The following is a 113,212-nucleotide window of genomic DNA, read 5'->3' as shown; positions in this document are numbered from 1 at the left end:
CCACCGGAGTCCGCGAGGACGAGCGCACGCTCCCACGGTGTCGGCTCCTCGTCGGGCAGCAGCGGGATGAGCTGGCGCCCCCACGCGACGGCCGTGCCGCCGGTGCCGACTCCCCCTTCGACGGTGCGCCACTCGATCGCGCTGACGTAGCCGTCCAGGTGCATGCCCGCGATCTCGAGCCGCCCGTCCCCCGCACCCTCCGGCACCGGGTCGGGACCGCCGGTGCGCCGGCCCTGCAGCCGAGGGAAGTCCTCGGGGGCGCGCACGATGCGCCAGGCCCTGGCGACCGCCACCGGGCGGCCGGCGACACCGGCGCTCGCCTCGAGCAGCTGCATCGACCGCCCGCTTCGCAGGACCCGGACGTCGATGGCCAGCGGAGCCACGGGGATCGGCCCGAGGATGTCCAGGCGCACGTCGGCCAGGCGCGTGCCGGGCTGCGGATCGTGCCGCTCCATCGCCCTCGCGAGCAGGGCCGCCGGCGGACCGGCGTGCTGGGCATGCGGGGTCCATGGGCCGGCCGTGGCGGGAAGGGAGTCGAAGGTCGCGTCATCGAGCTGCCGGTAGAAGGCCTCCACCGTGGGGATCAGTCCTCCCCGTCCTGCGGGTCGCGCAGACCGTCGTAGATCTCCTTGCAGATCGGGCAGACGGGGAACTTCTCCGGGTCGCGCCCGGGCACCCAGGTCTTGCCGCAGAGGGCCTTGACCGGCTCGCCGGACAGCGCGCTCTCGAGGATCTTCTCCTTGCGCACGTAGTGGCTGAAGCGCTCGTGGTCGCCGGGCTCGGCCAGCTGCGGGGTCGGCTCGGTGCGCTCGAGCAGCGAGGTCGACGTCGACGGGCCACCGGGTTCGGTGACCGGGGAGCCGGGCTGGGTGGGGTCGGCAGGCGTGCTCATGCCACCCATCCTAGATCGGGCCCTAGTTCAGGTCCGGGTCCACCGGGTAGGTCGAGACGAAGGCGAGCGACCCGGCCTGCCGACGCAGGACGCGTCGCCAGAGGGTGCCCGGGTCGCCGTCGAAGACGTCACCGATCTCGGCGTCGACGACGTACCAGCCGCCACGCGCCCGCTCGTCGGCCAGCTGGTCGGCGCTCCACCCGGAGTACCCGGCGAAGATGCGCAGCGCGCTCACCTGCGGCCAGATGATCTCCTGCGGGGAGTCCAGGTCGACGAGCGAGATCGCCCCGAAGAGGCGCTTGAGCCCCGGCGGCGGCTCGACGTCGCCGGGCAGCCCGGCCAGGCCGATGGCCGAGTCGAGCTGGACAGGCCCACCCTGGAAGACGCGCTGCGGCTGGCTGGAGCCGGCCTGCCAGCCGGGCAGCACGTGGTCCACGGGGGTGTCGAGCGGTCGGTTGAGGATGAGGCCCTCGGCGGTCTGCTCGTCGTGCTGGAGCACGAGGATGACGCTGCGGGCGAAGAGATCGTCCGTCAGGTCGGGGGTCGCCACGAGCAGGCGGCCGGCGAGCGAGGTCTCCATGCCCTCAGGTTAGTCCCGGGGGCGTCCGCGGTACCCGCCCTGACGACCGCCGCGGCCACCATCACGGTGGTCCCGCGCGCCGCGCGGCCCGCGGGTGCCGGAGTGACGACGCGCCGGGCGCGGGTCGACGAGCTTGCGGAAGTCCGCGTCGGAGATCGGCACCCCGCTCGGCTCGACGGCACCGACGTCGGAGAGGACCTCGTGGTCGAGCTCGGTCCTCACCGGGCGCGCCTCGAGACCAGCCTCCGCGGCCATGCGCGTGACCTCCTTGCGCTGGTGCGGGAGGACGAGCGTCACGACGCTGCCCTTCTCGCCCGCGCGGGCGGTACGACCGGCGCGGTGGAGGTAGTCCTTGTGGTCACCCGGGGGGTCCACCTGCATGACGAGCGAGACGTCGTCGACGTGGATGCCGCGGGCGGCGACGTCAGTGGCGACGAGGACCGGCAGCGAGCCGGTGCGGAAGGCACCGATCGTCTTGTTGCGCTGCGACTGGCTGAGGCCACCGTGCAGCGGGGCCGCGGCGACGCCGGCCTCCCGCAGCTCGCCGGCGATCCGCTCGCAGCCGAGCTTGGTCCGCGCGAAGACGACGGTACGACCGGGACGCGAGGCGATCCGCGCGGTGATCTGCTTCTTGATGTTGGGCTCGATGAGCATGAGGTGGTGCTCCATCGTCGAGACGCTCGCGGAGGCCTCGTCGGTGCTGTGCGTCACCGGGTCGCTCATGTAGGCCGCGACGAGGTCGCCGACGCCGCGGTCGAGCGTCGCGGAGAAGAGCAACCGCTGGCCACCGGGACGGCAGTCGTCGAGGATCCGCGTGACCGAGGGCAGGAAGCCCATGTCGGCCATGTGGTCGGCCTCGTCGAGGACGGCCACCTCGACCTCGTCGAGCGTCAGCGCGCCGCGGTCGAGCAGGTCGACGAGGCGACCCGGGGTCGCGACGAGCACGTCGACGCCCTTGTCGAGCGCCGCGGTCTGGCCGGTGTAGGACAGGCCGCCGGCGACGAGCTTGATCCGCAGGCCGCTGACGTGGACGAGCGGCTCGAGGGAGTCGCTCACCTGCATGGCCAGCTCACGGGTCGGGACGAGGACGAGACCGCGGGGCTTGCGGCTGCGGGCGCGGCCGCCGGCCAGACGGGCGAGCATCGGCAGGCCGAAGGCCAGCGTCTTGCCGGAGCCGGTCTGGCCGCGGCCGAGCACGTCCTTGCCCGCGAGGGCGTCCGGGATCGCGGCGGCCTGGATGGCGAAGGGGGTGGTGATGGCGTCGCGCGCGAGTCGCTCCACGAGCACCTCGGGCACGCCGAGCGCGGCGAAGCCGTTGTCCTCGGCCACGTCGACGGGTCCGCTCAGCGAGGTGCGGGCGGAGGAGGTCCAGGTGTCGGCCTCCTGGCGCAGGGCCTCGGGGTCCTCGGTGCGCTCGAAGCGGTCCGCTCGGTCGGGACGCTCGAAGCGGGGGGCGGCGCCGCGGCGGTTCTGCTCGCGCTCGAAGCGGGGTGCGGGACCGCGCCGACGGTCGTCGTTGTCGCGGTGGCCGCGCGACGGGCGGCCACCCGTCTGCTCGCGGTCGAAACGCGGGGCGGGGCCGCGCCGGCGGTCCTCGCGGCGCTCGAAGCCGCGGTCGTCCCGGTCGTCGCGGCGCTGGAAACCGCCACCACGACGGTCGTCCCGGTCGTCACGGCGCTGGAAACCGCCACCACGACGGTCGTCCCGGTCGTCACGGCGCTGGAAACCGCCGCGGTCCTCGCGACGCTCCCACGTCCGCTGGCCGCGGTCCTCGGTGCCGTCGCGGCGCACGCGCTTGGGCCGGTCGCCGGAGGAGGACTCGTCGCGGTCGCGCCAGCGCTCCTTGGCGCGGGGCGCGTCGGTCGGCGCCTGGCCGCGGTGGTGGGGCTTCTTGGGTCCCTTGACGGGAGCGTTCTTCTTCGCCGAGCTCTTCTGCGCGGTGGTCCAGCGGGGCTTCTTCTTCGGGGGCACGTCAGTGCTCTCAATCTCTTGGTGAATGGGCAAACCCGCACACGTGGGGCGCGGGCGACACCAGAGTCGAAAGCGATCGTGCGAGTTCCTAGGAGCGGCGACGACGCGGTCGCCGAATCACCAATGGTACCGCTATTGCTGCGAGGCCGACACCGACGAGGTCGGCGAGGACGTCCCACGGGTCACCGGAGCGGTGCGCGAGGACCGCGTGCTGCATGACCTCGCTCACAGGTGCGTGCACGGCGCACAGCAGGGCCGCGGCGGGCCACCGTCTGCGGCGGGCCAGACCGGCGACGAGCACGGGCAGCCCGAAGACGAAGGCGTGGACCACCTTGTCCCCGTGGGGAACCGGCGACGGCGGCCCCGGCACCTGCGGCGCGTAGAGGACCACGAGCTGGAGGAGGACGACGAGCGCGAACGCCACCCGGAGGAGCCGACGGCGGGTCTGCGGTACGGGCACCGGGCCAGCACAGCACACCACCCCGAAGCACCCGCGCCCAGGTCGGCCTACAGTTGATGTCATGAGCAAGATCACCGACCTCGATCTCGAGACCTTCCGCTCCACCGTCACCGGCGACGGCACGGTCGTCGTGGACTTCTGGGCGGCGTGGTGCGGCCCGTGCCGTCAGTTCGCCCCGGTCTTCGAGGCCGCCGCGGACGACCGCGAGGACATCACCTTCGCCAAGGTCGACATCGACGACAACCCGGAGCTGGCCTCCCTCGCCAATGTCTCCTCGGTCCCGACCCTGATGGCCTTCCGCGACGGCATCCTGCTGCACCAGAGCGCCGGCGCCCTGCCCAAGGCCCAGTTCGAGCAGCTGCTCGACGCCGTCCAGGACGTCGACATGGACGAGGTCAAGGCCCAGGTCGCGGCCCGTGAGGGCTCCGCGGGCTGACCCTCCCCACCGCGTCGACCCGTCCTCCGCGAGGAGCACTGGCGCGTCGGCGCGACCTGTGGTGAGGTGGAGAGACCAACCACGACCAGGAGGACTCCATGGGTATCGACGACAAGATCGAGAACACCAAGGACCAGCTCGCGGGCAAGGCCAAGGGCGCCGCTGGCGACGCCACCGACGACGAGGACCTGCAGGCCGAGGGCCAGGCCCAGGAGACCAAGGGCGACCTCAAGGCCGCCGGCGAGAAGGTCAAGGACGCCTTCAAGTGAGGCGCTGAACCCCACGCACATGACGAAGGGCGGGACCGCGATGGTCCCGCCCTTCGTCGTGCGTGCTGCGTGACGTGCCCCAGGTGGTGGAGGTGGCGGGAATCGAACCCGCGTCCACTGGCAGACAATCAGGACTTCTCCGGGTGCAGTGCGCTATGGATTTTCTCGGCCCCGGGGCTCGCGCGCACACGTTCCCCGACAGGCCCAGTCACGTAAGAGTCCCGCAGTACCCCGTGACATGGCACTGCAGCAAGATCTCTAGCTGACGCTGGGATCTAGGCCGAGATCAAGCCTAGGCCAACGGACTTCGGGCTCGCTCAGGCGGCGAGGGCGAAGTCGGTGCGCTTGGAGTTGGCACCTATGGGTTTTGCACGGGGCGTTGACGAGATGACCGTGCATCCTCGACCCGCTTCTCCTGAAGGACCGGCCAATGTCGAAACCGATCACCCCCATGGGAGGGACACGTCACGCTGTTCAGTTGTGCTCTCTCAGTATCCCCTCAACGACGCGAGAGGCCAAACGCATTCCCGTCAGTCGCGTCCGCGACCGAAGACGGCCCGGTCGGTCTCCCGCCGGTCCTGCCGCTCGCGCAGCGCGTGCCGCTTGTCGTAGGCCTTCTTGCCGGTGGCGGTCGCGATCTCGACCTTGACCCGGCCGTTCTTGAAGTACAGGGACAGTGGGACGATCGTGCGCCCGCTCCCCTGCACCTTCGCGGCGATCTTGTCGAGCTCGGCGCGGTGGAGCAGCAGCTTGCGCCGGCGGCGCGGGGTGTGGTTGGTCCAGGTGCCCTGCACGTACTCCGGGATGTGCACGCCCTCGAGGTAGAGCTCGTCCCCGTAGAAGATGGCGTACCCGTCGACCAGGCTGGCGCGGCCCATGCGCAGCGCCTTGACCTCCGTGCCCATGAGCGCGAGGCCGGCCTCGTACGTGTCCTCGATGAGGTAGTCGTGGCGGGCCTTGCGGTTGCGCGCGACGACGAGCTCGCCCTGGGCGGTCTTCTTGGCCATGGTGGTCCCCCCTTCGCAGGTCCGGTTGGTGACGGGCCACCGTACCCCGTCGGGCGCGCGGAGTCCCGTCAGTTGTGCCGAAGGGAGGTCAGAGCCAGCCGCGCGGGTCGACGGGCGTGCCGTTGGCGCGGGTCTCGAAGTGCAGGTGGCACCCGGTCGACGTCCCGGTGGTCCCGACGTAGCCGATGACCTGGCCGCGGCTGACGTGGCCGCTGCGCACCGCGAAGGACTGCAGGTGGTTGTACGTCGTGGCGAGCGAGGAACCCCGCTTGATGCCGTGGTCGATGACGATCTGGTTGCCGTAGCCGCCGGTCGCGCCGGGTGGGTTCGCGGCGATGATCGTGCCGTCGGTCGCGGCGAAGACCGGGGAGCCGCAGGCGCCGGCGTAGTCGCGGCCGGCGTGCAGCCGCCAGGTCTGGTGGATCGGGTGGAAGCGCAGACCGAACTCCGAGCTGGCGGGAGCACTGCTCGGCGCCTGCAGCACGCCGCTGCTCGTCGGGGCCGGCGGGTTGGGGTCGGCCGGCGCGGCAGCCGCGCTCGGGGTCGAGGCCGCGGCCCGACGGCGAGCCTCTGCCTCGCGGGCGGCCTGGGCCTCGCGGGCCCGGCGGATCTCGGCCTCGCGGATGCGCGCCTTGCGGGCCCGCTCCTCGAGGATCTTGGTCAGCTTGTCCGACTGCGCCTGGAGGCTGTCGACCTGGCGCTTGTCCTTGGCCTTCTCCCGGCGCAACGTCGCGGCCTGACTCGTCTGGTCGCTCTCGAGGCCCTCGAGCTTGCGCTGCGTGGAGTCGGCCTTGTCGCTGGCGGCCTTCGCCGTGGAGAGCTTGCTCTCCTTGTCGGTCTTGGCGTCCTTGGTCTTCTGCCGCAGCGCCTGCAGCCGGTCCCCGGTCGAGACGAGGTTGGCGCGGGAGGTGCTCAGCTCCTGCAGCGCCGAGCTCTGGGAGTCACCGACGGACTCGGCCATGATCATCTTGTCGACGAAGGTCCCGGGGTCCTCGTTGCCGACGGCGACGGACATCGTCCCGATGCCCTGCTGCTGGTAGACCTGCCCGGCGAAGCCGGCCACCGCGCGCCGCGAGGTGGTGATCTTGGAGCTGGTCGACTTCAGCTGCTTCTCGGCCTTGCGCTCGTTGGCCCGGGCGAGCTCGTACGCGGCGACGGCGTCGTCGTACTCCCCCTTCGCCGTCGTCTCGGCCCGCTCGGCGGCGGCCGCGGCGCTGCGCGCCCCGGGCAGCTTGTTGCGGGTGGCCTTGAGCTTCTCGTACGCGCTGACGAGCTCCTTCGACGACTCGTGGAGGTCACCGCGGGCGTCGGAGAGCTGGCTGTCGACCCGGTTCTTCTTCTCCTGCGGGTCCGGGTCGGCCGCGTGGGCGTAGCCGACGACGCCGCCGAGCAGGCAGACCGAGAGCGCGGCGCCGGTGAGGGCACGGGCGCGCGCGGAGACCTGGGGACGTGAGGGGCGGGACATCGAGGTCAACGGTAACGACGAACCCGACCGGTGCACAGCACCCTCGCGCCCTCGGCGCGCCCCGTCACACCCGCAGGTAGCGCCACAGGGTCACCGTCGACGTCCCCACGGCCAGCACGACCACCCCGACGAGCATGAAGGGGGCGATGAGCCAGACATCGCTCGCGGAGATGAAGGCGGTACCGGCGTTCTCCTGCAACAGGTATCGGTCGAAGAGCGCCCACGCCGACAACCAGAGCAGGCCCACCGCCATCACCGCCCCGATGAGGCCGGAGGCGACGGTCTCGATGATGAAGGGGGTACGGATCGTCCGGTTGGACGCACCGACGAGCTTCATGATGGCGATCTCACGCCGGCGGGTGAAGGCCGCCTGCCGGATCGTCGTCGCCATGAGGAGCACGGCCGAGATGAGGGTGAGCGCCGCCAGGCCGACCATCACGACGGTCATGATGTTGATCGCCCGGAAGAGCGGGGCGAAGACCTCGCGCAGGTTGGGCACGCTCGCGACGCCGGGCGCCCCCTCGAAGGCGGAGGCGACCGTCTCGTACTCCTCCGGGTCGGAGAGCTGGACGCGGTAGCTCGGCGGGATGTCGCCGACGCGGATGTGCCCGGCGAGCGGCGAGTTCTTGTAGTCCTGCTTGAAGCGCTTGTACGCCTCCTCCTCGGACTCGTAGTAGACGTCCTTGACGAGGGGCTTCATCTCCTCCAGCTGCGCGTCCACCGAGTCCTTCTGGTCCTGGGTGGCCGCCCCGGTCGAGCAGTTGGGCTGCGCGGAGGTCTCGGTGCACATGTAGATCGAGACCTGGACGCGGTCGTACCAGTAGCCCTTCATCTGGTCGACCTGCCGCTGGGCGAGCAGGCCCACGCCGAGCAGGTACAGCGAGATCATCGTCACGAGGATCACCGAGACGGCGATCGACTTGTTGCGCCGCAGGCCCTCCCAGGCATCGGCGAGTACCGAGGTCGGCCTCATCGCAGCAGGTCCTCCGCGTCGTCGTCCCAGTCGTCGAGGGCGTGCACCTCACCCAGGGGGCGGTCCGCCGGGTCCTCGCGGGGCTCCACGCCCCCTTCGTGCTCGACCGCGCGGTCCTCGCGGTCACGCGAGTCCACGATGCGCGGCACGTAGCTCCCGCCCTCCTCGTCGCGGACGATCACGCCGTCCTCGAGCTCGACGACCCGCTTGCGCATCTCGTCGACGATGACGTTGTCGTGGGTGGCCATGACGATCGTCGTGCCGGAGTCGTGGATGCGGCGCAGCAGACCCACGATGTCGAGGCTGGTCGCGGGGTCGAGGTTGCCCGTGGGCTCGTCCGCCAGGAGCACCGGCGGCTTGTTGACGACCGCGCGGGCGATGGCCACCCGCTGCTGCTCACCACCGGAGAGCTCGTGGGGCATGCGCTTCTCCATGCCCGCGAGGCCGACGAGCTCGAGGGTCTCGGGCACGAGCGCCCGGATCGCGCGGCGCGGGCGGCCGATGACCTGCAGGGCGTACGCGACGTTGTGCTCCACGGTCTTGTTCGGCAGCAGCCGGAAGTCCTGGAAGATCGTCCCCACCTGACGCCGCAGCTGCGGCACCTTGCGCTGCGGCAGCTTGCGCAGGTCGTGGCCCCCGACGAGCAGCCGCCCGGAGCTGACGAGCTCCTCGCGGATCGTCAGCCGCACGAGGGTCGACTTGCCCGAGCCCGAGGCGCCGACGATGAAGACGAACTCCCCGCGGTCGATGTTCAGGTCGATCCCGTCGAGCGCGGGGCGGCTCTGGTTGGGGTATCTCTTGGTGACGTTCTCGAAGCGGATCATCAGCTGCAGCAGGCCTCAGGGACGAAGGGGACACGGCCGCCTGCAGGATAAGCCGCACGGGTGGACGGTCCGTGACAATCTCGTGACCTCGGCGCGTTAGGTCCGAGGTCGCGGTCGGCTCAGGCCTCGGCCTTGGCCTGCTCGATGCGCCAGCGGATGCCGGCCTCGATGAAGGAGTCGATCTCACCGTCGAAGACGGCGCTCGGGTTGCCGGTCTCCTGCTCGGTGCGCAGGTCCTTGACCATCTGGTACGGGTTGAGCACGTAGGAGCGCATCTGGTCGCCCCAGGTGGCCTTGACGTCGCCGGCGAGCTCCTTGCGCTCGGCGGCCTCCTCGGCCCGCTTGGCCAGGAGCAGGCGCGACTGCATGACGCGCAGCGCGGCGGCACGGTTCTGGATCTGCGACTTCTCGTTCTGCATCGACACGACGATCCCCGTCGGGAGGTGCGTCATGCGCACCGCGGAGTCGGTGGTGTTGACCGACTGGCCGCCCGGGCCGGAGGAGCGGAAGACGTCGATCTTGAGCTCGTTCTCCGGGATCTCGATGGAGTCGGTGCCCTCGATGAGCGGGATGACCTCGACCGCGGCGAAGGAGGTCTGACGACGACCCTGGTTGTCGAAGGGCGAGATGCGCACGAGGCGGTGGGTCCCCCCTTCGACCGAGAGGTTGCCGTAGGCGTAGGGGACGTTGACCTCGAAGGTCGCCGACTTCAGGCCCGCCTCCTCGGCGTAGGAGGTGTCCATGACCTTGGTCGGGTAGCCGTGGCGCTCGGCCCAGCGCAGGTACATGCGCATGAGCATCTCGGCGAAGTCGGCGGCGTCGACGCCACCGGCGCCGGCGCGGATCGTCACGACCGCCGCGCGCTCGTCGTACTCACCGGAGAGCAGGGTGCGGACCTCGAGCTGGCCGACGGCCTTGCGGATCTTGGCCAGCTCGGCCTCGGCCTCGGTGAGCGTGTCCGCGTCGCGCTCCTCCGTCCCGAGCTCCACGAGCGCCTCGAGGTCGTCGATCCGCGCGTCCATGCTCTGGATCCGCTCGAGCTCGGAGTTGGCGCGGGAGAGGGCGGAGGTCACGCCCTGCGCCTTGTCGGGGTCGTCCCACAGGTCGGGGGCCGCGGCCTGCTGCTCGAGCTCGGCGATCTGCGCCTCGAGGGCGGGCACGTCGGTCACATCGCGCACCGACCCCATGGTCGTGCGCAGGTGCTTGATCTCGGTCTCGAAGTCGACAGCCACAGCAGGTCACCTTACGGCAGGCGCGCCGACGCGTCGGGCGTGCTCGAGATGAACTGGTCGACCCAGCGCACCTTGGGGTCGCGGTCGATGAGCATCGACTTGACGAGCAGGGTGAAGGGGATGGCGAGCAGCGCGCCGAGCGCGCCGAAGACGTACGCCCAGAAGACGAGCGACAGGAAGGCCGTCGAGGCGTTGATGCCGACGGCGTCGCCGGTGAACTTCGGCTGCAGGATCGTCTGGACGACGAAGTTGACGACCGAGTAGACGACGATCACCCACACCATCGTCGAGACCCCTCCCGCCAGCAGCCCGATGAGGGCCGGCGGGACGAGGCCGAGCACGAAGCCGATGTTAGGGATGTAGTTGGTGACGAAGGCCAGCAGGGCGAAGGTCATCGCCAGCGGGACGCCGAGCCAGGCCAGGGCGAGGTAGTCGATGACCGCGACGATGATGCCGAAGACCGTGGAGACGATCCAGTACCGGCGCACGCGGTAGCCGAAGTCGACGAGGGCGTCGGCGACATCCGGTTTTTGCCGGTGGATCGCGTCGAGCCGCCGGCCGAAGCCACCGGCGTCCATGACGAGGAAGATCATCACCGTCAGCAGGAAGAGCATCGTCGTCGTCAGGCCGGTCACCGTGTTGGCGAGGGAGCTGGCGACGCCCGCGAGGTTGCGCAGGTCGAAGTTGCTGATCGCGTCGTTGATCTCCTCCGTCTCGACCCCTCGCTCGGCCAGCAGCTGCTGGATGTCGGTGACGAACCCGGTGAAGGTGCTCGTGTACGCCGGCTTGGTCAGCTCGTTGGCGAAGCGGGTCGCGGCGATGGCGATCGAGGCGCCGAGCGCGGCGAGGATCCCGTAGAGGATGACGATGAGCAGCAGCCCGGCGACGGCGCTCGGCAGGATCCGCCGCATGCCCTTGTACACGGGGTAGACGGCGATGATCAGCGTGACGGCGAGGAAGGTGGGCGCGACGATCCCGGCGACCTGCTTGAGGCCGGCGATGGCGATGATCCCGGCGGCCAGCCCGAGCAGCAGGGTGAGCGTCGGCGGCAGCGAGATCCGGTGGACCGGCCGCAGCTCCTCGTGGTCGTGGTCGCGCTCGGCATCGTGCAGCTCGGCGGCGGGGACGGTCGGCGCCTCGGGGCACTCGTCGGGGTCGAGGACCGTGCCCTGGGTCGTCTGGACCACCTCGGGCTCGTGCTCGCGCTCATCGGGAGCGGTGTCAGGCGTGGTGTCCGGCGCGGCGTCGGGTGCTGTGTCGGACGCGGTCTCGACCATCTCGGCCGGGGGCGCGTCCTCCCCCTTCGTCCCGGTCGCGCCGTCCCGCTGCTCGTCCGCCACGTGCATCCCTCCTGCAGGTGCGGGCACGGTCGTGCACCGCTGCCGTCATCGTGTCACCTCGGACCGACGGGCGAGCCGCAACGCGGCTCAGGGTTGGCCGGTGACGACGCCGGCACGGGCCCGCGACTCGACGGTCACCGTCACCGAGCCACCCATCGACTCGAGCAGGCCGCCGATGAGGGGCAGGTCCGCCTGTCCGGTCAGGCGGACGACGGCCGTCTGACCGTCGGGGCTGCCACTGCCGTCCGCGACGGCCCAGCTCTCGAGGCCGTGCGGCAGCGCACGCGACGCGAGGTGCTCGGAGGCCGCGGCGCGGACCGAGTCGTCGGTGACGGGCAGGGCGGTGCCGAGCCCGCCCTCGTAGATCTGCTCGGCGCTCTCGTCGGTCGCCTCGAGCGCCGCGGAGTCCGCGGCGTCGAGCAGTCGCATCCGGGAGATGTGGACCGAGGTCACGGCGATGCCGCCGATGATCAGCGTCATCGCGATGACGGTCAGGCCGAGGACGAGGACGCTGAGCTGGCCACGATCGTCACGGGTGCGCGCGCAGAGGGGGCGAAGGGAGGTCATCGCGCCTCGTACCCGGGCACTGGCGAGACCTGCGTGGCCGAGACCGGGATGTCCAGCGGCACGACGTCGCGGAGGAACCCCGGGACGAGCGGCATGGGCACGGAGGTCGCCGCCCGGGTGGTCACCGACTCTCCGGGCGACAGGCAGGGCGAAGCGGTGCACTCGAGCGTGAGGCGGCTGCCCTCCCCGAAGCCCTGGTCCTCGAAGGCGATGTCCGCCGCGGCCTGCGAGCGCGCCTGCGCCGACGACTCGTCGCTCGCGGTGACGAAGGCACGACCTGCCTCTCGGGCGGCCTGGGTGACGGCGTAGGACCCGGCCTGGAGGCGGGCGAGGCACAGGACGAGGTAGATGAGGGGGACGAGGAGCAGGATCGCCAGCCAGACGAACTCGATGACGGCGGTCCCCCCGTCGTCGGCCAGCCGTGCGCGCGCCCTCACTGCTCCTCCAGGAAGGCGCGGCCACGGACGTCGAGCGCGTCCCCCGGGCCGACCGGACCGATCACCGGCAGCGGTGCCGTCACGTCGACGACGACGACCTGCACCCCTTCGGCCGTCGTGTCGGTCCTCGCCACGACACCGCCGGAGTAGCGCGGCGAGAGGGAGCGGTCGATGAGGTCACGTGCGCGGGCCGCGCCCTGCTCGGGGCTCGAGCCGGCCCTCGCCCCGTAGCGAGCCCCCTCGGAGGCGCAGGAGACGAGGGTGTTGCGCACGTGGAGGGCCAGTCCCAGCTGGAAGACGGCGAGGAAGACGAAGAGCAGGAGGATCGAGGTCAGGGCGAAGTCGACGACCGCGGATCCGCGGTCGTCCCCCAGACGCTCGATCCGTGTCAACCGTGGACCTGGTCGGGCCCGGTGACGCCCTTGAGGGCGTTCTCGAACATCGACTTCAGCTGCTCGCCCGCGATGGCCCAGATGCCCGTGACGAGGGCAGCGGTCATCAGGGTGATGAGCACCCAGCCGGGCACGTCGCCCGTCTCGTCCTCGAGGCGGGCCACGGCCCGGTGGACGCTGTCGGTGAGGCGCACGTGCGCCTTGATGAGCTGGTCGGTCATGTCATCTCTCCTTGGTGGCGGTGCTGTCGGGTCACATCTGGAACTGGAAGAAGCCGAGGCCGGGGAACAACGCGAAGAGGATCGTGATGGGCAGCACGCCGAAGACGACGGGGACCATCATCGCGATCTCCTTCTTGCCGCCGGCCTCCATGATCAGCCGGCGCCCCTCCTCGCGGACGTCCTGTGCCTGCGCCCTCAGGACGTCGGCGAGGGGCGTGCCGCGCTCGACAGCGACGACGATGCCGTCCACGAACCGGGCGAGGGAGGTCAGTCCGGTGCGGTCGGCCAGGCCCTCCAGGGCGGACGGGAGGCTGGCGCCCGCGCGCGCATCGGCGAGGCAGCGTCCGAGCTCGTCGGACAGCTCACCGTCGGACAGGCGCACGACCCGCTCGAGGGCCCCTGCGGCGCCCTCACCCGCGCCGACTGCGAGTGCGAGCAGCTCGGCGACGGTGGGGAACTCGGCGAGCATGCGCGCCTCGCGACGCTCTGCCTCGCGGGTGAGCAGGGTGTCACGGACGACGACGCCGATGGCGAACCCGAGCACGATGAGCACGAGCAGGAAGAACGGCGAGCGGCCCTGCCCCGTCACGTAGAAGACCCCGAGGGCGCCACCGATGACGGCACCGCCGAAACCGTGCAGGACCTGCTCGGCCCGGAACCGGTCCGTGTCGGGCGCGCGACCGGCCCGCAGCAGACGCCGGCGGACCGAGGAGGTGCCGCCGAGCACCGACTCGACCCGCCGGGCCAGGTCGGTGATGACCGGACGCAGCACGGTCGGGATCACAGCGAGCAGGGCGACCTCGTCGTCGGCGAGCAGGCGCGAGGGCCTCGGGGTGTCGCGCAGGTACGGGGCCAACCGGTCGTCGAGCGTGGGCCGCCGGTGGCGCGGCAGGCCCTGGTGGACCAGGACGGCACCGAGGGCCAGGAGCAACCCGAGGAGGGCGCCGCTGCGCCCCAGGCCGATGGAGTGCAGGACGTCCGTCATCGCAGCACCCGCTCCTCGTCCGGGAGCCGGCCGATGCGCACCATGACGCGATAGGCGATGACGGTCGCGGCGGCGCCGACCGCCAGGACGAGGACACCGGTCGAGGTGTTGTACGCCTGCACCGACTCGGGTCGGGTCGACAGGAGCGCCAGCACGATCCACGGCGCGGCCACGGCCAGCCGGGCCGCGTTGACCGTCCACGACTGGCGCGTCTCCAGCTCGCTGCGGGTGCGGGCGTCCTCGCGCAGGAAGGTCGAGAGGGTGCGCAGCAGGGACCCGAGGTCGGAGCCGCCGACCTCGCGGGCGATGCGCAGCGACTCGACGAGGCGGTCGCCGACGGGGTCGGCGAGCCGGTCCTTGAGCCGGTCGAGGCAGTCGTTGAAGCGGCCGGTCGTGCGGTAGTCGCTCGCGAAGTCGGCGAAGGCCGGGCGCAGCTCCTCGGGGCCGCGCAGCGCGAGCTGGGAGAGCGCCTCGGGCAGCGCCATGCCGGCGCGCACCGCGGAGGTGATGTTGTCGACCGCGTCCGGCCACAGGTCCCTCAGGTGGGCCCGGCGTGCACGCGCCCGCATGCGCACGACGAGCACGGGCACGCCGCCGGCCATCACCGCGAAGCACAACGCGATGGCCGGGACCGCGGTGAGCGCGGTGACGGCGACGAAGATGAGGAGGAAGGCGATGACGCACGCCGCGACGAGGCCCGTGGGACCGATCCCGCGGTAGCCGGCCTGGGCGAGGTCGTCGGAGAGGCGTCGGATGACCCGGTGCTCGCGCGGAGCGCGGACCCGCGTCTCGTCGCTCGGCCACCAGGACCACCAGATGAGGAACAGCCCGAGGCCGAGGACTGCGCCGATGAGGACACCTGTCATCCGCGATCCCCTCCGAGCAGGGCGGTGACGTCGTAGCCGGCCCGCTGGAAGCGGTCGCGGTGCGGCGGGTAGCCGTCGGCGCGCACGAGCCGGCCGTCACGGGTGGTGAAGATGTCGCTGATCTCGACGACGTCGTTCTCGATCCGCCCCGGCAGCGCCACGATCTCGCGGACCCGTCGGACGCCGTCGACCTCGAGGGCCGTGTGCACGACGATGTCGATCGAGCCGGCGACCGTGGGGACGACGAACCGTGACCCAACGTTCTCCCCCGCCAGCAGCGGCAGGGTGCACATCTTGGTGACCGCCTCGCGGGCGGAGTTGGCGTGCAGGGTGCACATGCCGGGGAGCCCGGAGTTGAGCGCGATGAGCAGGTCGAGGCTCTCGGCCTGGCGGACCTCCCCGACGATGATCCGCGAGGGGCGCATGCGCAGCGCCTCCTTGACCAGGCGCCGCAGGGGTACCTCGCCGGTGCCCTCGAGGCTGGGCTGGCGACACTGCATCGAGACGACGTCGCGCATCGGGATCTTCAGCTCGAAGACCTCTTCGCAGGTCACCACCCGCTCGCGCGGCGGGATCGCCGCGGACAGGCAGTTGAGGAGGGTGGTCTTGCCGGCCTGGGTGCCCCCGGCGACGAGGATGTTCAGCCCGGACGCCACCGCGGCCTGGAGGAAGACCGAGGCCTCCCGGGTGAGCGTGCCGAGGCGCACGAGGTCGTCGAGGTGGTCGGCCTTCACGACGAACTTGCGGATGTTGACCACCCAGTGCTCCCGGGTGATGTCCGGGATGACGACGTGCAACCGGCTGCCGTCGGGCAGCGTCGCGTCGACGAATGGAGAGGACAGGTCGACCCGCCGTCCCGAGGACTTGAGCATCTTCTCGACGAGGTCACGGACCTCGTCGGCGGTGAGGACGGTGCTCGTCAGCTCGGAGACGCCGTTGCGGGCGACGAAGACCTGGCTCGGGCTGTTGATCCAGATCTCCTCGACGAGCGGGTCGTCGAAGTAGCGCTGCAGCGGGCCGAAGCCGGCGACGGTGTCCATGACGGACTTGACCGCGGCCTCGAAGTTGCCGAGCAGGGGCAGCCCGCCGTGGGTGCTGCGCTCGTCGTAGTCGGTGACCGCGGCGCGCACGAGGTCGGCGACCTCGCCGGTCTCGCGCACCGGGTCCAGGCCGGAGCGCCGGATGAGCTCGCGGACCTCGCCCTCGACCGTCTTGACGGCGTCCATGCGGACCCCCCTTCGTGCTCGTGATCTGACCGACGGCACTCCCCGATCCGTCGATGTCAGACGCTAGCGACTTCCCGGGCGCTCGCATCTCGAGAATCCACAGACTGTGGGCGGAGCCGCTCGTGAACAGTGTTCACATGTGGTCGCTTCGCGTGCCATGATCGGGCGTCCCCGAACGAGAGGCCCCACCGTGTCCCACCCCCGATCCACCGGCCGTGAGCTCGCCCAGATCGCCGTCTTCGCCGGCATCATCGCCGTGCTCGGCCTCATCCCGGCGATCGCCCCCTTCGGCAACGCGGTCCCCATCACGGCCCAGTCGCTCGGGATCATGCTCTGCGGCGCGATCCTCGGCGCCCGGCGGGGTGCCCTCGCGGTCCTCGTCTTCCTCGCGCTCGTCGCCCTGGGCCTCCCCCTGCTCGCCGGCGGGCGCGGCGGCCTCGGCGTCTTCGCCGGCCCGAGCGTGGGCTACCTCATCGGCTACCCGATCGCCGCGTACCTCGTCGGTGTCATGACGGAGGCGGCCGGCCGCCCCTACCGCCTGGTGCCCGGCATCGGCATCAACATCCTGGGCGGCGTCCTCGCGCTCAACGTCCTGGGCGTCATCGGGATGATCCTGCGCGCCGACCTCAGCCCCGTCGCAGCCCTCGTGGCGGCAGCCCCCTTCGTCCCCGGTGACCTCGTCAAGGCCGTCATCTGCGCCGTCGTCGCGCGGGGGGTGCACGCCGCCTACCCCGGTCTCATCCGCTCGCGCACGCGGGAGCGTGAGGATGCCCTCGTCTGAGATCGTCCACGTGCTGGCGGCCGAGGACCCCGTGGCCGCCTTCGGGGAGGCCGCGCGAGCCGGCCGGCCCATCGCCCTCGCCACCTCCGGCACCTCCGGGCACGCACGCACGATCGTGCGCACGACCGGCTCGTGGGTCGGGTCCTTCCCCGCCGTCAGCGCGCTGACCGGCACCACCGCGGGGAGCCGGGTGCACGCCCCCGGACCGATCACCTCGTCGATGAACCTCTTCGCCGCCGTCCACGCCGGCTGGGCCCGCGCGACGATGGTCGACGAGCTCGCCGACGCGACGCACGCCCACCTCACCCCCAGCGCGCTCCGGCGGGTCCTCGCGACCCGCCCGCAGGAGCTCGCCGGCACGCACGTCGTCGTCGCCGGCGACCGGGTCGACGCGGCGACCCGGGAGCAGGTCCTCGCCGCGGGCGGCGGCCTGAGCCACTACTACGGTGCGGCCGAGCTCTCCCTCGTCGCCTGGGGCGAGCACGCGGACGCGCTGCGTCCCTTCCCCGGCGTCGAGGTCCGCGCGCGCGATGGCGAGCTATGGGTCCGCTCCCCCTACGTCAGCCGCGGGTACCTCGAGCCGGGGCAAGAGCTGCGCACCCGGCCGGGCGGCTGGGTCACCGTCGGTGACCGCGGCGAGGTCGGCGGCGGCGTCGTGCGGGTCCACGGGCGCGAAGGGGGGATCACCACCGCCGGCGCGACCGTCACCGTCGCCGACGTCGAGCGGGTCCTACGACCCCACGCCGAGGGCGAGGTCGTCGTCGTCGGCCTCCCCCACACCGAGCTCGGCGAGGTCGTCGCCTGCGCGGTCACCGTCGCCTCCGACGCCGACCGGCTGCGCCGCGTCGCCCGCGCCGAGCTGACGACGCCCCAGCGCCCGCGACGCTGGGTCCACCTCGAGACGCTGCCGGTCACGCCCAACGACAAGGTCGACCGCGGCGCGGTGCGCGCGAGGCTCGTGGCGGCCGGGTCATGACCACGACCCCCGTGATCGTCGCGGCCGCCCGCACCGCCATCGGGACAGCCGGCCGCTCCCTGTCCACGGTCACCGCCGAGCGGCTCGCCGGACCGGTGCTCGCCGAGGTGACCCGTCGCGCCGGGCTCGACCCCGCCGAGGTCGGCGACGTCGTGCTCGGCAACTGCATGGGTCCCGGTGGCGACGTCGCCCGGTCTGCGGCCCTGCGCGCCGGGCTGCCCGAGCACGTGCCCGCCCTCACCGTCGACCGGCAGTGCGCGAGCGGGCTCGCGGCCGTCGACGTGGCGGTCCGCATGGTCGCCACGGGCTCCCCCGCCGTCCTGGCGGGCGGGGTGGAGTCCGCGAGCACCGCCCCGTGGCGGCACTGGCCGCCCGTCGAGGGCGCCGACCCCGTGCGGTACGAGCGGGCTCCCTTCGCCCCCGCCGGGTGGGACGACCCCGACATGGGGGTCGCCAACGACCTGCTCGCGCAGGAGGCCGGCGTCTCCCGCGAGCGCCAGGACGAGTACGCCGCGCGCTCGCACGCGCGGGCCGTGGCGGCGCAGGAGGCGGGGGTCTTCGACGACGAGATCGTGGCCGTCGGCAGGGTCGTGCGCGACGACCGACCGCGGGCGACGCTCACGGTCGACAAGCTGGCGCGTCTGCGACCGGCCTTCCGGGACGGCGGGTCGGTGACCGCGGGCAACTCCTGCGGCATCAGCGACGGTGCCGCCGCCGTGGCCGTCGTCGACGCAGCGACCCACGCGCGCCTGGGCGGCCCGGGGCTGCGCGTCCTGGCCACCGCCACCGCCGGCGTGGCGCCCCACCGACCCGGCCGGGGCCTCGTGCCGGCGACGCGGACCGTCCTGCAGCGCGCGGGGATCGGGCTCGACGACCTCGACGCGATCGAGGTCAACGAGGCCTTCGCCGGGCAGGTGCTGGCCTGCTGCGACGAGCTGGGGCTGGACCCCCTTCGCGTGTGTGCCGACGGTGGCGCGCTCGCCCTGGGCCACCCGTGGGGCGCCTCCGGGGCCGTGCTGCTCGTGCGGCTCTTCCACCAGCTGGCGCCACGCCCCGGGTCGCTCGGTCTCGCCGCGATCGCGGCCGGCGGCGGGCAGGGAGTGGCGATGGTGGTGCAGGCATGCTGATCGACGTCGCCGACGTGACGCACGGCTTCGACGGCGGCCCACCGGTGCTGCGCGAGGTCACGGTGCGTCTCGAGGAGCCCCGGATCGGGGTCATCGGGGCCAACGGGTCGGGCAAGTCGACCTTCGCCAGGATGCTCAACGGCCTCGTCGTCCCCGAGCACGGCACCGTGACGCTCGACGGTCTCGACACGGAGCGGCAGGGGAAGCAGGTGCGCCGGCGCGTCGGCTTCTGCTTCACCGACCCCGACGCGCAGATCGTCATGCCGACGGTCGCTGAGGACGTCGCCTTCTCCCTGCGCCGCCGCGGGCTGACGAAGGGGGAGATCGCCGCCCGTGTCGAGGGGGCCCTGGCGGCCCACGGCCTCGCCGGTCGCGGTGACCACCCGGCGCACCTCCTCAGCGGCGGGCAGAAGCAGCTGCTCGCCCTCGCCGCCGTGCTCGTCACCGAGCCCGACCTGCTCGTCATGGACGAGCCGACGACGCTGCTCGACATCCGCAACGCGCGGCGGGTCGCCGACGCGGTGCGCGCCCTGCCCCAGCAGGTCGTCCTCGTGACCCACCACCTCGACCTGCTCGTCGACTTCGACCGGGTGCTCGTCTTCGACGACAGCCGGCTCGTGCACGACGGGTCGCCCGCGGACTCCATCGCCCACTACCTCGAGCTCATGGACCGCGTCCGGTGATCGGGCTCTACCGCGAGGGTGGCTCGGTGCTGCACCGCCTGCCCGCCGGTGCGAAGCTCGCCGGGCTGCTGCTCGCCGGGCTGGTCTCCCCCTTCGTCCGCTCGCCGGTGGTGACCGCGGTCGCCCTGGCCGTGGTGCTCGCGGGCTACGCGACCGCGCGGATGCCGGCGGCGGTGCTGCTGCAGATGCTGCGCCCGCTGCTGCTCGTCATGGTGCCGCTCGGGGTCTTCCAGACGGTGGTCGCGGGCTGGGAGCGGGCCTTCGTCATCGTCGGGGTCCTCATCGCGCTCGTGCTGCTCGCCAACCTCGTGACGCTCACGACCCGTACGAGCGACCTCATCGACGTCGTCGTGCGGGTGTGCGGGCCGCTGCGACGGGTCGGCGTCGACCCCGAGCGCGTCGGCCTGATGCTGCAGCTGGCCATCCGCGCCGTGCCGCTCGTCATCGACCTGGGCGGCCGGGTCCGCGAGGCCCAGCACGCGCGCGGTCTCGGAGCCAGCCCGCGCGCCTTCGCCGTCCCGCTCATCGTCGGCGCGCTGCGGCGGGCCGACGCGATGGGGGACGCGCTCGCCGCGCGGGGGCTGGACGACTGAGCCCGGCCGGGCCTGTGGACAACTCCCGCGGTCGATGAGGGCGATCGACCTACCGTGCCCTCATGCAGCTGCGGATGACGATCATCGACGCCGGCAGCGGGGGGACCGAGACGATCGACGTCCGCGCCGAGGTGCACCACACCCTCGGTGACCTGCTCGCCGCGGCCGGGCGCCCGGGCGCGACCGTCCGGGTCGGGCCGCAGCGCCTCACCCCCAACGCGCCCGTCGGGCTCCCACCCCTGCTCGACGGCGTCGCGCTCGTCCTCGACGCCACGCGCCCTGCCCGGGAGCCCACCACGCGAGCAGCCCGGCGGTCCCCCCTTCGCCTCGTCACGCTCAGCGGGCCCGACGCCGGTCGCACCCACGAGCTCACCCCCGGTCGCCACACCATCGGCCGCGGCGACGCCGCGACGCTGCGGGTCGCCGACGACGCGCTCTCCCGCGAGCACCTCGAGCTGACCGTCGACCGCGACGGGGTGCACCTGCGCGACCTCGGCACGACCAACGGCACCCGCGTGGACGACGCGACCGTCCCCACCGACGGGGTGCGGGTGCGTGCCGGGAGCCAGCTGCGGGCGGGGCACACGACCTTCGCCGTCGAGGCCCACCGGCCGCGGCCGACCCGACGGGTGGCGACCGGCGACGGCACCCTGGGCGTCAACCCGACGCCGCACCTGCCCCGCACCGGCAAGCCCACGACGATCCGGGTCCCCGAGGAGCCCAGGCCGCCGGCACGCCGCCGCATCCCCTGGGTCATGGTGCTGCTGCCGCTGCCCTTCGCGGGGGTGCTGGCCTACTTCTTCGGGCCGCGGATGCTGCTCTTCGGCCTGCTCTCCCCGCTGCTCGTCCTCGGCTCGACGCTCTCCGACCGCACGAGCTCGCGCCGCGAGCACCGGGAGGCCCACGCGTCGTGGGTCCGCGAGCGCGCCCGCGCCGGCGAGCGGCTCACCGCGGCCCTGGCCGCCGAGCGGCGCGAACGCCTGCGCGCCGCACCCGACGCCTCAGCCCTCCAGGACGCGGCTCGCGGCGAGTCGGCACGCCTGTGGGAGAGGCGCGCCCAGCACGAGGAGCACCTGTGCCTGCGGCTCGGCCTCGGGGCGCTGCCCGCCCGGCTCGAGGTCGAGCACCGCGCCGGCGTGCGCGAGCACCCGGTGCTCGAGGACGTCCCCCTGACGGTCGACCTGGCGGACATCGCGGTGCTCGGCATCGCGGGTCCACGCGCCTCCCGTGACCGGCTCGCGCGCCACCTGCTCGGGCAGCTCGTGGTCCTGCACTCCCACCACGACGTGCGGGTGGGCGTGGTCGCGGACGAGGACGGGTGGTGGTCCCCCTTCGCCGGCCTGGTGCACCTGCGCGCACACGACGACCTGCCGGGGTCCGCACGGGTCGCGACCGACCCCGAGGCGGGCGCCGCGCTGCTCGCCGGGCTCGCCCGCCTGACCACCGAACGCGCCGCGAGCGGGCCCGAGCGACGCCGCGAGGGCGATCCGCTGCCCGTCGCCCAGGTGGTCGTCGTCGACGGGGCCGGTGCGTGGCGGACCGACCCCGGGCTGCGCACGATCATGAGCGAAGGGGGCCCCCAGCGCGTCCTCGTCATCGCCCTCGCCGACACCCCCGCCGACCTGCCGCACGAGGCCCGCGCGGTCGCCGTCCTCGCCGGCGACGACCTGCGGCTGCTGCTCGCCGGCGAGCAGGCGGCGCGGGGTGTGCTCGACGGCACCGGCGAGCCGTGGGCGCGCCGCGTCGCCGCCGCGCTGCTGCCGCTGCGCGACGCGACGCCCGACGCGCAGGGCGCCGGCCTGCCCCGTGCCGCCCGGCTCGTCGACCTGGGCGATCTCGATCCCGACGACGAGGAACAGATCCGCGGCCTCTGGTGCTCTGCTGGCGACGACCTCGAGGTCGTCGTGGGGGCCGCGGGCGAGGGCACCTTCCGCATCGACCTTCGCCGCGACGGGCCGCACGCCCTCGTCGCGGGCACGACCGGGTCGGGCAAGTCCGAGTTCCTCCAGAGCTGGGTCGCGGCGCTCGCGACGCGCCTGTCGCCGCAGGAGATGACCTTCGTCCTCGTCGACTACAAGGGCGGGGCGGCCTTCGCCGGGTGCGCGCGGCTGCCGCACACCGTCGGCATGCTCACCGACCTCGACCCCGCCGCGGCCGAGCGCGCCCTGACGAGCCTGGACGCCGAGCTGACCCGCCGCGAGCACGTCCTCGCCGCGTCGGGGGCCAAGGACATCGACGACCACCGCGGCGACCTGCTGCCCCGGCTGATGATCGTCATCGACGAGTTCCGCATGCTCGCCGAGGAGCAGCCCGACGTCATGGCCCACCTCATGCGCATCGCCGCCGTGGGCCGCTCGCTCGGCGTGCACCTCGTGCTCGCGACCCAGAGACCCGGCGGCATCGTCTCCGCGGACATCAAGGCCAACGTCAACCTGCGCATCGCGCTGCGCGTACGCGACCGTGCCGACAGCGACGACGTCATCGGCTGCCCCGACGCGGCCGAGATCCCCGAGACGGCTCCCGGCCGGGCCCTGGCGAGCACCGGTGGTGGTCCGCCGCGTGCCTTCCAGACGGGCCGGGTCGCCGGGCACGCCGCTGGTGTCGGCGGTGCGCTGCTCGTGCGCCACCCCGGCGAGGCCTGGCCCGCGCCGCCCGTCGTCGACGACCTCGGACCGACCGACCTGCAGCGTCTCGCCCGCACGATGACCCGGGTGGCGCAGTCGCTGGCCATCCCGGCACCCCACCGACCCTGGCTGCCGCCGCTGCCGGAGACCATCGAGGCGGCGCGGCTACCCGACGACGAGGCGACGGGGGCTCCCTTCGGCCTCGTGGACCTGCCGGCGCAGCAGCGCCAGTCGCCGCTGGAGTGGGCCACGACCGACGGGCACTGGATGCTCGTCGGCGGTCCCGGCTCCGGCCGGACCACGGCCCTCGCCTCGCTCGTCACCGCTGCCGCGCACCGGTGGTCGGCGGACCGGCTGCAGGTGCAGGTCGTCGGTGACGGGTCCGCGCGGCTGGCCGGGCTGTCCGCCCTGCCGCACGTCGGGAGCATCGTCGACGGGGAGGCGGCGACGGTCGTGGGCCGATTCCTCGAGCGTCTCGAGTCCGACCTCGCGGCGCGACGGGTGGCCCTGCGGGCCAGTGGTCACCCGACCCTCGACGCGTGGTGGGCCACCCACGAGAGCGAAGGGGGTCCGCTGCCCCCGCCGCACCTGCTCCTGGCGATCGACGGCTGGGGTCGGGTGACGCGACCGCGCGGCTCGCTCGACCTCGGCGAGACGGCCGAGTCCCTCGAGACGCTGATGCGCGACGGCGTCGCCCTCGGGCTGCGCGTTGTCGTTGCGGGTGGCCGCGAGCTGCTGTCCGGCCGGGTCTCCTCCCTCGTCGGCACCCGCCTCGTGCTGCACCTGAGCGACCGGGGCGATGCCGCCTTGGCCGGGCTCACCCGCACCGAGGTCTCCGACCGGCTCGTCGCCGGGCGAGCTCGGCTCCAGCCGGGCGGCGACCTCGTGCAGGTGGCGCTGCCGTCACTTGCCCCCTCTGGAGGGGGCGAAGCGACCATGCCGCCGTGGGTCGTCGAGGAGCTCCCCGGGTCGGTGCCGCCCGACGTGCTGCCCGCAGCGGCGCGGGAGCGGATCCCGCTCGGGCTCGGCGGCTCCGGTCGCGACCCGGTGGTGTGGCGGACGGACGGCGCGCGGCGCTTCCTCGTCTGCGGCCCGCCGCGCAGCGGCCGGTCGACGACGCTGGCACTGCTCGCCCGTCAGGTGGCCGCCTCCGGGGCGCCGCTCGTCGTCGTCGGCTCGGGGGCGATCGCCGACGGGCTCGACTGCCCGGTCCTCGGTGCGGACGACCGGGACGAGCTGATCGCCATGCGCCAGAGGCACCCCGACCTCGCGGTCATCGCCGACGACCTCGACCGGCTCGAGGGCGCCCCCGTCGCCGACGTGCTCAAGGAGATCCTGCGCCGGCTCGACGCCGACCGCGGGCTCGTCATCGGCGCGACGGCCACCCAGACGGCCGTCGGCCAGGTGCGCGGGCTGGTCTCCGACCTCGCGCGCACCCGCACCGGCCTGCTGCTCCAGCCGTCGGCTCGCTCCGACGGCGACGCCCTGGGCCTGCGGGTCCCGCCGCTGCCGCGCGTGGCCGGTCGGGGATACCTCGTCATGGACGGGCGCGCGGAGGAGGTCCAGGTCGCTCGTGCGCGCGTCGGAGGACGAGGGCCGAGGTGACTCAGGCCAGGCGAGGCGTGCGCGGGGGCTCGGTGCGCCGCTGACCCGTCGCCTCGAAGGCCGCGGCGATCGTCAGCAGCCGGGTGTCGTCCCACCCGCGGCCGGCGAAGGTCAGCCCGACCGGCATGCCGATGTCGGGCATCGTGCCCATGGGCACCGTGACGGTCGGGATCCCGAGGTGTCGGGGCACGAGGTTGCCGTTGGCCACCCACACGCCGTTGCGCCAGGCGATGGTGGCGGACGCCTCGTCGACGTCGGCGTCAGCCGGGGCGACGTCCGCCACGGCCGGGAAGATCACCGCGTCGAGACCGAGCGCGTCCATCCACGCCTCGAGGTCGACGCGGCGGGTCTCCTCGAGGCCGCGCAGCCCCCCTTCGAGCAGGGGCAGGGTGGTGACGTCCTCGACGACGCCGATCTCGCGCGCCCGGGTGACGTAGTCGGCGAGGTCGAAGTCGAGCTCCCCGTACCGGTACGGCAGCGAGCCTTCCGGGTGGGGGAAGATCTTCGGCCCGTCGACGTCCGCCAGGCGGTGCAACGCGGGGTCGCCGTTGGCGCGCAGGAAGGTCTCCCAGCCCCACATCGACTGGTCCCAGATCTCCTCGTCGAGGTACCCCTCGGGCAGCAGCCCCCGGGTGCGCACGGTGGGGGCCCCCACCCGGTCGCCGTCGTAGTTGCTCACCACCGGGAAGTCGGTCTCGACGACCTCGGCTCCCGCGGCCTCGAGGTCCGCCCGGGCCGCTGCGAAGAGCTCCAGCGAGCTCGGGCGCGGCACGATCCGGTCCCCGATCGGGCCGCCGAAGCCGACCCCGGTCCCGGCCTCCTCGTCGGTCCCGAGATACATCCGTGGCACGCCGAGCCGCAAGCCGCGAAGGGGGGCCGAGTCCCCGGTGGCGAGAGCCGGGTACGACACCGGACGCACCTGCGAGGGCGCCGGCACCTCGACCCACGGCTGGGTCCGCCACAGGTCACCCGTGGTGTCCGGGTCGTCGGCGACGATGACGTCGAGCACCTCGAGCAGGTCGGCCATCGTGCGCGTGTGCGGGACGACGACGTCCATCGACGGCACGAGCGGCCAGTTGCCGCGCACCGAGATCACGCCGCGCGAGGGCGTGTACGCGCACAGCGCGTTGTTGCTCGCCGGCGCACGGCCGGAGGACCACGTCTCCTCCCCCAGGCCGAAGGCCGCGAAGCTCGCCGCGGTCGCCGTGCCCGACCCGTTGGACGAGCCCGAGCCGAAGGCCGCCGTGAGGTAGTCGCCGTTGTACGGGCTCTCGGCCCGGCCGTACACGCCGCGCTGCATGCCGCCGTTGGCCATCGGGGGCATGTTGGTGAGGCCGAGGAGCACCGCTCCGCCGCCACGCAGCCGCTCGATGGTGAAGGCATCGCGCTGCGCGACGAGGTCGGCGAAGGCCGGCGACCCGCTCGCGCAGGTCAGGCCCCGGACGAGGTAGGAGTCCTTGGCCGTGTACGGGATGCCGTCGAGCGGGCCGAGGGGCTCTCCCTTCGCCCGGCGGGCATCGGAGGCACGGGCCTCCTCGAGCGCGTCCGGGTTCATGACGACGAGCGCGTTGAGCCGGGGCCCGGCCGCGTCGTAGGCGGCGATCCGCGCGAGGTAGGCGGTGACGAGCTCCTCGCTCGTCGTCGCCCCACTCTCCAGCGCAGCCCGGAGGGAGGCGATGTCCGCCTCGACGACGTCGAAGGGAGCCATCTCAGAGGGCCCGGTCCGGCAGCTCGGGCACGGGCGTGAGGAGGGCGGCGGCGATCCCGACGAGCGCGAGGACGGCCAGGCCGAGGCCGAACCAGAGCCCGCTGCTCGTCGCGAGTGTCCACGCGGCGGGCAGGAGCAGGACATTCCACACGATGGTCGGCGTGCGCGGCCACGAGGCGCCCTTGAACCAGGCCGAGGCGAGCACCGCGAGCAGGATCGCGAAGATGATGCACACGACCATCGTCATCGAGGCGGTGCTCGGGTCCTCACCGTCCCCACGCGTCAGCTCCAGGGCGTACAGACCGGCCGTGACGAGCAGCATGAGGACCTGCAGGAGGCAGACCCCGGCGGCGGCGAGGACGGCGGGACGAGGGTGCGAAGGGGGTTGGCTCGGGGTCACGACGAGCAGCGTAGGTGACCGAACACACGCCGCGCGGGAACAATGAGGACGTCCCACACCGTTGGCATCCCGAGCGGTATCTTGGACAATGGTGTGTGTATTGGTCTGTGGACACGCCACGGGCTGTGTGCGCACCATGGTCGTCAGGCCAGTCCCCGGCCGCACACGACCCTCCCGACGACAAGGAGCACCACCCCCATGGATTGGCGCGACCGCGCAGCCTGTCTGGACGAAGATCCGGAACTGTTCTTTCCCATCGGCAACACCGGCCCGGCGATCGCCCAGATCGAGGAGGCCAAGAAGGTGTGCCGTCGCTGCGAGGTCGTCGACACCTGCCTCAAGTGGGCCATCGAGTCCGGCCAGGACGCCGGTGTCTGGGGTGGCCTCTCCGAGGACGAGCGTCGTGCCCTGAAGCGCCGCAAGGCCCGCGCCCGGCGCGCCGGCTGAGCGCACCCGCACCCTGACCGCCGTCTCCGAGCACCTGCTCGGGGGCGGTTTCGTCGTGCTCCGCCCGGTCCCGCGGCTCAGGAGTCGACGCTCCGCAGCCGCACGCTGAACCTCACCCGGGTGCCGCGCGGCTCGGCGTCGTCCCACCGGATCTGGCCCCCGAGGTCGTGGATCATCGAGGTGACGATGCGCGTGCCGAGCCCCGCCCGGCTCGGTCGGAACCCGGTCGGCAGCCCCCGGCCGTCGTCGACGACGCTCACGCGCAGGATGTCCTCGCCCTCCTCCTCGGTCGTGCGCTGGGCGTCGACGTGGACATTGCCCCCGTCGGGGACGCCGTGCTCGACGGCGTTCTGCACGAGCTCGGAGAGGATGAGCCCGACCGCCGTGGCCTCCTCGGCGCGCACCTGGCCGAAAGAGCCGGTGAAGTGGGAGTCGATCGCCCCGGACGTGCGGGCCACCTCGACGATCGCCCGCAGACCGCGCACCGCGACGTCGTCGAAGTCGACGGCCTCGGAGAAGCCGGTGCTGAGGGCCTCGTAGACCATGGCGATCACCCCGACCCGGCGCACGGCCTCGTCCAGGGCCACCTTGGCGGAGGTGTCGGGCACGCGGCGCGACTGCATCCGCAGGAGCGCGGCGACCGTCTGCAGGTTGTTCTTCACCCGGTGGTGGATCTCGCGGATCGTCTGGTCCTTGGTCATCAGCTCCTCGCCGCGACGACGCAGCTCGGAGACGTCACGCGCCAGGACGATGGCGCCGTGGCGCCGGCGACCGCTCATCAGCGGCACGGCCCGCAGGGCGAGCGCCGCACCCTTGGCGCTCACGTCCGCTCGCCAGGCGGCGCGGCCCATGGCGACGAGCGCGAGGCCCTCGTCCACGTGCCCCTCGAGGTGCGGCAGACCGCTCAGGACCTGGAGGAGCACCTGCCCCTCGATCGGGCCCTGGTGCCCGAGCTGCCGGACGGCGCTCAGGGCGTTGGGCGAGGCGTACTCGACGACACCGGACTCGCTGAGCCGCATGACGCCGTCCCCGACGCGCGGTGCGCCACGGCGCGCGCCGCTCGGCGCCACTTGGGTGGGCCAGCTGCCCTGCGTGACCATGGCGAAGAGCTCGTCGCCCATGCCGGCGTAGTTCTCCTCGAGGCGGGTCTGCGGACGGCCGCTGTCGAGCTGGTCGTGGATGCTCAGGACCCCGATCGTGCGGCCGGCACGCACCACCGTGCGCGCCCGCTCGTGGAGCAGGTCCTGGCCGCGCTCGCGCACGTGCTCGCTCTGCCCCTCGCGCGCCGCCTGGTCGATGAGGTCGCCGAAGACCACGGTCGCGTCCTGCCCGACGACCTCCTCCACGAAGACCATCGGCCCGGTCATCGGCCGGGCGTGCGCGACGGCCACCCAGCTGTTGTCGTGCGGCAGCCACAGCACGAGGTCGCTGAAGAGCAGGTCGGCGAGCAGCTGCCAGTCCTCGACGAGCAGGTGGAGCCACTCGGTGTCGGCCGCGTCCAGGCCGGGGGTGGTCCTCAGGAAGTCCGCCAGTGTCCGCACGTCGTGATCCTAGTGACGTGCGGACACCGCCGGCCCGGGCGCCTCGGTCACCGGGTGACGGACCGCAGGGTGCGCAGCGCGACGGACAGCGCGGCGACGCCGGGGCGGTTGAGCTGACGGATGCCGGCGAGCTGGCCCTGCACCCGCTCGAGCGCCTCGTCGTGCTCGTCCGACCATTGGGCGAAACGGGCCGCCGGGTCGTCGCCGGCGTGCCCGAGCACCGACCCGGTGAGCGTGTGCAGCGTCGCGTAGAGGTCGTCGCGCAGCGCGGCACGGGCCATGGCGTCCCACTGCTCCTCCCGGGGCAGCTGGGTGACCATGATGAGCAGCTCGTCGATGCCGAAGGCCTCCGAGACGAGGTAGTACGTCTCCGCCACCTCGCGGGTCGTGCGCCCGCCGTCGCGCGCCATGTCGACCATGTCGAGGACGGGGTAGAGGTCGAGCAGGCCGGCGCTGCGCCGGGCCAGGTCGGTGGGCACCCCGGCGTCGACGAGGTCCTGGGTCTTGCGGGCCAAGCGGTCGGCCTGCTCCCCCCGCAGCAGCTGGGGGATGTGCGGCGCGATCTCGGCGACCGGCTCGCGGAAGCGCTCGATCTCCGCCGTCACGTCCAGACGCCCGGACCGGTTGGCGAGGAACCACCGCACCGACCGGTCCATGAGTCGCCGCAGCTCCAGGTAGAGGCGCGTCTGCACGCGGGTCGGCACGACGTTGTCGAGCGCCTCGACGGCGGCGACGTACTCGTCGAGGCCGAAGACCTCCCGGCACACGAGGTAGGCGCGCGCCACCTGTACCGACGTCGCACTCGTCTCCTCCGTCGCGCGCTGGACGAAGGTGATCCCGCCGCGGTTGACGAGGTCGTTGGCGACGACGGTCGTCACGATCTCCCGACGAAGGGGGTGTGCCCGCAGCTCCTCGCGGAAGCGCTCGCGCAGCGGCGTCGGGAAGTAGTCGACGAGCCGGCGCTCCGTCGCCGGGTCGTCCGGCAGGTCAGAGTCGAGCAGGTCGGTCTTGAGCGCCAGCTTCGAGTACGCGAGGAGCACCGACAGCTCCGGCGAGGAGAGCCCCTCCCCCGCCGCCATGCGGTCGTGGACCTGTGCGCGGGTCGGCAGGAACTCGATCTCGCGGTCGAGCTCGCCGCGTGCCGTGAGCGTCTCCATGAGCCGCTCGTGGACGACGAGCATGGTCCCGTCCTGGGCCCGGGCATTGCCCAGCAGGACGTTCTGCTCGTAGTTGTCGCGCAGGACCTGCTCGGCCACCTCGTCGGTCATCGACGCGAGCAGCTCGACGCGGGCGTCCTCGTCGAGGGTGCCGCGGCGGATCGCCTCTCCGAGGAGGATCTTGATGTTGACCTCGTGGTCGGAGGTGTCGACGCCGGCGGAGTTGTCGACGGCGTCGGTGTTGATGCGCACCCCGGCCACGGCGGCCTCGATCCGACCGCGCTGGGTGGCGCCGAGGTTGCCGCCCTCGCCGACGACGCGGGCGCGCAGCTGGGTGCCGTCGACGCGGATCGCGTCGTTGGCGCGGTCACCGACCTCGGCGTGGTCCTCGTCGGTGGCCTTGACGTAGGTCCCGATGCCGCCGTTCCACAGCAGGTCGACGGGGGCCTTGAGCACGTGGTTGATCAGCTCGTTGGGCGTCAGCGACGTGATCCCTTCGAGGCCGAGCGCACGAGCGGCCTGCTCGCTCACCGGGACCGACTTGGCGCTGCGCGGCCAGACGCCGCCCCCCTCGCTGATGAGCGAGCGGTCGTAGTCGTCCCAGGTGCTGCGCGGCAGGTCGAAGAGGCGGCGGCGCTCGGCGAAGGACGTGGCCGCGTCGGGCTCGGGGTCGATGAAGACGTGGAGGTGGTTGAACGCCGCGACGAGGCGGATGTGCTCGGAGAGCAGCATGCCGTTGCCGAAGACGTCGCCGCTCATGTCACCGATGCCGACGACCGTGAAGTCCTCGGTCTGGGTGTCGTGACCCAGCTCCCGGAAGTGCCGCTTGACCGACTCCCACGCGCCTCGGGCGGTGATGCCCATGCCCTTGTGGTCGTAGCCGACCGAGCCGCCGGAGGCGAAGGCGTCGTCGAGCCAGAAGCCGTACTCGCGAGCGATGGAGTTCGCGAGGTCGGAGAAGGTCGCGGTGCCCTTGTCGGCTGCGACGACGAGGTAGGAGTCGTCCCCGTCGTGGCGCACGACGCGCTCCGGCGGCACGATCGCGCCGTCCACCCGGTTGTCGGTGACGTCGAGCAGCCCGGAGATGAAGGCGCGGTAGGCCGAGCGACCGGCCTCGAGCCAAGCCTCGCGGTCGGCGGCGGGGTCGGGCAGCAGCTTGCCGACGAAGCCGCCCTTGCTGCCGGTCGGGACGATGACGGCGTTCTTGACCATCTGGGCCTTGACGAGACCGAGCACCTCGGTGCGGAAGTCGTCGCGTCGGTCGCTCCACCGCAGGCCACCCCGGGCGACCGCGCCGAACCGCAGGTGGACACCCTCGACCTGGGGGCTGTGCACCCAGATCTCGAAGGCAGGGTGCGGCTTGGGCAGGTCCGGCACCCTGGCCGGCTCGAGCTTGAAGGACATCCGCGGCAGCGGTCGGCCGTCGGCGTCACGCACGAAGTAGCTCGTGCGCAGGGTCGCGCCGACCACCCCGACGAAGGCGCGGATGATCCGGTCGTGCTCGAGCGAGGAGACGTGCTCGAGCGCGTCGTCGATGCGCTGGGTGATCTCCTGCTCGGCGGCGGCGCGCGCGTCGTCGGCAAGGCCGTCGTAGAGCTCCGGGTCGAAGCGGGTCTCGAAGAGGTCGACGATGTCGCGGGCGATCTCGTGGTGCTCCACCAGTGCAGCCTCGAGGCTGCGCTGGCCCCGGCTGCCGCCGCCCTGGCGCAGGTAGCGGGCGAGCGCTCGCAGCAGCCCGACCTGGCGCCAGGTGAGGCCGGCCCGGATGACGAGGGCGTTGAACCCGTCGGACTCGGTCCGCCCGGCGCGCACGGCGAGCACGGTCGACTCGACGAGGGCCCGCAGGTCCTCGTGGCTGTACGCCTCCCACAGCGCGGGGTCGGAGACGCGCAGCGCGAAGTCGTAGACGCCGGCGCTCACCCCGTCCGCGCGGGTCAGCGTGTAGGGCTCCTCCTCGATGACCTGCACCCCGAGGTCGCGGAACATCGGCATGAGGTCGTCGAGGATCAGCTCCGCGATGCTGAAGAGCTTGAAGCGGCGCACGGACGGGTCCTCACCCCCTCCGTGGCCACGTCGCGGGTCGTAGAGCGCGCAGGCGAAGGGGGTCCCCTCGTCGAGGGTGACGAGGTTCTTCAGGTCCGCGACGGCCTGGGCGGGCGCGAAGTCCTCCTGGTAGTCGAGCGGGAAGCCGTCGATCCACGACTCCAGCAGGTGCTCGGAGCGGTCGCCGACGAGCTCGCGGGCCGTGGTGACGAGGCGCTCCTCCCACGTGAGCACGGCCTGGCCCACGGAGTACTCGAGCTCGGCGCGCACCTCCCCGCGGGGCAGCCGGACCCCCGTCGACCCCCTGAGGATGTAGTACAGCCGCGCCATCGGCTCCTCGGAGACGTGGGCGGTGAAGGAGACCTCGTCGGCCCCCGTCGCCTCGCAGAGCTCCTCCTCGATGCGGTGCCGCACCTTGGTCGTGTAGCGGTCGCGCGGCAGGTAGATGATCGCGGTGACGAACTGCCGACCCGAGTCGAGGCGCAGGAAGGTCGCGGTGCGCATGCGGTGGACCATCTGCTGGATCCGGGTGACGACCCGCAGCAGGTGGTCGACGGGCGCCTGGAAGAGCTCGTCGCGGGGGAAGGTCTCGAACAGGCGCATCGCGAAGCCGCCCGAGTGGCTCTGGCGCGCCCAGCCCGACTCGGCGAGGACCTGCTCGACCTTGTCCTTGATGAGCGGGATCGTCAGGACCGAGCTGGTGTAGGCCGTCGAGGCGAAGAGCCCGGCGAAGCGGCGCTCGACGAGGCGGCCCTCGGCGTCGTGGAACCGCACGGCGATGAGGTCCGGGTGGGTCGCGCGGCGGACCGGCAGCACCGCATGGGACTTGCCCACGGTGACGCAGCCGAGCTCCTCCGGGTCGACGGGGCTCTCGCCGAGGGGCGTGATCGCCTCGGCCGTCGAGTCCGAGCGCAGGATGCCGATGCCGGTGCCCGGGATGGCCCGCACCCCGTCCGCCTCGACGAGGTGGTCGCGGGCACCGATGAAGGTGAAGTGGTCGTCGACGAGCCAGCGCAGGAAGTCGGCCGCCGCACGCTGCGAGGGCGCGTCCCCCGTGCCGTGCCCGGCGTCCAGCGCGTCGGCCAGCTCGAGGGCCGCAGCGCGCATCGGCTCCCAGTCGTCGACCGCCAGGGCCACGGCATCGACGACCTCGCTGATGCGCTCCTGGACGACCATCGTGTCGCAGCGCCCGTCGAGCTCCACACGGATCCACGACTCGTCGACCAGCCCGTCCTCTTGCGGGGTGCGCGGGTCGAGGTCGACGACCTCGGTGAGGACCCCGTCCTCGTCGCGGCGCACGACGAAGAGCGGGTGGATGAGCATGGAGACACCCAGGCCCTCGCTCGCGAGCTCGCCGAGCACGGAGTCGACGAGGAAGGGCCGGTCCGCGGTCACGATGTGCACGACCCCGCGGACGACCTCGACGACGGACGTGCCCTCGGGTCGGCGGGCGGCGGCTTCCCGGTGGGCCGTCGCGAGGGCGACGAGCTCGGTCGCGCTGCGCTCCCGCAGGACCTCGACGTCGACGTCCCGGAGGTATCGATCGACGAAGGCGGGGTCGGCACCTGCCGCGCGGGCGGCGGCGGTGATGTCCTCCGCCGTGACGGGCGCGGGGTCGATGGCAGGGTGGACAGGCGGCTGGGCCATGGATGAGCGTCCTCGAGATGCATGTCTTCGGTTCCTGCGGGACGTCGTCGTCCCGCCCGACTCCGAGCGTAGTACGCATGGCGCAGATCACATCCACCGGGCGGGACGCGCCTGCGCGAGGCCCCCGGAGGAACTGCGTGGGCGCTGTGGACGAGGTCCCCGGCCGGAGCGGGGTGCGCGGATAGGCTGGCCGGACCATGCCCCCTTCGCACCCCCGACCCGAGGACCTGACAGCGCTCGGCGCCGCGCTGTCGAGCCTGGCGGGGCACGCCGTCACGGCCGACGAGGAGCTGCTCGACCACATGGTGACGGTCGGTGACCGCACCGCCCAGGCGGCCGTCGACGGGCTGGTCGACGACGCGGTCGACGTGCTGCGCGAGCTGTCCTCCGGCTGCCGCGAGGTCGCACTCTCCCTCGGGTCCCACGCGCGCGCCGCGGCCCCGGTGGCCGAGGGCGCGTGGGAGCACCGATGACCCATCCCCTGCTCGGCGACCCGGCCTCGATGAGCGCCCTCGCCTCCACCCTGCGCCGCACCGCGGTGCGGCTGCGCGCCGACGTCGAGGACCTCGAGCGGGCCGCGGCCGATGCCGCCCCGGGGTGGACCGGCCCCACGGCCGTCGCGACGCGACGCCGGGTCGATGTCCTCGCCGGTGCGAGCGCCGAGGTCGCCACCGCCCTCGAGGACTCCGGCTCGCGCCTGCAGCTGGCCGCGACCGAGCTCGCGGCGTCGATCGCCCGCCTGCGCACGCTCGAGGAGGAGGCGCGAGACGCCGGCCTAGAGGTCCGGGACGGCACCGTCGGCCGCCCGTGGGGCATCACCGGTCTGGCCGACCGACGGGCCGAGGAGGACGGGGACCGCCTGCGCCAGAGCCTCCAGGAGCGGGTGCACCAGACCGTCACGACGATGTCGCGGCACCGCACGCGCCTCAGCGCCGAGTGCGAGCAGGCGCGCCACGCCCTGACCGCCGCCAGCGACGCGCTGCGCGCCTGACGCGGGCGCGCCGAGGGGCGGGCGGCGCTAGCGTGACCCCATGAGGATCAGCCACACCGCACCCCTGCCCGCTGGCGTCGAGGACGTCTTCGCGATCATCTCGACGACGGAGTACCAGCAGGCCAAGATCGGCGCCGGGCCCGAGGGGCGCGCCTCGGTCACGGAGCAGGTCGGGGGGCTCACGGCCGTGCACACCGAGAGGGTGCTGGCGACACGGGGCATGCCCGGCCCCGTGGCCTCGATGGTGGGCGACACGCTGCAGATCACCGAGCAGCAGACCTGGCGACCGCCCGCCCCGGACGGTTCCCGGACCGCGGACCTGGAGATCACCGTCGGTGGCGTCCCGGTGACCCTGCGGGGGCACATCGTGCTCGCTGCCGCGGCCGTCGGCTCGACGATGACCGTCGACGGGGACCTGCGCTGCTCCATCCCCCTCCTGGGTCGCAAGGTCGAGGAGGCCGCGATGACGCCGGTCCAGCAGTCGATGGACACCGAGGTGCGGCTGCTCACCGAGCGTCTGACCTGACCGGCGCGCCTCGCCCCGAGGGCCGGTGCGTGCCTCAGGTGAGGTCGGACAGCTCCGTCACGTCGTACCAGAGGAGGTCGTCGTAGCCGGCGCCGACCTCCCCCGCCTCCTCCTCGACGTGGAAGGAGACGACGTCCCCGAGCGGGACGACGACGGGCCGGTCGAGCCCGGCACCCCTGCCGGTCGCCGGCGCGTCCGCGATGTCGGCCGCGGCGACGACACGCCGCCCCGGGCCCAGTCCCCGAGCGGCGTCGAGCGCCTGGCACATGGCCTCGAACTCGAGGTCCTCCTCGTCGGCCTCGGTGTCAGCGGCGCGCAGGGCGTCCGAGACGATGCAACCGGATCGCTCCGGCAGGCGCGCGTCGGCGGCGACGGCGCCCAGCTCGGCGAGCAGGAGCGGGAGGTAGACGCGCATCAGTCGCGCGCCGACCGGGCGGCCGAGCTCAGCTCGGCGAGGGCCTCGTGGATCGAGTCCGCGAGCATGTCGACGTCGGGCATCGAGTCCCGGTCGGCCGTGAGCCCGTAGTAGACCTTGCCGTCGTAGGACGTCAGCCCGATGGCCAGCCCCTGGCTGCGCCCGAGCGGCATGACGGGGTAGGTCTCGATGAGCCGGCAGCCCTCGACGTACAGCGCCTGCTGGGGGCCAGGGACGTTGGTGATGACGAGGTTGAACAAGCGCCTGGTCATCGCGCTGCCGAGGCGGGCACCCAGCGAGTGCAGCGTGGGCGGGGCGAAGCCGCCCATGGAGGCCAGGGACGAGGCATCGACCCCTTCGGCGGCCGCGGACTCGATCTGCTGGCGCATCGCGAAGGAGATCTGGTGCAGCCGCATCGACGGGGTGTTCTCCCCGATCGGCAGGTCGATGAAGCACGCCGTCAGCGAGCTGTCGGTGAGCTGGTCACCGGTGCCGTCGACGACGCTCACCGGCACCATGACCCGCAGGCTCGAGGACCCCGTGACCGGCAGGCCGCGGTTCTGCATCCACGCGCGCAGGGCGCCGGTCACGGTTGCGAGGATGACGTCGTTGATCGTCACGTCGGCGACATAGCGCCCGCGCGTCAGCCGGCTGCGGATGCGGCGGTAGTCGTCGAGCTCCGTCTCGACCATGACGTAGCGCCGGGAGGCGCCCACGTGGGCCCGCAGCGATGAGGGGGGCGCGGGGCGCACGCCGACCCTGGTGAGGGTCACCGCGAGCGCGCCGGCGGTCTCGGTGAGGCGCCGCCCCGTGCGGGAGACGTCACGCACCCCGCGCCCCACCCCGCGGACCACCTTGGCGGGGTTGAGGACGGAGCCGAGCAGGGCGTCGGCCACGAGGCGCAGGTCGGAAGGGGCGGGGACGGACGCCTGGCCACGCTCGTCGACCGGCATGGCATCCGGGTCGACGAGCAGGTGGGCGAGGTCCACCGCGTGGATGCCGTCGACCATCGCCTGGTGCGCCTTGGTGACGACCGCGAACCGACCGCCCTGCAGGCCCTCGACGAAGTAGGCCTCCCACAGGGGGCGGTCCCGGTCGAGCGGTCGGGCCATGATCCGGGCCACGAAGTCCTCGAGCTCGCGCCGGCCACCCGGTGCCGGCGTCCCGGCACGTCGCACGTGGTAGGTCAGGTCGAAGTGCTCGTCGTCGACCCAGACCGGGTTGTCCAGCCCGGCGGGCACCTGACGGATGCGCTGACGGTACCGGCCGTGACCGGCGATCCGGTCCCCCACGACCTCGACGAAGCCGTCGTGGTCGACGACGCCCTCCGCGGGTGGCTCGAAGAGCATGACGGAGCCGACGTGCATCGGCACGGTCGGTTCCTCCACGTGGAGGAACGCGGCATCGACGGGACTGAGTCTGCTCACCACGGACGACATCGTGGCACGGACGGGGCCGCCGGGCACCCCTCGTCCCGCGCCGCCCATGTCAGGCCCTGCGCAGGAGTCCCCTCCGGGCACGGGCGCGGGCCGGCGCCGCGACCCCGGTGAACCCCGCGGCGAGCTCGGCGATCGCGTGGCGCAGCGGCGACTCGGGGGCGCACTCGACGAGGGTGCGCCCGGCGAGCAGGGCGGCATCGGTCGCCATCGGGTCGTCGGGCAGGAAGGCGATGTCCTCCAGACCGGCGAAGCGCGCGAGCGACTCCGCGACGCGGCGTCGCGGGTCGGGCCCGACCGAGGACGCGCGCAACCGGTTGACGACCGGTCGCGGTGGCGGGGAGGCGACCTGCCCGACGGCCTGGACGGCGCGGACCATGCGCTGCAGACCGACCGGGTCGCCCGCCCCGACGAGGAGCAGGTCGTCGGCCTCGGCGAGCGCCGTGAGGGTCGTGGCGTTGCGACGCGGGGCGACGGTGTCGTAGCTGAGCTCCTCGTCGTCCTCGAGGCAGAACGCCAGGTCCAGGACGACGAAGGGGGCGAGCGCCCGGGAGAGCGAGATGACGTGCTCGACCGCCGAGGCCCGTACCTCGGTCCAGCGGGTGGGCGTGGGGATGCCGGTGAGGACGCGGAAGGCCGGCGAGACCTCGACGGCCAGGCGGGCGAGCGAGGGCAGGTCGAGCGTGCCGAGCTCGGAGGCGCGGGCGGCCGCGGCGAGGCCGGGTGCCTCGTCGAGCACGCTGAGCAGCTGGGCCACCGCGGCGCCATAGGTGTCGAGGTCGAGCAGGACGACCGGGTGCCCCGATGCGGCGATCTCGCTGGCGAGGTTGACCGCGAGGGTGCTGCGCCCCGGGGCCCCGGTGGGCCCCCAGACCGCGACGACGCGACCGCGGACGGGCGGTGCCTCCTGCGGGTCGGGGCCGTCGGGGACCGACCTGCGGGGTGCGGTCGGGGGGTCCTCGCCCGGCCACGGCTCGGCCGGGTCCGTGACGAGGGGCAGCCCTCCCCCCGGCGTCGTCGGGCCGGACGTCAGGACCTCGACCAGGTCCTCACCGGGCGTGCCCGTGTGGACGTGTCGCTCGACGCCGAGGCGACGGAGATGGCGCTCCTGTGCCTCGTCGCCGTCCCGGCTGGCGCCCACGACGTCGACCCCGTGGGTGCGCAGGTGGCCGAGGGCGTCGCGGTCGAGACCCCGCAGGTCCGCGGAGACCAGGGCGACGTCGCCGAGACCCGCCGAGGCGGCGGCGAGCAGGTCGGCGAGGTCGACGCACCGTCGACCGACGGAGACCCCGGGGAGCCGGTCGACGATCTCGACCATGCGTCCCTCCCAGTCGTGCGCGAGGGCGGTGAGGACGGTGACGCTCATCCGTCCTTCTTCTCCGGGCTGCCCGACTCGAGGACGAGCTTGATGGGCGTCTCGCGGGTGTCGAGCGAGAGCAGCTCGTTCACGACCCCGTCCGGCACGACGATGATGGCCGTCGACCCCGAGGCCGAGGTCATGACGCCACCGCCGCTCGTGGGCAGCGCATGGACCGTCGCCCGCTCGACGATCTCCTCGTAGCGAGGACGGTCGTCGGCCGCCTGCTCGTCGGTGCCCGATGCGGTCGTCGTGCGCGGGTCGACCGCGTGCACCGAGACCCGCGACCCCTTGACGAGGTTGCTCAGGTACGCGGGCTCGACGTGCACGGCGACCTGGCTCACCCGCAGGTCGACCGGGTCGACGACGGCGGCGCGCGGCAGCAGCTCGCCGTCGTGCAGCTCCCGGCCCATGACCGCGCCGTTGGGCAGGCGCTCGTTGGCGAGCACGTACTCCGGTGCGGCGTCGCCGAGCTGGACGTCGACGCGCACGAGATCGCTCTCCTCGATCTGCTGCCCGGGGGTGATCTCCCCCTTCGCCGCCCAGACACCGACACGGTCGTCCGCCGCGCTCAGGGCCACGGCGCCGAGGACGACGGAGAGCAGGACGAGCAGGATCCCGACGAGCAGGCGGGCGTCCTTCCACGACGGCGCCGTCAGACGGCGTGCGGTGGGAGTGGGCAACGGGCTCACGATGCTCCTCGGGTCTCGGGTGCGGGCGTCGCTCAGCATCATGCCCAAACCCGGCCCACCACGCCCGACGACCATCCACAGGCAGCCGTGCCGCGGCCTCGGGCCGTCCGGACCCGATGGCAGACTTAGCCCCATGCCGCGCAAGTTCGTCCCGCTCACCGAGGTCTCCGAGGTCCTCGGCGTCTCCGCCGCCCAGGCCTACGCGCTGGTGCGCAGCGGGGAGCTCCCGGCGATCAAGGTCGGCGGTCGCGGCCAGTGGCGCGTCGAGGTCGACGAGCTCGACGCCTACATCGAGCGGATGTACGCGCAGACGCGCGAGTTCGTCGCCCGCGGCGGCCCGGAGGGCTGATCGCCCCACCTCACGACGAGGCGATCATCGCCACGGCGGCGAAGGGGATGACCCGCTCGCCGCGCAGGTGCTCGGCCCGACGAGGCGCGTCCAGGGGATGCTCGGCGACGTCGAAGGCGTCCGCCCCCACGGCGTCGATCGTCCCGTGCACGGCGCCCCCGTCGACGTCGACGACGACCACGGCACGGCGGTCCCTGCTGATGCCCCGCACCGCGGACCCGATGCCGAAGCGGCGTGCACGGGTGTCGTCGCGCGGCCGACGCAGCCCGGAGACCCCGAGCACCGCCGCGGTGGCGACGAGGACCTGACGACCGGTGCCCTCGACGAGGAGCAGCCACCCGTCCCCCGTGTCCTCGAGGACGCCGCGAGCGAGCGCCCCACCGCGTAGGCGCACGACCAGCGGCGTGCCCACGGCTCCGGCGAAGCGTTCACCGAGGGTGATCCGCGCCCGCTCGGTGCGGGTGCGCTCGGCGACCTCGGCGTCGAGCTCGAGCCGTGCCTGGGCAGCCAGCTGCGCCTCGAGGTCGTCGAAGAGCCGGTCCCAGCGCACGGCCCCAATGTAGGCGCGGCTGGCTGCGCCCACCCGTTGCGCGATGCCGGATGCCATGGTTTGCTATCAATCAACAGCAAACGACATCAAACGACACCGTTTGCTACCGAGGATACGAAGGGGGCAGCGATGCGACGCACGACGACGGTGGCGCTGGCGGGGGCGGGGCTCCTCGGGGGCGCGGCCCTCACCACGGCGACCGCGGCCGGGACCGCACGACTGCTCGACGGCGTCGCGGACCCGGGCAGCGACCCGGCCGCGGCGGTCGCCGGACTCGCGTCGCTGCTCGCGACCCTCGTCGCCGGATGGCTCACGTCCTGCCTCGGCCTGAGCATCGCCACCGCCCTGCCGGGCGGCCCGGGACGACTGGCCCTCCGGGTCCGCGACCGCGTGACGCCGGCCGTCGTGCGCCAGTGGGCGGCCGTCGTCCTCGGCGCGTCGGTCACCGCCACGGTCCTGCCGGGCACCGCCGTCGCCGCGGTCCGGGTCGAGCACGGCGACCCGCCGTCACCCGGGTGGGGGGCCACGTCCCCGACCGCGCCCACGTCCCCCAGGCCGATGACGGCAGACGCGACGTCCCTCCCTTCGCCGAGGTGGAGCGCACCCGGCCCGCGGGTCACGGTGACCGCGCCGGCCCCCGGCTGGACACCGCACCGCCCGGCCCGCCGGCAACGCACCGACCCCACCCTGCTCACCGGCAGGCAGCGCGACGCGTCCGGCCCGGAGGTCGTCGTCCGACGTGGCGACACCTTGTGGTCCATCGCCGCGGCCCACCTCGGTCCGGGTGCCTCCGACGCCGAGGTCGCCGAGGCGTGGCCCCGCTGGCACCTCGCCAACGCCGAGCTCATCGGCCCCGACCCGCACATCCTCCTGCCGGGCACCCAGCTGCAAGCACCGAGCGACACGACCCGGGCGACCGTCCCGGCCACGAAGGGGAGACCATGACCACCACCGCACCCATCCAGGTCCTGCCCGCACCGCGGCACAGCCCACCCGGGATCCCGCTGCCGACGCACCGGCAGGGACGGGAGGAGCGCGCCCGCGGGCAGGCCCCCTACGTGCAGGACGCGCTGGCCGTGGACTTCGCGGCGGCCAGCGACGAGCAGGTCTTCGGTCGGCAGCCCACGCGAGCCTGCGACCTGCCGGACCCGCGGGAGTGGGCCGCGCACATCGCCCAGGGCCTCGTCGAGGTCATGCACGGGGTGCGCCCGCCCGGCCAGGTCATGCGCTGGACGAGCCCCGAGGTGTACGCCGTCGTCGCCCGCCGCGGGTCACGCGCCGCGCGACGCGCCACGACGACCGGCCGCAGCCACCGCACGCGGGTCGTGCGTGTGCACACCTGCGAGCCCGCACCCGACGTCGTCGAGGCGGCCGTCGTGCTCGTCGACGGGGGCCGGGTCCGCGCCCTCGCGCTTCGCCTGGTCGGCCGCGACCGCCGGTGGGTGGTCGAGGCGCTGCAGGTGGGCTAGCTCAGCCCCGGCGACCGGCCTTCTTCGCCTTGCGGGCCGCCGCACGACGCTCGGCGCGGGTCCCGCTGGCGGAGCCCCCTTCGTCGTGCTCCTCGACGCCGCCGTCCTCCGACGGGGCCGAGTAGTGCAGGTTGCGCTGGCGCGAGCCGTCCTCCAGGCCCTTGGCCGAGACCTTGGGGCGCTCCGCGCGCCCGCCGAGGAGCGCGTCGACGCTCTTGGGCTGGGTGCTCGACTCCGGCACCTCTGGCACCTGGACCTCGGAGTTGAAGAGGTAGCCGACCGACTCCTCCTTGATCGCCTCGTTCATCGCCTCGAAGAGCTGGAACCCCTCGCGCTGGTACTCCACGAGCGGGTCGCGCTGGGCCATCGCGCGCAGGCCGATGCCCTCCTTGAGGTAGTCCATCTCGTAGAGGTGCTCGCGCCACTTGCGGTCGAGGACGGACAGCACGACCCGGCGCTCGAGCTCGCGGGCCACCGGCTCGCCGAGCTCGGCCTCTCGGCGGTCGTACGCCTCGTGGATGTCGGTGACGATCGCCTCGCGCAGGCTCTGCGCGTTGAGGGCGGCCAGGCTGCCTGCACCCTCGATGAGCTGGGCCGGGGTGAGCGAGGCGGGGTAGATCGCCTTGAGCGCGGTGAAGAGTCGCTCGAGGTCCCAGTCCTCGGAGAACCCACCGACGGTCTCGGCGTCGACGTAGCCCCCGACGACGTCGGTCATGAAGTGGCGGACCTGCTCCTCGAGGTCCTCGCCCCTGAGCACGCGGCGGCGCTCGTCGTAGACGACCGTGCGCTGGCGGTTCAGCACGTCGTCGTACTTGAGGACGTTCTTGCGGGTCTCGTAGTTCTGCCCCTCGAGCTGGCTCTGCGCGCCCTCGATGGACTTCGTGAGCATCTTGCCCGCGATCGGCGTCTCGTCGTCGATCTTGGCGGTCTGCATGACGCGGTCGACGAAGCCGGCGTTGAAGAGGCGCATCAGGCTGTCTTCGAGCGAGAGGTAGAAGCGCGACTCGCCCGGGTCACCCTGGCGGCCGGAGCGACCCCGCAGCTGGTTGTCGATGCGGCGGGACTCGTGCCGCTCGGTGCCCAGCACGTACAGGCCGCCCAGCTCGGTGACCTCCTCGTGCTCGGCCGCGACCGCGGCCTCCGCGGCGGCGAGCGCGTCGTCCCACGCCGCCTCGTACTCCTCCGGCGTCTCCTCGGGGTCGAGACCGCGCTTCTTCAGCTCCGCGACCGCCCGGAACTCCGGGTTGCCGCCGAGCATGATGTCGGTGCCTCGACCGGCCATGTTGGTCGCGACTGTGACGGCGCCCTTGCGGCCGGCGTCGGCGACGATGCTCGCCTCGCGCTCGTGGTGCTTGGCGTTGAGGACGGCGTGCTTGATCCTGCGCCTGGTCAGCTCGGCGGAGAGGTACTCGCTCTTCTCGACGCTCGTGGTGCCCACGAGGACGGGCTGGCCGTTCGCGTGACGCTCGGCGATGTCGTCGACAACGGCGTTGAACTTCGCCTGCTCGGTCCGGTAGACGAGGTCCGCCTGGTCCTTGCGGATCATCGGGCGGTTGGTGCGGATCGGCACGACGCCGAGGCCGTAGATCGAGTTGAGCTCGCCCGCCTCGGTCTGGGCCGTACCGGTCATGCCGGAGAGGGTGTCGTACATGCGGAAGTAGTTCTGCAGGGTGATCGTCGCGAGGGTCTGGTTCTCGTTCTTGATCTCCACACCCTCCTTGGCCTCGATCGCCTGGTGCATGCCCTCGTTGTACCGGCGCCCGGCCAGCATGCGGCCGGTGTGCTCGTCGACGATGAGGACCTCGCCGTCCATGACGACGTAGTCCTTGTCGCGGGTGAACAGCTCCTTGGCCTTGATGGCGTTGTTGAGGTAGCCGATGAGCGGGGTGTTGACGCTCTCGTAGAGGTTGTCGATGCCGAGGAGGTCCTCGATCTTCTCGATGCCCGGCTCGAGGATGCCGACGGTGCGCTTCTTCTCGTCGACCTCGTAGTCGCCCTCGGCCTCGATGCCCCTCATGAGGTCGGCGCCGTGGCCGCGCTCGAGCTTGCGGACCATCTTGGCGAACTCGCTGTACCACTTGGTCGGCTGGTCGGCCGGCCCGGAGATGATCAGCGGGGTGCGGGCCTCGTCGATGAGGATCGAGTCGACCTCGTCGACGATCGCGAAGTTGTGGCCGCGCTGGACGAGCTCCTCGGTGTTCCACGCCATGTTGTCGCGCAGGTAGTCGAAGCCGAACTCGTTGTTGGTGCCGTAGGTGATGTCCTTGAGGTACTCGGCCCTCCGCTGCTCGGGGTTCATCGAGGAGAGGATGACGCCGGTCTCGAGCCCGAGCGCGCGGTGCACGCGGCCCATGAGCTCGGCCTGGTACTCGGCGAGGTAGTCGTTGACCGTGACGACGTGCACGCCCTTGCCCTCGATGGCGTTGAGGTACGAAGGGAGGGTCGCGACGAGGGTCTTGCCCTCACCGGTCTTCATCTCGGCGACATTGCCCTGGTGCAGGGCCGCGCCACCCATGATCTGCACGTCGAAGTGCCGCTTGCCGATGGTCCGACGGCTGGCCTCGCGGACGGCCGCGAAGGCCTCCGGGAGGATGTCGTCGAGCGTCTCGCCGTCCGCCAGCCGGGCGCGGAAGACGTCCGTCTCCCCCCGCAGCTCGGCGTCGGTCATCTTCTCGAAGTCCTCTTCGATGGCGTTGACCTGCACCGCGATGGCCTCGAGCCGCTTGACGGTGCGGCCCTCTCCGGCGCGGAGGATGCGCTCGACGATCTTCACGAAACAAAGCTCCTGACGTCTCTACGATCCGGGCACGGCACGAACGCCGCTGCGCGGAACAGTCTGCCCACAGGCTAATCGGTTGCGGGGCCGGCCACGGACCGGACACCCTGACCCGGGTGAACGACCACCGCACCCCCGGCGTTCCGACCGGGGCGTTCCCCGACATCGTGCCGGTGCTGACGCGTGGGGCGGTGCGACTGCGCCCGATGGCCGAGGCGGACCTGCCCGCACTCGTGGAGCAGAGCAACGACGCCGAGTGCGTGCGCTGGACCACCGTGGCGCAGCCCTACGGCCCGGATCAGGCGCGCGAGTTCCTCCAGCGGCAGGCGCATGAGTGGGGCGAGCCCGCCGGCCGCCGCTACTGGGCCGTGGAGCGGCTCGGTGACGACGAGACGGGGGGGACTCCCCTTCGCCGGGGTGATCGACGTGCGCCCCGGCCCGGCGGCCGGCTGGGCCTTCGACCACGGGGCGCCGAGCCTGTACTGGTTCTGCGCGGGGTCGGCGCCGTCGACGCCTGGGTGGCGTCGCGAGGGCATGTCGCTCGGCCGCGGGGTCACCTGGTGCATCGCGGACGCGGCCAGCGACGACCCGCTCGGCGAGGTCCCGTCTTCGTGCGCGAGGGGACGCTCGTCGAGGGCGGCACCGCCGAGCTCGGCTACGCCCTGCGGCCGAGTGCCCGCGGACGAGGAGTGGCCGGCAACCGGGTGCTCACGGGTGCGGGGTTCACGCCGTGGGGACGCGAGGAGGCCGCCGACGCGCCCGACGGCAGCCAGCGGGCGCTCCACTGGGAGCGCCTCGCCTGATCAGGCGCCCACCACCTCGGTGAGGCCGAGCCAGGTGGCCATCTGCCCGAGCTCCTCGGCGAGCTCCCGGCGGTCGTCCGCTCCCCCGCACCCCGGCTCCCAGCCGACCCGCTGCGCCCGGAGCGCCCCGGCGGCCCGGTCGGCCTTGAGGTCCACCCGGCCGACGAGGTCCTCCCCGAGGAGGAAGGGAAGCACGTAGTACCCGTGCACCCGTTGTGCGGCCGGCGTGTAGATCTCGATCCGGTAGTGGAAGTCGAAGACCCGCTCGACGCGCGGCCGGCACCACACCAGGCTGTCGAAGGGGGACACCAGTGCCCGCGCCCGGACCCACCGCGGTCGGCGGGCGTCCGCGTGCAGCCACGCCGGCGCGACCCAGCCGTCGACGTCCACCTGTTCCAGCTCGCCGTCGGCCACGAGCCGCTCGACCGCCGGGCGCACGTGCACGCGCTTGATCCGGAAGTAGTCGGCGAGGTCGGTCTCGGTGGCGACCCCCATGGCACGCGCGGAGATGCGCACGAGCTCGGTGTACGCCGCCTCCTCGGTGGGGCGGGCCGTGGGGTCGAGCCACGCGCGGGCGTCCGCGGGCGGCACGACCCGCTCGAGGGATGCGTAGCGCCGCTCGAACTGGCTGGTCCGCCCCACCGACGAGATCGTCCCGGCCCAGAAGAGGTGCTCGAGTGCGTGCTTGACGAGCGACCAGTTCCAGCCCCAGTGCTCCCGGTCGCCCTCGCGCTGGTGACCCAGCGCGGCTTCGATCTCTCGGGCGGTGCGCGGCCGGCCCGCGCGCACCTCGTCGAGCACGGCGGCGACGACCTCCGGGTGGTCGCGGGCCACCCGCTGCATGCCGCCCCAGGAGTCGTCGACGGCACGGCGCATGCGGGGGTGCTCCATCAGCGGCCAGGTGCTCGGGGGCAGCAGGCTCGCCTCGTGGGCCCAGTACTCGACCAGACGTCGCGGCGCCCGGTCACGCATGCGGTCCAGCAGCCCTGTCTCGTACGGGCCGACGCGCGAGAAGAAGGGGAGGTAGTGGCTCCGTGTGAGCACGTTGACGCTGTCGATCTGCACCAGCCCGACGGTGTCGACGACGCGTTGCAGGTCACGGGTGGTGGGCGCGTGATCGGGCCGTGGTCGGGCGAAGCCCTGCGCCGCGAGGGCAATCCTGCGGGCGGCCGGCGCGCTGAGTCTGCGGGTCATGTCCCCCACCCTGCCCTGTCCCGACGACAACCGCCCCGGGCACGGACGATGGCCGCGACCCGGTCGGGTCGCGGCCATCACCGGCTGGGGGTCAGACCCCGACGCGCGCCGTCTCGGTGACGGGCGACTCGACGGCGGTGCCGTTGACGGCCGCGTCGTGGGCGGCGTCCTGGACGTCGAGGTGGATCACGCCGTACGACCAGCCGCGTCGTCGGTAGACGACGCTGGGGCGCTGGGTGTCGGAGTCGTGGAAGAGGAAGAAGTCGTGCCCGACGAGCTCCATCCGTCGCACGGCCTCCGCGAGCGTCATGGGCGCGCTCTCGTGGACCTTCTCGCGGACCTCGATGGGGCTGTCGCCGATGGAGCCGAACTGGTCGGGCGCCTCGACGCTCTCCTCGCTGGGTCCGGTCTGCAGGGTGTCGGTGAGCTCGGCGGTCGCGTCGGCGACCGAGGTGCGCCGGCGACCGCGCAGGACGTGGCGCTTGTCGTGGGCGCGACGGAGACGCTCGAGGAGCTTTTCGGCGGCGAGGTCGACGGCTGCCTGTCGGTCCTCGTGGCAGGCCTCGGCGCGGATGACCGGGCCCTTGGAGCGGCACGTGATCTCGACGCGCTCGCTGAGCTTCGCCTGACGTGGGTTGGCCTCGTGACTCACCATGACCTCGATCCGCTGCACGCGAGGGTCGAGCTGCTGGACCTTCGACAGCTTGGTGTCGACGTAGTCGCGCAGTCGGTCGGAGACGTTGACATGGCGTCCGGTGATGGCAATTTCCACGGAGTCCTCCTTGGGACATCGGTGATGCAGTGGGTTACGCCTGGCGAGGGCGCACTGGCCGTGGCACCACCCCCCGTCCAGGGCGGCCTGTCGTCGCCGGCTGCCGCCCGCGAACGCGAAGGGCCCCTGCACCGCACCGGCTGCGCCGGTCGATCGAGGGACCCATGACGTCACGTTAGTCGGTGGGCCGAGGGAAAGGTAGGGCGGGTCTGCGCGATCTGCGGGGCGTCACCATGCACACCGCCATCCCCACCCGCGCGGCCCCCGCGGCCAGCAGCGCGCGCCGGCCCTCGGCGAGCGTGGCGCCCGAGGTGAGGACGTCGTCGACGAGGAGGCAGTCCCTCCCGAGGACCCGCTCGGGCCGCGGCACGGTCATCGCGCCGCGCAGGTTGTCCAGCCGGTGGGCACGGTCGAGGCCCGCCTGGTCGGCCGTCCCCCGAGCCATCACCAGGGCGGGCGCGACCTCGACTCCCGCGACGAGGCGGGCGGCACGACGCGCGAGCAGGACCGTGGGTCGGTCCCCACGCCGGCGGACGGTGGCCGGCGCGGAGGGGATGGGGACGAGCAGCACGGCGCCCACCCCAGAGCCCGTGCCGGCGAAGGGGGGCTCCGCCACCGCGCGGAGCACGGCGTCGGCGAGCAGGCGCCCGAGCGGGTCGGTCAGGTCGCGTCGGTCACCGTCCTTGAAGGACTTCATGACCCGAGCGGCCAGGCCCTCGTAGCGCACCGTCCCGGTGCACCCCGGCCACCCGACGGGGACCGGGTGGGGCGCCACCCGACCGAGGTCCGTGAGCGCCAGGTCCGCCAGCGCGCAGCGGCACGACGCGCACAGGGCGGCGCCGGCGCGCCCGCACCCGGCGCAGCCACGCGGCAGGACGAGGTCGATGGCCGCCGCCACAGCGGCCACCGACCCCTTGCCCTGCCCTGCCACGTGCTCGAGTCTCGAGCCCCATGCGGGCGGGGGCGGCCCCCTTCGTCAGGCTGTGGACGGCGGGACGCGAGCCGGGGGTCTGGGGACCTCGTCAGAGACCGGCACTCACGACGCCGTCGAGGAGCGGCTGCTCGACCCATCGACCACCGGCACGCTGGAAGACGCGGCCTCCCGGGGTCGTGAGCACCACATCCGTGTCGTCGCCGGTGGTCATGACCCGGAGCGCGCCGGCGCGCTCCGCCATCGGCTCGACCTTGCCGCCGACGTGCACGAGGTAGGGCTGGAGCTGCGCCTGCTTGTCCCGACGCCCGAGGACGGCGAGCGTCGTGGGTTCGACCCACACCGCGTCGATCATCTCCACGAGCTCCGCGGCGACGCGGAAGGTCTGCGCCGAGAGCTTGGTGGGCAGCCCGTTGGACCGTCGCACCACCCCGGCCACCTCGAGCATGCTGCCGGTGTGGGGGGACTCCTCGGACACCACGGCGATGCGGCTGCCCTCCGGCGAGACGACCGCCGCACGGACGTACCGCCGGCCGAGCCAGGGCGCGGGGATGCGACGGGGCGCCGACGCCGACTCGTCCTGGGGGTCGGCGGTGGCATTGATCGCCCACAGGCGGTTGCCCGACTCACGGCCCAGCCCCGCCCCACCGACCCAGAGCACGCCCCCGTAGTCGTAGCAGGGACGGGTGAGGTCGGCGGCGAAGGTCGGGACCTCGATCCGGCTGCGGTCGTCACGCAGTCGCACGAGGTCCCGGCCGCGGCCGTCGACCGTGGCCAGCTCCTTGGCGTCGAGTCGCAGGCCGAGACGGGAGACCGACGAGGGGATCGGTGCGAAGCGGGACGTGGCCGCCCGGACGTGCTGCTCCGAGACCGAGGAGAGACGGTCACCGATCGTCAGCACCTTGCTCCCCGAGCGGCCGAGCACGATCGGCGCCGACGCCCGCGTGCGGTCGACGAACCCCAGCTGCTCCGGGGACGTCAACGGGCCGTCGACGCCCAGCTCGAGCGGGTTGCCGGAGAGGGTGATCGCCACCTCGGTGACGGCCGGGAGCGTCATGAGCGTCGCGACGAGCTGGGCGGCGAGCTTCGTGCGGGTCGTGGTGTCCTCGGCGACCGACTCCGCGTCGAGGTCGACCTGGGCCACGCCCTCCCGGACGGGGACGGCGTCGATGACGAGCCGGGCCCCGTTGTCCGTGGAGACCGCGTCCTCGAGGTAGTCCGGCACGCGCCCGAGCTGTGCTCTCACGAGCCGTGTCGCCAGCTGGTCCTGGGGGAACCACCGCTGGTCGACGACCAGGGTGTTCCACCCGATCGCCGGGTAGTGCACCGGGTAGTCCCGGAAGATGAAGCCGACCTCCTGCTCCTGGAGCAGCCGGCCGAAGCCCGCCTCGAGCTGGTCGATGCGCCACTGCCCCTCGACCCGGGTCATCGTGAAGTCGAAGGTCTCCCAGAGGTTGGGCGGGGCCACCTCGTACCGGCCCTCGGTGTCGATCGTCGCCGCCACCCGCACCCGCACCCGGTAGACGTCCTGCTGTCCCCTGACGCGCCGGACCGTGGGGTCACCGCCCACGTAGATGACCGTCTGGCTGTCGGGGATCCACCCCCTGGCGAGGGTGTCGGTCAGGTAGGCCCGGGTGATGTCGAGCCGTTGCCCGCTCGTCGCGCCCGCGTGCAGGAACCCGAGGATGATGTCCTGCGGCGAGGCGCCGGTCTCCGGCCGGTTGGGGATGCGGTTGAGCGGCGCCGGGGGCTCGCCGTCGACCTTGAGCCCCGGCCGCACGGTGGAATCGGCCCCGAGACCGCACCCCGCCAGCAGGCCGGCGGCTGCGGCGCCGAGCGCCGTGCGCCGGGTCACCTCACCGGGACGACTCATCGGGGCTCCCGGGCAGGTCGCCCTCGCGCGGCGTGAGGGGCAGCGGCGAGGCGGTGAGCGGACCGCCCGCGGTGCGCGGGACGGTGAGACGGAAGCGCGAGCCCTCGCCCGGCTCGCCCCAGGCCTGCAGCCACCCGTGGTGCAGTCGCGCATCCTCGAGGGCGATGGCCAGGCCGAGCCCCGACCCGCCCGTCGTGCGCGTGCGGGCCGGGTCGGCGCGCCAGAAGCGGTTGAAGACGAGCGAGGCCTCTCCTGCCCTGAGGCCCACACCGTGGTCCTCGACGAGGACTGCGCAGGCCTGGTCGTCGCCACCCACCCAGATGTCGACGGGGCGGCCCTCACCGTGCTCGATGGCGTTGACGACGAGGTTGCGCAGGACGCGCTCGATGCGCCGGGCGTCGACCTCCGCGACCGCGGTCTGGCCCGGCTCGCGGTGGACCGTGACGTCGCTCCCGCGGGCGTCGGCGATGGACTCCGTCGAGCTGACGACCCGGTCGACGATCGCGAAGAGGTCGACGGGGTCCTGCTCCAGCACCGCGGCGCCGGCGTCGTAGCGACTGATCTCCAGCAGGTCCGCGAGCAGCTCCTCGAAGCGGTCGAGCTCGTCGTGGAGCAGCTCCGCCGAGCGCCCCGCGACCGGGTCCATCTCGTCGCGGGAGGAGTGGAGCAGGTCGGCGGCCATGCGGATCGTCGTGAGCGGGGTCCGCAGCTCGTGCGAGACGTCCGAGACGAAGCGCTGCTGGACGCGCGAGAGGCCCTCGAGCTGGCGGATCTGCGTCTGCAGGTTGTCGGCCATGTCGTTGAAGGACTGCCCGAGCAGGGCCAGGTCGTCGTGGCCGCGTGCCGACATCCGCTCGTTGAGGTGGCCCGAGGAGAGTCGCTCGGCCGCGGCGGCGGCCCGCCGCACCGGGGTGACGATCATGCTCGTCACGATGTAGGCGATGGCCGAGACGAGCGCGATGAGGAAGAGGGCTCCGAGGGTGAAGGAGCGCGAGATCGTCCCGAGGGTCGCCTGCTCCTGGTCCATCGGGTAGATGAAGTAGATGTCGTAGGGGCCCGCCGAGGGGATCTCCACCTGGGAACCCACGACGACGGCAGGCACGGACTCGGACACGGACCCGGGGAACTCGGCGCCGACCCCTTCGGTCACCTGGCGGTTCAGCTCGATCGTCACCGTCTGCTGGCGGGCCGGGTCGGCTGCCACGGCGTCCCGCAGGGAGGTCGGGATGGACTCGAGCGTCACCGCCTCGGACTCCTCCGAGGGGATGCGCATGTCGGAGGTGTTGTTACCGCCCCGGGTGAAGATGACGTAGCGGCTGTTGTCCCCTGCCGGTGCCTTGAGGGTGCGGTTGACGAGCGAGTTGGTGAAGACGGGCAGCTCCGGGGTGCCCGTCCAGCCGTTGAAACCCGCCTGGGCGTCGTCGGTGAGCTTGCGTGACTCCGCCTGGGCGAGGCTGATCCGGTTGTCGACCAGTCCGTCCGCGATGGACCGGTACATCGTCAGGCTGATGATCGAGACGACGACGACACCGAGGAGGAGGGTGCTCGTGACGACGCGGAAACGCAGCGAACGGCGCCACAGGTCGACCAGCGCCTTGATCCTGCGGACGACGAACCCGTCGCCGGACCTGCCCCCGACGGGGCCCTCGGGCCCGGCGGAGTCCGAGACCCCGGTCGGCTCGACCGCGGGTGCGGAGGCCATCGTCAGGACGGCCCCGCCTTGTACCCGACACCCCGGACGGTGACGACGATCTGCGGGTTCTCCGGGTCGTGCTCGATCTTGCTGCGCAGGCGCTGGACGTGGACGTTCACCAGACGGGTGTCGCCCGCGTGCCGGTAGCCCCACACCTGCTCGAGGAGGACCTCGCGGCTGAAGACCTGCCACGGCTTGCGGGCCAGGGCCACGAGCAGGTCGAACTCCAGCGGGGTCAGGCCGAGCGACTGGTCACCGCGCTTGACGGAGTGGCCGGCGACGTCGATCGTCAGGTCGCCGATCGTCAGGCGCTCGGGCTCGGGCTCGTCACCGCGACGCAGCCGGGCGCGCAGCCGGGCGATGAGCTCCTGCGGCTTGAAGGGCTTGACGATGTAGTCGTCTGCACCGGACTCGAGGCCGACGACGACGTCGACGGTGTCGGTCCGGGCGGTGAGCATGACGATCGGCACGCCCGACTCCTGGCGCAGCCGGCGGCAGATCTCGATCCCGTCCATGCCGGGCAGCATGACGTCGAGGAGCACCAGGTCCGGTCGGGACTCGTGGAAGGCATCGAGCGCACGGGCGCCGTCCGCGACGTGTGCGACGTCCAACCCCTCCTTGCGCAGCACGATCCCGAGCATCTCGGCCAGTGCCTGGTCGTCGTCGACGACGAGGACGCGTCCCTTCACCTTGATCCCTTTCACACGGTGTCGCTGCCCGCCAATCATCACACAGCGTGCTGCCGGGCCCGGGTACCCGTGCGGCTAGTCTGGTCGTCGAGGCCCGCGACCGGGCCTGCGGACGAGGGAGCCGTACCCGCACCACGACAAGACGGACTCAGCAAGGAACTTCATGTCCTGGCTCGTCCTTGTCGTCTCGGGGATGCTCGAGGCCGTCTGGGCCACCGCGCTGTCCGCATCGCAGGGGTTTCGCCGACCCGGCGCCACCCTCCTCTTCGTCGTCTCGCTCGCTGCCAGCATGGCCGGCCTCGCGTGGGCGATGACCACGATCCCCACCGGCACGGCCTACGCCGTCTGGGTGGGCATCGGCGCGACCCTCACCGTCGTGTGGTCCATGGCGAAGGGGGACGAGCTCGCCTCCCGCGCCCGCACCGCTCTGCTCGTCCTGCTCGTCGGGTGCGTCGCCGGCCTCAAGGTGGTGTCCTGAGATGCCGTGGGCGATCCTGCTCGTCAGCGCGGTCTTCGAGGCGGTGTGGGCGACGGCCCTGGGGCGGTCCGACGGGCTCAGCAGACCGCTCCCGACCGTCGTCTTCGTCCTCACCCTCGCGATCAGCATGGGCGGGCTCGGCGTCGCCGTCCGGTCGATCCCCATCGGCACCGGCTACGCCGTCTGGACGGGGGTCGGCGCCGCGCTCACCGTCACCTGGGCCATGGTGACCGGCGACGAGCCCTTCTCCCCCGTCAGGGCCCTGCTCGTCGCGGGCATCATCGCCGCCGTCGTCGGCCTCAAGCTCGTCCCCGCCCGCGAGGCCAGCGGCTGACGAGAGCGCGAGGGGCCGCCGTCCGTGTCGGACGGCAGCCCCTCGCGGCCCACGGGTCGGCGCTCAGTAGCGGTAGTGCTCCGGCTTGTACGGCCCGGCGACGTCGACGCCGAGGTACTCGGCCTGGCCCTTGGTCAGCTCGGTGAGCTCGACGCCGAGGGCGTCGAGGTGCAGGCGGGCGACCTTCTCGTCGAGGTGCTTGGGCAGCGTGGTGACGGACGGCTTGCCCTCGTCGTCGACGTACTCGTCGGCCTTGGCGAAGAGCTCGATCTGGGCGATCGTCTGGTTGGCGAAGGAGTTGCTCATGACGAAGCTCGGGTGCCCCGTGGCGTTGCCGAGGTTCATCAGACGGCCCTCGGACAGCACGATGATCGAGTGCCCGTCGGCGAAGGTCCACTCGTGGACCTGCGGCTTGATCTCGATCTTGGTGACGCCCTCGATGCGCGCCAGGCCAGCCATGTCGATCTCGTTGTCGAAGTGACCGATGTTGGAGACGATCGCCTTGTTCTTCATCGAGGCCATGTGCTCGGCGGTGATGACGTCGTAGCAGCCGGTCGTCGTGACGAAGATGTCGCCGTAGGTGGCGGCCTTGTCCATCGTGGTGACCTCGAAGCCCTCCATCGCGGCCTGCAGCGCGCAGATGGGGTCGACCTCGGTCACGACGACCCGGGCGCCCTGGCCGGCGAGCGCGCTCGCGACACCCTTGCCGACGTCGCCGTAGCCCGCGACGACCGCGACCTTGCCGCCGATCAGCACGTCGGTGGCGCGGTTGAGGCCGTCGAGGACGGAGTGGCGGGTGCCGTACTTGTTGTCGAACTTGCTCTTGGTCACCGCGTCGTTGACGTTGATGGCCGGGAAGAGCAGCTCGCCGGCCTCGGCGAGCTGGTAGAGGCGGTGGACACCGGTCGTGGTCTCCTCGGTGACGCCCTTGATGCGAGCGGCCACGGTCGTCCACTTCTGCGGGTCCGCCTCCAGGGTGCGGCGCACGAGCGCCTTGAAGACCGTGAACTCCTCGGAGTCCTCCTCGGTGGTGGGCGGCACCTGTCCGGCGGCCTCCCACTCCTTGCCCTTGTGGACGAGCATCGTCGCGTCGCCACCGTCGTCGAGGATCATGTTGGGACCCTCGTCGTCGGCCCAGGTGAGGATCTGCTCGGTGCAGTCCCAGTACTCCTCGAGGGTCTCGCCCTTCCAGGCGAAGACCGGGACACCCTGGGGGTCCTCGGGGGTGCCGGCGCCGACGACGATCGCCGCGGCGGCCTCGTCCTGGGTCGAGTAGATGTTGCAGCTGGCCCAACGGACCTCGGCGCCGAGCGCCGTGAGGGTCTCGATGAGGACCGCGGTCTGCACGGTCATGTGGAGGGAGCCGGCGATCTTGGCGCCCGCAAGCGGCGCCGAACCAGCGAATTCTTCGCGCAGGCTCATGAGGCCCGGCATCTCGTGCTCGGCGAGACGGATCTGGTGACGGCCGGCCTCGGCGAGGCCCAGGTCGGCGACCTTGTAGTCGAAGGACACGTGAAACTCCTGTGACAGGTGTGGGATCGGACCCGGCGCGGCCCTTCTGGGCTCTCGCGGGGCATCACCCACGCCGGCTCACAGCAGTGTAGGCGCTGGGCCCCGGTGCGCGGGTCGCGTCAGTGCGCGGCGTGCGCGCCCTCGTCCTTCTTCCCGAAGGGCAGCACGTGCATGACGGCGACGACGACGGCACCGACGAGGCCACCGAGGACCGCCGAGGCGACGGTGTTGGTCAACCAGCCGAGCGCACCCCCGAGTGCGCCGGTCGCCTCGTGCACGACCTCCTCGAGGTGGTGGACGAGCTCGTAGGGCTGCGGCAGCCAGCCGGTCTCGTCGAGGCCGACGAGGATGATGTGTCCACCGACCCAGATCATCGCGGCGACGCCGACGACGGACAGCACCGTGAGCAGCTTGGGCATGCCCGTGACGAGGCCACGACCCAGGGTCTGCGCGAAGCCTGACTCCCTCTGCGTGAGGGCCAGACCGATGTCGTCCATCTTCACGATGAGGGCGACGGTGCCGTAGACGACGAACGTGATGGCGATGGCCACGGCGACCATGACCGCGAGCAGGTACCAGAAGGAGTCGTTGAGCCCCTCGTCCAGGACGGCCTTGAGCGAGATGACCATGATCTCCGCGGACAGGATGAAGTCCGTGGTCACCGCACCCTTGACGATCGTCTCCTCGTCGGCGGGCCGTGGCTCGGCGTGCGCACCGTCGTCGTGCCCGGCGATCTTCTCCCAGATCTTCTCGGCGCCCTCGAAGCACAGGTAGGTGCCGCCGAGCATGAGCAGGGGCGAGAGCAGCCAGGGCAGGAAGGCGTTGAGCAGCAGGATCGCCGGGACGATGAAGACGAGCTTGTTGCGCAGCGAGCCGATGGTGATCCGCTTGATGATCGGCAGCTCGCGCTTGGGGTCCAGGCCCTCGACGTAGCGCGGTGTGACGGCGGTGTCGTCGACGACGACGCCCGCGGCCTTGACGCTCGCCCGGCCGGAGGCGGCCGCCACGTCGTCGATGGACGCCGCTGCGGCACGGGCCAGGACGGAGATGTCGTCGAGGAGCGCGACGAGGCCGCCGCTCATCGCAGGGGCCCGGGGGTCACGTGGGTCGTCAGCACGTGCACAGCGTAGCCAGCACACGCCGGCGCCCGGCCTCCAGCCACGCCGAGACGCTCACGCCATCGGTGGCGACTCGAGGACGTCCTCGGCCGGGTTGAGCTCGAGGCCGAGCAGCGCGTTCTCGACGACCTCGGTCAGGGCCGGGTGGATCCAGTACTGACCCCGGACCATGTCGGCGACGGGCTGGTCGAAGGCCATCATCTGGATGAGCGGCTGCACGAGCGTGGAGGCCTGGGGGCCGAGGATGTGTCCCCCGACGAGGGCGCCGGTCCGCCGGTCGGCGATGACCTTGCACACGCTCGTCGTGTCCTCCATGGCCCAGCCGTAGGCCGTGTCGCCGTACCGCTGCACCTTGACGGTGACGTCGATGCCCCGCTCGACGGCCTCGGCCTGGGTCAGGCCCACCGAGGCGATCTGGGGGTGGGTGAAGACGGCGGCCGGCACGGCGTCGTGGTCGAAGGCCCGCAGGTCGTCCGGGTGCGCCAGGTTGTGCGCCACGGCGCGGGCCTCCTGGTTGGCCACGTGCTTGAGCTGGAAGGGGGAGCTGGCGTCCCCGAGGGACCACACGCCGTCGACGCTGGTCCGGCCGTACTCGTCGACGACGACGCGGCCGTCGTCGTGGACGTCCACCCCGGCCGCCTCGAGCCCGAGGTCGTCCGTGCTGGGTGCCCGGCCGGCGGCGACGAGGACGGCGTCGACCTCGACCCTCGACCCGTCGGACAGGGTGGCGGTGATGCCCCCTTCGTCGCGAGTGAGGTCCGTGACGGTCGTCCCGCTGCGCACGTCCCACTGCTCGCGCGCGGCCGCGGTGAAGGCCCGGGAGATGTCCTCGTCGAGGTGGCGCAGCAGCGTGTCGCTGCGCACCGCGAGGACCACCTGGGTGCCGAAGGCGGAGAAGACGTGCGCCATCTCGGCGGCGATGTAGCCCCCACCGATGACGAGCATCCGCCCGGGCAGCTCGGGCAGCCGCATGACGCTGTCGGAGGTGTGCAGGGTGACCCCCGCGCGGGCGGCCGCCTGCGCCAGCTCGTCAGGGACCACCGGGTGCGACCCGGTGGCGATGACGACCTGCCCGGCCCGCACGTCCTGCGTGCTGCCGTCGGGCATCTCGACCGACAGGGTCCGCGGTCCCGTGAACCTCGCGTGGCCGCGCAGCAGGTGGACGTCCTCGTCGTCGCGGCGGTAGGCCTCACCGGCGGCCGCGATCGGGTCGATCCGACCGAAGACGCGGTCGCGCACGTCGGTGAAGCGCACCCGCTCGAGCGTCGCGTCGACGCCGAGGCGTCCCCCTTCGCGCACGGCCGTGGCGATCTCCGCGACGTGGACGAACATCTTGGTCGGGATGCACCCGACGTTGAGGCAGGTGCCCCCGAAGACGTCACCGCCCTCGATCATCGCGAAGGTGCGGTCCGCGAGGTCATCGGTCAGCAGGCTGTTGCCCGATCCGCTGCCGATGACGGCGATGTCGACGTCGATCACTCGGTGGCCTTCCGTGGGAGGTGGAGGTCGGAGATGCCGGGGGCGGTGGCCGGGTCGAGCCCGTGCCCGATGGCGAGGTAGGTCGCGGCGTAGTCGGTGAGCGCGACGAGCTCCGCGAGGCGCTCGAGGTCGTGGCCCGGGCGGGCGGTGTGCTCGAGCACCCGCACCCCGGTCGTGCGGGCGTGGTCGGCGACCGACTGCGCGGTGTTGTGCCGTTCGACCTCCATCGGGTCGGCGTCGTCCGCGGGCACGGGGTCCCGCAGGAGCAGCAGCCCGAGCTGCGGCCCCGACGGGCCGTCCAGGTAGGGGTCGGCGAAGATGTCCCGACCACCGTCGGGCGCCTGCCGCCCGCGGGCCCACGGCCCGGACAGGCAGGCGACGACCTGCGCGGCGGAGTCGGGCAGGCGCCCCCAGGTGCTCGGGGTGCGTGCCGTCCGCGCGAGCATCGCGCTCGTGCGGCGCGCGGCCACCCCCGTGACGGGGCCGTCCCCGAGCACGACGCCGGCGACGTCCGCGAGGTCGGCGGCCAGCACCTTGGCCGGGTTGACGAAGTGCTCGGCATCGGGCCGGAAGCGCTCCGCCTGCTCGTCGAGCCGGTCGGCGACCCCTGCGAGCACTTTCGGGGCGATGTCGACGACACCACTCCCCGTCACCCCGAGGACGGCACGGGCGGCCATGCCCCACAACGCGGTCCGCGAGTGGCCCACCCCCGGGTCCATGGCCAGGTGGAGGCCGCGGGCGGCGTGGGCGGCCTCCGCGAGCGGGCTGTCGGGTGCACCGATCGTCAGGACGTGGGCGCCGCGTCGCGCGGCCTCGCGCGCTTGGCGCACCGGCCCCTCGGCGCGGCCCGAGCGGGAGATCGCGACGACGAGGTCGAGCGTGCCGACCCAGCCGGGGAGCGGCCCCGACCCGTCGGCCGTCAGGAGCACCGGGCCGCTGCGCGAGACGAGCAGGTCGAGGACCGTCCCGACCGTCTCGGCACCGCCGACGGCGGCGACGTGCACGGCACGCGGCCGCTCCCCCGCCGTGACGCTCGCGAGATCGGTCTCCGCGGCCAGGGTCAGCGCGCGTCGCACCTGGGCGCCGGCGCCGGCAAGGGCTCGCAGCATGTCGGTCGTGTCGACGGCGGCGCGACGCCCGTCGTCGTCGAGGAGCCCGGTGTCGAAGGGGGGCATCGCCTCAGGCCCGCGGTCGTGCCTCGTCGACGAGGAGGACGGGGATGCCCTCGTCCACCCGGTAGGCCAGACCGCAGTCCGGACCGGTGCACACCAGCTCGGGCCCCTGTGCCCCGGTCTCGTCGCGCAGCTCGGCGCGGCACGCGGGGCAGCGCAGGATCTCCCGCAGCCAGGGCTCGATGGTCGACTCGCTCATGGTCATGCCTCCCGGATCGTCGTCAGGACATCGTCCCGCACCCGGGCCATGGTCGCCTCGTCGGCGGCCTCGACGTTCAGGCGCAGCAGCGGCTCGGTGTTGCTCGGCCGCAGGTTGAACCACCACATCGGCTCGCGGTCGGTGGCCGGGTGGGTCACGGTGAGGCCGTCGAGCTCGTCGACGACCGCCCCGTCCGTGACGTGGCGCCCGCGTACCACCTCGGTGACGGCGGCGGCGTCCGCGACCGTGGAGTTGATCTCGCCGGAGGCGACGTACCGCTCGAAGGGAGCCATGACCTCGCTGAGGGGCCGGTCGGTCTCCCCGAGGGCGGCGAGCACGTGCATCGCCGCGAGCATGCCCGTGTCGGCGAACCAGAAGTCGCGGAAGTAGTAGTGCGCGGAGTGCTCGCCGCCGAAGACCGCGTCGTGCTCGCTCATGTCGGCCTTGACGTAGGAGTGCCCGACGCGCGTGCGGACCGGTCGGGCGCCGTCCTCGCCGATGATCTCGGGGACCGCGGCGGAGGTGATCGCGTTGTGGACGATCGAGATCTCCGCAAGGTCGCGGCCAGCAGCGACCTCACGGGCGATCTCGCGCCGGGCGATCATCGCGGTGATCGCGCTCGGGCTGATCGGGTCACCGTGCTCGTCGACGACGAAGCACCGGTCGGCGTCGCCGTCGAAGGCGATGCCGATGTCGGCCCCGTGGCTGCGCACGCGCGCCTGGAGGTCGACGAGGTTCTTGGGGTCGAGCGGGTTCGCCTCGTGGTTGGGGAAGGTCCCGTCCAGCTCGAAGTACATCGGGTCGATCGTCAGGGGCAGCTCGGGCAGGCCCGAGCGCGTCCCGAGGACCGCGGGGACGGTGAGCCCCCCCATGCCGTTGCCGGCGTCGACCGTGACCCGCAGCGGGCGCGAGCCCGACAGGTCGACGAGACCGCGCAGGAAGGCGGCGTAGTCGGCGAGGACGTCGCGCTCGGTGACCGCGCCGGGCGTCACGCCGTCGAAGGCCGAGACGCCCGCGTCGAGGTGCTCCTGGGCGAGGTCGCGGACCTTCGCCAAGCCGCTCTCCTGGCCGACCGGCCGCGCGCCCGCGCGGCAGAACTTGATGCCGTTGTACCGGGCCGGGTTGTGGCTCGCGGTGAACATCGCACCGGGCAGGCCGAGGGCCCCGCTCGCGTAGTAGAGCCCGTCCGTGCTGGCCAGGCCGATGAGGATCGCGTCGACGCCCCGGGCGGTGATGCCCCGGGCCAGGGCGTCGACGAGCTCCGGAGAGCTCGGGCGCATGTCGTGGCCGATGACGACCGCCGGGGCGCCCTCGGCGATGGCGACGACCTCGGCGAAGGCCGCGCCCAGTGCGTGCGCGACGTCGATGTTGAGCTGGTCGGGCACGAGGCCCCGCACGTCGTAGGCCTTGACGAAGTCGGCGAGCTGGATGGTCACGGGCAGCAGCCTAGTTCGCGACCGCGTGCCGGGCGTGCGCCGGTCCTGCAGCGCCGGGTCGGGCGCTCAGTCGCGGTCGCGCAGCACGCGCAGGTGGCCGCGCCGACCGGTCTCGGTGACGCTCGCGGGCTCCGGACGCGCGGTCGTGGCGATGCCGCGGGTCCGCTCCGAGTCGGTCATCGGCTCGGGGCGCCGACGGACCACCTCGGCGAGGGCCACGAGGTCGTCGTAGGTGGCCGGGGCGGGCTGGTCCGTGGAGAGCCGCACGACGTCCCAGCCGCGCGGCGCGGTGAGGCGCTGGGCGTGGTCCTGGCACAGGTCGTAGGCGTGCGGCTCGGCGTAGGTGGCGAGGGGCCCGAGGACGACCGTGGAGTCGGAGTAGACGTACGTGAGGGTCCCGGAGGCCGGTCGTGCGCAGGCGGCACGGGAGCACTGGCGGGAGACGGTCACCCGTGCAGGCTAGGCCACGGAGGAGAGGATCGGTGACGCCACGCCGCACCGGGGCACCTACGATCGGGAGGGTGAGTCGTCATCGGGATCGTCGTGGCCGCGGCCTGCGCGGACCGCTCGCCCAGCCGGCCGTGCCGGCGATGGTGACCCGCGCAGAGGCCTTCGACGACCTCGTCGTGGACACCGCGCAGCGCTTCCGCCGGGTCCTGGGCCGACGGTGGGACGACGTGGAGTTCGCCGTCGAGGACATCCCCCCGTCCGACCCGGCTCGCTGGGAGGAGGGGGTCCCCCTCGCCAGGTTGTGGCCGGCCGAAGGGAGGTTGCCCGCCCGGATCGTCGTCTACCGGCGACCGGTCGAGACGATCGCGCGCGGGAGCGACCCGGTCGACGTGGTCCACGAGGTGATGGTCGAGCAGGTCGCGCTCCTGCTCGGCGTCGACCCGGACGAGGTGGACCCCGAGCGCCGCTGACCGCCCCCGGGTCCGCAGCGAGCCTCAGCGGGCCTGCACGACCGGCACGTCGCGCACCGTGACGCGCGAGGGCAGCACGGGGATCGAGGTCGTCTCGGCCCGGGCGCCCTGCTCCCTGCCGATGAGCAGGACCGCCGCGTGCACACGACCGTCCGTCGGACGCACCCAGACGGCGCTCGCCCGACCGATCGACAGGGCCTTGCTGCGGCCGGCCTCGAGGTCGACCTCGCGGGTCGTGATCTCGCCGTCGCGCAGGACGAGCAGGTCGGCGGTGGCCGCCTCCTCGTCGGCGGTCACCTCGACGAAGCGCCGCACGTCGCTCGAGGGGGAGGTCGGCAGGGCCGCTCCCCCGAGCGTGCCGATGGCGGGGGTGGCGACCGACCACGCCATGTCCCTGCGCCCGCCGGAGTCCTCGGTGGAGACGTGGGCGGCGGCCACGACCGGCTCGTCGGACTCGACGACCCAGGAGTGCACGCCCGGCGACTCGGGCAGCGCGACGTCGACGGCCCGGCCCGCGGGGATGGTGCGCACGCCGGCGCTGCGGGCCCGCTCCTCGCCGACGGCGCGCACCTCGACGACCGCGTCCTGGTCACCCGGCGCCGCGAGGACGATGCCCCGCCGTGCGCCGTTGGCGTTGCCCGGGACGACGAGTCGTCGCGCGGGGGCAGCAGTCGGCCCGACGAGCTCGACCCCGGCGGGCGTCAGCCCGTCGGTGTGGTGGTCGACGAGGGTCGGGACGACGAGGCCATCGGTGGCACTCACGTGGACCGCCTGCGGGGCGTCCGTACCGCCGACCGCGTCGAGGAGGACGACGCTGCGGCCGTGCGCGGGGACGACGACGGAGCGGCCGCGGTCCTCCCCCTTCGCCCCGACGGGCTCGATGCGGGTCGTGACGGGATTGGCCCCGGGGTTGGTGAGGACGAGCCGCTCCTGGCGGCCCTTGTCGCCACCGCCGCCGACGAGCCACGCGTCGGCGGTCGCGGTGCCGCAGGGCTGCGCGGCCAGGCCCTGGACGCTCTCGCCCGAGGCAACGAAGCCCTCGGTCGCCACGAGCCCCGGGGCCCGCTCCTGCGTGGCGCGCACCCGCACCGGGCGCGACCCCAGGTCGCGGGTCGACTCGCTCGTCGGTCCGCTGCGCGGCTCGGCGTCAGGGGTCGGGGCTGGCTCGCCCCGCAGGTCCTCGACCGTGATCGTGCCCGGCTCGCCGGGCGGGGTGATGACCCCGTCGAGCACCTGCGCAGGTGCGGCGTGGGCCACGACGCCCCCCGTGAGGTCGACGTCGGGCGCGCCCTCGACACCGGCGAAGGGGTCACCCGGGCAGTACGTGCTCGTGAGGCTCGTCGCGATCGAGGGCGCCCCCACCGGCGGGGACGCCTGGGGGGCCACCGCGCCGAGCCGGTCGGCCCCGAGGACGACGCCGGTCGCCGCGGCGCCCACCACGACGACGCGTGCGGCGGCCGGCAGCCAGGCCGAGCGGGCGGGGCGCGGGCTCATCGCTGCTCCTCCTCGTCGGGCTCGACGCGCCGTTCGGTCGGCAGGGCTAGGTAGAGGGCGAGCAGCAGCGCGGCGCCCTGACCGACCTTCCACCACGGGTGGCCGGCGCCGACGGCGACGCTCACCTCGTCGGTGCGCTCGGGCAGCTCGTAGGTCGGGACGGCGCTGTGGGTCTGCGGCTGCAGCCGGCGCCCGTCGGCGCGCACCTCGACGCGGTCGCTCCAGTCGAGGGACTCGGCGATGACGAGCTCCTCCCCGCTCGGGACCTCGACGGGGCCGTCGGTGTCGGCGTGGGCCCCCGAGGCGAGGACGGGGTGGCTGCCGTCCTGCGAGGTGACCCGCAGCCGGGAGGGGAGGGCGCCGTCGGTCTCCTCGGCGCGGACCGCCCAGGTGATCGAGCCCGCGCTCGAGCCGAGGCGCGCCAGACCGGGCGCGGCGTCGACGAGGCGGCGCTGGGACTCGCTGGGGTCGACGACGACGACGTGCGAGACGGCGTGCCGCGCGAGGACGTCGCCCGGGGAGCCCTCGCCCTCGCCGGCCCCGAGGAGCTGGGCCACGGCGGAGGCCACCTGCTCCTCGCCGGGGACGGGACGCGTGGCGGGGGGCAGGTCGCGCACGAGCTCTCCCGGCTCCGCACCGACGAGCCGGTAGCGGACGCCGGCGGGAGCGGGCTCCACGACGAGGGTGCGGGAGGCCGAGGGGCCCTCCGCGGCGGCGACGGCGACGAGCGGCCGCGGGTCGCGCCAGGTCGTCAGGTCGTCGCCGTAGGAGTGCTGGCCGACGACGACCGCGCTGCCGATGGCCGCGACCGGCAGGGCGAGCGCCGGCAGGACGAGCCAACGCCGGTGCCCACCCGAGCGCAGTCGCGCGGGCAGGACGTCGGCGGCCAGGAGCACCGCGACGAGCGCCGACCCGACGAGCAGGATCTGCCCGGTGCCGGCCCAGGGCGTGATCTCGCTGCCCGCGTCGACGGACCCGGAGGGGCGGTAGCCGATGACGACGCGGGGCGCGGCCACGGCCGCGGCGAGGCCGACGAGCGCGACGACGGCCGCGACCCAGGTACCCGGTCGGCGGCCCGGGACGAGCAGCGCGAGGAGCCCCAGGGCGAGGATCGCGGCGGTCCACCACGTCGTCGCGGCGCCGCCGTCGAGCTGCCCGAGGGCGAGCTGCGGCGCGGGAGTGGTCACCGGGGCGTCGGTGAGGCCCCATCCGGCGAGCAGGCGCCGCGGGTGGTCACGCAGGGTGAGCAACCAGGGCCCGAGGAGGAGCACGGGGGTGACCGCGAGGACGATGCCCCGCACCCGTCGGCGCGCGTCGCCGACGAGGAGCAGCGCGACCCCGACGACGACGAGCACCGGCAGGACGAAGGGAGCGACCGTCGCCAGCAGGGTGGCCCACAGGGCCGTCCGCACGCCGTCGCTGAAGGACGAGCACCCCCGGGCGGCGCGGGCGACGCCGGCGACGACACGCGGCAGCAGGACCAGCAGGAGGAGGGCACCGACCCGCCCTTCGCCCACGGCGAGCGCGGCGGGGACGGTCGTCACCCACGCGAGCGCCGCGGCAGCCCGCAGCCACCTGCGGTCGGTGAAGGTGGCTGTGGCCGACCACGCGACGACGGCCGCGACCGGGAGCGCCAGGATGACGAGGAGCGCGAGGACGAGACCCGCCGGCGACTGCCCGGAGCCGAGGCCGGGGATCCAGCCGACGACCCGGGCGAGCGCGGCGAGGACGACGAGCGCCGGGCTCTGCTCGGCCCCGTCACCCCAGCCCTGGCCGTGCCAGGCCATCCACCACGAGTCCCAGAGCTGCCCGGCCGTGGCCCGACCGCCCGCGAGCTCGCCCCCGACGAGACCGGCGTCCGGTCGGTGCCGCAGCTCACCGGTGATGTGCCGGGCCGACCACGCCGAGAGGGCGGTGACCCCGATGACGAGCCAGGGCAGCGGGTGGGTGAGCCAGCGCCCACCGCGCTCGACCTCGAGCGAGCGGGCCTCGACGCCCGTGTGCCGCCGGGCGCTCCCCCGCGCGTCGTCCACCAGTCGGCGACGGGCATCGGCGGAGGTGACGAAGAGGGAGTCGAGGTCGCCCCTGGCCACCTCGCGGGGCGCGTGGCCACGCAGGCGGGAGCGCAACCGACGCGGGTCGAGCGTGGCGGGGATGCTCGCGAGCTCCTCCGCCCCCAGCCCGGGCCGCTTCAGGACGACCAGCCCGAGGCCGACGAGCAGGCTGGACACGGCGATCCACAGGGCGAGGAAGGGGGCGGTGACGACGTGCGCGCGGGTGAGGGCGGCGCGTCTCGCCTGACGGCGGTGCTCCGCGCCCGGGCGGCGCTCGGCTGCGGTCGGGCGGACCGCGACGGCGGCTCCGGGCACGAGGACGACGCGCCGCCCGGCGCGCTGCGAGCGCCAGCCGAGGTCGAGGTCACCGCCGAAGTCGCCCAGGGCCGGGTCGTGGCCGTCGAGGAGCTCGTAGGTGGCCCGGTCGACGAGCAGGCCTTCGAGCGGGGCCGCGACCGCGTCGACATCGGCGTCGTACTGGCCCTGGTCGGTCGTCCCGGCGACGGGGTCGGGGACGATGCGTCCCGACCGCGTCACCTGGAGGCCGAAGCGGACGAGGCGGCTCGGGTCCGCCTCGTCGACGAGCTTGGGGGTGGCCATGCCGACGCCCCGCCCCGTCGCGGCGACGAGGCGGCGCAGCGCCTCGGGGTGCGGGCGGGTCCGCGAGGTGAGGATCCACACGAGGTCCCGGCCGACGTCCGCCCGCGGCAGGCTGTCGATCATCGCCGGCAGGATCCGGCGCAGCCCTCGCCGGGGTCCGAGGGTGGTCGTCAGGACGTCGATGCCGGCGCGGTCGACCGGGGCCAGGAGGTCGCTCGGGTCGTCCAGACCGCCGATCGCGCCGTCGACGAGGAGCAGGCGGTCAGGGAGGCGGTCCTGCGCGAGGAGGGCGCTGAGGACCTGTCCGGCTCCTTCCCTGGTGCGCGCCACCACGACCGCGGTCACGGTCACCGGTGGCGCCGTCGTCCGCCGGGAAGGGGTGGCGGAGGGCGTGGGACTGGGCTGCGTCACGACCTCGCCGACGGTCAGACCGCGCGCTTCTTGAGCTTGCGCCGCTCGCGCTCGGACAGCCCGCCCCAGATGCCGAAGCGCTCGTCGTGCGCCAGGGCGTACTCGAGGCACTCCTGGCGGACGTCACACCCGACACAGACCTTCTTCGCCTCGCGGGTGGATCCGCCCTTCTCGGGGAAGAACGCCTCGGGATCCGTCTGGGCGCAGAGCGATCGCTCCAGCCAGGACAGCTCCGTGTCGTCGGTGGCGTCACCGGTGATCAGCTGAAGTTCGTGCATGGTCCCTCCTCGACCTCGACCCTTGGTCCCATGCCGCTCCCGGACGACGGGGTGACGACACGTCTGTAATTACATGCGTGTCATGCGTGCGTCGTCAAGCCGAGCACGGTATGGAGCGGCGAACGGTCGCCCCGTCTCCCCTCCCCTTCGCCCTCCCCGGCGGCGGCTGAGACCATGTGCCCCATGCGCATCACCGTGATCTCCGGCGGGCCGGCCGGCGCCCGATTCGTCCGCGGTCTCCTGGACCACCTCCGTCATCGGGCCGGCGACGACGAGGTGACCGTCATCGCCAACACCGGGGACGACCTCACGCTGTGGGGACTGCGCGTCCAGCCGGACGTCGATGCCCTGCTGGCCGAGCTCGGCGGCTCCCCCGCCGACCCGTCCTCGGTCGTCGCCGACGAGCTCGTCGCGCTCGACGTCCACCCGCAGTGGTACCCGGTCACCGACCGCGAGGTCGCCACCCACCTCGCCCGGACCGCGTGGCTCGGTCAGGGCGCGACACCGACCGAGGTCACCGCGCGCCTCGCGGTGCGCGCCGGGCTGCCCGACCACGTGCGGGTCCTGCCGATGAGCGACGTCCCGGTCGAGACCCACGCGGTCCTGGACGGCGCCGAGGGCCAGCAGGCGGTCCACGTCCAGCGGTGGCGGCACGAGCTCGGCGCGCCGGCGGCCGTGCGCTTCGTCGTCGCCGGCATGGACCGCGCGGCCGCCGCCCCGGGCGTGCTCGACGCCCTCCGCTCCGCGGACGTCGTCCTGCTCCCGCCGAGCGACCCGGTGCTGTCCGTCGGCATCGTCCTCGGCGTCCCCGGTGTGCGGGACGCGCTGCGCGGGACGTCGGCGCCCGTCGTCGGCGTGAGCCCCGACCTCGCGTCCCTCGGCCCCTCGCTCGCCGCGGTCGGCATCGAGCCCACCTCCGCCGGCGTCGCCGGCCTCTACCAGGACCTCCTCGCCGGCTGGCTCGCGCCCGCGGACGAGGCCCCGGCGCGCGGGTCCCGTTGGACGACGCGGCACGTCGACCTCGGCCGGCCTGCCGAGCAGGTGGCCGCCGACGCCCTCGACCTCGCGCTCGGACTGCGTCCCTGACCCGGTGCGTCGTGGGTGCGCGGCTAGAACCGCGTCGGCAGGTGCGTGGGCAGCGAGCGGCGCGGCCCACGACGCGGCCGGGGGCCGGCGGTGGCGGTGACGACCCGCTGCGCGCGGTACCGGTGGCCGGCGTAGGGGGCGAGGAGCTCGGCCATGCGGTCGTCGTCGCCCACCCGGCCGTCGAGCGCGAGCGTCACGTCCTTGGCCACGTGGTAGTCGCCGAAGCTCGGCGAGTCCGCGTCCCCGAGCGCCCGCTGGGCCACCTCGGCGGCCGTCCAGACGCCGATCCCCGGCAACGAGCGCATCCGGGCGTGCGCCTGCGTCAGCGGCAGGTCCGCGCACTCGTCGAGGCGTCCGGCGACGCCCATGGCCCGCACGACGACGCGCGAGCGGGCCCCGTCGACCCCCGCCCGCAGCCACTCCCAGGACGGGATGCGGGCCCAGTCCGCGGCACTCGGCGGGCAGACGAGCCCCAGCTCCTCTCCCGGCCCGGGCGCCGGCGACCCGAAGCGGCGCACGAGCTGGCGCTGGCTGCTGAAGGCCTCGCGGCCGGTGACCTTCTGCTCGAGCACCGAGCACACGAGCATCTGGGCGACGAGCCCGTTGGCCGGCACCCGCCAGGTCCGCATCCGCGGCCACCCGCGGGCGACGAGGTCGTGGTGGGGCGTGAACCCCATCGGGTCGTCCCGGCCCCCCACGAGGTCCGGCAGGCGATCGAGCATCCACGCCGCGCCGGCACCCCAGGCCGAGGCGAGGACCTCGGCCCCGGCGTCGCGCAGGTGGAGGGTGACCGGGCCGTCGGGCGTCGTCCAGCCGAACCACCAGCCGTCGCGGCCCCTGAGGCTCGTCGGGTCACCCGACCCGCGGACGAAGGGGGGCAGCACCAGGGCGAGGTCGACCGGCGCGGGCGGGCGGTGCCGCCGGACCGTCGCTCCCGGGTGCGTGCTCATCCCGTGCCGGTCAGCGGCGGCGGAAGGTCAGCAGGATGAAGGTGTAGTCGAGGTCGACCCTGGTCCAGTGCACGGGTCGCTCGGTGTGCGCCAGGGCCGCGTCGTCCAGGGTGCCGACGAGCTCGAGGTCGTGCCGCTCGGCCAGCGCCACGAGGTCGCGGATCTCCGCCGGCGAGAAGATGTGGACCTGCGACCCGTAGATCTCCTTGCCGGTCGTGTCCGGCGGGTCCTGGTCGTAGTCGGTCGAGACCGAGAGGACCCCGCCGGGGCGCAGCAGCCGCGCCGACTCGGCGATGAACCCCTCGAGGGGCACGCCGTGCTCGATGACCGACATGCACGTAATGGCGTCGAGGTGGCCGCTCGGCAACCCGGTGTCGGTCACGTCTCCGTAGCGGAAGACGACGCCGTCGCGGGTGACCTGCGAGCCGAACTCGAGGTTGATCCCGATGAGCGAGCCCGGCGTGGAGCCGAAGCCGTAGAGCCGCAGCCACGGCAGGACCGGCGAGTAGCGCGCCGAGCCGGCGTCCATGACCCGCGCGCTGCGCGTCCCGTCGTCGACGAGGTCGAGGACGGCGCCGACGGCACCGAGGGCGTCCCAGTTCTTGGGCAGGTCCCGGTGGAGCGGCAGGCGCAGGCGCTTGGCCTCGTCGGCCGCACGCCGCCACGCCGCGGCGTCGGTGAGCACACCGGTCGGGGCGACGGTCGTCGGCGCGGGACGATCCCCCTTCGCCCTGGCCTCGAGGCGCCGCTGGACCGCGACGCGGCCCCAGAGGGCGTGCTCGGCGGCGCGCTTGGCGAGCGCCAGGAGGCGACCACCCGGGGGTGCGGCGACCTGGCCGGAGGAGGTGGAGTCAGACATGGGAGATCACCTTACGGGGCGGGGTCCGGCCCCGTCGGGGCCGAGCCGGGGGGCGAGGGGAGCAGGTGGTGCGACTTCGCCCAGAGCCAGCCGACGGCGGCCCAGACGACGTCGGCGAGGACGGTGAGGAAGCGCGCGACGACGACGACTGCCGTCGCCGCGGAGAAGGGCATCTGGGTCGCGAGGAGCAGGGCGAGCACGCCGTCGCGCACGCCGACGCCGGCCGGCACGACGATGCTGAACATCCCGATGCCGGCGGCGAGGAGGTACCCGGAGACCGCGACGAGCAGCAACCGCGAGGCGTCGGCGTCGTCGGGCGCGACGTTGCGGGCCATGACCCACACGGCCAGTCCGCCGGTGAGCCAGGACGAGGTGAACCACAGGCTGGACAGGCCGACGGCGGCGTGCGTGAGGTCGTGCTCGAGGGGCTCGCGCCGCAGCAGTCGCAGGAGGGTGCGGATGCCCCGGTTGAGCACCGGCGGCCACAGCAGCGCCCCCAGCACGCCGATGATGAGCAGCAGCGACCACCACGGGATGACGGCTTCGCCCCGGGTGAGCAGGACGGGCAGCGCGGGCAGGCCGGCGATCATGCCGGTGAGCGCGGACAGCGCGATGCACAGCAGACCGACGACCGCCGTCCGCCGTCGGGGGACGCCGAGCCGCGCGGCCATGTCGGTCTGGACGACGACCGACCACACCGACCCCGGCAGGTACTTGCCGAGCTGCCCGACGAAGAAGACCCCGCTCGCGGGGGCGATGTGCAGCCGCGAGCCGAGGTCGGCCATGAGGACGCGCCAGCCGAGCACGGTGAAGAAGGGCGAGAGCAGCGACAGCGCCGTCGCCGCGAGGAGCGTGACCGGACCGATCCGGCGCAGGTCGCCGCGTACCTCCTCCCAGTTGGAGCGCAGCGCGATCGCCACCACCACGAGGACGAGCAGCAGGAAGCCGATGCGCAGCACGTCGAGGACCCGCTTGCGCGGGCGGCGCGCGGGCGCGCTCATCGCCGCGCGAAGGTGAGGCGCACGAGGGCATGGGCGGCCTCGGGCTCGGTGCTCACCCGGGACGCGTGGCGCAGCCGGGCGGTGAGGTCCCCGTCCACGTCGCCGACGAGGGTGAAGCCCGCGTCGGCGGCCCGGGCGACGACCGCCCGCAGGTCGGCCGCCCCGCCGACGACGTCGCTCCCGGTGCCGCCGACGGGCAGCGTGAGGCAGAGCAGGCCGCCGGCGCGCAGCGCCCAGCCCGCCTGGGTCAGCGTCTCGTCGATGTCTGCGGCGGACGCGTCGTCGGGGTGCAGACGCGTGATGAGGTCGAGGGTGGCGGTGTCGACGTCGAGGAGCGTCATCGACGACCGGGCGCCCCGCAGCTCGACCTCGACGGGCACGTAGCCGGCGGCCCGGGCCCACCGCCCGAAGGGGGACCCCGCGCCGGAGGCGTCGATGATCAGGGCCTCGCGCCGCCGGTCGTCACGCATGCCGACGAGCACCCCGAGGGCCCCGAGGGCGGCCCACTCCGCGATCGCGTCGCCGCCACGGGGCAGGCCGAGCTCGCGGGCGAGCTCACGGGCGCGGACGGCCTCCTCGTCGTGCGCGAGCACGTCGGTGGCGCGCAGCCAGGACGGGAAGTCGGCCCGACCGAGGTCGAGCCGCGGTCGGCGACGGTCACGGGCGAGCCTGGCGAGCGTCACGAGGTCCTCGGCGCGGTCGGCGACCCGACCCAGGCGCGAGCGCCGGCGCACGACCGGGCGGGCCGTGGGGTCGGCCTGCAGGTCCGCGGCGGCGAGCGCCTCGAGCGAGCCGACGTAGCGGGCCCACGGGGCGTGCAGGTCGGGAGGGGTGACGCCGGCGCGGATGCGCTCGACCTCGGCGGGCTCGCGCAGCCGCTCGAGGACGGCGACGACCGCGTCCTCGTCCGCCGGGGGCACGAGGTAGCCGTCGACCTCGTCGGTGACCTGGTCGCCGAAGGTCCCCACGTCGGACGCGAGTACCGCGAGGCCGTGCTGGTGGGCGAGCAGGACGTTCTGGCTCGCGGTCGCGCTGCGGTAGGTCAGGCTGAGCACGTCGTGCTGCGCGAGGAGGGCGGCGATCCGGTCGGCCGGGACGTAGCCGCTGTGGATGCGCACGCGGTCGCGGAGGGAACGGTGCTCGGCGAGGGTCCGCAGCTCCTCGCCCGCGTCGCCCCAGATCTCGCCGGCGACGGTCAGGGTCACGTCCGGCACGCGCAGCATGGCCCGCATCAGCACGTCGATGCCCTTGTACCCCCGCACCAGGCCGAGCGCGAGGAGCCGGGCGGGGCCGCGGTGCGCGGGGCGCGGGGCGGGGTCACCACCGGGCAGGTGCGGCGGCAGGTCGGTGACGACGACGTGGTCGGCGTCGAGCTCGCGAGCGAGGCGCGACTGCTCGGCGGAGTGGACGAGCACGGCGTCCACGCGCCGGAAGAGGGTCCGCATGAGCGCCGCGTCACCCGGGTGCGGCTCGTGCGGCAGGACGTTGTGCGCGATGACGACGCTGCGCGGGCCCCGTCCGGACATCGCGGTGCGCCCGACGCCGGCGGCCCGCAGCAGCATGAGGTGCAGCGGCACGACCGGCGGGATGACGTGGACGACGATGACGAGGTCGACGTCCCGCAGCCGCCGGCCCGCGCTCAGGAGCGTGTCCGGCCGGGCCCACGACAGCGCGCGGACGGTGCGGGGGAAGGGGGGCACGTCCGGGTCCCCCTGGCTCGGGACCGACTGCTCGCCCGGGTAGAAGAAGCTCGGGTAGAGGTGGCTCCACGACACGAGCGTCACGTCGTGGCCGGCCGCCTCGAGCTCGTGGGCGAGGGTCGTCGTGTGCGAGGCCACGCCGCCCTTGTAGGGGTGGGTGGGACCGACGACGGCGATCTTCAGCGAGGCGTCACCGGGACGGTCGCCGGGATCGGGGGCGAGGTGCGCGCTCATCGCGGGCAGCCTATGCGACCTGCCGGGGTCATCGCGGGACGCGCCCCGTCCACACGGTGAGGCGCAGCGGGTCGAGGCGCTCGGGGCGCTCGGTCAGCACGTGCGGGTCCTCCATGAGCGTGGTGTCGAGGACGGTGCGCACGTCGGTCGCGCCGAGCCGCTGCAGGGTCTGCGGCTCTCGGTGCGCGACGAGCAGCACCCGTCCGCCGCGGGCCCGGACCCGCTCGTCGAGCCGCTGCGCCGCGGCGAGCACTCGGTCGGGGTCGTCCCGCAGGCGGCCGGTGGTGGCGATCGCCGGGACGCCGCACATGCCGCGGGTCACCTGCGTCCAGTGGTTCACGGCCCAGTCGTCGACGGCGAGGACGACGTCGCCGGGCTCGAGCGCCGCGCAGTAGGTCGCCGCCGCGGCGAGCCCTCCCTGCTCCACGCGCTCGGAGCGGTGCGGCCACGTCGCGAGGGCGGTCGGCACGGCGGTGACGGCGAGGAGGGCGACGAGGACCGCTCCACCGATGACGGAGCCACGACGGTGCCGCGCCTGCCGGGCCGCCCAGGACGCCCCGGCGACCGCGAGCACGAGCGCGAGCGGGAGCGCGACGAGCAGGCGACGGTCGGCCCACGGGTGGTCGGGGGTGATCCCGGGACGGACGAGGGTGAGCAGGGTCGAGCCGGTGGCGACGACGAGGGCGGCGCCCCAGGCGGGCAGGCGCCCTCCCTCGGTCCACCAGCGACCGAGCACGTGGGCGAGCGCGGCGAGGGTCACGAGGGCGACGACGAGGGTGCCCGGCCCGACCCACCAGGCCAGCCAGTCGACGGAGTGCTCGGCGTAGGTGCGCCCGCCGTCGACGGGCAGGCCGAGCTCGGCCTGCATGCGCGCGACGTACATCGCGCCGGGGTCGCGCGGGTCCTGACGGGTGACCTGCACGAGCGGGCGGAGGGAGAGCAGCACCCCGACGAGGACCACGCCCGCGGCGAGGAGCACCGGGAGGCGGGTGGACAACCACACGGGCACGGACCACCCGCGGCGGGAGAGCCGCAGCAGCCCCCAGCAGCCGAGGGACATGAGCACGACGAGCCCGACGAGCGGGACGAGCGAGCTGCCGATCTCGCCCAGGTAGCGCCAGCTCATGACGCCGGCGACCGCGAACCCCCCGAGCGTCGTGCCGACGGCCCCGACGAGCAGCGGCCGGGCCCAGCCGCGCCCGCGGGCCAGGAGCAGGGCGGCGACGGGGATGAGGAGCATCGTCTCCCGGAGGGCATCGATGCGCACGATCGAGGTGCCCCCGACGAGGGCACCGGCGAGGAGGGCGGCCGAGCGGGTCCAGGCCGGCGGCACGTCGCCGACAGGAGCGTCCTCGGCCGCGCGGACGAGCAGGGTCAGGGCGAGGAACCCCGCCCCGAGGGTCAGCGCGGCGAGCGGCTCGGAGTAGGTGGACCGGGCGGTGTGCAGCCACGGGAAGCAGGCGCCGACGAGCACGGCGGCCGGCGCGGCGGCGAGCGGTGAGACGGTCCGCGCGACGAGCAGCCCGAGCGCGAGGAGGGCGAGGCCACCGGCGACGGCCGGGGCCCACAGCGTGGCGGTGGCTCCCCCGGCCCACCACGGCAGGGAGTACGCCACGGCGGGGCCGGGCATGAACTGCGGCTGGACCGTGGGGTCCTCGGGTGACCCCGTCCCGTAGAAGGCCGGCGCCTCGAGCGTCAACCCCTCCTCCGTCAGCGTCTCGGGGCCACCGATGCTCTCGGGGTCGATCGCGACGGGTCGGCTGCCGGTCTCGGCGAGGTAGATCGTCGCCTGCAGGTAGCTCGCCGAGTCACGACGTGGGAGCACCTGCTCGGAGTGGGTCACGCCGGTCCACACGGTCACGGCGAGCACGCCGACGACGAGCGCAGTAGCCGGGACGGGACCGAGGCCGGCACCGGCCGGCCGGGGCACGGCGCGGGACAGGCGCACGGCGACCGCGGCGGTGACGACCGCCGCCGCCCACCCGATCACCGGGACCCACACCCCGAGCCGGGCGAGGACCGCCCCGAGGAACCCCAGGAGCACGAGCCAGAGCGCGGCGCCGACGACGACCCGCTCGAGCGCCGGGGCGAGGTCACGGCGTGGGGTCGGGGTCGTCACGGCCGCCACGGTATCCGGCGCGGGTGACCTCCCTTCGTAGGCTGGGTCCATGCCGACCCCCGCCGACGTCCTCGCCGCGATCAACGCCGCCGACTCCGCCGCCCCGCGGATCACCTGCTACGACGACCTGCCCGGCCCGACCGCCGGCGAACGCGTGGAGCTGTCCGGGCGCGTCCTGGGCACCTGGGTGAGCAAGGCGGCCAACGCCCTGCAGGAGGAGTGGGACATCGAGCCCGGCTCCGTCGTGCACGTCGCGATGCGGCCGCACTGGCGGCTGCTCTACTGGGCCTGGGCGGTGTGGTCCGTCGGCGCCGTCCTCGACCTCGAGGACCCGGCCGCCGCCGACCTCGTCGTCACCGACGACCCGGAGCGGCTCCCGGACGACGGCCCCGCCGTCCTCGTGACCCGGGCCGCCCTCGCCCGCTGGGCCGCGGTCGAGGTCCGTGACGGTGTCATGGACGAGGCGGCGGAGCTCGCCTCGCACGGCGACCACTTCACGCCCTGGGCCGAGCCCGAGGGCGACGACGTCGCGCTGCGGGTGGGCGGCGAGCAGGCCACCTACGCACGCGTCGTGAGCACCGGCGGCAGCACGGTCGGGAGCACCGGGTCGAAGGGGGCGCGCGTCCAGCTCGTCGACCCCTCCCCCGAGGCGCTGCTGCGCACCGCCCTCGCCGTGTGGTCCGAGCACGGTTCGCTCGTCGTGCACCTCGGCCAGGATGACGAGGCGACCCTCGCCCGCCGGGCACGCAGCGAGGGCGTCACCGCCTGATCGGCGGCGACGCCCTCGTCGGGCATGCGGGTCAGCCGGCGCGTCGGGCGCGGACCTCGCGCTCGAGGGCCTGCCAGGTCACGCCGCCCACGTAGCCGGTGCGGGCCAGGCCGTGGCGCCCCTGCAGCGCGCGCACGGCGTCCCGCGTCGAGGTGCCGAAGGCTCCGTCGGCCCGGACGCCGAGGTAGGTCTGCAGCACCTTGACCGGGTAGCCCGTCGACCCCGGCTTCAGGACCGTCCTGCGGTACTGGAGGAAGGGGTACTCCCGGGCCTCGAGCGCGTCCCAGGTCTTCCCGTCGACCACGCCGGTCGCGGACAGGCCGGCCGCGCGCTGGAAGCTGCGGACCGCGCGAGCCGTGCCGCTGCCGAAGGCACCGTCGACGGCGACGCCGCCGAGCGCGCGCTGCAGCACCTTGACCGAGCCGCCGCGTGCACCGCTGGCCAGCACGGTCGACTTCACCGCAGCGAACTGGGTCTTGGTGACGACGACCGCGCCCGTGGGGGCGGCCGGCGCCTTGGGGGAGGCGACGGTCGGGTGGTGGACGTGGTCCTTCTCGGGCTCCGGCTTCGGCTTCGGCACGGTGCCGTTCTTGACGTAGGGCACGCCGGCCAGGGCCTTCCACACGTTCTGCGTGACGAAGCCGTCGACCCGCAGCTGCCGGTCCTTCTGGAAGTTGCGCACCGCAGTGTTGGTCGCGGGGCCGAAGGTGCCGTCGACCTTGAGGCCGAGGACCCGCTGGAGGGCCTTGACGGCCTCGCCGGTGGAGCCCAGGCGGATCGAGGTCTTCATGTGCGGGGCGAGGTCGCCGCCCTGGTCGGAGCCGCGGGCGGGGATCTTGCCGAGGAGGACCATCCGGTTCCACGTGGCGTCGTCCAGGACGCCGGTGACCTTGACGCCGTTGGTGCGCTGCCAGGTCTTCAGGGCCGTCTGGGTCGCCGGGCCGAAGGCACCGTCGGCGGTCACGCCGATGACCTCCTGGGCGAGCTTGACGTCGGGGCCGGACGAGCCGACGCGCAGGGTCGGGTACTCCGTCGGGTCCGGGATCGGCATCGAGGGGCCGCCGGGGGTCGTCGTGACACCGGTCCACGCCTTGCCGGTCCACCAGGACGTGCGCTGCATGGCGCCGTCCCAGCTGAAGCTGAAGTGGATGTGGTCGGTGTGCGGGCTGACGCCGTTGTACGGCCGCCAGCCCGTGCTCATCTGGTAGGTCCCCCAGATCTGGCGGTTCCAGATGATGTACATGACACCGAAGCGGCGGGCCATCGCCGCCGGTCGTCCCTCGGAGTCGGGCGCGAGCAGCCAGGCGATCACGCCGTCGGCCACGGCGCGCTCGTGCGGGTCGTAGGCGTTGAGCATCCAGTCGAGCGCGCGGCCCTCGGAGTGCTCGGTGAGCCCGTAGTTGCACGCCCGCGAGATGCCGTAGTTGAACTCGTCGTAGTGGTTGGCCATGAGCCGCGCGAAGGCGGTCACACCGGGCTTGGGATCGGGGTCGCACACCGACTGCGGGATGTACGGCGAGGCGACGTCCAGCTCCTTCGGCAGGTTGCGGTTGACCGGCGGCGGCGGGACGTCGGCGGAGCGTGCGACGGCGGACGTGGCGATGGGGAGGGTGAAGGCCGGGATGAGAGCGGCGCCAACCAGGCGGACGGAACGTGACACGCAGGTGCTCCTTGGTGGAAGCGGGCAGGGGAACCCGATCAGGGCGGTGGCGACCCTCGTCCGATCACACGCGTCACAGCGCTCACAGACATCAGGCCAGTCACTCTTATTCCACGAGTCACACCAGACACGCCAGACCCACTGGTGGAATTACGTCCCTGTGGTTCACCGCCGTGACCGGCGGCGACGCACGGGTGGGGCGCACCCCCTTCGCCCGGGACGGTGTGTGCCGAGCACACCCGCGCCGCCTCCCCGGACCTCTAGGGTGACGCCCATGGACAAGGTCGTCTCCACTGCTACCGAGGCCGTCGCGGACATCCGTGACGGCGCCACACTGGCGGTCGGCGGGTTCGGGCTCTGCGGGATCCCGAGCGTGCTCATCGCCGAGCTGCAGGCGAAGGGGGTGCGCGACCTGGAGTGCGTCTCCAACAACTGCGGGGTCGATGACTGGGGCCTGGGCGTCCTGCTCGCCGGCGGCCAGATCCGGCGGATGGTCTCCAGCTACGTCGGGGAGAACAAGGAGTTCGCCCGCCAGTACCTCTCGGGCGAGCTCGAGGTCGAGCTCACCCCGCAGGGCACCCTCGCCGAGAAGCTGCGGGCGGGCGGCGCCGGCATCGCCGGGTTCTGGACGCGCACCGGCGTCGGCACCCAGATCGCCGACGGCGGTCTGCCATGGCGCTACGACGCCGAGGGCAACATCTCGCTCGCCTCGCCGGCCAAGGAGACGCGCGCCTTCGCCGTCAAGAGCCGCCAGGCCGACGGGAGCACGACGAGCGAGGACCACGAGTTCGTCCTCGAGGAGGCCATCGCCACCGACTTCGCACTCGTGCGCGCCTGGAAGGGCGACCGGCACGGCAACCTCGTCTTCCGCACCACGTCGCGCAACTTCAACCCCCTGTGCGCCCAGGCCGGCCGCGTGACGATCGCCGAGGTCGAGGAGCTCGTCGAGCCCGGTGAGCTCGACCCCGACTCCGTCCACCTCCCCGGGATCTACGTGCAGCGGGTCCTGCCGCTCACGCCCGAGCAGGCCGCCGACAAGCGCATCGAGAAGCGGACCGTCACGTCGACGAAGGAAGGGGCCTGACCATGGCACTCACCCGTGAGGACATGGCCGCGCGCGCGGCCGCCGAGCTCGCCGACGGCGACTACGTCAACCTCGGCATCGGGCTGCCCACGCTCGTGCCCAACTACGTGCCCGACGACGTCGAGATCGTCCTGCAGTCGGAGAACGGCATCCTCGGCGTCGGCCCCTACCCCACCGACGACGCCGTCGACGCCGACCTGATCAACGCCGGCAAGGAGACGGTCACCCTGCGCAAGGGCGCCTCGATCTTCGACTCGGCGACGAGCTTCGGCATGATCCGCGGCGGCAAGGTCGACGCGGCCATCCTCGGCGCGATGCAGGTCGCCGCCAACGGCGACATCGCCAACTGGATGATCCCGGGCAAGATGGTCAAGGGCATGGGCGGTGCGATGGACCTCGTCCACGGCGCCAAGAAGGTCATCGTCCTGATGGAGCACGTCGCCAAGGACGGCTCCCACAAGATCGTCCAGGACTGCTCCCTGCCCCTCACCGGCAAGGGTGTCGTCCAGCGGATCATCACCGACCTCGCCGTCATCGACGTCACCCCCGAGGGCCTCGTCCTGCGCGAGCTCGCGCCGGGAGTCACCCAGGAGGAGGTCGTCGACAAGACGGGCACCGATCTCGTCATCGACCTCGACTGAGCACGACCACGACGAAGGGGGGCCCGGGCCACGTGACCCGGGCCCCCTTCGTCGTCCCCGCTGCGTCGCCTCAGGCGTCGCGCACCTTGACCAGGGCTGCGGAGGTCACCCTCGACGTCGACCCCATCGCCCGCACCTGCGGCCACTGCGGGCTGCGCTGCACCAGCGAGGTCACCGACCCCGGCGCCGAGGTGCCCGTGAGGACGAGGACCGGCAGGCCGTAGCCGGCGGCAGCGACCGGGTCCGAGGTGCGCGTGCTCGTCGAGCGGGCGAGGACGACGGTGTCGCCCCGGTAGCTGTTGCGGAAGTACTCCGCGATCTGCGCCGAGACGAGCGAGGCGCTCGACCCGGAGAACCGGGTCACCCGGAACCCGCGGCCGGTGAGGTCGGTGGCCACGTCGGCGGAGATGCGGCTCGTCGGGCCCAGCAGCCGGACCGTGCGGACGCCCGCGCGCTGGAGCGCGGCCCGCGCCCGCCAGCCGACCTTCGTCGCGCCGGCCCAGACGATCGGCTCTCGGCGCACGCCGGCCACGGCCGAGAAGGCGCCGGCCTCGGGCGCCGTGTCACGGGTCGAGGCGGCGGCCGTGGACACCCCGACCGTGGCCTCCATGAGGTCGACGACCGCGGCGGCCGTGGCGTCCCGGTCGGACAGGCCGACCCGCGTGACGGTGATGCCGCGTCGCTCCAGCTGGGAGACGACCGAGCTGCCGACCATGGGTGAGCCGGCGACGAGGTAGGCACGGGTGATGGTGCCGCCGCGGCGGTCGAGCTCGCGCACGGCGGACGAGGTGAGCGACGAGCGACCGCTGAGCAGCAGCGGTGCGCGGAGCGCGCCGGCGAGCGGCCGGGCCATCAGCAGGTGCGGGACGTCCGCCTCGTAGCTGCTCGCGATGACCACCGTGCCGGCGGTGCTCGGGGCGCTCTGCGCCGAGGCCGCGGCGAGGTCGGCCGCGCTGCTGCCCGCGACGCGGGAGATCAGCCGGTGGATCGACGCGGACGACAGCCCGAGCGCGCTCCGCATCGCGTTGCCGCTGCGGGTGCTCGTCGCCCCCGAGGAGGAGGTCGCGGTGGCCTGTCGCACCGTCTCCGCGCTCGAGCGGTCGGACAGCCGCAGCGAGACGACGTCCGGCAGGCCGAAGGCCGCAGCGACCCGGCTGCCCGTCACGGTCGTCGTCCACGAGCGCCGGGGGTTGTCCGCGGTCAGGCTCCACGGGTCCGCCACACTGCGCAGGTAGGGCACGGGGGCGCCACCGAGCCACACGTCCTCGTTGGCGACCGTGCGGCCGCCGGAGGACGAGGAGTACAGCGCCTCGATGACCTGGCCGCCGTACCGCGGGACGAACCCCGTGCTCGGGTCGCCCCCCACGGCCACCGCGGCACGCCAGCGCGGCCAGGCGGCCGCCTCGCTCCCGCTCGGCACCGGCCCGTAGACCTGGTCGCCCTGGCCGTCGGTCACGTGGCAGGCGCACGAGGAGCGGACGCCGGCGGCGACCTTGCGCAGCGCGTAGCTGCGTGCGGCGGCGGCCTGCGCCTGCAGCACCGCGTCGGGCCAGGACCACGGCACCTCACGGATCTGGTCGAGGTACTCGCTGGAGAGCTGCAGGTGCAGCACCCCCTCGAGCGTCGCCGCACCCGGCGTCGGCGTCACGACGAAGGGGGCATGACGGTAGCGACGCCCGCCCACGGACAGGTCGGTCCGGGACTCGTCCCAGGTCACCGAGACGGAGGTGCCGGTCACCGAGGTCGGTGAGCAGGCGGAGCAGGTCGCCACGACACTGCCCGAGGAGCGGCGCAGGCTGACGGTCTGGCCCGCGGCAGGGGTCATCGTGCGCCCGCCGGCGGTGATCGTCAGCCTGCCGCCGCTCGTCCCCGTCGCGAGGCCGGCGATGCTCGCCGTGCTCGCGCCGCGCACGACGTTGACCCGGATCGTCTGGGTGTCGACCACCGCGTCGTAGGTCGTGCCCTGGTAGTAGAAGGCGAGGATCTCCCTGGCCGTCCACCCGGCCTTGGCCTGGGCGTAGGCGCCGTACTGGCTCATCCCGACCCCGTGGCCGAAGCCGCGTCCGGAGAAGGTCCACGACGACGGCACCGCGGCCGCGCCGCTGCTGGCGGTCGTGCCGGTCGTGCCGGTCACGGCGGGCGCGGCGGAGGGTGCTGCGGTGAGCAGCAGGGCGAGGGAGCCGAGGGCCGCGACGAGGGCACGTCGGAACCGCACGGACGAGAGGGGGGGCATGAGGCGTATTGTCCGCCTCTCAGCCCCGATCCGGAAGGGCTTGACCAAGTTCGGCAGGACTCGTGAGGAAACCGAGACCCCAGGCCCAGTGCATCGTGGCGATCGCGGCCGGGACCCGGACGCGCACGGCGGGGTCCTCCCCCTTCGAGATGAGCCACCCGCCGACCGTGACGGCCGCCGCGTAGCCGAGCGGCACGGCCCACGCGGGCCGCCAGACGAGACCGAGCGCACTCGCCGCGAGGGTGCCCGCGACCATCGTCGGCGGGGCGAGGTAGCGGGCGTTGGCGGTGCCCGGGTGACGCCGGGCGACGACCCGCCGCCACCGGCCGTAGCCGCGGTACTGGTCGGCGAGCCGGGCCAGGCTCGGCCGCGGGCGGTAGGTGACGACGAGCTCGGGGGTGAACCAGACCCGGCCGCCGGAGCTGCGGAGGCGGTGGTTCATCTCCCAGTCCTGCGCCCGCTCGAAGTGCGGGTCGTACCCACCCACCCGCTCGAGCGCGGACCGGCGGAAGACCCCGAGGTAGACCGTGTCCGCCTCGCCGGCACCCCCGCCCGTGTGGAATCGGGCCCCACCGACGCCGAGGGGGCTCTTCATCGCGCAGGCGATGGCGCTCTCCATCGGGGTCGTGCCGACCGCGTCCATGATCCCGCCGACGTTGTCCGCGCCGGTCTCCTCGAGGACCGCGACGGCCCGGCTCAGGTAGTCGACCGGGATCTCCGCGTGGGCATCGACGCGGGCGACGACGTCGCCGGTCGAGGCCTCGATCGCCGCGTTGAGCGCGTCGGGGGTGCGCCCGGAGGGGTTGGCGACGGTGCGCACCCGCGGGTCGGTGGCCGCGAGGCCGGCCGCCACCTCGTCGGTCGCGTCCGTCGACGGGCCGAGCGCCAGGACCAGCTCGAGCTCGCCGGGCCAGTCCTGGCGCAGGACCATCCGGACCGCGTCGGCGAGGTGGCGCTCCTCGTTGAGGACGGGCATGACGACACTGACGCGGGGAGGCACGCGCTCCAGTATGGACAAGGTCACGCGGACGGTGCCGCGGACTCGCCGCCACCGTCCTGCGCTCTCCCAGTCATTGCTCCTATCCTCGTCGTCATGTCTGAGCGCCCCTCCCGCCCCGGTCGGTCCCCCGGCGACCGATCTCCTCGACGGCGCGGCGAGGACGACCCGATGGTCTTCGACGTCCGCAGGGGTCGTCGCGACGACGAGACCGCGCGCGCCATCCCGACCGGCAAGCGGTCGCGTCCACGCCCCCAGGGGACGAAGGGGGGCGACGTCCCGACGAGCGGTCGCCCGCGCCCCAGGAGTGCGGCCTCCTCGCGGCCGGCGGCGGCCTCGTCTCGCCGGCCCACCGAGGAGCCCCGGACACGGGTCATGCCCGCAGGGACTCCCCCTTCGCGCCCTGTGCGGGAGGACCGCGAGACCCCACGTCGTCAGGGTCCGCCCCCCGGTGGCGGCGGTCCGCGGCGACCCGCCCCCCGGCCGGCGGGCGACGGACCGACGGGCGGCACGCGTCGCCGGCGTCCGATGCGGACCTTCCTCGCGTGCGTGCTCGTGCTGGTCCTCGTCTGGGGCGGCGCGATGGTCTGGGCGGTCAACTCCGCGTGGTCCCACGTCGCCAAGGTCGACGCGACCCCCGCCGGAGAGCGTCCGAGCGGGGGCGAGGGACGCAATGTCCTGCTCGTCGGCAGCGACTCGCGCGAGGGGCTGAGCGCGAAGGAGCGCAACCGCCTCGGCACCGGCCAGGACACCGGCGGGGCCCGCACCGACTCGATCCTCGTGCTGCACACCGGCGGCGACCGCTCGACCCTGCTGTCGATCCCGCGCGACTCCTACGTCGAGATCCCCGGGCACGGGATGAACAAGATCAACGCCGCCTTCAGCATCGGCGGGCCGAAGCTGCTGGGCGAGACCATCGAGCACAACACCGGCCTCGAGCTCGACGGCTACATGGAGATCGGCTTCGGCGGGTTCGCCCAGGTCGTCGACGCCGTCGGCGGCGTCAACATCTGCGTGAAGAACGACATGGACGACCCGAAGGCGCACATCAACCTCAAGAAGGGCTGTCAGGACATGGACGGCCCGACCGCGTTGGGCTACGTGCGGGCCCGCTACTCCGACCCCGAGGGCGACCTCGGCCGGGCCAAGCGCCAGCGGCAGTTCCTCGGCGCGCTCATGGGCAAGGTCGCGACCCCGGGCAACCTGGTCCAGCCGTGGCGGGTCCACTCGCTCGGCAAGGAGAGCGACGGTGCGCTGACCGTCGGCGAGGATGACTCGATGCTCGAGACGGCGCGCTCCTTCTGGGCCTTCCGCAGCATCGCCAAGGGCGAAGGCAACTCCGTGACCGTCCCGATCTCCGACAACAACCTGCCGACCGCGGCCGGGTCCGCCGTGCAGTGGGACGACGCGAAGTCCAAGCAGCTCTTCGAGGACCTGCGGCAGGACCGGCCGATCACCGTGGAGCCGGACGACTCCTGACCCTCCGGGACCTGGACCTGCGTGCGTGAGTGCGCTCACACGCCGGTAGCGTGCCCTCCATGGACAACACGCTGCACAGGATCGGGGTCGTGGGATGCGGCCTCATGGGCGCCGGCATCGCGGAGGTCTGCGCGCGCGCCGGCTCCGACGTCGTCGTCGTCGAGTCGAGCCGGGAACGCGCCGACGCGGGCCGTGGTCGGATCGAGAAGTCGCTGCGCCGCGCGCAGGAACGCGGCCGGCTCGACAACGCGGACGCGGTGCTCGAGCGCGTCCGGGTCGTCACCGAGCTCGGTGAGCTCGCCGACCGCGACATGGTCATCGAGGCGATCATCGAGGACGAGGGCGCCAAGGTCGACCTCTTCAAGCAGCTCGACGAGATCGTCGAGAGTCCCGACGCGATCCTCGCGTCCAACACCAGCTCGATCCCGATCATGAAGCTCGCGACCGTCACCAAGCGCCCGGAGCAGGTCCTCGGCGTGCACTTCTTCAACCCGGTGCCGGTGCTCAAGCTCGTCGAGCTCGTCCCCTCGCTCATGACCGCCGACGAGACGCTCGAGCGGGCGCGGACCTACGTCGACGGCGAGCTGGGCAAGCGCGCCATCACCTGCCAGGACCGCGCGGGCTTCGTCGTCAACAGCCTGCTGATCCCCTTCATCCTCAGCGCGATCCGCATGTACGAGTCCGGCTTCGCCACCGCCGAGGACATCGACCAGGGCTTCGTGCTCGGCGCGGCCCACCCCCAGGGCCCGCTGGCCCTCGCCGACCTCATCGGCCTCGACACGACCATGGCCGTCGCGGAGTCGCTCTACCACGAGTTCAAGGAGCCGCTCTACGCTCCCCCGCCGCTGCTCCAGCGCATGGTCGACGCCAACCTGCTCGGCCGCAAGGTCGGGCGCGGGTTCTACACCTACGAGACCTGACGCCCGGGGCCGCGGTCAGCGTGAGGTCGGCAGGCCCTTGAGGAGCTCACGTGCCATCACGATCCGCTGGACCTGGTTGGTGCCCTCGTAGATCTGGGTGATCTTGGCGTCGCGCATCATCCGCTCGAGCGGGAAGTCGCGGGTGTAGCCCGCGCCGCCGAGGAGCTGGACGGCGTCGGTGGTGACCTTCATGGCGACGTCCGAGGCGAAGCACTTGGCCGCGGCGCCGAAGAAGGACAGGTCGGCGTCGTGGCGCTCGGACTTGGCGGCGGCGACGTAGACCATCTGGCGGGCGGCCTCGAGCTCCATCGCCATGTCGGCGAGCATGAACTGGATGCCTTGGAAGTCGGCGATGTGCTTGCCGAACTGCTTGCGCTCCTTGACGTAGGCCAGGGCCTCGTCGAGGGCGCCCTGGGCGATGCCGACGGCCTGAGCACCGATGGTGACGCGGGTGTGGTCGAGCGTGCGCAGGGCGATCTTCAGCCCCTCGCCCTCGGCGCCGATGATGCGGTCGCCGGGGACGCGGCACCGGTCGAAGTGCAGCTCGCGGGTCGGGCTGCCCTTGATGCCGAGCTTGCGCTCCTTCTCGGAGAACCCGAAGCCCTCGTCGGACTTCTCGACGACGAAGGCCGAGATGTTGTTGCCGCGCGGGCCGTCGGGGTCGGTGACCGCGAGCACGGTGTAGAGCTCGGACTCGCCGGCGTTGGTGATCCACGCCTTCTGCCCGCTCAGGACCCAGTCGTCGCCGTCACGGGTGGCCTTGCACCGCATACCGGCGGTGTCCGACCCGGCCTCACGCTCGGAGAGGCCGTAGCTGAACCCCTCCCCCTTCGCCAGACGCGGCAGGTAGCGCGCGTTGAGCTCCTCGGAGCCACCGAGGATCACCGGCATGGAGCCGAGCTTGTTGACGGCGGGGATGAGCGAGGAGGACGCGCAGACGCGCGCGACCTCCTCGATGATGATGCAGACCGCGAGCGCGTCCGCGCCCACCCCACCGTGCTCCTCCGCGACGTGCGCGGCGTGGAAGTCGGCCGCGACAAGGGCCTCGTTGGCCTCGCGCGGGAAGCGCGACTCCTCGTCGACCTCGGCGGCGAAGGGCTTGATCTTCGCCTCCGCGACAGCCCTCACGGCGTCACGGATCGCCTCGTGGTCCTCGGACGTACGGAACAGGTCGAAGTCTGGGTTCGCGCTCACGTCCGTGATCGTACCCGCGCCCCGTCGGCGGTTGCACAGGTGTTCAACGCGGTCAGGAGTCGGTCCCGAAGAGGTCGCGCGTGTAGACCTTGTCGGCCACGTCCTCCAGGTCGGCGGTGCGGCGGTTGGCGACGATGACGTCCGCCGTGGCCTTGAACTCCTCGAGGTCGCGCACGACGCGGGAGCCGAAGAAGACGTCCTCCTCCATGGCCGGCTCGAAGATGACGACCTCGACCCCCTTGCCCTTCAGCCGCTTCATGATCCCTTGGATGGAGGAGGCGCGGAAGTTGTCCGAGCCTGCCTTCATGATGAGGCGGTGCACGCCGACGACCCGCGGGTTGCGGCGCAGGATGTCCTCGGCGACGAAGTCCTTGCGGGTGCGGTTGGAGTCGACGACGGCCTGCATGAGGTTCTGCGGGACGTCCTCGTAGTTGGCGAGGAGCTGCTTGGTGTCCTTCGGCAGGCAGTAGCCGCCGTAGCCGAAGGAGGGGTTGTTGTAGTGCGTGCCGATCCGCGGGTCGAGACCGACGCCGTCGATGATCTGGCGGGTGTTGAGCCCGTGGCGGGCGGCGAAGGTGTCGAGCTCGTTGAAGTAGGCGACGCGCATCGCGAGGTAGGTGTTGGCGAAGAGCTTGATCGCCTCGGCCTCGGTGGAGTCGGTGAGCAGCACCGGGGTGTCGGTGTCCTCGGCGCCCTGGACGAGCAGGTCGGCGAAGCGCTGCGCGCGCTCGCTCACCTCGCCGACGACGATGCGGCTGGGGTGCAGGTTGTCCTGCAGCGCCTTGCCCTCGCGCAGGAACTCGGGGCTGAAGATCAGGTTGTCCGTGCCGACCGACGTGCGCAAACCCTCGGTGAAGCCGACGGGGATCGTGGACTTGATGACCATGACGGCGTCGGGGTTGATGCGCATGACGTCGGCGACGACGCCCTCCACCGTGCTGGTGTTGAAGTAGTTGGTGTCCGGGTCGTAGTCCGTGGGGGTGGCGATGACCACGAAGTCGGCGCCGGTGTAGGCGTCGGTGTTGTCCAGCGTGAACCGCAGGTCCAGGTCGCGGTGGGCGAGGAAGTCGATGATCTCCTCGTCGTGGATCGGGCTCTGACCGGAGTTCAGCTTCTCGACCCGGCGCTCGTCGATGTCGAAGCCCACGACCTCGTTGTGCTGCGCCAGCAGGACGGCCATGGACAGGCCGACATAGCCCGTGCCGACGACGGCGATCTTGGTAGTCACGTGGTTCCTCACTGCACTTGGTTCCGGGGAAGGACGCCCCGCCGCATTATGGCCCACGCGGGTCAACACCTCGTGGCGACCCGATGGCGTGGTCCGTTGATTCCCGCGGCGCGGAAGCGTTGGATGGACCCATGAGCCTGACGCACAAGAACGACACCGAGACGATGCGGCGCCTCATCGCCGACCCCGGGACCTGGGTCGTCGTGGGACTGAGCAACAACACCGAGCGTGACGCGCACCGGGTCGCCCGGTGGCTCAAGCGCGAGATGCACAAGGCGATCATCCCCGTGCACCCCGACGCCGAGACCGTCGACGGGGACCAGGGCTACGCGACGATCAGCGACATCCCGGACGGCGACGTCAAGGTCATCGACCTCTTCGTCAGCTCCGAGCACGTCGGTGCCGTCGTCGACGAGGCGATCGCCCACAAGGACCGGCTGCAGATCGACGCGATCTGGATGCAGCTCGGGGTCGTCGACCCGGCCGCGGCGGACCGGGCCCGCGAGGCGGGCCTGCTCGTCGTCATGGACACCTGCCCGAAGATCGAGTGGCGGCAGCTGCGCAACGAGGGCGCCTCGCGCTGACCCGCTGAACCTGCATTCCCCTAGGGCAATGCAGGTTCAGGTCTGCATTGCCCTAGGGGAATGCAGGGGGTGCGCTCAGCCGCCGGCGACCCGCCGGCGCAGGCGCTCCCCCTTCGCGTGCGCCTGCGCGGACAGGTCCCCGGCGAAGGTCTCCAGGGCGGAACGCAGCCGGGCCGCCTCCTCGCCCTCGCCCGCGGCGAGGATCCGCGCGGCCATGAGCCCGGCGTTGCGCGCTCCTCCGACCGCCATGGTCGCCACGGGGATGCCGGCCGGCATCTGCACGATCGACAGCAGCGAGTCCATGCCGTCGAGGTGCGCCAGCGGGACGGGCACGCCGACGACGGGCAGGGTCGTCACGGACGCGAGCATGCCGGGCAGATGGGCGGCGCCGCCGGCGCCGGCGATGATGACCTGCAGGCCGCGGTCCGCGGCCTGCTGCCCGTAGGCGATCATCTCGGTCGGCATGCGGTGCGCCGAGACGACGTCGGCCTCGTAGGCGATGCCGAGGTCCTCGAGGACCTGCGCCGCGGCCTCCATCGTCGGCCAGTCGCTGTCGCTGCCCATGACCAGACCCACGCGGGGGGTCGAGGCGTCGTCACCGGTCATTCGCTGATCACTCCCTGGATGTAGTCGGCCGCGTGCCGGGCCCGCTCGCGCAGGTCGGCCAGGTCGCTGCCGCTGACGTTGACGTGCCCGATCTTGCGGCCGGGGCGCACGCCCTTGCCGTAGAGGTGGACCTTGAGCTCCGGGTCGCGGGCCATGAGGTGCCGGTAGGTCGGGTACAGGTCGGTCGGCTCCCCGCCGAGGACATTGCCCATGACGGTCCACTCGGCACGCGGCCTCGGTGAGCCGAGCGGCAGGTCGAGCACGGCCCGCAGGTGCTGCTCGAACTGACCGGTCACCGCGCCGTCCATGCTCCAGTGGCCGGAGTTGTGCGGGCGCATCGCGAGCTCGTTGACGACGACGCTGCCATCGGCCAGCTGGAAGAGCTCGACCGCCATCACCCCCGTCACGTCGAGCGCGGCGGCGATGTCCAGCCCGATGGCCGTGGCCGACGCGGCCGTCCGGGGGTCCAGGTCGGGCGCCGGCGCGATGACCTCGGTGCAGATCCCGTCGGTCTGCACCGTCTCGACGACCGGCCAGACCGCGGCCTGGCCGGAGGGGCTGCGGGCCAGGAGGACCGCGAGCTCCCGGACGAAGGGGACGCGCGCCTCGAGCAGCAGCCGGTCACCACGCTCCGCAGCGGCGGAGAGCCACTCGCGCACGTCGTCGATCCCGTCGGCGACGAGCACCCCCTTCCCGTCGTAGCCGCCCCGCGGCGTCTTGACGACGACGGGCCACCCGACCTGCGCGGCGAAGGCGAGGACCTCCCCTTCGTCCGTCGCGACCGTCCACGGCGGGCACGGGACGCCGGCAGCGGTCAGGGCCTCCCGCATGACGATCTTGTCCTGGGCGTGCAGCAGCGCTGCGGGCCCGGGGTGGACGGCGACGCCGTCGGCGAGGAGGGCCTCGATGACCGGCGCGGGCACGTGCTCGTGGTCGAAGGTGACGACGTCGCAGTGCCGGGCGAACTCGCGCACCGTCTCGACGTCGCTCGCCTCACCCACCGGCGCGAAGGGGGCGACGAGCGCCGCCGACGAGTCCTCGGCCTCGGCGAGGACGGCCAGGGTGATGCCGAGCTCCGCGGCGGGACCGGCGCACATCCTGGCGAGCTGGCCACCGCCGATGATGCCGACGACGGGAAAACCTCCGGGGGCGCGTGGGGGGATCGACACGTGCGCAAGGATACGGTGCGCCTTTTTGGCCCGTGCCCCGATTACGCTGCTCGAGATGTCCGAACCCACCGACACCTCCCCTGACGCGTCCGGCGCGCCCTCGCCGACCCAGCGGAAGAGCGGTCTGGCGGGCCTCGTCGACACCGTCTGGCACGAGGTGGCGAAGTTTGGCGTCATCGGCGCCCTGTCCTTCGTCATCGACCTCGGCGGGATGAATCTGCTGACCCACACCGTCCTCGGCGACAAGGTGACGACGGCCCGCCTCATCAGCGGTGTCGCGGCGACGCTCTTCGCGTGGTTCGGCAACCGCAGCTGGACCTTCGCCCACCGGCGGTCCCGGCCGGTGCACCACGAGGTCTCCCTCTTCTTCGTCGTCAACGGGCTCGCGCTCGTCATCTCGACGCTGTGCCTCGTCATCTCGCACTACGGGTTCGACTTCACCTCGCGCCTCGCCGACAACGTCGCCACCGTCATCGGCATCGGGGTGGGCACGATCTTCCGCTTCTGGACCTACCGTCGCTTCGTCTTCGCCAACGAGCCGATGGACGAGGACACCTCGCCGCTCGAGGGCGGCGGCCGCCACATCGCCTGACGAAGGGGGCCGGACCCGCGGGTCAGCGGCTGCCGGGCGCCGAGAGGAAGACGGCGAAGACCGCCGGGTGGGCCTGCACGAGCTCGAGCCGCCCGCCGTTGCGCTCGGCGAGCTGGCGGGCCAGGCCGAGCCCGAGGCCGGAGCCGTGCGACGTGACCGAGCGCTCGAAGATGTGCGGGGCGATCGCTGCCGGGATGCCCTCCCCCTCGTCGCGCACCTCGATGACGACCGAGCCGCTCGAGCCGCGCATCTCGATCTCCACGCGTCCGGCACCGTGGTTGAGCGAGTTCTCGATGAGGGTCTGCAGGATCTGCGACAGGTCGACCGGGGAGCTGCGCACGGCCAGACCGGGCGGCCCGACGACCCGCATCGTGCGGCGCGCCGCGGTGAAGGCCGGCTGGTACTCGCGCTGCAGGCCCGCGAGGACGGAGTCGAGGGAGATCTGCGGGAGGGCCTCGTCCCCCTTCGAGCGGTCGCGCATCGTGTCGACCACGCCCGTGAGGCGCTCGACCTGGGTGACCGCGACCTCCGCCTCGTCCCGGATGGCCTCCAGGTCGTCGATCTGGCTGATCTCCTCCAGGCGCATGAGCAGCGCGGTGAGCGGGGTGCGCAGCTGGTGGGAGGCGTCGGCGGCGTAGTCACGATCGAGCGCGCGCTGCTGGGCCAGCTCACCGGCGAGGCGCGCCAGGTCCCCCGTGGCGGCGTCCACCTCGGGGAGTCCGTGGACCGAGCGCGGCAGGGCCCCCTCGCCGTCGCGGATCGCCGCGATCTGCTCGCGGATGTAGTGCAGGCCGCGCTCACGGCGGCGCTCGACGGACCTCACGACGGGGATGGTGACCCCCGCGGCGATCCCGGCCCCGAGGGCCGGTGCGACGAGGGCCCACGCGACGAGGTCGAGGCCGAGGACGGTGACGCCGTCGAAGCCAGCTGCTGCCACGGCGACGGCGACGAGGACCACCGCGGTGAGGACCGCCGCGGCCACGACCGCCGCGAGGACGATCCGCCAGATCCGCCCCGTGGAGGTCACGCGTCGAATCTGAAGCCGACGCCACGGACCGTGGCGATGTGCCGAGGGTCGGTGACGTCGTCACCGAGCTTGCGGCGCAGGACGGAGATGTGCATGTCGAGGGCCTTGGTCGAGCCGTACCACTCGGTCTCCCAGACCTCGGCCATGAGCTGCTCGCGGGTGACGACGCGACCGCTCTCGCGCACGAGCACGCTCAGCACGGAGAACTCCTTGGCCGTGAGGGCGAGCTCCTCGCCGTGGAACCACACGCGGCGGCTGTCGAGGTCGATGCGCAGCGGGCCGGTCGCCTCGACGACCTCGTCGCCGCGCCGGCGCAGCAGCGCGCGCACGCGAGCCATGAGCTCGGCGACGCGGAAGGGCTTGGTGACGTAGTCGTCGGCACCCGCGTCGAGCCCGACGACGGTGTCCACCTCGTCGGCGCGGGCGGTGAGGATGAGGACCGGCACGTCGGAGCTCGTCGCCCGCAGCCGTCGGCAGACCTCGAGACCGTCGAGGGTCGGCAGGCCGAGGTCCAGGACCAGCAGGTCGGGCGGCAGGTTGAGCGCGGCATCGAGCGCGTCACGCCCGTCGGCGTGCACCGTGACCTCGTACCCCTCGCGGATGAGGGCCCGGGCCAAGGGTTCGGAGATGGCGGTGTCGTCCTCGGCCAGCAGCACTCGTGTCATGGCTGGATCATAGGAACTCATCCGCGGACGTGCGCGGTGACATCGGCGGCGCGTCGCACACCCGTGACGCGGACGAGCCGGCTGGGCGCGACCTCGCCGATGCCGCGGAGCGAGCGCCGACGGGTCGGCAGGGTCGAGAACCCGCTGAGCGGCTCGAGCAGCCGGGTGAGGGCGTCGTCGACGTACACACCCCCGGGCGGGGCGACCGCGGTGAGCCGGCTGGCGCGGTTGACCGTCGTGCCGAAGACGTCGCCGAGGCGCCGCACGACCGGGCCGTGCGCCATGCCGACCCGGGCGGAGGGCAGGAGGTCGTCCTCGCTCATCGCCTCGACGAGGTCGAGGGCGATGGCGGCAGCGGGCGCGACGTCGAAGGTCTGGAAGAGCACCTCGTCGCCCACCGTCTTGACGACCCGTCCGCCGTGCGCGGTGACGATGTCGGTGCACAGGTCCTCGAAGCGCTGGACCATCCGCGCGAGGTCGCGCTCGGTGAGCCGGCGCACCACCGAGGTGAAGTTCACGAGGTCGGCGAAGCCGATGACCGACGGCCGGGAGCCGTCCTCCTCGACCGTGAGCAGGCGCTGGATCGTCGCCGTGAGCTGGCGGCGCCACACGTACACCACGAGCGGCTCCAGCTCGTCGGCCAGCTCGGTGATCCAGGCAGCGGCCGCCTCGGCGTCACGGGCCCGGTCGGGCTCCGGGCCGGCGTCCTCGTCACCGTGGCGCTGACGGGCGACCTCCTCGGTGGCGAGCTGGGCCTGCCACGCCGCGAGCCGGTCCATGGTCCGCGCGATGGCACGGGTCATGTTGAGGGCGAGCTCCTCGGGCAGGTCGTCCTGGCGCACCATCGTCGCGACCCGGGACAGCGCCTCGAGGTCGGCCTCGGTGAACATCGCGTCGCCCTCCTGGACGACGGGGAAGCCCATGGCGTGCCAGAACTTGCGGGCCGAGCGGATCGACACGCCGGCGATGCGGGAGACCTCGCGGCGCCCCATGGAGGCGGGGCGCCCGAGCAGCGAGCGCTCGAAGCCCTCGAGGGCGGCACGGCCGCTCCCTTCGTCCTCGGCGTCGGGGGCGCCGGCGTGGCGCGGGTCGTGCGACAACGGCACCTCCACGGGTCGCCTCGGGCGGGATCAGGGTGAGGTGGACGTGCCCGCGGGGCGGATGTGCTGCACGTCACCCGCGGCCACGGTATCCGAGCCGCTCGCGCCGCTCACGACGAGGCGCCCGTGGTCGTCGACGCCGGTGGCCGTCACCGGCTCCACGGTGCCGTCCGGGCGGTGTACCTCGATGGCCCGGCCGATGGTGGCGCAGGCGCGACGGTAGGCGTCGTGGACCCCCTTCGCCCGGTCGCCGGAGGCGGTGAGGTCGGCGTGGAGGCGGCGCAGGTGGAGCAGCACGGAAGCGGCGAGCGCGGTGCGGTCCGCGTCGACGCCGGCGAGGCGAAGGGAGGTCGCCGTCGCCACGGGCAGCTGCTCGCGGGTGTGGTGCACGTTGATCCCGATGCCGACGACGATCCCGTCACCGGCGGGCCGCATCTGGCACAGGACGCCGCAGACCTTGCGCTCGTCCTCGTCCGGCAGGAGGACGTCGTTGGGCCACTTGAGGTCGGCGCGGACCCCGACCTCGGCGACGGCAGAGCGCACGGCGAGGCCCGCGGCCAGCGGCAGCCACCCGGGGTCGGGGACGACCGGCACAAGGACCGACAACGCGAGCCCGGCGCCGCGCGCCTCCTGCCACGGGCGGCCGAGCCGCCCGCGCCCCGCGGTCTGCAGCTCGGCGAGCACGGGGGCCCACGGCTCGGCCCGCTCCAGGGCGACGACGTTGGTCGACCCGGTCTCGTGCAGGTGCACCACGTCGGGCCACTCGTGTGACCTTCGCAACGACGCGGTCAGACGATGGACGTCGATCGGATCCGGCATGTCGGCAAGGCTAGGCTGCCGCCCATGTCCCAGAGCACCGAGACCACTGACGCGCAGGCGATCGGTGGCACCGACGTCCCCAGCGGCATCGACATCCACACGACCGCGGGCAAGCTCGCCGACCTCAAGCGCCGGGTGGCCGAGGTCGCGCACGCCGGGTCCGAGCGAGCCGTCGACAAGCAGCACGCACGCGGCAAGAAGACCGCGCGCGAGCGTCTCGCCCTCCTGCTCGACGAGGGGAGCTTCGTCGAGATGGACAAGTACGCGCGCCACCGGTCGACCGCCTTCGGCCAGGAGGCCACCCGGCCCTACGGCGACGGAGTCGTCACCGGCTACGGCACGGTCGACGGGCGTCAGGTCGCGGTCTTCGCGCAGGACTTCACCGTCTTCGGCGGGTCCCTCGGCGAGGTCTTCGGCGAGAAGATCACCAAGGTCATGGACTTCGCGATGAAGATCGGCTGCCCGGTGATCGGCCTCAACGACTCCGGCGGCGCGCGCATCCAGGAGGGTGTCGTCTCCCTCGGTCTCTACGGCGAGATCTTCAAGCGCAATGTCCACGCGTCCGGCGTCATCCCGCAGATCTCGCTCATCATGGGCCCCTGCGCCGGCGGTGCCGTCTACTCCCCCGCCGTCACCGACTTCACCGTCATGGTCGACCAGACCTCGCACATGTTCATCACCGGCCCCGACGTCATCAAGACCGTCACCGGTGAGGACGTGGAGTTCGAGGACCTGGGCGGCGCCCGCTCGCACAACACCAAGTCCGGTGTCGCGCACTACATGGGCACCGACGAGGAGGACGCCATCGACTACGTCAAGGCGCTCCTGTCCTACCTGCCGAGCAACAACCTCGAGCAGGCGCCGACCTTCGGCGGCGAGCTCGACCTGACGGTCAACGACACCGACCTCGCGCTCGACACGATCATCCCGGACTCGGCCAACATGCCGTACGACATGAAGGCCGTCATCGAGTCGGTCGTCGACGACGGCGAGTTCCTCGAGGTGCACCCGCTCTTCGCGCCCAACATCATCTGCGGCTTCGCCCGCATCGAGGGCCAGTCGGTCGGTGTCGTCGCCAACAACCCGATGCAGTTCGCCGGGACGCTCGACATCGACGCCTCGGAGAAGGCCGCGCGCTTCGTGCGCACCTGCGACGCCTTCAACGTCCCGGTCCTGACCTTCGTCGACGTGCCGGGCTTCCTGCCCGGTACCGACCAGGAGTGGAACGGCATCATCCGCCGCGGCGCCAAGCTCATCTACGCCTACGCGGAGGCCACCGTCCCGCTCGTCACGGTCATCACCCGCAAGGCCTACGGCGGCGCGTACGACGTCATGGGCTCCAAGCACCTCGGCGCCGACATCAACCTCGCGTGGCCGACCGCCCAGATCGCCGTCATGGGCGCCCAGGGCGCGGTCAACATTCTCTACCGCAAGCAGCTCGCCGCCGCCGAGGCCGAGGGACGCGACGTCGAGACCGCGCGCGCCGAGTTCATCACCGCCTACGAGGACGCGCTGGCGAACCCGTACGTCGCCGCCGAGCGTGGCTACATCGACACCGTCATCACGCCGAGCAACACCCGGATGAACGTCAGCCGCGCGCTGCGGGCCCTGCGCACCAAGCGCGAGACCCTGCCGCCCAAGAAGCACGGGAACATTCCGCTGTGACGTCGTCGCAGGCTCAGACGTCTGATCGGCTCCACGCTGTGACGGGCGCACCCGAGCAGCCCGAGACCGATGCGACGGCTCCGACGGGTCCGCGGATCGAGGTCCTCGGCGATGCCTCGCCCGAGCAGGTCGCGGCCCTCGTCGCGGTCCTGTCCGGCGGCCTGGGCGGCGGCGCGGAGGAGGCCCCGGCGGGCCCCCCTTCGGCCTGGTCCTCCCCGGAGCGGCTCGTCCGCCCGCCGGTGCACCCCTCGCGAGCAGGGTGGGTGGCCTCCGGCCTCCCCCGCTGAGGGCCAGATCGAAAGAACGACCCAGTTACCCGCGGGTACGACGCCCACTCGTCGGGGCGCCGACGACTGCACCCCCGGAAATCGGGGCCCACGCAGCATCGGGCTCGCACGAGTGGGTGTCGTACCCGCGAGTCACGTCCGGGGCGAAGGGGGCGCGTAGCCTGTCGCGGTGTCCTCACCGCAGCCGCAGGTCCTGTCCGTCAACGTCGGCCGACCGATGGTGCAGCGCATCCCCCGCGGCCGTCCCACCGGGATCGGCAAGCAGCCCGTGGAGGTCATCAGCGTGAGCGACCCGGGGCCCAAGCGCGTCGAGGACGGTGCAGGTGTCTCCGGCGTCGGCGGCGACCACGTCGGCGACGGTCGGCACCACGGCGGTTCGGACCAGGCCGTGTACGCCTTCGCCCGGGAGGAGCTCGACGCCTGGGAGCGGGAGCTCGGCAAGGAGCTGCCGCCCGGGATGTTCGGGGAGAACCTCACGACGGCGGGCATCGACGTCGACGCCGCCGAGGTCGGGGACCGCTGGCAGGTCGGCACAGCCGTCCTCGAGGTGCGCGGGCCACGCGTGCCGTGCGGGACCTTCGCCGAGCGGATGGGCGAGCGCGGGTGGGTCACGCGCTTCGCTGCGCACGGACGCAGCGGCGCCTACCTCCGCGTCGTCCAGCCGGGTGAGATCCGTCCCGGCGACCCGATCACGGTGACCCTCTCCGGGTCCGGCCTGGACCTGCCGACCCTCCTGCGCACCCTCCTGCGCCGCCCCTGATCAGAAGAGCGAGAGCGGCTCGTCCTGCACCGCCCGCTCCACCACCGTCTCGGCCGTCCCGGAGCGGGCACCCGGGATACCGGGTCCGGGGACGGGGGCGGCCCCCTTCGCCCACGCGGCTGCGGCGGTCGTGGCGAGCCGGTCGGCATGCTCGTTGAGCTCGTGGCCGGCGTGCCCCTTGACCCACTCGAAGGTCACCGAACGTCCCGCCATCGCGGCGTCGAGCGCCTGCATGATCTCGAGGTTGAGGACCGGCTTGCCGTCCTTCTTGCGCCAGCCCTTGGCCTTCCACCCCGGCATCCAGGAGGTGATCGAGTTGATGACGTACTTGCTGTCGCAGATGACGTGCAGGTCCTCGTCGAGGTGCGCGGTCTGCTGCAGCAGGTCGAGGACCGCGGTCAGCTCACCCATGTTGTTGGTCCCGTGCGCCCAGCCGCCGAGGTCCCAGCGCTCCTCGTCGACGTACCAGCCCCAGCCTGCGGGTCCGGGGTTGCCGAGGGCGGAGCCGTCGGCGGCAGCGGTGAGGGTCATGAGGTCACTCCGGGGGACGTAGGGGGGAACGTGTGCACGCCCGATCCTCGCAGGACCACGATGACCGGGTTGACGAGTAGCCTCGCGCGGGTGACCACCGAGCAGCGTCGCCCGCAGACCGAGATCGACCGCATCGCCGAGGCCCACCTCGACGCCGAGGTCGACCTCTCCCCCATCACCGCGACCTACCTCGGTCTGCCGGGGCACGACGGCGAGCTCGACGACCTCTCACCGGCCGGCTTCGAGGCCGCCGCGCGGCTGCGCCGACGCACCCTCGGCGCGCTCGACGCCGCGGCCCCGGTCGACGACGTGGACCGGGTGACCGTCGAGGCGATGCGCGAACGTCTGGGGCTCGCCGAGGAGATCCACGCCGCCGGTCTGGACCTGCAGGAGATCAACGTCATCGCCTCGCCGATGCAGTCGGTGCGTGATGTCTTCGACCTCATGCCGACGGCCACCGCGGACGACTGGGCGACGATCGCCACCCGCATGGCCGCTGTCCCCACCGCCCTCGAGCAGTGGACCGACTCGCTCGCCGCCGCCGCGTCCCAAGGCAACATCGCCCCCCGTCGTCAGTACGACCGGTGCATCGAGCAGTGCGCGGACCTCGTCGCGGACGACGGGTACTTCGTCGGCCTGCTGGCCGGCGCCACTCTCGAAGGGGGTGACCCCCTACCCGGGACGCTCGCCACCGACCTGCGACGCTCGGTGGACGCCGCCGCAGCAGGCTTCGCGGAGCTCGCCGAGCGCCTGCAGCCCCTGCGTGACCTGGCGCCCCGGGCGGACGCCTGCGGGCGCGAGGCCTACCAGCTGTACTCGCGGACCTTCCTCGGCGCGGAGGTCGACCTCGAGGAGACGTACGCCTGGGGTCAGGAGGAGCTGGCTCGCATCAGCGCCGAGATGGGGGCGGTCGCCGAGCGGATCCGCCCCGGGGCCACGGTCAAGGAGGCGATCGAGGCGCTCGACGCCGACCCGCGCTACCAGCTGCACGGCACCGACGCCCTGCGCGCGTGGATGCAGCGCACCGCCGACGAGGCGATCGAGCTGCTCGACCCGCACCTGGACATCCCCGAGCCGGTGCGCACCATCGAGTGCCGCATCGCCCCGACCGAGACCGGCGGGATCTACTACACCGGGCCGAGCGACGACTTCTCCCGGCCCGGCCGCATGTGGTGGTCGGTGCCCAAGGGCGTCACGCAGTTCGGCACGTGGCGCGAGCTGACGACCGTCTACCACGAGGGCGTCCCGGGCCACCACCTCCAGGTGGGCCAGACGATCTTCCGCAAGGAGCTGCTCAACCGCTGGCGCCGGCTGGCGTCGTGGACCTCCGGCCACGGCGAGGGCTGGGCGCTCTACGCCGAGTGGCTGATGGCCGAGCTCGGCCACATGGACGACCCCGGCAACCGGATGGGGCTGCTCGACGGGCAGTCGCTGCGGGCCGCGCGCGTCGTGCTCGACATCGGGGTCCACTGCGGCTTCGAGGCCCCGCCGGAGGTCGGTGGTGGCGCGTGGACCTACGACAAGGCCTGGGACTTCCTCTCGGCCCACGCCAACATGGACGAGGGCTTCCTGCGCTTCGAGCTCGACCGCTACCTCGGCTGGCCCGGGCAGGCCCCGAGCTACAAGATCGGCGAGCGCCTGTGGCTGCAGCTGCGCGCGGAGACGGCGCGGAGGGAGGGGGACGCCTTCGACCTCAGGGCCTTCCACCGTCGCGCCCTCGACATCGGCGGCGTCGGGCTCGACACCCTGCGTACGGCGGTGCTCGGGCGGGACTGAGGAGGTCTCGCCCGAGCACCGCTCGTCGCTCGGTCAGAGGCGCCAGCAGCTGCTCGCCTGGTTGAGACCGGCGAAGCGTGCCTCGAAGAAGAGCATCGACTTCTCGACGTGCGGGACCATGCCGCCGACGTGCGTCGGGGTCAAGCCGGCGTTGAAGGAGACGCGCGTGCCCTGGTCGCACCAGTCACTGCCGAGCTGCCTGCCGACCGCGTACGGGATGACGTCGTCGCCGAGCGCGTGGTTGATCTGCACCGGGGCGTTGGGCTCGAGCGTCCCGATCCGCTGCTTCGCGACCGCCGAGGCGAAGGGCTCCTCCTCGAGCAGCTCCGTGAGCTTGTGCCCGCTCGTCGTGTACCTCGAGGTGTCCAGGTGGGCGTAGGAGAGGAGGTCGAACACGCAGGCACCCTCGACCTCGCTCGCCAGCTGCTGCCCCGCCGGGTTGAGGTGATCGGTGACGTCGATGTGCTCCGCCGCCGCCACGCCGAGCGTGGCGAAGAGCGCGAAGAGGGTGTAGGTCGTGCCGTCGATGTTGGTCCCGACCTCGGCCAGGTCGGCCGGCGGCGCCCCGATGGCCGAGCCCTTGATGTCCAGCTCGGGTGCGTACGTGGACGCCAGCTCGGCGGCCGCGGCCGCCGCCCCGCCGCCCTGGGAGTAGCCCATGAGGCCGACCGGGGTCCTGGCGTCGAGGCCGCTGCCCTGCAGGTCCTGCGCGGCGCGGGCCATGTCGAGCGTCGCCCGTCCCTGCGGCTCGCGGGCCATGTAGGTGTGCGACCCCGGCGTGCCGAGGCCCTGGAGGTCGGTGATGCCCACCGCGTAGCCGCGTCCCACCGCACGAGCGACACCGATCCCTTCGTACTCGACGAAGCTCTCCATCTGCCGGGACGGGGCGCACCGGTCGCCCATGCCCTGGGTGCCGGGGGCGTACGAGATCAGCGGACGCCGCGAGGCACCGACGTAGGTCGTCCTCGGCACGAAGACCGTGCCGGTCACCGCGATCGGGGTGCCGCTGCCGTCCGTGGACGAGTACATGACCCGCGTCGCGGTGACCACCGACGAGGACAGGCCGAAGGGGTCGAGCAGGAAGGGGGCCGGCTCGCTGCGGATGATCGTGCCGGGGGTGCTCGGGATCCTCGCCGGCGGCTCGTAGAAGGCCGGGCGGGGTGGCTCGGGGGTGTCGGTCAACGTCCGGGCACCGGCGGTACCGGGGACGTCGCGGTGGTCGGCGCCGGCCTGGCCGGCGAGGGGCAGACCGAGGGCCAGGGCCACCGCGGAGGCGGCCACGGCACGCTTCGTCGTCGAGAACATGCGCATCCTGTCGTCGAGGGAGGGGTCGAGGTCCCCCGGACAGGTGTGGTGGCTCCCTGCGGACGACATCGTCGGTGTGGTGGTGGGCCCTATGTTACCCGTCAGTCATCTCGCGGCAACTGGGTGATGATGTGGCCATGACCTCAGTCGTCCTCGCCTCCGCATCCCCCGCACGTCTGGCCCTGCTGCGTGCCGCCGGCATCGATCCGCAGGTCGTGGTGAGCCACGTCGACGAGCCGACGCTCGAGGCGGCGGCCCGGCAGCGTGACCCACACCTGTCCCCGGCCGCGCTGGCCCAGCTCCTCGCGGAGGCGAAGGGGGCCTCCGTCGCCGATCGCCTGCCCCCCGGGACCGACCTGGTCATCGCCTGCGACTCCGTCCTCGAGATGGACGGTCGGGTCCACGGGAAACCGGGGACGGCCGAGGTGGCGCGGGAGCGCTGGCGCACGATGCGCGGGCGCTCCGGCGAGCTGCACACCGGGCACCACGTGATCGACCTGCGCACCGGCAGGACGGCCGGCGCCCCGGCGAGTGCACGCGTGCACTTCACCGGGGCGTCGGATGCGGAGGTCGACGGCTACGTCGCCACCGGGGAGCCGCTGCACGTGGCCGGGGGCTTCACGATCGACGGGCTGGGCGCCCCCTTCGTGGAGCGGATCGAGGGCCACCCGAGCACCGTCATCGGCCTGTGCCTGCCGCTGCTGCGGCGCCTGCTCACCGACCTCGACGTGGCGTGGTGGACGGTGTCAGCGGCGCCGCAGGCCTGATCGGCTCAGCCGCGCGGGTAGGCGACGGCCGCCTCGGCGTCGACGATGCCGCGGCCGTAGAGCGGGCTGAAGCCGCCGCGGGTGCCGAGCAGCGGGTCGCGCGAGGTGGCGAGGATGGCCTGCTCGACGTCGGCCAGGTCACGACCCTGTCCGTAGAGGATCGCCGCGACGCCGGCGACGTGCGGGGTCGCCATCGAGGTCCCGGCGAAGGCGGCGTAGTCCGTGCCCTCGCCGCACTCGTCCGTGCCGGTGCCGCGGGGGACGGTGGAGAGGATGTCGTCGGAGCACTCCCCGCCGAGGAGGCGGCCGGACCCGCCGGGGGCGGCGACGCCCTTGCCGCTGAGCTTCACCGGGAGCTCGGAGAAGTAGGACTTCTGCTCGTCGCGGTCGGTCGCGCCCACGCAGATCGAGTCGCTGCTGAAGGCCGGGTCGTTGCAGACGAGGGTCGAGGAGTTGCCGGCCGCGGCGACGGTCAACGTGCCCTTGTCGCGGGCGTACTGGATCGCGTCCATCATCGTCGTGTCGAGACCGAGGATGGAGAAGATCTGCGTGCCGGGCAGGCCGCCGAGGCTGAGGTTGACGACGTCGGCATCGTGGTCGGCCGCGTAGCGGATGCCCTCGGCGATGTCCTCGTTGGTGCCGGAGCCGTCCTCGAGGACCTTGATCGGCATGACCTGGGCGTCGGGCGCGACGCCGGCGACGCCGATGCCGTTGTCCGCCGTGCCGACGATCGTGCCGGCCACGTGGGTGCCGTGGACGTCGGGGTCCTGGCCCACACCGTCCTGCCCCTGCCAGCTGCCGTCGCCGCAGGACCCGGTGGCCTCGCCGCAGACGAAGTCGGCCCCGGGCACGAGACGACCCTGCAGGTCCGGGTGACCGAGGTCGACGCCGGTGTCGACGACGGCGACGACGACGCCCGCACCGCGGCCGGAGGACCAGGCCTGCTCGGCGTGCACCTGGTCGAGCCCCCACAGGTCGGGGCGGAGCGGGTCGTTGGTGGCGGCGCCGGCGGAGCCGGCGGTGGCGACGAGGCCGATCGCACAGGCTGCGGCGGCGAAGGGGGCTGTCCAGCGCGTCATCAGGGTGTTTCCTTCGTCAGGGGACGTGGCTACCCAACGGTAAGGAAGAGCGAGCGATCTCGCAGCGCGAACGGCAGGACCCCGGTCGCCGCCCCAGGTCAGACGGGCGGGATCCCCCGACGGCGCTCGGTGAACCGGCGGTCGCGACCCCGCGCGTGGCGCAGTCGGGCGAGCAGCTCGCCCCGCAGCTCCTCCGGCTCGATGACCTGGTCGAGGACGAGGTCGGCGGCGAGGCGCTCGAGGTCGACGTCCTCCTCGTACTCGGCGCGACGGGCGGCGATGAAATCGTCGCGGGCGGCCTCCCCTTCGTCGGCCTCGACCTGGGCGATCTTGTTGGCGTAGACCGCGTTGACCGCGGCCTCGGGGCCCATGACGGCGATGCGGGCGGTCGGCAGCGCGATCGTCGCGTCGGGCGCGAAGCCCGGCCCGCCCATCGCGTAGAGCCCGGCACCGTAGGCCTTGCGGACGATGACGCAGAACTGCGGCACCGTCGCCGAGGCCACCGCGGAGACCATCTTGGCGCCGTGGCGGATGATGCCACCCCGCTCGACCTCGGCGCCGATCATGAACCCGGGGACGTCCGCGAGGTAGACGAGCGGGATCGAGTAGGCGTCGCAGAGCCAGATGAAGCGCGCGGCCTTGTCGGCACTGTCGGTGAAGAGCACGCCACCCTTGGCCATCGAGTTGTTGGCGACGATGCCGACGGTCTCGCCCGCCATCCGGCCCAGGCCCACGACGAGCTCGGGCGCGAAGAGCTGCTTGACCTCGAAGAAGGAGTCGTCGTCGACGAGGCCGTCGATGACGTCGTGGACGTCGAAGGGCTGCGACTCGCGCTCCGGGATCGTCGCGGCCGTGAGGGGTACCGCCGGCTCCTCCGGGAGGTAGGTGGGCAGGTCGCTCCGCCAGCTGAGCGGGAGATAGCTCAGCCACAGCCGCGCCGTCTCGATCGCCTCGGCGTCGTCACCGACGAGCACGTCACCGACGCCGCTCACGGTGCAGTGCATGCGGGCGCCACCCATCTCCTCCAGGGAGACCCGCTCCCCCACGACCATCTCGGCCATGCGCGGGCTACCGAGGTACATCGACGCGTTGCCCTCGACCATGATCACGAGGTCGGTGAAGGAGGGGATGTACGCGCCGCCCGCGGCGCTCGGGCCGAAGAGGCAGCAGATCTGCGGGACCCGGCCCGACAGCGCGACCTGGTTGTGGAAGATGTGGCCGGCGCCGCGGCGGCCGGGGAACATCTCGACCTGGTCGGTGATCCGCGCACCGGCGGAGTCGACCAGCCAGAAGACCGGCAGCTCCTCGCGCAGCGCGGTCTCGGTGGCGCGCACGATCTTCTCCACCGTGCGGGCGCCCCACGAGCCGGCCTTGACCGTCGGGTCGTTGGCGATGACGATGACCGGCCGGTCGTCGACGAGGCCACGGCCGGTGACGACGCCGTCGGCCGGGAGCCCCGGGGCGAGGGCGTTGGCGTAGCGGCCGTCCTCGACGAAGGAGCCCTCGTCGACGAGCAGGGCGATCCGGTCGCGGACGTAGAGCTTGCCCTGCGCCTCGAGCTTGGCGGCGGCCTGCTCGCTCGGGCGCTCGGAGGCCTCGTGGGCCTCGCGGATGCGGCGACGGACGTCCTCGACCTTGGGATCGAGAGGGTAGGTGCTCACGGGTGGTGCTCCCTTCGCTCGTCGCTCGCTCAGACCGGCAGGCCGAGGTGGCGGGCGATGACCATGCGCTGGACCTCGGAGGTGCCCTCGCCGATCTCGAGGATCTTGGCGTCGCGGTAGAAGCGTGCGACCGGGTACTCCTCCATGAAGCCGTTGCCCCCGAAGACCTGGGTCGCGATGCGGGTGGCGCTCACGGCCGCCTCGGAGGTGTAGAGCTTGGCGATCGAGGCCGCCCTGGCGACCTCCTTGGCGGAGCGGCGGCCGCGGTCGGCCTCGTCCTTGAGCCACGCGGCCTTGTAGGTGAGCACGCGGGAGGTCTCGGCCATGACCGCGAGGTCGGAGACCTGGAAGCTCACGCCCTGGTTGGCCCCGATCGGGCGCCCGAAGGAGGTGCGCGTCTGGGCATACTCCGTCGACAGCTCGAGCATCCGCTGGGTCAGGCCGGTGGCGAGCGCGGAGATCGCGATCCGCCCGTCGTCGAGGGTCTTGAGGAACTGACGGAAGCCCTGCCCCTCCTCGCCGACGAGGTGGTCGGCGGGCACGCGGCAGCCGGCGAAGGACAGCCCGTGGGTGTCGGAGATGTGCCAGCCGAGCTTGTCGTAGGGCTCCTCGACGGTGAAGCCGGGGGTGCCGCTCGGCACGATGATCGCCGAGATCTGCGGGCGGCCCTCGGCGCTCGTGCCGGTGCGGACCGTCACGGTGACGAGCGAGGTGATGTCGGTGCCCGAGTTGGTGATGAAGGACTTGGCGCCGTCGATGACCCACTCGTCGCCGTCGCGCCGGGCGGTCGTCCGGGTGCCACCGGCGTCGGAGCCGGCATCGGGCTCGGTGAGGCCGAAGCCGGCGAGCGCGCGCCCGGCGACGAGGTCGGGCAGCCAGGTGTCGCGCTGCTCGTCCGTGCCGTAGGTGAGGATCGGGTTGATGCCCAGGCCGACGCCCGCCGACAGGGTGATGCCGATCGACTGGTCGACCCGGCCGAGCTCCTCGATCGCGACGCACAGGGCGGTGAAGTCGGACTGCACCACGCCGTCGACGGTCTCGGCGGAGCCGCCCCAGCGCTCGGGGACGACGAGGCCGAAGAGCCCCAGGTCGCCCATCCGGCGCACGACCTCGAGGGGCAGGTGGTGGTCCTTGTCCCACCGGGCGACGTGCGGCTCGACCTCCTTGTCGGCGAAGTCGCGCACGCTGGCGCGGAAGTCCTCGTGGTCCTGCGAGAGCTCGAACATGTCGTGTCTTCCGAGACGAAGGGCGCTTGACGTTGACGTCAACGTAAAGCATGCTCCCGTCCATGACAAGCGCGACCTGGACGATCCGCGAGATGGCGGACGAGTTCGGCGTGACGACGCGCACGATCCGCCACTACGAGGCCCTCGGCCTGATCTCCCCGGAGCGGCGAGGGACGACCCGGATCTTCCACCGCCGCGACCGCACCCGCCTGGCCCTCGTGCTGCGGGGGCGGCGCCTGGGCTTCCCCCTCGACGAGATCGCCACGATCATCGACCTCTACGACGCGCCCCGGGGGCATGCCAGCCAGCTCGAGTACGTGCTCGGGCAGATCGACGAGCGGCGCGAGGACCTGCAGCGCCGGCGGCGCGACATCGACGACGCCCTCGCCGAGCTCGACACCTTCGAGCAGCGCTGCCGCGACGAGCTCGACGCCCGCTGACCAATCCGTCCTCCCCCTTCGCTCCGAAGTCCCGGCACGAGGCCCCACCGGTCACCCGAGATCGGCCCGGCCAACGACACAGGAGTCAGGTATGCACACCTTCACCAAGGCCGCTCTCGCCACCCCGGCCGCGTGCGCGATCCTCTTCGCGGGAGCCACCGGCGCGAGCGCCGACGAGACGTGGACGATGAACCTCACCGACACGATGGGCAACGACAGCGGGTCGACGTCCACCGCCACGGTCACCGTGGCGGGCGACCAGATGACGGTCGACATCACGGGCACCGGGTTCACCCCGAGCTCGCCGCACGCCCAGCACTTCCACGGCTCGTTCGACGAGAACAAGGACTTCACGTGCCCCACGCCCGCGGCCGACAAGGACGGCGACGGCCAGGTCGACACCGAGGAGGGCCTGCCGACCTACGGCGACATCATGATCTCGCTGACGACGAAGGGGGACACGAGCCCGAAGAGCGGCCTGGCCGTGGACCGCATGCCCGTCGCGGACGCCGACGGCAACCTGAGGTACTCGCGGACGATCACCCTCCCCGAGGGGGCCGGGCCCAAGCTGAAGAACCTGCACGTCGTCCAGCACGGCCTCGACGCCAACGGCAACGGCAAGTACGACATGGACGCGCTCGGCGAGTCCAGCCTGGCGAAGTCCCTCGGCGTCAAGGGCATCCCGGAGGAGGCCACCAACCCGGCGACCTGCGGCACCGTGACGGGGGCCGCGGTCGCAGCGGCACCCACCGGTGGCGTCCAGACCGGTGGCGGCACGACCGAGGGCCTCGAGGCCAAGGGTGCGCTGGGCGCCGGCGCCCTCGCCATGGCGGGCGCGGCCGGCCTGCTCGTCATGCGTCGTCGCCTGACGCAGGAGAGCTGAGCAGGTCGTGCCGCACGACACCCAGGGCCGCGACCGCCGCGCGAAGGGCGTGGCGGTCGCGGTCCTCGCCCTCGCCGTCGCCGGCAGCGGCCTGACCGCCTACGGCCTCTCGCAGCAGGAGACCCGGACGCCGCCCCCCGCGGCGGTGTCGGAGGGCGGGCACGCCGGTCACCACATGGACCCGGCCCCGACGAGCCCGTCCCCGTCGTCCGATCCCGCGCCCGAGCCCACCGCCGAGCGGATGTCTCGGTCGCGCCCCACGTCGATCTCGATCCCGTCGCTCGGGGTGAGCAGCTCGATCACCGACCTCGGCCTGCAGGCCGACCGGACGATGGAGGTCCCGCAGGACGGCACGAGCACGGGCTGGTTCACCGGGAGCCCCACCCCGGGCGAGCTCGGACCATCCGTCCTGGCCGCGCACGTCACCTGGGACAAGGAGCCTGCCGTCTTCTTCGAGCTCGGCTCGATGCGCGAGGGCCAGCGGGTCGAGGTCGAGCGGGCGGACGGCTCGACCGCCGTGTTCGAGGTGAGCGACATCGGGCAGTACCCCAAGACGAAGTTCCCCACCGACGACGTCTACGGCGAGGTCGACCACGCCGCGCTGCGGCTGATCACCTGCGGTGGCCACTTCGACGGGGAGACGGGGCACCACGTCGACAACGTGGTGGTCTACGCCGAGCTGGTCGACGAGCGGGCAGCCGCCAGGTAGGCGTCGATCTCCGCGGCGGTGGGCGCGCTCGTCGGCCCCTTGCGGGTCACCTTGATCGCGCCGGCGGCGTTGGCCCGGCGGCAGGCATCCGGCCAGGTGGCCCCCTTCGCCCGCTCGGCGAGGAGGACGCCGGTGTGCGTGTCGCCCGCGCCGTTGGTGTCGACCGGGGTCTCGGGGAACCCTGGCACGACGAAGGTCTTACCGTCGGCGTGCACCGCGCACCCCCGGTCGCCGTCCCGGACGACCGCCACGGCCCCGTGGCGGAGGTGGGCGGCGACGGCCTCGGCGGCCGGACCCATCCCCGGCGCCCCGCCGAAGTCCTCGGACTCCTCCGCATTGCCCGTCCAGACGTCGGTGAGCGCGACGACCCGGGAGCGAAGGGAGGGGTCCAGCTCGGCGAAGACGGCACCTGGGTCGAGCACGACGAGGACCCCGGCGGGAAGTAACTCGAGCCAGGCGACGATCGGGTCCCTGGTGCGACCCACGAGGCTGTAGCCGCTGACGCACACGAGGTCGCCCGCGACGGGTGCGCTCGTCTGCAGGGACTCGACGCTGATCCGCCGCTCGGCGTCCTGGGTCGTGACGAAGGTGCGCTCCGCAGACGGCTCGACCATGACGACGCAGATGCCGGTGTCGAGCTCCTCGACGACAGGCGCGGACAACGAGACCCCTTCTGCCGCAAGGGTCTCGCGCACGAGGTCGCCGTTGGGTCCCCGACCGTGGGCACCGGCGTGGACCGCCTCGGCGCCCGAGCGGGCCGCCGCGAGGAGGGTCGTCACCGCTCCCCCGGCGTACCGGGTGGCGTCCGTCGCCATGGCGTTGCCGCCGCGACGCGGCAGGCCGGGCACCTCGACGACGACGTCGACGAGCGCCTGGGCGGTGTGGATGACGCGGGGCGCCACCTCAGCCCTCCCGCACCACGTGCACCTTGGCCCGGTGCTCGACGCGCCAGCCCGGCCGCCCGTCGAAGTACTCGTCGGTCGCCGTGCGCGCCCCGGACCAGTGGTAGTAGTCGTCGAGGACGATGCGGCCGCCCGGCACGACATGTGGGGCGATCCGCTCGAGGCAGACCTTCGTCGATGCGTACCAGTCGCCGTCGAGGTGCGCCAGGGCGACCGGGCCGTCGACGTGCACGGTGTCCTCGAAGAGTCCGCGCACCAGCTCGATGTCGTTGTCCGCCACCGGGACCCCGTGGCGGGCGAAGGAGGCGGTCACCTCGCCGAGCAGGTCCTCGCGGTAGCCGTAGTACGTCTGGCCGCCGAGACCCCCGGACTCACCGCGCCGGATCGTCTCGTACCGCTCGTGGACGTCGGCCCCGTCCTCCTCGGTGGGTGGCGGGATCATCCCGAAGACGTCGAAGACCCGCATGGGGCGACCTGCGGCCTTGGCCGCACCCATGACGATCGCGGACCCGCCGAGCGCGGTGCCGCACTCGAGGACCAGGCCCTCGCGACCGGCGCGGTCGGCCTCGGCGACGAGCTCGGCGAGCAGGCGCAGGTCCGCCTCCTTGAGGTAGGTCAGGGACTCCTCGCGCACGCCCGTCACCACGTCCGCGACCCGCGGGGGCAGGTCGATGTCGTCGAAGGGGTGCCTGCTGAAGCCGCGCAGCAGGTCGAGCTCCGCGGTCAGGGCCTGGTTCCGGCTCTTCAGGCGCCGGATCTGGTCGTCGCTCACGTGGGGTCCGTCCTGGGAGGTGGCGAAGGGCGTGGCGCCCACCGTATCCATCGACCCCGCGGACCGGAGCGGACGCGCCCCGAGCCCTCCGGCAGACTGGCGCCCATGACGCACACCCCCCGCTTCGCCTCCGTCGACGACGTCCGTGAGCGGCTCGCGGCCCACGGCTACCTCGCCTCCGACGCGATCGCGACGACGGTCTACCTCGCCGACCAGCTCGGCAAGCCGCTGCTCATCGAGGGGCCGGCCGGTGTGGGCAAGACCGCCCTCTCGGCTGCCGTCTCGGCCGCGACGGACGGCGAGCTCGTGCGCCTCCAGTGCTACGAGGGCGTCGACGAGGCCCGCGCCCTCTACGAGTGGAACCACGCCAAGCAGCTGCTGCGCATCACCGCCGCCGGTGCCCACCACGACTCCCGGGGCGCCGACGAGGCCGACTGGACGTCGGTCAAGGAGGACATCTTCACCGACGAGTTCCTCCTCTCCCGCCCGCTGCTCACCGCGATCCGCAACGAGCACCCGACCGTGCTGCTCATCGACGAGCTCGACAAGGCCGACGTCGAGATCGAGGGGCTGCTGCTCGAGGTGCTCTCGGACTTCCAGGTCACGGTCCCCGAGCTCGGGACGATCCGGGCGAGCCAGACCCCCTTCGTCGTCCTGACCTCCAATGCCACGAGGGAGCTCTCGGAGGCCCTGCGCCGCCGCTGCCTCTACCTGCACATCGACTACCCGGAGGCCGAGCTCGAGCGCCGGATCGTCGCGCTCTCCGTGCCCGGCCTCGAGGACGCCCTCGCCGACTCGATCGTGCGGCTCGTGGGTGCGCTGCGCCGGATGCGGCTGCGCAAGTCGCCCTCGGTCGCCGAGACGATCGACTGGGCCCGCACCCTCGTCAGCCTCGGAGCCGGCGACGAGCCCGACCCGCAGCTCCTGCGCGCCACCCTCGGTGTCGTGCTCAAGCACCGCGAGGACATCGACATGGCGATCGCGCAGCTGGACCTGGACCGTGCCCTCGCGTGACCCGCTCGGCGAGCGCCTCGTCGACCTCGCGCGCTCGCTGCGGCTGCACGGCGTGACCGTCGGGACGTCCGAGGTCGCCGACGCGGCCGCGGTCGCCACCGTCCTCGGGCTCGACGACCGCGAACGGCTGCGGGCCGGCACGGCCGCGGCGATGATGCGCCGCTCGGCCGACCGCGCCGTCTTCGACCAGCTCTTCGACATCCACTTCCCGCCGGCCGTCGGCGGTCGCACGGGGGCGGCCGGCGACCCGGTGCCGACCGACACCGCCGGCGCCCGCGCGCGTGCCGCCGCCATCCGCGAGGACCTCGTGGACGCCCTCGCCCGGGACGACGAGCGCGGCCTCGAGGAGCTCGCCGCGCGGGCGCTCAGCGAGCTCGGCCGCCTGGCCAACGAGGCGACGACGGGCGGGTGGTCCGCGAGCCAGACGCTCGACCGGCTCGCGCCGCAGACGGCGATCGCCGCTGCGCTGCAACGCGCCCGGGACGCCGGCGACGTGCCGGGCGGAGCGGGCGAAGGGGGTGGGGGCACCGGCTCGGGGTCCGGCGCCTCGGGCGGTGGCGGCGCCGGGAGCCCGTGGCGGCCCGAGCGGCTCAGCAACCGCTACGACCGCGACGAGATCCGCGGGCGCGTCGCCGCCTTCCGCCGGGCCGTCGAGACCGAGGCCGCGCGGCGCAACGCGGAGGTCCGCGGCCGCGAGCGCATCTCGCGCTTCGGCGTGCGGGACCCCTTGGAGCGCAAGGACTTCCTGCTCACCGGCACGACCGAGGCGGCCGAGCTGCAGGCCGTCATCGGCCCGCTGTCGCGCAAGCTCGCGGCCAAGCTCGCCGCCCGCCAGCGGCGCCATGCGCGCGGCAGCATCGACATCCGACGCACCCTCCGCTCGGCGATGTCGACGGGTGGCGTGCCGGTGCGGCCGGAGTACAAGCGGCGTCACCGCAGCCGCGCCGACATCGTGCTGCTGTGCGACATGTCGGGCTCGGTCGCGGGCTTCTCCCGCTTCACGATGCTGCTGCTCCAGTCGCTCGCCGGCGTCTTCCGCCGGGTGCGGTTCATTGGGTTCGTCAACACCTGCGACGACATCACCGACCTCGTGCGCGAGTCGCGGGTCGGCGAGGACATCAGCGAGCGCGTGGCCCGCGAGGCGCAGATGACGCGGTGGCACGGGTCCAGCGACTACGGTGCCGCCTTCGAGGACGCGGTCGAGCACCACCTCGACGCCATCGGTCCCCGCTCGACGGTGCTCGTCCTCGGCGACGCCCGCACCAACGGCACCGACCCACGGGTCGAGGCGCTGCGGACCCTCGTGCGGCAGGCCAAGCACGCCGCCTGGCTCAACCCCGAGCCGGCCCGCATGTGGGACACCGGCGACTCCGTCGCGAGCCGCTACGCCGAGGTCGTCGACATGCACGAGGTGCGCAACATCGAGCAGCTGCGGCAGTTCATCTCCCGTCTGCCGGTGACCTGACCCTCCCCTCCCTTCCCCCTTCGCCCTGAACCCGCATTGCCCTAGGGGAATGCGCACCTGATCCCGCATTGCCCTAGGGGACTGCGCACCTGAACACGCATTGCCCTAGGGGAATGCGCACCTGATCCCGCATTGCCCTAGGGGACTGCGCACCTGAACACGCATTGCCCTAGGGGAATGCGCACCTGATCCCGCATTGCCCTAGGGGACTGCGCACCTGAACACGCATTGCCCTAGGGGAATGCGCACCTGATCCCGCATTGCCCTAGGGGAATGCGCACCTGATCCCGCATTGCCCTAGGGGAATGCGGACTCCGGGATCTGCAGACAATCTCCACACGTCGTCCCCGGGATCCACCGATCGCGCTGCCTAGCCTGAACCCATGACCTCCACCCACGCGCCGCGACGGGTCCTCGTCGTCGAGGACGACCCGACGATCAACCAGGCGCTGACCGACCGGTTCGTCGCGGAGGGCTTCGAGGTGTCGCAGGCCCACGACGGGCCGGGGGCGGTGGCGGCCCACGCCGAGCACCACCCCGAGGTGGTCGTCCTCGACCTCATGCTGCCGGGCTTCGACGGGCTGGAGGTGTGCCGCCGGATCCAGGCCGAGCGCCCGGTGCCGGTGCTGATGCTCACCGCCCGCGACGACGAGAGCGACATCCTCGTCGGGCTCGGTGTCGGCGCCGACGACTACCTCACCAAGCCCTTCCGCATGCGCGAGGTCGTCGCCCGGGTCCGCGCGCTGCTGCGCCGCATCGAGCGTGCCGCGGAGCTCTCGCGCGACGCCGGGCCGGTGACCCTCGACGGCCTCGTGCTCGACGCACGCACCCGGCGCTGCACCGTCGAGGGGCTCGCCGTGCACCTGACACCGACCGAGTTCGACCTCCTCGCCCTCCTCGCCCGCGAACCCGGCTCGGTCGCGCGCCGCGAGCGGATCGTCGCCGACCTGTGGGGCTGGGACGAGAGCCTGGGTCGCGGCAGCCTGGACAGCCACGTCAAGTCGCTGCGCGCCAAGGTCGGCAGCCACCGCATCCGCACCGTCCACGGCGTCGGCTACGCCCTCGACGACGGGACGGGTCGATGAGCCGCTCCGCTCCCCTGCTGGAGCTGACCTCGATCCGGACCCGCCTCGGCGTGCTCGTCGGCGCCAGCGTCGTCGTCGCGGCCGTCGTCGGCACGATCGGGACCGACGCCGGGGTCCCGCTCTGGCTCGGCCTGCCGGCGACGATCGGCGTGGCGCTCGTCATCACCCGCTGGCTCGCCACCGGGATGACGACGCCGCTGCTCCAGATGACCGAGGCCGCGCAGCGGATGGCGCGCGGCGACTACGACGCACAGATCACGACGAGCGGGCAGGACGAGGTGGGGAGCCTCGCGCGGGCCTTCAGCTCGATGGCGGGCGAGCTGCGCGAGGCCGAGGAGCACCGGCGACGCCTCGTCGCGACGGTCGCCCACGAGCTGCGCACGCCCCTCAGCGCCCAGCAGGCCCTGCTGGAGAACCTCGTCGACGGCGTCGTCGCCCCCGACGACACGACCCTCGGCGCGGCGCTCGCGCAGTCCGAGCGGCTCGGTGCCCTCGTCACCGACCTGCTCGACCTCTCCCGCCCCGACGGCCGCGGGATCCCGTTGTCCCCCAGCCGTATCCGTGTCCACGAGCTCCTCGACGAGGCCATGGACGAGGCCCGCCTCCAGGGCCGCGAGCTCACGCTCGTCGCCGACGTCGAGCCCACCGACCTCACCGTCACCGGCGACCGTGCCCGGCTCGCCCAGGTGACCGCCAACCTGCTCGACAACGCCGTCCGGCACAGCCCCGCCGGCGGCACCGTCACCCTCACCGCCCGCGCCGAAGCCGAGCGCTGGCAGCTCACCGTCGCCGACGAGGGTCCGGGGCTCTCGCCCGAGCGCGCCGAGCGCCTCTTCCACCGCTTCGGTCCCGGCGGGGACGAAGGGGGTGGCACCGGCCTCGGCCTGGCCATCGCCGCGTGGGTCGCGTCGATGCACGGAGGCAGCATCCGCACGGTCGGCACGGGTGCCGGAGCGCGGATCCAGATGACGCTCCCGCTCGTCCCGCCACGCCCCTCCCCCTCGCCCGCCCCGCTCACCACACAGGAGACCGCCATGACCGCCCAGCCCGTACCCACCACGCCCCTTCGACACGGCGCGAGCGCGCCTCCGGTTCCTGAGGAGGGAGTCCGCGCAGCGGGCGAGCGTCTCGAAGGGCAGGGGGCGGGTGCGGCACCCCCTTCCCTCTCGCTGGCGCGGTGGTGGCCAGAGCGCACGAGCGAGGGGCGGCCCCGGCTGCTGCTCGCCGCGCTCGCCGTCGGGCTGCTCGCCGCGGTCCTCCTGCCGGGCAACGCGATCGGGCTCGGCCTGCTCGTCGTGCTCACCGCCGGCGGCGCGGCGCTGTGGTTCGCCTCGCCGCGTCGCGCCGCGCCCTGGTCGTGGTGCACGGCGGCGCTCGCGCTGCCGCTCGGCCTCACGACGGTGCTGCGCGACGACCCGGCGACGAGCTTCTTCGCGGTCGCCGTCGCCGGCGTGCTCGCCGCCACCGCGTGCACCGACGCACGCACCGTCGCGGGCATCGCGGCCTCGGTCATCGCCTGGCCGCTCTCCGCGCTGCGCGGTCTGCCGCTGCTCGACCGGACGATTCGGATCCTGGCCCGCCGGGGCAGCGCGTGGTCGATCCTGCGTACCGGCGCCGTGAGCCTCGTCCTGCTCCTCGTCTTCGGTGGGCTGCTCGCCTCCGCCGACGCCGTCCTCGGGTCCTGGACCTCGGCGCTCGTCCCCGAGATCAGCGACATGGCCGTCCTGCGCGTCTTCGTGCTCGTCTTCTTCGCCGGGGTGACCCTCGCGGGCCTCTACCTCGCGATCAACCCGCCCGTCGTCGACGGCGCGAGGCCCTCGCCGCGCATCCCAGAGCGCGAGTGGCAGGTCCCCCTCGGTGTCGTCATCGCGATCTTCGTCGCCTTCGTCGTCGCGCAGGCCGCCGCGGTCGTCGGCGGGCACGACTACGTCCTGCGAACCGCAGGGGTGACCTACGCCGAGTCGGCCCGCCAGGGCTTCGGGCAACTGACGCTCGCCACCGCGCTCGTCCTGCTCCTCGTCGCGGGGGTGCGCACCCTGGGACGCACGAGCACAGACCGCGACCGCACGGTCATGCGGGCGATGAACGCGGCGCTGTGCGTCCTCACGCTGCTCGTCGTCGCCTCCGCCCTGCGCCGGATGGCGCTCTACCAGGACGCGTACGGGTACACGACGCTGCGCGTCAACGCCGACCTCTTCGAGATCTGGCTCGGGCTCGTCGTACTCGCGGTCCTCGTCTCGCTCTTCACGCCGTCCCGCCGATGGGTCGGTCGGGCGGTGCTCGTCACGGCCGCGGCCCTGACGATCGTCGGCACGGTCGGCAACACCAGTGCCCGGGTGGCCGAGCACAACATCCAGCGGTGGGAGGAGACCGGCAGGCTCGACACCGAGTACCTGAGCAGCCTGCCGGGCGACGCCGTGCCGGCCATCCACACCAGCTCGCTCCCGGCGCAGCTGAAGACCTGCATCCTCTCGGAGCACCAGGTCCACGGCGCGGGCGACGAGCAGAGCCTGCCGGGCTGGAACCTCGCCCGCTCCCGCGCCGAGGAGATCCGGGCGCTCTACCCCGTGCCGACCGCCTGCGCGCCGGGCCGCGGCTCGTCGACGAGGTGAGCCACGCACCCTCCGTCACGGCCTCGCGGCGGAGGGAAAAGGGGCTCTCCTGACTGATCCGTGGGTCATTTCCGGCCTGGG

General features: G+C 73.1%; 106 protein-coding genes, 1 other RNA gene and 1 riboswitch (1 of these 108 cut by a window edge). Of the genes, 39 read left to right on the top strand and 68 right to left on the bottom strand.

The genetic code is table 11. The features are described from left to right. The 5 genes from ABC138_RS14465 to ABC138_RS14445 form a co-directional block, all read right to left on the bottom strand. Positions 1-575, bottom strand: the 5' portion of a protein-coding gene (locus ABC138_RS14465; protein WP_345914117.1) for a thioesterase family protein. 220 nt of this gene lie to the left of the window's left edge; 575 of the gene's 795 nt are visible here — the first part of the coding sequence; it begins with the start codon at positions 573-575; its stop codon lies beyond the left edge, outside the window. Between the two features lie 8 nt (positions 576-583). Continuing rightward, entirely contained in the window at positions 584-892 is a 309-nt protein-coding gene (locus ABC138_RS14460; protein WP_068322297.1) for a DUF3039 domain-containing protein, read from the bottom strand. 22 nt (positions 893-914) lie between these two features. Continuing rightward, positions 915-1,472 carry a YqgE/AlgH family protein gene (locus tag ABC138_RS14455; protein ID WP_068322293.1) on the bottom strand — a complete coding sequence of 186 codons (558 nt, stop codon included), beginning with the start codon at positions 1,470-1,472 and terminating at the stop codon, positions 915-917. A 9-nt stretch (positions 1,473-1,481) separates the two neighbouring features. After that, positions 1,482-3,443, bottom strand: a complete 1,962-nt coding sequence (locus ABC138_RS14450; RefSeq protein WP_345914116.1) for a DEAD/DEAH box helicase — start codon at positions 3,441-3,443, stop codon at positions 1,482-1,484. A gap of 88 nt (positions 3,444-3,531) precedes the next feature. After that, on the bottom strand, positions 3,532-3,903 hold the full coding sequence (locus ABC138_RS14445) for a VanZ family protein (protein ID WP_255218228.1): 372 nt from the start codon (positions 3,901-3,903) through the stop codon (positions 3,532-3,534). Positions 3,904-3,964: 61 nt separating this feature from the next. On the opposite strand from ABC138_RS14445, the gene trxA reads away from it, so the two are divergent. Together trxA and ABC138_RS14435 are read left to right on the top strand one after the other, a co-directional pair. Beyond that, positions 3,965-4,339, top strand: coding sequence for a thioredoxin (trxA, locus tag ABC138_RS14440; protein WP_345914115.1), 375 nt, complete (start codon positions 3,965-3,967; stop codon positions 4,337-4,339). Between the two features lie 98 nt (positions 4,340-4,437). After that, positions 4,438-4,608 (top strand): CsbD family protein, encoded by a 171-nt coding sequence (locus ABC138_RS14435; RefSeq protein WP_068322285.1) that lies wholly within the window; start codon positions 4,438-4,440, stop codon positions 4,606-4,608. An 84-nt stretch (positions 4,609-4,692) separates the two neighbouring features. Here the strand turns inward: ABC138_RS14435 and ssrA are convergent. The 14 genes from ssrA to ABC138_RS14365 form a co-directional block, all read right to left on the bottom strand. After that, positions 4,693-5,059: a transfer-messenger RNA gene (ssrA, locus tag ABC138_RS14430) on the bottom strand. Between the two features lie 79 nt (positions 5,060-5,138). Further along, positions 5,139-5,615, bottom strand: a complete 477-nt coding sequence (gene smpB / locus ABC138_RS14425; protein WP_068322283.1) for an SsrA-binding protein SmpB — start codon at positions 5,613-5,615, stop codon at positions 5,139-5,141. Between the two features lie 88 nt (positions 5,616-5,703). Then, positions 5,704-7,080 (bottom strand): peptidoglycan DD-metalloendopeptidase family protein, encoded by a 1,377-nt coding sequence (locus ABC138_RS14420; protein WP_345914114.1) that lies wholly within the window; start codon positions 7,078-7,080, stop codon positions 5,704-5,706. Between the two features lie 64 nt (positions 7,081-7,144). Then, entirely contained in the window at positions 7,145-8,053 is a 909-nt protein-coding gene (gene ftsX, locus ABC138_RS14415) for a permease-like cell division protein FtsX (protein ID WP_068322278.1), read from the bottom strand. Continuing rightward, entirely contained in the window at positions 8,050-8,877 is an 828-nt protein-coding gene (ftsE, locus tag ABC138_RS14410) for a cell division ATP-binding protein FtsE (protein WP_345914113.1), read from the bottom strand. Before ftsE ends, ftsX begins: the two co-directional genes overlap by 4 nt. A gap of 119 nt (positions 8,878-8,996) precedes the next feature. Beyond that, on the bottom strand, positions 8,997-10,109 hold the full coding sequence (gene prfB, locus ABC138_RS14405) for a peptide chain release factor 2 (protein ID WP_345914112.1): 1,113 nt from the start codon (positions 10,107-10,109) through the stop codon (positions 8,997-8,999). 11 nt (positions 10,110-10,120) lie between these two features. Beyond that, a complete protein-coding gene (locus ABC138_RS14400; protein ID WP_345914111.1) occupies positions 10,121-11,449 on the bottom strand; it encodes an AI-2E family transporter in 1,329 nt (442 codons plus the stop codon). Between the two features lie 87 nt (positions 11,450-11,536). Continuing rightward, a complete protein-coding gene (locus ABC138_RS14395; RefSeq protein WP_345914110.1) occupies positions 11,537-12,016 on the bottom strand; it encodes a pilus assembly protein TadG-related protein in 480 nt (159 codons plus the stop codon). Beyond that, the gene (locus ABC138_RS14390; RefSeq protein WP_338537801.1) at positions 12,013-12,453 is read right to left on the bottom strand and encodes a pilus assembly protein; all 441 of its coding nucleotides are present in this window, start codon (positions 12,451-12,453) and stop codon (positions 12,013-12,015) included. Before ABC138_RS14390 ends, ABC138_RS14395 begins: the two co-directional genes overlap by 4 nt. After that, positions 12,450-12,845: a TadE family protein gene (locus ABC138_RS14385; protein ID WP_345914109.1), complete on the bottom strand. Its 396-nt coding sequence runs from the start codon at positions 12,843-12,845 to the stop codon at positions 12,450-12,452. Before ABC138_RS14385 ends, ABC138_RS14390 begins: the two co-directional genes overlap by 4 nt. After that, positions 12,842-13,066, bottom strand: coding sequence for a hypothetical protein (locus tag ABC138_RS14380; protein ID WP_338537799.1), 225 nt, complete (start codon positions 13,064-13,066; stop codon positions 12,842-12,844). Before ABC138_RS14380 ends, ABC138_RS14385 begins: the two co-directional genes overlap by 4 nt. Positions 13,067-13,097: 31 nt before the next feature. After that, positions 13,098-14,051 carry a type II secretion system F family protein gene (locus ABC138_RS14375; protein ID WP_345914108.1) on the bottom strand — a complete coding sequence of 318 codons (954 nt, stop codon included), beginning with the start codon at positions 14,049-14,051 and terminating at the stop codon, positions 13,098-13,100. Next, positions 14,048-14,917 carry a type II secretion system F family protein gene (locus ABC138_RS14370; RefSeq protein ID WP_068322241.1) on the bottom strand — a complete coding sequence of 290 codons (870 nt, stop codon included), beginning with the start codon at positions 14,915-14,917 and terminating at the stop codon, positions 14,048-14,050. The genes ABC138_RS14375 and ABC138_RS14370 overlap by 4 nt, the downstream gene beginning before the upstream one ends. Next, entirely contained in the window at positions 14,914-16,143 is a 1,230-nt protein-coding gene (locus ABC138_RS14365) for an ATPase, T2SS/T4P/T4SS family (protein WP_345914107.1), read from the bottom strand. Before ABC138_RS14365 ends, ABC138_RS14370 begins: the two co-directional genes overlap by 4 nt. Positions 16,144-16,333: 190 nt before the next feature. On the opposite strand from ABC138_RS14365, the gene ABC138_RS14360 reads away from it, so the two are divergent. The 6 genes from ABC138_RS14360 (at position 16,334) to ABC138_RS14335 (ending at position 24,532) form a co-directional block, all read left to right on the top strand. Beyond that, entirely contained in the window at positions 16,334-16,924 is a 591-nt protein-coding gene (locus ABC138_RS14360) for a biotin transporter BioY (RefSeq protein ID WP_345914106.1), read from the top strand. Next, positions 16,911-17,900 (top strand): AMP-binding protein, encoded by a 990-nt coding sequence (locus ABC138_RS14355; protein WP_345914105.1) that lies wholly within the window; start codon positions 16,911-16,913, stop codon positions 17,898-17,900. Before ABC138_RS14360 ends, ABC138_RS14355 begins: the two co-directional genes overlap by 14 nt. Beyond that, a complete protein-coding gene (locus tag ABC138_RS14350) occupies positions 17,897-19,027 on the top strand; it encodes a thiolase family protein (protein WP_345914104.1) in 1,131 nt (376 codons plus the stop codon). The genes ABC138_RS14355 and ABC138_RS14350 overlap by 4 nt, the downstream gene beginning before the upstream one ends. Then, entirely contained in the window at positions 19,021-19,710 is a 690-nt protein-coding gene (locus ABC138_RS14345) for an energy-coupling factor ABC transporter ATP-binding protein (RefSeq protein ID WP_345914103.1), read from the top strand. The genes ABC138_RS14350 and ABC138_RS14345 overlap by 7 nt, the downstream gene beginning before the upstream one ends. Further along, complete coding sequence (locus tag ABC138_RS14340; RefSeq protein ID WP_345914102.1) at positions 19,707-20,303, top strand: energy-coupling factor transporter transmembrane component T; 597 nt, start codon at positions 19,707-19,709, stop codon at positions 20,301-20,303. The genes ABC138_RS14345 and ABC138_RS14340 overlap by 4 nt, the downstream gene beginning before the upstream one ends. Positions 20,304-20,365: 62 nt before the next feature. Further along, on the top strand, positions 20,366-24,532 hold the full coding sequence (locus ABC138_RS14335) for an FtsK/SpoIIIE domain-containing protein (protein ID WP_345914101.1): 4,167 nt from the start codon (positions 20,366-20,368) through the stop codon (positions 24,530-24,532). A 1-nt stretch (position 24,533) separates the two neighbouring features. On the opposite strand, the gene ABC138_RS14330 is transcribed toward ABC138_RS14335, so the two are convergent. Together ABC138_RS14330 and ABC138_RS14325 are read right to left on the bottom strand one after the other, a co-directional pair. Then, positions 24,534-26,240: an amidase gene (locus tag ABC138_RS14330; RefSeq protein ID WP_345914100.1), complete on the bottom strand. Its 1,707-nt coding sequence runs from the start codon at positions 26,238-26,240 to the stop codon at positions 24,534-24,536. A gap of 1 nt (position 26,241) precedes the next feature. Continuing rightward, positions 26,242-26,640 carry a hypothetical protein gene (locus tag ABC138_RS14325; protein WP_169701798.1) on the bottom strand — a complete coding sequence of 133 codons (399 nt, stop codon included), beginning with the start codon at positions 26,638-26,640 and terminating at the stop codon, positions 26,242-26,244. Positions 26,641-26,838: 198 nt separating this feature from the next. Between ABC138_RS14325 and ABC138_RS14320 the strand changes: the two genes are divergently transcribed. After that, positions 26,839-27,087: a WhiB family transcriptional regulator gene (locus ABC138_RS14320; RefSeq protein WP_007925026.1), complete on the top strand. Its 249-nt coding sequence runs from the start codon at positions 26,839-26,841 to the stop codon at positions 27,085-27,087. Positions 27,088-27,164: 77 nt separating this feature from the next. Here the strand turns inward: ABC138_RS14320 and ABC138_RS14315 are convergent, their stop codons facing one another. Both ABC138_RS14315 and ABC138_RS14310 read right to left on the bottom strand, forming a co-directional pair. Then, positions 27,165-28,628 carry a sensor histidine kinase gene (locus ABC138_RS14315; protein ID WP_345914099.1) on the bottom strand — a complete coding sequence of 488 codons (1,464 nt, stop codon included), beginning with the start codon at positions 28,626-28,628 and terminating at the stop codon, positions 27,165-27,167. A gap of 47 nt (positions 28,629-28,675) precedes the next feature. After that, positions 28,676-33,475 carry an NAD-glutamate dehydrogenase gene (locus tag ABC138_RS14310; protein ID WP_345914098.1) on the bottom strand — a complete coding sequence of 1,600 codons (4,800 nt, stop codon included), beginning with the start codon at positions 33,473-33,475 and terminating at the stop codon, positions 28,676-28,678. Positions 33,476-33,672: 197 nt separating this feature from the next. On the opposite strand from ABC138_RS14310, the gene ABC138_RS14305 reads away from it, so the two are divergent. Genes ABC138_RS14305 through ABC138_RS14295 form a run of 3 tightly spaced genes read left to right on the top strand, consistent with a single transcriptional unit; the run spans position 33,673 to position 34,992 of the window. Beyond that, positions 33,673-33,948, top strand: coding sequence for a hypothetical protein (locus ABC138_RS14305; protein ID WP_068423960.1), 276 nt, complete (start codon positions 33,673-33,675; stop codon positions 33,946-33,948). Next, on the top strand, positions 33,945-34,466 hold the full coding sequence (locus ABC138_RS14300; RefSeq protein WP_068423958.1) for a hypothetical protein: 522 nt from the start codon (positions 33,945-33,947) through the stop codon (positions 34,464-34,466). The genes ABC138_RS14305 and ABC138_RS14300 overlap by 4 nt, the downstream gene beginning before the upstream one ends. 40 nt (positions 34,467-34,506) lie before the next feature. Further along, positions 34,507-34,992, top strand: coding sequence for a DUF2505 domain-containing protein (locus ABC138_RS14295; protein ID WP_068423956.1), 486 nt, complete (start codon positions 34,507-34,509; stop codon positions 34,990-34,992). A gap of 34 nt (positions 34,993-35,026) precedes the next feature. Here ABC138_RS14295 and ABC138_RS14290 read toward each other — a convergent pair whose 3' ends face one another. The 4 genes from ABC138_RS14290 to ABC138_RS14275 all read right to left on the bottom strand — a co-directional run bounded on the left by ABC138_RS14290 (position 35,027) and on the right by ABC138_RS14275 (position 38,883). Next, positions 35,027-35,407: a hypothetical protein gene (locus ABC138_RS14290; protein ID WP_345914097.1), complete on the bottom strand. Its 381-nt coding sequence runs from the start codon at positions 35,405-35,407 to the stop codon at positions 35,027-35,029. Continuing rightward, positions 35,407-36,834 (bottom strand): wax ester/triacylglycerol synthase family O-acyltransferase, encoded by a 1,428-nt coding sequence (locus ABC138_RS14285; RefSeq protein ID WP_218005545.1) that lies wholly within the window; start codon positions 36,832-36,834, stop codon positions 35,407-35,409. The genes ABC138_RS14290 and ABC138_RS14285 overlap by 1 nt, the downstream gene beginning before the upstream one ends. 61 nt (positions 36,835-36,895) lie before the next feature. Then, the gene (locus ABC138_RS14280; protein WP_338537787.1) at positions 36,896-38,209 is read right to left on the bottom strand and encodes a P-loop NTPase; all 1,314 of its coding nucleotides are present in this window, start codon (positions 38,207-38,209) and stop codon (positions 36,896-36,898) included. Further along, complete coding sequence (locus ABC138_RS14275) at positions 38,206-38,883, bottom strand: hypothetical protein (protein WP_169701796.1); 678 nt, start codon at positions 38,881-38,883, stop codon at positions 38,206-38,208. The genes ABC138_RS14280 and ABC138_RS14275 overlap by 4 nt, the downstream gene beginning before the upstream one ends. 142 nt (positions 38,884-39,025) lie before the next feature. On the opposite strand from ABC138_RS14275, the gene ABC138_RS14270 reads away from it, so the two are divergent. Continuing rightward, the gene (locus tag ABC138_RS14270; RefSeq protein WP_068322183.1) at positions 39,026-39,241 is read left to right on the top strand and encodes a helix-turn-helix domain-containing protein; all 216 of its coding nucleotides are present in this window, start codon (positions 39,026-39,028) and stop codon (positions 39,239-39,241) included. Positions 39,242-39,251: 10 nt separating this feature from the next. On the opposite strand, the gene ABC138_RS14265 is transcribed toward ABC138_RS14270, so the two are convergent. After that, entirely contained in the window at positions 39,252-39,848 is a 597-nt protein-coding gene (locus ABC138_RS14265) for a hypothetical protein (protein WP_345914096.1), read from the bottom strand. Positions 39,849-39,920: 72 nt separating this feature from the next. On the opposite strand from ABC138_RS14265, the gene ABC138_RS14260 reads away from it, so the two are divergent. Together ABC138_RS14260 and ABC138_RS14255 are read left to right on the top strand one after the other, a co-directional pair. Continuing rightward, positions 39,921-40,736 carry a LysM domain-containing protein gene (locus tag ABC138_RS14260; protein WP_345914095.1) on the top strand — a complete coding sequence of 272 codons (816 nt, stop codon included), beginning with the start codon at positions 39,921-39,923 and terminating at the stop codon, positions 40,734-40,736. Continuing rightward, a complete protein-coding gene (locus ABC138_RS14255; protein ID WP_068423948.1) occupies positions 40,733-41,260 on the top strand; it encodes an Rv3235 family protein in 528 nt (175 codons plus the stop codon). The genes ABC138_RS14260 and ABC138_RS14255 overlap by 4 nt, the downstream gene beginning before the upstream one ends. 1 nt (position 41,261) lies before the next feature. Here the strand turns inward: ABC138_RS14255 and secA are convergent, their stop codons facing one another. Next, positions 41,262-44,033, bottom strand: a complete 2,772-nt coding sequence (secA, locus tag ABC138_RS14250) for a preprotein translocase subunit SecA (RefSeq protein ID WP_345914094.1) — start codon at positions 44,031-44,033, stop codon at positions 41,262-41,264. Positions 44,034-44,152: 119 nt separating this feature from the next. Between secA and ABC138_RS14245 the strand changes: the two genes are divergently transcribed. Next, positions 44,153-44,839, top strand: coding sequence for a GNAT family N-acetyltransferase (locus ABC138_RS14245; RefSeq protein WP_345914093.1), 687 nt, complete (start codon positions 44,153-44,155; stop codon positions 44,837-44,839). Here ABC138_RS14245 and ABC138_RS14240 read toward each other — a convergent pair whose 3' ends face one another. The 6 genes from ABC138_RS14240 to mtrA all read right to left on the bottom strand — a co-directional run bounded on the left by ABC138_RS14240 (position 44,840) and on the right by mtrA (position 51,991). Further along, entirely contained in the window at positions 44,840-46,033 is a 1,194-nt protein-coding gene (locus tag ABC138_RS14240) for a crosslink repair DNA glycosylase YcaQ family protein (RefSeq protein WP_345914092.1), read from the bottom strand. Between the two features lie 91 nt (positions 46,034-46,124). After that, positions 46,125-46,805, bottom strand: a complete 681-nt coding sequence (gene raiA, locus ABC138_RS14235) for a ribosome-associated translation inhibitor RaiA (RefSeq protein ID WP_068322166.1) — start codon at positions 46,803-46,805, stop codon at positions 46,125-46,127. 175 nt (positions 46,806-46,980) lie between these two features. Beyond that, positions 46,981-47,736 (bottom strand): phosphoribosyltransferase family protein, encoded by a 756-nt coding sequence (locus tag ABC138_RS14230; RefSeq protein ID WP_345914091.1) that lies wholly within the window; start codon positions 47,734-47,736, stop codon positions 46,981-46,983. Positions 47,737-47,827: 91 nt separating this feature from the next. Next, positions 47,828-49,609: a GerMN domain-containing protein gene (locus ABC138_RS14225; protein ID WP_345914090.1), complete on the bottom strand. Its 1,782-nt coding sequence runs from the start codon at positions 49,607-49,609 to the stop codon at positions 47,828-47,830. Then, positions 49,593-51,311 (bottom strand): MtrAB system histidine kinase MtrB, encoded by a 1,719-nt coding sequence (gene mtrB, locus ABC138_RS14220; RefSeq protein ID WP_082807402.1) that lies wholly within the window; start codon positions 51,309-51,311, stop codon positions 49,593-49,595. Before mtrB ends, ABC138_RS14225 begins: the two co-directional genes overlap by 17 nt. Positions 51,312-51,313: 2 nt before the next feature. Next, positions 51,314-51,991 (bottom strand): MtrAB system response regulator MtrA, encoded by a 678-nt coding sequence (gene mtrA / locus ABC138_RS14215; RefSeq protein WP_068322526.1) that lies wholly within the window; start codon positions 51,989-51,991, stop codon positions 51,314-51,316. Positions 51,992-52,078: 87 nt separating this feature from the next. After that, positions 52,079-52,144, top strand: a riboswitch (guanidine-III (ykkC-III) riboswitch). 10 nt (positions 52,145-52,154) lie between these two features. On the opposite strand from mtrA, the gene ABC138_RS14210 reads away from it, so the two are divergent. Further along, positions 52,155-52,469, top strand: coding sequence for a multidrug efflux SMR transporter (locus tag ABC138_RS14210; RefSeq protein WP_338537775.1), 315 nt, complete (start codon positions 52,155-52,157; stop codon positions 52,467-52,469). 1 nt (position 52,470) lies between these two features. Next, positions 52,471-52,803: a multidrug efflux SMR transporter gene (locus ABC138_RS14205; protein WP_345914089.1), complete on the top strand. Its 333-nt coding sequence runs from the start codon at positions 52,471-52,473 to the stop codon at positions 52,801-52,803. Positions 52,804-52,866: 63 nt separating this feature from the next. Here the strand turns inward: ABC138_RS14205 and ahcY are convergent, their stop codons facing one another. The 7 genes from ahcY to ABC138_RS14170 all read right to left on the bottom strand — a co-directional run bounded on the left by ahcY (position 52,867) and on the right by ABC138_RS14170 (position 60,169). Then, positions 52,867-54,315: an adenosylhomocysteinase gene (gene ahcY / locus ABC138_RS14200; protein ID WP_068322152.1), complete on the bottom strand. Its 1,449-nt coding sequence runs from the start codon at positions 54,313-54,315 to the stop codon at positions 52,867-52,869. A 119-nt stretch (positions 54,316-54,434) separates the two neighbouring features. After that, positions 54,435-55,397, bottom strand: a complete 963-nt coding sequence (locus ABC138_RS14195; RefSeq protein ID WP_068322149.1) for a DUF808 domain-containing protein — start codon at positions 55,395-55,397, stop codon at positions 54,435-54,437. A 90-nt stretch (positions 55,398-55,487) separates the two neighbouring features. Further along, positions 55,488-56,912, bottom strand: coding sequence for a mycothione reductase (locus tag ABC138_RS14190; RefSeq protein WP_068322147.1), 1,425 nt, complete (start codon positions 56,910-56,912; stop codon positions 55,488-55,490). Beyond that, positions 56,909-58,087 carry an SIS domain-containing protein gene (locus ABC138_RS14185; protein ID WP_068322144.1) on the bottom strand — a complete coding sequence of 393 codons (1,179 nt, stop codon included), beginning with the start codon at positions 58,085-58,087 and terminating at the stop codon, positions 56,909-56,911. Before ABC138_RS14185 ends, ABC138_RS14190 begins: the two co-directional genes overlap by 4 nt. Positions 58,088-58,091: 4 nt before the next feature. Next, a complete protein-coding gene (locus ABC138_RS14180) occupies positions 58,092-58,283 on the bottom strand; it encodes a Trm112 family protein (RefSeq protein ID WP_068322520.1) in 192 nt (63 codons plus the stop codon). A 2-nt stretch (positions 58,284-58,285) separates the two neighbouring features. Beyond that, on the bottom strand, positions 58,286-59,719 hold the full coding sequence (locus tag ABC138_RS14175; protein ID WP_345914088.1) for a phosphomannomutase/phosphoglucomutase: 1,434 nt from the start codon (positions 59,717-59,719) through the stop codon (positions 58,286-58,288). Between the two features lie 66 nt (positions 59,720-59,785). Then, on the bottom strand, positions 59,786-60,169 hold the full coding sequence (locus ABC138_RS14170; RefSeq protein ID WP_068322134.1) for a DUF3499 domain-containing protein: 384 nt from the start codon (positions 60,167-60,169) through the stop codon (positions 59,786-59,788). Positions 60,170-60,240: 71 nt separating this feature from the next. Between ABC138_RS14170 and ABC138_RS14165 the strand changes: the two genes are divergently transcribed. Beyond that, on the top strand, positions 60,241-60,639 hold the full coding sequence (locus tag ABC138_RS14165) for a metallopeptidase family protein (protein WP_345914087.1): 399 nt from the start codon (positions 60,241-60,243) through the stop codon (positions 60,637-60,639). 24 nt (positions 60,640-60,663) lie between these two features. Here ABC138_RS14165 and ABC138_RS14160 read toward each other — a convergent pair whose 3' ends face one another. Genes ABC138_RS14160 through ABC138_RS14150 form a run of 3 tightly spaced genes read right to left on the bottom strand, consistent with a single transcriptional unit; the run spans position 60,664 to position 65,476 of the window. Continuing rightward, positions 60,664-62,133, bottom strand: a complete 1,470-nt coding sequence (locus ABC138_RS14160) for a DUF5719 family protein (RefSeq protein ID WP_068322129.1) — start codon at positions 62,131-62,133, stop codon at positions 60,664-60,666. After that, positions 62,130-65,198, bottom strand: coding sequence for a glycosyltransferase (locus ABC138_RS14155; RefSeq protein WP_345914086.1), 3,069 nt, complete (start codon positions 65,196-65,198; stop codon positions 62,130-62,132). The genes ABC138_RS14160 and ABC138_RS14155 overlap by 4 nt, the downstream gene beginning before the upstream one ends. A 14-nt stretch (positions 65,199-65,212) precedes the next feature. Further along, positions 65,213-65,476, bottom strand: coding sequence for a WhiB family transcriptional regulator (locus ABC138_RS14150; RefSeq protein WP_345914085.1), 264 nt, complete (start codon positions 65,474-65,476; stop codon positions 65,213-65,215). 183 nt (positions 65,477-65,659) lie between these two features. Here ABC138_RS14150 and ABC138_RS14145 point away from each other — a divergent pair, with 183 nt between their 5' ends. Beyond that, positions 65,660-66,562 (top strand): 2-phospho-L-lactate transferase CofD family protein, encoded by a 903-nt coding sequence (locus tag ABC138_RS14145; RefSeq protein WP_082807399.1) that lies wholly within the window; start codon positions 65,660-65,662, stop codon positions 66,560-66,562. A 23-nt stretch (positions 66,563-66,585) separates the two neighbouring features. Here the strand turns inward: ABC138_RS14145 and ABC138_RS14140 are convergent, their stop codons facing one another. Genes ABC138_RS14140 through ABC138_RS14120 form a run of 5 tightly spaced genes read right to left on the bottom strand, consistent with a single transcriptional unit; the run spans position 66,586 to position 73,425 of the window. Beyond that, positions 66,586-67,512 (bottom strand): 3-methyladenine DNA glycosylase, encoded by a 927-nt coding sequence (locus ABC138_RS14140; RefSeq protein WP_068322113.1) that lies wholly within the window; start codon positions 67,510-67,512, stop codon positions 66,586-66,588. A 10-nt stretch (positions 67,513-67,522) separates the two neighbouring features. Next, positions 67,523-68,371, bottom strand: coding sequence for a methyltransferase domain-containing protein (locus ABC138_RS14135; protein WP_345914084.1), 849 nt, complete (start codon positions 68,369-68,371; stop codon positions 67,523-67,525). Between the two features lie 11 nt (positions 68,372-68,382). After that, positions 68,383-69,372, bottom strand: coding sequence for a lysylphosphatidylglycerol synthase domain-containing protein (locus ABC138_RS14130; RefSeq protein ID WP_068322107.1), 990 nt, complete (start codon positions 69,370-69,372; stop codon positions 68,383-68,385). Beyond that, entirely contained in the window at positions 69,369-71,306 is a 1,938-nt protein-coding gene (locus ABC138_RS14125; RefSeq protein WP_345914083.1) for a glycosyltransferase family 4 protein, read from the bottom strand. The genes ABC138_RS14130 and ABC138_RS14125 overlap by 4 nt, the downstream gene beginning before the upstream one ends. 28 nt (positions 71,307-71,334) lie before the next feature. Then, positions 71,335-73,425: a hypothetical protein gene (locus ABC138_RS14120; RefSeq protein WP_345914082.1), complete on the bottom strand. Its 2,091-nt coding sequence runs from the start codon at positions 73,423-73,425 to the stop codon at positions 71,335-71,337. Positions 73,426-73,474: 49 nt separating this feature from the next. Between ABC138_RS14120 and ABC138_RS14115 the strand changes: the two genes are divergently transcribed. Further along, complete coding sequence (locus tag ABC138_RS14115) at positions 73,475-74,194, top strand: TIGR03089 family protein (RefSeq protein ID WP_068322100.1); 720 nt, start codon at positions 73,475-73,477, stop codon at positions 74,192-74,194. Between the two features lie 31 nt (positions 74,195-74,225). On the opposite strand, the gene ABC138_RS14110 is transcribed toward ABC138_RS14115, so the two are convergent. Further along, complete coding sequence (locus tag ABC138_RS14110) at positions 74,226-75,854, bottom strand: peptidoglycan-binding protein (protein ID WP_345914081.1); 1,629 nt, start codon at positions 75,852-75,854, stop codon at positions 74,226-74,228. Between the two features lie 274 nt (positions 75,855-76,128). Between ABC138_RS14110 and ABC138_RS14105 the strand changes: the two genes are divergently transcribed. Further along, positions 76,129-76,938, top strand: coding sequence for a CoA transferase subunit A (locus ABC138_RS14105; RefSeq protein ID WP_068423913.1), 810 nt, complete (start codon positions 76,129-76,131; stop codon positions 76,936-76,938). Between the two features lie 2 nt (positions 76,939-76,940). Continuing rightward, complete coding sequence (locus tag ABC138_RS14100) at positions 76,941-77,579, top strand: 3-oxoacid CoA-transferase subunit B (RefSeq protein ID WP_068322083.1); 639 nt, start codon at positions 76,941-76,943, stop codon at positions 77,577-77,579. Between the two features lie 70 nt (positions 77,580-77,649). On the opposite strand, the gene ABC138_RS14095 is transcribed toward ABC138_RS14100, so the two are convergent. Together ABC138_RS14095 and ABC138_RS14090 are read right to left on the bottom strand one after the other, a co-directional pair. After that, positions 77,650-79,812, bottom strand: coding sequence for a SpoIID/LytB domain-containing protein (locus ABC138_RS14095; protein WP_345914080.1), 2,163 nt, complete (start codon positions 79,810-79,812; stop codon positions 77,650-77,652). Positions 79,813-79,831: 19 nt separating this feature from the next. Then, on the bottom strand, positions 79,832-80,821 hold the full coding sequence (locus ABC138_RS14090) for a glycosyltransferase family 2 protein (RefSeq protein WP_255218232.1): 990 nt from the start codon (positions 80,819-80,821) through the stop codon (positions 79,832-79,834). 84 nt (positions 80,822-80,905) lie between these two features. Here ABC138_RS14090 and ABC138_RS14085 point away from each other — a divergent pair, with 84 nt between their 5' ends. After that, complete coding sequence (locus ABC138_RS14085) at positions 80,906-82,288, top strand: LCP family protein (RefSeq protein ID WP_345914079.1); 1,383 nt, start codon at positions 80,906-80,908, stop codon at positions 82,286-82,288. 59 nt (positions 82,289-82,347) lie between these two features. Further along, on the top strand, positions 82,348-83,208 hold the full coding sequence (locus ABC138_RS14080; protein WP_068322074.1) for a 3-hydroxybutyryl-CoA dehydrogenase: 861 nt from the start codon (positions 82,348-82,350) through the stop codon (positions 83,206-83,208). Between the two features lie 15 nt (positions 83,209-83,223). Here ABC138_RS14080 and ABC138_RS14075 read toward each other — a convergent pair whose 3' ends face one another. Together ABC138_RS14075 and ABC138_RS14070 are read right to left on the bottom strand one after the other, a co-directional pair. Further along, positions 83,224-84,402 carry an acyl-CoA dehydrogenase family protein gene (locus ABC138_RS14075; RefSeq protein WP_345914078.1) on the bottom strand — a complete coding sequence of 393 codons (1,179 nt, stop codon included), beginning with the start codon at positions 84,400-84,402 and terminating at the stop codon, positions 83,224-83,226. Between the two features lie 52 nt (positions 84,403-84,454). Further along, a complete protein-coding gene (locus ABC138_RS14070) occupies positions 84,455-85,630 on the bottom strand; it encodes a nucleotide sugar dehydrogenase (RefSeq protein ID WP_211596807.1) in 1,176 nt (391 codons plus the stop codon). A 131-nt stretch (positions 85,631-85,761) separates the two neighbouring features. On the opposite strand from ABC138_RS14070, the gene ABC138_RS14065 reads away from it, so the two are divergent. Further along, positions 85,762-86,214, top strand: a complete 453-nt coding sequence (locus ABC138_RS14065; RefSeq protein WP_068322068.1) for a CoA-binding protein — start codon at positions 85,762-85,764, stop codon at positions 86,212-86,214. A gap of 75 nt (positions 86,215-86,289) precedes the next feature. Here ABC138_RS14065 and purE read toward each other — a convergent pair whose 3' ends face one another. Both purE and ABC138_RS14055 read right to left on the bottom strand, forming a co-directional pair. After that, entirely contained in the window at positions 86,290-86,820 is a 531-nt protein-coding gene (gene purE, locus ABC138_RS14060; protein WP_345914077.1) for a 5-(carboxyamino)imidazole ribonucleotide mutase, read from the bottom strand. Further along, complete coding sequence (locus tag ABC138_RS14055; RefSeq protein WP_345914076.1) at positions 86,817-87,989, bottom strand: 5-(carboxyamino)imidazole ribonucleotide synthase; 1,173 nt, start codon at positions 87,987-87,989, stop codon at positions 86,817-86,819. Before ABC138_RS14055 ends, purE begins: the two co-directional genes overlap by 4 nt. Positions 87,990-88,044: 55 nt before the next feature. Here ABC138_RS14055 and ABC138_RS14050 point away from each other — a divergent pair, with 55 nt between their 5' ends. After that, positions 88,045-88,581 (top strand): GtrA family protein, encoded by a 537-nt coding sequence (locus ABC138_RS14050; protein WP_068322057.1) that lies wholly within the window; start codon positions 88,045-88,047, stop codon positions 88,579-88,581. 22 nt (positions 88,582-88,603) lie between these two features. Here the strand turns inward: ABC138_RS14050 and ABC138_RS14045 are convergent, their stop codons facing one another. From ABC138_RS14045 to ABC138_RS14030, 4 genes are read right to left on the bottom strand one after another with little or no spacing between them, the layout of a single operon-like run. Then, complete coding sequence (locus ABC138_RS14045; RefSeq protein ID WP_345914075.1) at positions 88,604-89,608, bottom strand: HAMP domain-containing sensor histidine kinase; 1,005 nt, start codon at positions 89,606-89,608, stop codon at positions 88,604-88,606. Further along, positions 89,605-90,273: a response regulator transcription factor gene (locus ABC138_RS14040; protein ID WP_068322051.1), complete on the bottom strand. Its 669-nt coding sequence runs from the start codon at positions 90,271-90,273 to the stop codon at positions 89,605-89,607. Before ABC138_RS14040 ends, ABC138_RS14045 begins: the two co-directional genes overlap by 4 nt. Before the next feature lie 17 nt (positions 90,274-90,290). Continuing rightward, positions 90,291-91,373 (bottom strand): adenylate/guanylate cyclase domain-containing protein, encoded by a 1,083-nt coding sequence (locus tag ABC138_RS14035; protein ID WP_245634768.1) that lies wholly within the window; start codon positions 91,371-91,373, stop codon positions 90,291-90,293. Between the two features lie 30 nt (positions 91,374-91,403). Next, positions 91,404-92,192: a biotin--[acetyl-CoA-carboxylase] ligase gene (locus ABC138_RS14030; protein ID WP_345914074.1), complete on the bottom strand. Its 789-nt coding sequence runs from the start codon at positions 92,190-92,192 to the stop codon at positions 91,404-91,406. 24 nt (positions 92,193-92,216) lie between these two features. Here ABC138_RS14030 and ABC138_RS14025 point away from each other — a divergent pair, with 24 nt between their 5' ends. The 3 genes from ABC138_RS14025 (at position 92,217) to ABC138_RS14015 (ending at position 94,904) form a co-directional block, all read left to right on the top strand. Beyond that, positions 92,217-93,857 (top strand): acyl-CoA carboxylase subunit beta, encoded by a 1,641-nt coding sequence (locus tag ABC138_RS14025; protein WP_068322513.1) that lies wholly within the window; start codon positions 92,217-92,219, stop codon positions 93,855-93,857. Positions 93,858-93,895: 38 nt separating this feature from the next. Further along, on the top strand, positions 93,896-94,144 hold the full coding sequence (locus tag ABC138_RS14020) for an acyl-CoA carboxylase subunit epsilon (RefSeq protein WP_345914073.1): 249 nt from the start codon (positions 93,896-93,898) through the stop codon (positions 94,142-94,144). Positions 94,145-94,313: 169 nt separating this feature from the next. Continuing rightward, entirely contained in the window at positions 94,314-94,904 is a 591-nt protein-coding gene (locus tag ABC138_RS14015; protein WP_068322035.1) for an MOSC domain-containing protein, read from the top strand. Here ABC138_RS14015 and ABC138_RS14010 read toward each other — a convergent pair whose 3' ends face one another. Then, positions 94,905-95,435 carry a ribonuclease H gene (locus ABC138_RS14010; RefSeq protein ID WP_068322034.1) on the bottom strand — a complete coding sequence of 177 codons (531 nt, stop codon included), beginning with the start codon at positions 95,433-95,435 and terminating at the stop codon, positions 94,905-94,907. 90 nt (positions 95,436-95,525) lie between these two features. Here ABC138_RS14010 and ABC138_RS14005 point away from each other — a divergent pair, with 90 nt between their 5' ends. After that, positions 95,526-97,211 carry a DUF885 domain-containing protein gene (locus ABC138_RS14005; RefSeq protein WP_345914072.1) on the top strand — a complete coding sequence of 562 codons (1,686 nt, stop codon included), beginning with the start codon at positions 95,526-95,528 and terminating at the stop codon, positions 97,209-97,211. Between the two features lie 33 nt (positions 97,212-97,244). On the opposite strand, the gene ABC138_RS14000 is transcribed toward ABC138_RS14005, so the two are convergent. Further along, positions 97,245-98,516, bottom strand: a complete 1,272-nt coding sequence (locus ABC138_RS14000; protein WP_338537754.1) for a lipase family protein — start codon at positions 98,514-98,516, stop codon at positions 97,245-97,247. Between the two features lie 137 nt (positions 98,517-98,653). Here ABC138_RS14000 and ABC138_RS13995 point away from each other — a divergent pair, with 137 nt between their 5' ends. Beyond that, positions 98,654-99,283 (top strand): nucleoside triphosphate pyrophosphatase, encoded by a 630-nt coding sequence (locus ABC138_RS13995; RefSeq protein WP_068423889.1) that lies wholly within the window; start codon positions 98,654-98,656, stop codon positions 99,281-99,283. A 5-nt stretch (positions 99,284-99,288) separates the two neighbouring features. Here ABC138_RS13995 and ABC138_RS13990 read toward each other — a convergent pair whose 3' ends face one another. From ABC138_RS13990 to ABC138_RS13980, 3 genes are all read right to left on the bottom strand, one after another. After that, positions 99,289-100,362, bottom strand: coding sequence for a S8 family serine peptidase (locus ABC138_RS13990; protein WP_068322028.1), 1,074 nt, complete (start codon positions 100,360-100,362; stop codon positions 99,289-99,291). Between the two features lie 98 nt (positions 100,363-100,460). Then, positions 100,461-102,023, bottom strand: a complete 1,563-nt coding sequence (locus tag ABC138_RS13985; protein ID WP_068322022.1) for an acyl-CoA carboxylase subunit beta — start codon at positions 102,021-102,023, stop codon at positions 100,461-100,463. A 29-nt stretch (positions 102,024-102,052) separates the two neighbouring features. Continuing rightward, entirely contained in the window at positions 102,053-103,249 is a 1,197-nt protein-coding gene (locus ABC138_RS13980) for an acyl-CoA dehydrogenase family protein (protein ID WP_068322018.1), read from the bottom strand. Between the two features lie 62 nt (positions 103,250-103,311). Between ABC138_RS13980 and ABC138_RS13975 the strand changes: the two genes are divergently transcribed. The 3 genes from ABC138_RS13975 to ABC138_RS13965 all read left to right on the top strand — a co-directional run bounded on the left by ABC138_RS13975 (position 103,312) and on the right by ABC138_RS13965 (position 105,281). Continuing rightward, a complete protein-coding gene (locus ABC138_RS13975; RefSeq protein ID WP_068322510.1) occupies positions 103,312-103,689 on the top strand; it encodes a MerR family DNA-binding transcriptional regulator in 378 nt (125 codons plus the stop codon). A gap of 91 nt (positions 103,690-103,780) precedes the next feature. Continuing rightward, positions 103,781-104,572 (top strand): hypothetical protein, encoded by a 792-nt coding sequence (locus tag ABC138_RS13970; protein ID WP_068423885.1) that lies wholly within the window; start codon positions 103,781-103,783, stop codon positions 104,570-104,572. 7 nt (positions 104,573-104,579) lie between these two features. Beyond that, the gene (locus ABC138_RS13965; RefSeq protein WP_068423883.1) at positions 104,580-105,281 is read left to right on the top strand and encodes a class F sortase; all 702 of its coding nucleotides are present in this window, start codon (positions 104,580-104,582) and stop codon (positions 105,279-105,281) included. On the opposite strand, the gene ABC138_RS13960 is transcribed toward ABC138_RS13965, so the two are convergent. After that, positions 105,242-106,183, bottom strand: coding sequence for a PfkB family carbohydrate kinase (locus ABC138_RS13960; protein WP_068322010.1), 942 nt, complete (start codon positions 106,181-106,183; stop codon positions 105,242-105,244). The two genes, ABC138_RS13965 and ABC138_RS13960, sit on opposite strands and share 40 nt — an antisense overlap. A 1-nt stretch (position 106,184) precedes the next feature. Continuing rightward, complete coding sequence (locus ABC138_RS13955; protein ID WP_255218223.1) at positions 106,185-106,955, bottom strand: TylF/MycF/NovP-related O-methyltransferase; 771 nt, start codon at positions 106,953-106,955, stop codon at positions 106,185-106,187. A 105-nt stretch (positions 106,956-107,060) separates the two neighbouring features. On the opposite strand from ABC138_RS13955, the gene ABC138_RS13950 reads away from it, so the two are divergent. From ABC138_RS13950 to ABC138_RS13935, 4 genes are all read left to right on the top strand, one after another. Further along, on the top strand, positions 107,061-107,969 hold the full coding sequence (locus ABC138_RS13950; protein ID WP_068322002.1) for a MoxR family ATPase: 909 nt from the start codon (positions 107,061-107,063) through the stop codon (positions 107,967-107,969). Then, positions 107,956-109,434, top strand: a complete 1,479-nt coding sequence (locus ABC138_RS13945; protein ID WP_345914071.1) for a VWA domain-containing protein — start codon at positions 107,956-107,958, stop codon at positions 109,432-109,434. Before ABC138_RS13950 ends, ABC138_RS13945 begins: the two co-directional genes overlap by 14 nt. A 383-nt stretch (positions 109,435-109,817) precedes the next feature. Then, positions 109,818-110,519 (top strand): response regulator transcription factor, encoded by a 702-nt coding sequence (locus ABC138_RS13940; protein ID WP_068321994.1) that lies wholly within the window; start codon positions 109,818-109,820, stop codon positions 110,517-110,519. Further along, a complete protein-coding gene (locus tag ABC138_RS13935; RefSeq protein ID WP_345914070.1) occupies positions 110,516-113,131 on the top strand; it encodes a DUF4153 domain-containing protein in 2,616 nt (871 codons plus the stop codon). Before ABC138_RS13940 ends, ABC138_RS13935 begins: the two co-directional genes overlap by 4 nt. The last annotated feature ends 81 nt before the right edge of the window (positions 113,132-113,212 follow it).

It is taken from the genome of Janibacter sp. LM, from assembly GCF_039631275.1.
Lineage (GTDB): Bacteria > Actinomycetota > Actinomycetes > Actinomycetales > Dermatophilaceae > Janibacter > Janibacter terrae.
Note: the sequence above shows the minus strand (reverse complement) of the source record. Positions and strands in the feature narration are given on the sequence as shown.

Excerpts from the sequence above, each read along its gene's own strand:
- ABC138_RS14095 (WP_345914080.1), bottom strand. The coding sequence starts at position 79,812 with ATGCCCCCCCTCTCGTCCGTGCGGTTCCGACGTGCCCTCGTCGCGGCC.
- ftsX (WP_068322278.1), bottom strand. The coding sequence starts at position 8,053 with ATGAGGCCGACCTCGGTACTCGCCGATGCCTGGGAGGGCCTGCGGCGC.
- ABC138_RS14280 (WP_338537787.1), bottom strand. The coding sequence starts at position 38,209 with ATGAGCGTCACCGTCCTCACCGCCCTCGCGCACGACTGGGAGGGACGC.
- ABC138_RS14365 (WP_345914107.1), bottom strand. The coding sequence starts at position 16,143 with ATGGACGCCGTCAAGACGGTCGAGGGCGAGGTCCGCGAGCTCATCCGG.
- ABC138_RS13980 (WP_068322018.1), bottom strand. The coding sequence starts at position 103,249 with ATGTTCGAGCTCTCGCAGGACCACGAGGACTTCCGCGCCAGCGTGCGC.
- ABC138_RS14160 (WP_068322129.1), bottom strand. The coding sequence starts at position 62,133 with ATGAGCCCGCGCCCCGCCCGCTCGGCCTGGCTGCCGGCCGCCGCACGC.
- ABC138_RS14065 (WP_068322068.1), top strand. The coding sequence starts at position 85,762 with ATGAGCCTGACGCACAAGAACGACACCGAGACGATGCGGCGCCTCATC.
- ABC138_RS14265 (WP_345914096.1), bottom strand. The coding sequence starts at position 39,848 with ATGGCATCCGGCATCGCGCAACGGGTGGGCGCAGCCAGCCGCGCCTAC.
- trxA (WP_345914115.1), top strand. The coding sequence starts at position 3,965 with ATGAGCAAGATCACCGACCTCGATCTCGAGACCTTCCGCTCCACCGTC.
- ABC138_RS14355 (WP_345914105.1), top strand. The coding sequence starts at position 16,911 with ATGCCCTCGTCTGAGATCGTCCACGTGCTGGCGGCCGAGGACCCCGTG.
- ABC138_RS13935 (WP_345914070.1), top strand. The coding sequence starts at position 110,516 with ATGAGCCGCTCCGCTCCCCTGCTGGAGCTGACCTCGATCCGGACCCGC.
- purE (WP_345914077.1), bottom strand. The coding sequence starts at position 86,820 with ATGACCGGTGACGACGCCTCGACCCCCCGCGTGGGTCTGGTCATGGGC.
- ABC138_RS14345 (WP_345914103.1), top strand. The coding sequence starts at position 19,021 with ATGCTGATCGACGTCGCCGACGTGACGCACGGCTTCGACGGCGGCCCA.
- ABC138_RS14145 (WP_082807399.1), top strand. The coding sequence starts at position 65,660 with ATGCGCATCACCGTGATCTCCGGCGGGCCGGCCGGCGCCCGATTCGTC.
- ABC138_RS14460 (WP_068322297.1), bottom strand. The coding sequence starts at position 892 with ATGAGCACGCCTGCCGACCCCACCCAGCCCGGCTCCCCGGTCACCGAA.
- ABC138_RS14085 (WP_345914079.1), top strand. The coding sequence starts at position 80,906 with ATGTCTGAGCGCCCCTCCCGCCCCGGTCGGTCCCCCGGCGACCGATCT.
- smpB (WP_068322283.1), bottom strand. The coding sequence starts at position 5,615 with ATGGCCAAGAAGACCGCCCAGGGCGAGCTCGTCGTCGCGCGCAACCGC.
- ABC138_RS14130 (WP_068322107.1), bottom strand. The coding sequence starts at position 69,372 with ATGAGCGCGCCCGCGCGCCGCCCGCGCAAGCGGGTCCTCGACGTGCTG.
- ABC138_RS13990 (WP_068322028.1), bottom strand. The coding sequence starts at position 100,362 with ATGACGCGCTGGACAGCCCCCTTCGCCGCCGCAGCCTGTGCGATCGGC.
- mtrB (WP_082807402.1), bottom strand. The coding sequence starts at position 51,311 with ATGGCCTCCGCACCCGCGGTCGAGCCGACCGGGGTCTCGGACTCCGCC.
- ABC138_RS14395 (WP_345914110.1), bottom strand. The coding sequence starts at position 12,016 with ATGACCTCCCTTCGCCCCCTCTGCGCGCGCACCCGTGACGATCGTGGC.
- ABC138_RS14380 (WP_338537799.1), bottom strand. The coding sequence starts at position 13,066 with ATGACCGACCAGCTCATCAAGGCGCACGTGCGCCTCACCGACAGCGTC.
- ABC138_RS14420 (WP_345914114.1), bottom strand. The coding sequence starts at position 7,080 with ATGTCCCGCCCCTCACGTCCCCAGGTCTCCGCGCGCGCCCGTGCCCTC.
- ABC138_RS14025 (WP_068322513.1), top strand. The coding sequence starts at position 92,217 with ATGTCCCAGAGCACCGAGACCACTGACGCGCAGGCGATCGGTGGCACC.
- ABC138_RS14180 (WP_068322520.1), bottom strand. The coding sequence starts at position 58,283 with ATGAGCGAGTCGACCATCGAGCCCTGGCTGCGGGAGATCCTGCGCTGC.
- ftsE (WP_345914113.1), bottom strand. The coding sequence starts at position 8,877 with ATGATCCGCTTCGAGAACGTCACCAAGAGATACCCCAACCAGAGCCGC.
- ABC138_RS13950 (WP_068322002.1), top strand. The coding sequence starts at position 107,061 with ATGACGCACACCCCCCGCTTCGCCTCCGTCGACGACGTCCGTGAGCGG.
- ABC138_RS14210 (WP_338537775.1), top strand. The coding sequence starts at position 52,155 with ATGTCCTGGCTCGTCCTTGTCGTCTCGGGGATGCTCGAGGCCGTCTGG.
- ABC138_RS14150 (WP_345914085.1), bottom strand. The coding sequence starts at position 65,476 with ATGCACGAACTTCAGCTGATCACCGGTGACGCCACCGACGACACGGAG.
- ABC138_RS14295 (WP_068423956.1), top strand. The coding sequence starts at position 34,507 with ATGAGGATCAGCCACACCGCACCCCTGCCCGCTGGCGTCGAGGACGTC.
- ABC138_RS14435 (WP_068322285.1), top strand. The coding sequence starts at position 4,438 with ATGGGTATCGACGACAAGATCGAGAACACCAAGGACCAGCTCGCGGGC.
- ABC138_RS13970 (WP_068423885.1), top strand. The coding sequence starts at position 103,781 with ATGCACACCTTCACCAAGGCCGCTCTCGCCACCCCGGCCGCGTGCGCG.
- ABC138_RS14350 (WP_345914104.1), top strand. The coding sequence starts at position 17,897 with ATGACCACGACCCCCGTGATCGTCGCGGCCGCCCGCACCGCCATCGGG.
- ABC138_RS14320 (WP_007925026.1), top strand. The coding sequence starts at position 26,839 with ATGGATTGGCGCGACCGCGCAGCCTGTCTGGACGAAGATCCGGAACTG.
- ABC138_RS14135 (WP_345914084.1), bottom strand. The coding sequence starts at position 68,371 with ATGTCTGACTCCACCTCCTCCGGCCAGGTCGCCGCACCCCCGGGTGGT.
- ABC138_RS14140 (WP_068322113.1), bottom strand. The coding sequence starts at position 67,512 with ATGAGCACGCACCCGGGAGCGACGGTCCGGCGGCACCGCCCGCCCGCG.
- ABC138_RS13995 (WP_068423889.1), top strand. The coding sequence starts at position 98,654 with ATGACCTCAGTCGTCCTCGCCTCCGCATCCCCCGCACGTCTGGCCCTG.
- ABC138_RS14205 (WP_345914089.1), top strand. The coding sequence starts at position 52,471 with ATGCCGTGGGCGATCCTGCTCGTCAGCGCGGTCTTCGAGGCGGTGTGG.
- ABC138_RS14080 (WP_068322074.1), top strand. The coding sequence starts at position 82,348 with ATGGACAACACGCTGCACAGGATCGGGGTCGTGGGATGCGGCCTCATG.
- ABC138_RS13940 (WP_068321994.1), top strand. The coding sequence starts at position 109,818 with ATGACCTCCACCCACGCGCCGCGACGGGTCCTCGTCGTCGAGGACGAC.
- ABC138_RS14335 (WP_345914101.1), top strand. The coding sequence starts at position 20,366 with ATGCAGCTGCGGATGACGATCATCGACGCCGGCAGCGGGGGGACCGAG.
- ABC138_RS13975 (WP_068322510.1), top strand. The coding sequence starts at position 103,312 with ATGACAAGCGCGACCTGGACGATCCGCGAGATGGCGGACGAGTTCGGC.
- ABC138_RS14050 (WP_068322057.1), top strand. The coding sequence starts at position 88,045 with ATGTCCGAACCCACCGACACCTCCCCTGACGCGTCCGGCGCGCCCTCG.
- ABC138_RS14455 (WP_068322293.1), bottom strand. The coding sequence starts at position 1,472 with ATGGAGACCTCGCTCGCCGGCCGCCTGCTCGTGGCGACCCCCGACCTG.
- ABC138_RS14125 (WP_345914083.1), bottom strand. The coding sequence starts at position 71,306 with ATGAGCGCGCACCTCGCCCCCGATCCCGGCGACCGTCCCGGTGACGCC.
- ABC138_RS14290 (WP_345914097.1), bottom strand. The coding sequence starts at position 35,407 with ATGCGCGTCTACCTCCCGCTCCTGCTCGCCGAGCTGGGCGCCGTCGCC.
- ABC138_RS14105 (WP_068423913.1), top strand. The coding sequence starts at position 76,129 with ATGGACAAGGTCGTCTCCACTGCTACCGAGGCCGTCGCGGACATCCGT.
- ABC138_RS14185 (WP_068322144.1), bottom strand. The coding sequence starts at position 58,087 with ATGCCCCCCTTCGACACCGGGCTCCTCGACGACGACGGGCGTCGCGCC.
- ABC138_RS14370 (WP_068322241.1), bottom strand. The coding sequence starts at position 14,917 with ATGACAGGTGTCCTCATCGGCGCAGTCCTCGGCCTCGGGCTGTTCCTC.
- ABC138_RS14270 (WP_068322183.1), top strand. The coding sequence starts at position 39,026 with ATGCCGCGCAAGTTCGTCCCGCTCACCGAGGTCTCCGAGGTCCTCGGC.
- ABC138_RS14330 (WP_345914100.1), bottom strand. The coding sequence starts at position 26,240 with ATGGCTCCCTTCGACGTCGTCGAGGCGGACATCGCCTCCCTCCGGGCT.
- ABC138_RS14010 (WP_068322034.1), bottom strand. The coding sequence starts at position 95,435 with ATGACCCTCACCGCTGCCGCCGACGGCTCCGCCCTCGGCAACCCCGGA.
- ABC138_RS14040 (WP_068322051.1), bottom strand. The coding sequence starts at position 90,273 with ATGACACGAGTGCTGCTGGCCGAGGACGACACCGCCATCTCCGAACCC.
- ABC138_RS14300 (WP_068423958.1), top strand. The coding sequence starts at position 33,945 with ATGACCCATCCCCTGCTCGGCGACCCGGCCTCGATGAGCGCCCTCGCC.
- ABC138_RS14000 (WP_338537754.1), bottom strand. The coding sequence starts at position 98,516 with ATGTTCTCGACGACGAAGCGTGCCGTGGCCGCCTCCGCGGTGGCCCTG.
- ABC138_RS14240 (WP_345914092.1), bottom strand. The coding sequence starts at position 46,033 with ATGACCCGCAGACTCAGCGCGCCGGCCGCCCGCAGGATTGCCCTCGCG.
- ABC138_RS14030 (WP_345914074.1), bottom strand. The coding sequence starts at position 92,192 with ATGCCGGATCCGATCGACGTCCATCGTCTGACCGCGTCGTTGCGAAGG.
- ABC138_RS14195 (WP_068322149.1), bottom strand. The coding sequence starts at position 55,397 with ATGAGCGGCGGCCTCGTCGCGCTCCTCGACGACATCTCCGTCCTGGCC.
- ABC138_RS14255 (WP_068423948.1), top strand. The coding sequence starts at position 40,733 with ATGACCACCACCGCACCCATCCAGGTCCTGCCCGCACCGCGGCACAGC.
- ABC138_RS14225 (WP_345914090.1), bottom strand. The coding sequence starts at position 49,609 with ATGAGTCGTCCCGGTGAGGTGACCCGGCGCACGGCGCTCGGCGCCGCA.
- ABC138_RS14115 (WP_068322100.1), top strand. The coding sequence starts at position 73,475 with ATGCCGACCCCCGCCGACGTCCTCGCCGCGATCAACGCCGCCGACTCC.
- ABC138_RS14305 (WP_068423960.1), top strand. The coding sequence starts at position 33,673 with ATGCCCCCTTCGCACCCCCGACCCGAGGACCTGACAGCGCTCGGCGCC.
- ABC138_RS14310 (WP_345914098.1), bottom strand. The coding sequence starts at position 33,475 with ATGGCCCAGCCGCCTGTCCACCCTGCCATCGACCCCGCGCCCGTCACG.
- ABC138_RS14375 (WP_345914108.1), bottom strand. The coding sequence starts at position 14,051 with ATGACGGACGTCCTGCACTCCATCGGCCTGGGGCGCAGCGGCGCCCTC.
- ABC138_RS14260 (WP_345914095.1), top strand. The coding sequence starts at position 39,921 with ATGCGACGCACGACGACGGTGGCGCTGGCGGGGGCGGGGCTCCTCGGG.
- ABC138_RS14100 (WP_068322083.1), top strand. The coding sequence starts at position 76,941 with ATGGCACTCACCCGTGAGGACATGGCCGCGCGCGCGGCCGCCGAGCTC.